Annotated in this window: 121 protein-coding genes (1 of these 121 cut by a window edge); 36 read left to right on the forward strand and 85 right to left on the reverse strand. The window is 35.0% G+C overall.

What is annotated here, in order from left to right:
- Positions 1 to 444 precede the first annotated feature (444 nt).
- Positions 445 to 744 (reverse strand): hypothetical protein, encoded by a 300-nt coding sequence (locus tag D2K60_RS10155; RefSeq protein ID WP_117169885.1) that lies wholly within the window; start codon positions 742 to 744, stop codon positions 445 to 447.
- A gap of 249 nt (positions 745 to 993) precedes the next feature.
- Between D2K60_RS10155 and D2K60_RS10160 the strand changes: the two genes are divergently transcribed.
- From D2K60_RS10160 to D2K60_RS10175, 4 genes are all read left to right on the forward strand, one after another.
- Positions 994 to 2,112, forward strand: a complete 1,119-nt coding sequence (locus tag D2K60_RS10160; RefSeq protein ID WP_240335292.1) for an amino acid ABC transporter substrate-binding protein — start codon at positions 994 to 996, stop codon at positions 2,110 to 2,112.
- 82 nt (positions 2,113 to 2,194) lie between these two features.
- On the forward strand, positions 2,195 to 3,367 hold the full coding sequence (locus tag D2K60_RS10165) for an amino acid ABC transporter permease (RefSeq protein ID WP_117169887.1): 1,173 nt from the start codon (positions 2,195 to 2,197) through the stop codon (positions 3,365 to 3,367).
- Positions 3,368 to 3,372: 5 nt separating this feature from the next.
- Positions 3,373 to 4,575: an amino acid ABC transporter permease gene (locus D2K60_RS10170; protein WP_117169888.1), complete on the forward strand. Its 1,203-nt coding sequence runs from the start codon at positions 3,373 to 3,375 to the stop codon at positions 4,573 to 4,575.
- A gap of 22 nt (positions 4,576 to 4,597) precedes the next feature.
- Positions 4,598 to 5,359 carry an amino acid ABC transporter ATP-binding protein gene (locus D2K60_RS10175; protein WP_117169889.1) on the forward strand — a complete coding sequence of 254 codons (762 nt, stop codon included), beginning with the start codon at positions 4,598 to 4,600 and terminating at the stop codon, positions 5,357 to 5,359.
- Between the two features lie 157 nt (positions 5,360 to 5,516).
- Here D2K60_RS10175 and D2K60_RS10180 read toward each other — a convergent pair whose 3' ends face one another.
- From D2K60_RS10180 to D2K60_RS10225, 11 genes are all read right to left on the reverse strand, one after another.
- Positions 5,517 to 6,305, reverse strand: coding sequence for an ABC transporter permease subunit (locus D2K60_RS10180; RefSeq protein ID WP_117169890.1), 789 nt, complete (start codon positions 6,303 to 6,305; stop codon positions 5,517 to 5,519).
- Positions 6,302 to 7,228, reverse strand: coding sequence for an ABC transporter ATP-binding protein (locus D2K60_RS10185; RefSeq protein ID WP_117169891.1), 927 nt, complete (start codon positions 7,226 to 7,228; stop codon positions 6,302 to 6,304). The genes D2K60_RS10180 and D2K60_RS10185 overlap by 4 nt, the downstream gene beginning before the upstream one ends.
- Before the next feature lie 144 nt (positions 7,229 to 7,372).
- Positions 7,373 to 7,915, reverse strand: coding sequence for a helix-turn-helix domain-containing protein (locus D2K60_RS10190; RefSeq protein WP_117169892.1), 543 nt, complete (start codon positions 7,913 to 7,915; stop codon positions 7,373 to 7,375).
- A 268-nt stretch (positions 7,916 to 8,183) separates the two neighbouring features.
- Positions 8,184 to 9,233 (reverse strand): lactonase family protein, encoded by a 1,050-nt coding sequence (locus D2K60_RS10195; protein WP_117169893.1) that lies wholly within the window; start codon positions 9,231 to 9,233, stop codon positions 8,184 to 8,186.
- 135 nt (positions 9,234 to 9,368) lie between these two features.
- On the reverse strand, positions 9,369 to 9,515 hold the full coding sequence (locus tag D2K60_RS20645; RefSeq protein WP_162880719.1) for a hypothetical protein: 147 nt from the start codon (positions 9,513 to 9,515) through the stop codon (positions 9,369 to 9,371).
- A 182-nt stretch (positions 9,516 to 9,697) separates the two neighbouring features.
- Positions 9,698 to 10,117: a hypothetical protein gene (locus D2K60_RS10200; RefSeq protein ID WP_117169894.1), complete on the reverse strand. Its 420-nt coding sequence runs from the start codon at positions 10,115 to 10,117 to the stop codon at positions 9,698 to 9,700.
- Between the two features lie 77 nt (positions 10,118 to 10,194).
- Positions 10,195 to 10,794: an alpha/beta hydrolase gene (locus tag D2K60_RS10205; protein WP_117169895.1), complete on the reverse strand. Its 600-nt coding sequence runs from the start codon at positions 10,792 to 10,794 to the stop codon at positions 10,195 to 10,197.
- Between the two features lie 108 nt (positions 10,795 to 10,902).
- Complete coding sequence (locus D2K60_RS10210) at positions 10,903 to 12,225, reverse strand: DUF4129 domain-containing protein (protein WP_117169896.1); 1,323 nt, start codon at positions 12,223 to 12,225, stop codon at positions 10,903 to 10,905.
- Positions 12,222 to 13,334 carry a DUF58 domain-containing protein gene (locus D2K60_RS10215; protein WP_117169897.1) on the reverse strand — a complete coding sequence of 371 codons (1,113 nt, stop codon included), beginning with the start codon at positions 13,332 to 13,334 and terminating at the stop codon, positions 12,222 to 12,224. Before D2K60_RS10215 ends, D2K60_RS10210 begins: the two co-directional genes overlap by 4 nt.
- A gap of 3 nt (positions 13,335 to 13,337) precedes the next feature.
- A complete protein-coding gene (locus tag D2K60_RS10220; RefSeq protein WP_117169898.1) occupies positions 13,338 to 14,303 on the reverse strand; it encodes an AAA family ATPase in 966 nt (321 codons plus the stop codon).
- 146 nt (positions 14,304 to 14,449) lie between these two features.
- Positions 14,450 to 14,662, reverse strand: a complete 213-nt coding sequence (locus D2K60_RS10225) for a hypothetical protein (RefSeq protein ID WP_117169899.1) — start codon at positions 14,660 to 14,662, stop codon at positions 14,450 to 14,452.
- A 185-nt stretch (positions 14,663 to 14,847) separates the two neighbouring features.
- Between D2K60_RS10225 and sda the strand changes: the two genes are divergently transcribed.
- Positions 14,848 to 14,979 (forward strand): sporulation histidine kinase inhibitor Sda, encoded by a 132-nt coding sequence (gene sda / locus D2K60_RS10230; RefSeq protein WP_117169900.1) that lies wholly within the window; start codon positions 14,848 to 14,850, stop codon positions 14,977 to 14,979.
- Between the two features lie 188 nt (positions 14,980 to 15,167).
- Here sda and D2K60_RS10235 read toward each other — a convergent pair whose 3' ends face one another.
- From D2K60_RS10235 to D2K60_RS10280, 10 genes are all read right to left on the reverse strand, one after another.
- Complete coding sequence (locus tag D2K60_RS10235) at positions 15,168 to 15,608, reverse strand: DUF5392 family protein (RefSeq protein WP_117169901.1); 441 nt, start codon at positions 15,606 to 15,608, stop codon at positions 15,168 to 15,170.
- A 176-nt stretch (positions 15,609 to 15,784) separates the two neighbouring features.
- Entirely contained in the window at positions 15,785 to 16,507 is a 723-nt protein-coding gene (locus D2K60_RS10240) for an amino acid ABC transporter ATP-binding protein (protein ID WP_117169902.1), read from the reverse strand.
- On the reverse strand, positions 16,500 to 17,159 hold the full coding sequence (locus D2K60_RS10245) for an amino acid ABC transporter permease (protein WP_117169903.1): 660 nt from the start codon (positions 17,157 to 17,159) through the stop codon (positions 16,500 to 16,502). Before D2K60_RS10245 ends, D2K60_RS10240 begins: the two co-directional genes overlap by 8 nt.
- A gap of 48 nt (positions 17,160 to 17,207) precedes the next feature.
- Complete coding sequence (locus tag D2K60_RS10250) at positions 17,208 to 18,014, reverse strand: ABC transporter substrate-binding protein (protein ID WP_117169904.1); 807 nt, start codon at positions 18,012 to 18,014, stop codon at positions 17,208 to 17,210.
- 116 nt (positions 18,015 to 18,130) lie between these two features.
- On the reverse strand, positions 18,131 to 19,288 hold the full coding sequence (locus D2K60_RS10255; protein WP_117169905.1) for a M20 family metallopeptidase: 1,158 nt from the start codon (positions 19,286 to 19,288) through the stop codon (positions 18,131 to 18,133).
- Positions 19,289 to 19,381: 93 nt separating this feature from the next.
- Positions 19,382 to 19,642, reverse strand: a complete 261-nt coding sequence (locus tag D2K60_RS10260) for a DUF6171 family protein (protein ID WP_117169906.1) — start codon at positions 19,640 to 19,642, stop codon at positions 19,382 to 19,384.
- Between the two features lie 29 nt (positions 19,643 to 19,671).
- The gene (locus D2K60_RS10265) at positions 19,672 to 20,268 is read right to left on the reverse strand and encodes a 3'-5' exonuclease (RefSeq protein WP_117169907.1); all 597 of its coding nucleotides are present in this window, start codon (positions 20,266 to 20,268) and stop codon (positions 19,672 to 19,674) included.
- A gap of 148 nt (positions 20,269 to 20,416) precedes the next feature.
- Positions 20,417 to 21,358 carry an aldo/keto reductase gene (locus tag D2K60_RS10270; RefSeq protein ID WP_117169908.1) on the reverse strand — a complete coding sequence of 314 codons (942 nt, stop codon included), beginning with the start codon at positions 21,356 to 21,358 and terminating at the stop codon, positions 20,417 to 20,419.
- Between the two features lie 108 nt (positions 21,359 to 21,466).
- On the reverse strand, positions 21,467 to 22,186 hold the full coding sequence (locus D2K60_RS10275) for a YebC/PmpR family DNA-binding transcriptional regulator (protein WP_117169909.1): 720 nt from the start codon (positions 22,184 to 22,186) through the stop codon (positions 21,467 to 21,469).
- Between the two features lie 329 nt (positions 22,187 to 22,515).
- Positions 22,516 to 23,724: an NAD(P)/FAD-dependent oxidoreductase gene (locus D2K60_RS10280; RefSeq protein WP_117169910.1), complete on the reverse strand. Its 1,209-nt coding sequence runs from the start codon at positions 23,722 to 23,724 to the stop codon at positions 22,516 to 22,518.
- Positions 23,725 to 24,195: 471 nt separating this feature from the next.
- Here D2K60_RS10280 and D2K60_RS20650 point away from each other — a divergent pair, with 471 nt between their 5' ends.
- The gene (locus tag D2K60_RS20650; RefSeq protein WP_162880747.1) at positions 24,196 to 24,366 is read left to right on the forward strand and encodes a hypothetical protein; all 171 of its coding nucleotides are present in this window, start codon (positions 24,196 to 24,198) and stop codon (positions 24,364 to 24,366) included.
- Positions 24,367 to 24,548: 182 nt separating this feature from the next.
- Here the strand turns inward: D2K60_RS20650 and D2K60_RS10285 are convergent, their stop codons facing one another.
- From D2K60_RS10285 to D2K60_RS10295, 3 genes are all read right to left on the reverse strand, one after another.
- Positions 24,549 to 26,324: a BCCT family transporter gene (locus D2K60_RS10285; protein ID WP_117169911.1), complete on the reverse strand. Its 1,776-nt coding sequence runs from the start codon at positions 26,322 to 26,324 to the stop codon at positions 24,549 to 24,551.
- A gap of 164 nt (positions 26,325 to 26,488) precedes the next feature.
- The gene (locus D2K60_RS10290) at positions 26,489 to 27,274 is read right to left on the reverse strand and encodes a Cof-type HAD-IIB family hydrolase (RefSeq protein WP_117169912.1); all 786 of its coding nucleotides are present in this window, start codon (positions 27,272 to 27,274) and stop codon (positions 26,489 to 26,491) included.
- A gap of 55 nt (positions 27,275 to 27,329) precedes the next feature.
- The gene (locus tag D2K60_RS10295; RefSeq protein WP_117169913.1) at positions 27,330 to 28,292 is read right to left on the reverse strand and encodes a LacI family DNA-binding transcriptional regulator; all 963 of its coding nucleotides are present in this window, start codon (positions 28,290 to 28,292) and stop codon (positions 27,330 to 27,332) included.
- 142 nt (positions 28,293 to 28,434) lie between these two features.
- On the opposite strand from D2K60_RS10295, the gene D2K60_RS10300 reads away from it, so the two are divergent.
- The 5 genes from D2K60_RS10300 (at position 28,435) to metA (ending at position 30,511) form a co-directional block, all read left to right on the forward strand.
- On the forward strand, positions 28,435 to 28,614 hold the full coding sequence (locus tag D2K60_RS10300; protein ID WP_117169914.1) for a YjzC family protein: 180 nt from the start codon (positions 28,435 to 28,437) through the stop codon (positions 28,612 to 28,614).
- Between the two features lie 182 nt (positions 28,615 to 28,796).
- Complete coding sequence (locus D2K60_RS10305) at positions 28,797 to 29,018, forward strand: DUF1659 domain-containing protein (protein WP_117169915.1); 222 nt, start codon at positions 28,797 to 28,799, stop codon at positions 29,016 to 29,018.
- Between the two features lie 32 nt (positions 29,019 to 29,050).
- Positions 29,051 to 29,263 carry a DUF2922 domain-containing protein gene (locus D2K60_RS10310; protein WP_117169916.1) on the forward strand — a complete coding sequence of 71 codons (213 nt, stop codon included), beginning with the start codon at positions 29,051 to 29,053 and terminating at the stop codon, positions 29,261 to 29,263.
- A 65-nt stretch (positions 29,264 to 29,328) separates the two neighbouring features.
- Positions 29,329 to 29,466 carry a YvrJ family protein gene (locus tag D2K60_RS10315; RefSeq protein ID WP_117169917.1) on the forward strand — a complete coding sequence of 46 codons (138 nt, stop codon included), beginning with the start codon at positions 29,329 to 29,331 and terminating at the stop codon, positions 29,464 to 29,466.
- A 136-nt stretch (positions 29,467 to 29,602) separates the two neighbouring features.
- Positions 29,603 to 30,511, forward strand: a complete 909-nt coding sequence (gene metA, locus D2K60_RS10320; protein WP_117169918.1) for a homoserine O-acetyltransferase MetA — start codon at positions 29,603 to 29,605, stop codon at positions 30,509 to 30,511.
- A gap of 50 nt (positions 30,512 to 30,561) precedes the next feature.
- Here the strand turns inward: metA and D2K60_RS10325 are convergent, their stop codons facing one another.
- A complete protein-coding gene (locus tag D2K60_RS10325; RefSeq protein ID WP_162880748.1) occupies positions 30,562 to 31,491 on the reverse strand; it encodes a prenyltransferase in 930 nt (309 codons plus the stop codon).
- Positions 31,492 to 31,728: 237 nt separating this feature from the next.
- Here D2K60_RS10325 and D2K60_RS10330 point away from each other — a divergent pair, with 237 nt between their 5' ends.
- Genes D2K60_RS10330 through D2K60_RS10340 form a run of 3 tightly spaced genes read left to right on the forward strand, consistent with a single transcriptional unit; the run spans position 31,729 to position 34,172 of the window.
- Positions 31,729 to 32,667: an ABC transporter substrate-binding protein gene (locus D2K60_RS10330; RefSeq protein WP_162880749.1), complete on the forward strand. Its 939-nt coding sequence runs from the start codon at positions 31,729 to 31,731 to the stop codon at positions 32,665 to 32,667.
- Entirely contained in the window at positions 32,664 to 33,395 is a 732-nt protein-coding gene (locus D2K60_RS10335; protein ID WP_117169921.1) for an ABC transporter ATP-binding protein, read from the forward strand. Before D2K60_RS10330 ends, D2K60_RS10335 begins: the two co-directional genes overlap by 4 nt.
- A 3-nt stretch (positions 33,396 to 33,398) precedes the next feature.
- Positions 33,399 to 34,172 carry an ABC transporter permease gene (locus D2K60_RS10340; RefSeq protein WP_117169922.1) on the forward strand — a complete coding sequence of 258 codons (774 nt, stop codon included), beginning with the start codon at positions 33,399 to 33,401 and terminating at the stop codon, positions 34,170 to 34,172.
- 56 nt (positions 34,173 to 34,228) lie between these two features.
- On the opposite strand, the gene D2K60_RS10345 is transcribed toward D2K60_RS10340, so the two are convergent.
- From D2K60_RS10345 to dhaK, 12 genes are all read right to left on the reverse strand, one after another.
- Positions 34,229 to 34,687, reverse strand: coding sequence for a hypothetical protein (locus D2K60_RS10345; protein WP_117169923.1), 459 nt, complete (start codon positions 34,685 to 34,687; stop codon positions 34,229 to 34,231).
- A gap of 1 nt (position 34,688) precedes the next feature.
- Positions 34,689 to 35,477 carry a hypothetical protein gene (locus D2K60_RS10350; RefSeq protein WP_117169924.1) on the reverse strand — a complete coding sequence of 263 codons (789 nt, stop codon included), beginning with the start codon at positions 35,475 to 35,477 and terminating at the stop codon, positions 34,689 to 34,691.
- Positions 35,478 to 35,648: 171 nt separating this feature from the next.
- Entirely contained in the window at positions 35,649 to 38,768 is a 3,120-nt protein-coding gene (gene lacZ, locus D2K60_RS10355) for a beta-galactosidase, LacZ type (RefSeq protein WP_117169925.1), read from the reverse strand.
- Positions 38,769 to 38,800: 32 nt separating this feature from the next.
- Positions 38,801 to 41,011: an alpha-galactosidase gene (locus tag D2K60_RS10360; RefSeq protein WP_117169926.1), complete on the reverse strand. Its 2,211-nt coding sequence runs from the start codon at positions 41,009 to 41,011 to the stop codon at positions 38,801 to 38,803.
- A 65-nt stretch (positions 41,012 to 41,076) separates the two neighbouring features.
- The gene (locus tag D2K60_RS10365; protein WP_117169927.1) at positions 41,077 to 41,904 is read right to left on the reverse strand and encodes a carbohydrate ABC transporter permease; all 828 of its coding nucleotides are present in this window, start codon (positions 41,902 to 41,904) and stop codon (positions 41,077 to 41,079) included.
- The gene (locus D2K60_RS10370) at positions 41,901 to 42,773 is read right to left on the reverse strand and encodes a carbohydrate ABC transporter permease (RefSeq protein WP_117169928.1); all 873 of its coding nucleotides are present in this window, start codon (positions 42,771 to 42,773) and stop codon (positions 41,901 to 41,903) included. Before D2K60_RS10370 ends, D2K60_RS10365 begins: the two co-directional genes overlap by 4 nt.
- Before the next feature lie 87 nt (positions 42,774 to 42,860).
- On the reverse strand, positions 42,861 to 44,177 hold the full coding sequence (locus tag D2K60_RS10375) for an ABC transporter substrate-binding protein (RefSeq protein ID WP_117169929.1): 1,317 nt from the start codon (positions 44,175 to 44,177) through the stop codon (positions 42,861 to 42,863).
- 176 nt (positions 44,178 to 44,353) lie between these two features.
- Positions 44,354 to 46,135: a sensor histidine kinase gene (locus tag D2K60_RS10380; RefSeq protein WP_117169930.1), complete on the reverse strand. Its 1,782-nt coding sequence runs from the start codon at positions 46,133 to 46,135 to the stop codon at positions 44,354 to 44,356.
- Positions 46,132 to 47,673, reverse strand: a complete 1,542-nt coding sequence (locus D2K60_RS10385) for a response regulator transcription factor (RefSeq protein WP_117169931.1) — start codon at positions 47,671 to 47,673, stop codon at positions 46,132 to 46,134. The genes D2K60_RS10380 and D2K60_RS10385 overlap by 4 nt, the downstream gene beginning before the upstream one ends.
- A gap of 783 nt (positions 47,674 to 48,456) precedes the next feature.
- The gene (gene dhaM / locus D2K60_RS10390; protein WP_117169932.1) at positions 48,457 to 48,831 is read right to left on the reverse strand and encodes a dihydroxyacetone kinase phosphoryl donor subunit DhaM; all 375 of its coding nucleotides are present in this window, start codon (positions 48,829 to 48,831) and stop codon (positions 48,457 to 48,459) included.
- Positions 48,821 to 49,414: a dihydroxyacetone kinase subunit DhaL gene (dhaL, locus tag D2K60_RS10395; RefSeq protein WP_117169933.1), complete on the reverse strand. Its 594-nt coding sequence runs from the start codon at positions 49,412 to 49,414 to the stop codon at positions 48,821 to 48,823. The genes dhaM and dhaL overlap by 11 nt, the downstream gene beginning before the upstream one ends.
- Positions 49,415 to 49,432: 18 nt before the next feature.
- On the reverse strand, positions 49,433 to 50,422 hold the full coding sequence (gene dhaK, locus D2K60_RS10400) for a dihydroxyacetone kinase subunit DhaK (RefSeq protein ID WP_117169934.1): 990 nt from the start codon (positions 50,420 to 50,422) through the stop codon (positions 49,433 to 49,435).
- 195 nt (positions 50,423 to 50,617) lie between these two features.
- On the opposite strand from dhaK, the gene dhaS reads away from it, so the two are divergent.
- Positions 50,618 to 51,205, forward strand: coding sequence for a dihydroxyacetone kinase transcriptional activator DhaS (gene dhaS / locus D2K60_RS10405; RefSeq protein WP_117169935.1), 588 nt, complete (start codon positions 50,618 to 50,620; stop codon positions 51,203 to 51,205).
- Positions 51,202 to 52,197, forward strand: a complete 996-nt coding sequence (gene dhaQ, locus D2K60_RS10410) for a DhaKLM operon coactivator DhaQ (RefSeq protein WP_117169936.1) — start codon at positions 51,202 to 51,204, stop codon at positions 52,195 to 52,197. The genes dhaS and dhaQ overlap by 4 nt, the downstream gene beginning before the upstream one ends.
- Positions 52,198 to 52,255: 58 nt before the next feature.
- Here dhaQ and D2K60_RS10415 read toward each other — a convergent pair whose 3' ends face one another.
- The 4 genes from D2K60_RS10415 to D2K60_RS10430 all read right to left on the reverse strand — a co-directional run bounded on the left by D2K60_RS10415 (position 52,256) and on the right by D2K60_RS10430 (position 56,191).
- Positions 52,256 to 53,224: a sugar phosphate isomerase/epimerase family protein gene (locus D2K60_RS10415; protein WP_117169937.1), complete on the reverse strand. Its 969-nt coding sequence runs from the start codon at positions 53,222 to 53,224 to the stop codon at positions 52,256 to 52,258.
- 137 nt (positions 53,225 to 53,361) lie between these two features.
- A complete protein-coding gene (locus tag D2K60_RS10420) occupies positions 53,362 to 54,387 on the reverse strand; it encodes a Gfo/Idh/MocA family protein (protein ID WP_117169938.1) in 1,026 nt (341 codons plus the stop codon).
- Between the two features lie 22 nt (positions 54,388 to 54,409).
- Positions 54,410 to 55,132 carry a ThuA domain-containing protein gene (locus D2K60_RS10425; protein WP_117169939.1) on the reverse strand — a complete coding sequence of 241 codons (723 nt, stop codon included), beginning with the start codon at positions 55,130 to 55,132 and terminating at the stop codon, positions 54,410 to 54,412.
- Positions 55,133 to 55,162: 30 nt separating this feature from the next.
- A complete protein-coding gene (locus tag D2K60_RS10430) occupies positions 55,163 to 56,191 on the reverse strand; it encodes a Gfo/Idh/MocA family protein (RefSeq protein ID WP_117169940.1) in 1,029 nt (342 codons plus the stop codon).
- 193 nt (positions 56,192 to 56,384) lie between these two features.
- Between D2K60_RS10430 and D2K60_RS10435 the strand changes: the two genes are divergently transcribed.
- On the forward strand, positions 56,385 to 57,149 hold the full coding sequence (locus tag D2K60_RS10435) for an AraC family transcriptional regulator (protein ID WP_117169941.1): 765 nt from the start codon (positions 56,385 to 56,387) through the stop codon (positions 57,147 to 57,149).
- Here the strand turns inward: D2K60_RS10435 and D2K60_RS10440 are convergent.
- A complete protein-coding gene (locus D2K60_RS10440) occupies positions 57,100 to 58,029 on the reverse strand; it encodes an AraC family transcriptional regulator (protein ID WP_162880750.1) in 930 nt (309 codons plus the stop codon). The two genes, D2K60_RS10435 and D2K60_RS10440, sit on opposite strands and share 50 nt — an antisense overlap.
- A 158-nt stretch (positions 58,030 to 58,187) precedes the next feature.
- On the opposite strand from D2K60_RS10440, the gene yicI reads away from it, so the two are divergent.
- The 4 genes from yicI to D2K60_RS10460 all read left to right on the forward strand — a co-directional run bounded on the left by yicI (position 58,188) and on the right by D2K60_RS10460 (position 63,711).
- Positions 58,188 to 60,500 (forward strand): alpha-xylosidase, encoded by a 2,313-nt coding sequence (gene yicI, locus D2K60_RS10445; protein WP_117169943.1) that lies wholly within the window; start codon positions 58,188 to 58,190, stop codon positions 60,498 to 60,500.
- 181 nt (positions 60,501 to 60,681) lie between these two features.
- A complete protein-coding gene (locus D2K60_RS10450; protein WP_117169944.1) occupies positions 60,682 to 61,959 on the forward strand; it encodes an ABC transporter substrate-binding protein in 1,278 nt (425 codons plus the stop codon).
- A 64-nt stretch (positions 61,960 to 62,023) separates the two neighbouring features.
- Positions 62,024 to 62,890, forward strand: a complete 867-nt coding sequence (locus D2K60_RS10455; protein ID WP_240335293.1) for a carbohydrate ABC transporter permease — start codon at positions 62,024 to 62,026, stop codon at positions 62,888 to 62,890.
- Positions 62,890 to 63,711, forward strand: a complete 822-nt coding sequence (locus D2K60_RS10460; protein WP_117169945.1) for a carbohydrate ABC transporter permease — start codon at positions 62,890 to 62,892, stop codon at positions 63,709 to 63,711. Before D2K60_RS10455 ends, D2K60_RS10460 begins: the two co-directional genes overlap by 1 nt.
- A 63-nt stretch (positions 63,712 to 63,774) precedes the next feature.
- On the opposite strand, the gene D2K60_RS10465 is transcribed toward D2K60_RS10460, so the two are convergent.
- The 6 genes from D2K60_RS10465 to D2K60_RS10490 all read right to left on the reverse strand — a co-directional run bounded on the left by D2K60_RS10465 (position 63,775) and on the right by D2K60_RS10490 (position 70,416).
- Positions 63,775 to 65,439 (reverse strand): glycoside hydrolase family 13 protein, encoded by a 1,665-nt coding sequence (locus D2K60_RS10465; protein ID WP_117169946.1) that lies wholly within the window; start codon positions 65,437 to 65,439, stop codon positions 63,775 to 63,777.
- Between the two features lie 98 nt (positions 65,440 to 65,537).
- Positions 65,538 to 66,206, reverse strand: coding sequence for a YesL family protein (locus D2K60_RS10470; protein WP_117169947.1), 669 nt, complete (start codon positions 66,204 to 66,206; stop codon positions 65,538 to 65,540).
- 108 nt (positions 66,207 to 66,314) lie between these two features.
- The gene (locus D2K60_RS10475; RefSeq protein WP_117169948.1) at positions 66,315 to 67,331 is read right to left on the reverse strand and encodes a LacI family DNA-binding transcriptional regulator; all 1,017 of its coding nucleotides are present in this window, start codon (positions 67,329 to 67,331) and stop codon (positions 66,315 to 66,317) included.
- 44 nt (positions 67,332 to 67,375) lie between these two features.
- Positions 67,376 to 68,191 carry a carbohydrate ABC transporter permease gene (locus D2K60_RS10480; protein ID WP_117169949.1) on the reverse strand — a complete coding sequence of 272 codons (816 nt, stop codon included), beginning with the start codon at positions 68,189 to 68,191 and terminating at the stop codon, positions 67,376 to 67,378.
- The gene (locus tag D2K60_RS10485; RefSeq protein WP_117169950.1) at positions 68,191 to 69,051 is read right to left on the reverse strand and encodes a carbohydrate ABC transporter permease; all 861 of its coding nucleotides are present in this window, start codon (positions 69,049 to 69,051) and stop codon (positions 68,191 to 68,193) included. The genes D2K60_RS10480 and D2K60_RS10485 overlap by 1 nt, the downstream gene beginning before the upstream one ends.
- Positions 69,052 to 69,120: 69 nt before the next feature.
- The gene (locus D2K60_RS10490; protein WP_117169951.1) at positions 69,121 to 70,416 is read right to left on the reverse strand and encodes an ABC transporter substrate-binding protein; all 1,296 of its coding nucleotides are present in this window, start codon (positions 70,414 to 70,416) and stop codon (positions 69,121 to 69,123) included.
- A 416-nt stretch (positions 70,417 to 70,832) separates the two neighbouring features.
- Between D2K60_RS10490 and D2K60_RS10495 the strand changes: the two genes are divergently transcribed.
- Positions 70,833 to 72,134: a lysine N(6)-hydroxylase/L-ornithine N(5)-oxygenase family protein gene (locus D2K60_RS10495; protein WP_117169952.1), complete on the forward strand. Its 1,302-nt coding sequence runs from the start codon at positions 70,833 to 70,835 to the stop codon at positions 72,132 to 72,134.
- Positions 72,135 to 72,235: 101 nt separating this feature from the next.
- On the opposite strand, the gene D2K60_RS10500 is transcribed toward D2K60_RS10495, so the two are convergent.
- A complete protein-coding gene (locus D2K60_RS10500; RefSeq protein WP_117169953.1) occupies positions 72,236 to 72,652 on the reverse strand; it encodes a DUF4395 domain-containing protein in 417 nt (138 codons plus the stop codon).
- Positions 72,653 to 72,753: 101 nt separating this feature from the next.
- Positions 72,754 to 73,815, reverse strand: a complete 1,062-nt coding sequence (rlmN, locus tag D2K60_RS10505; protein WP_117169954.1) for a dual-specificity RNA methyltransferase RlmN — start codon at positions 73,813 to 73,815, stop codon at positions 72,754 to 72,756.
- 298 nt (positions 73,816 to 74,113) lie between these two features.
- On the opposite strand from rlmN, the gene D2K60_RS10510 reads away from it, so the two are divergent.
- Positions 74,114 to 74,314, forward strand: coding sequence for a cold-shock protein (locus D2K60_RS10510; protein WP_112180617.1), 201 nt, complete (start codon positions 74,114 to 74,116; stop codon positions 74,312 to 74,314).
- A gap of 60 nt (positions 74,315 to 74,374) precedes the next feature.
- Here the strand turns inward: D2K60_RS10510 and D2K60_RS10515 are convergent, their stop codons facing one another.
- The 10 genes from D2K60_RS10515 to D2K60_RS10560 all read right to left on the reverse strand — a co-directional run bounded on the left by D2K60_RS10515 (position 74,375) and on the right by D2K60_RS10560 (position 84,533).
- Positions 74,375 to 75,001, reverse strand: a complete 627-nt coding sequence (locus D2K60_RS10515; protein WP_117169955.1) for a PepSY domain-containing protein — start codon at positions 74,999 to 75,001, stop codon at positions 74,375 to 74,377.
- A 91-nt stretch (positions 75,002 to 75,092) separates the two neighbouring features.
- Positions 75,093 to 76,442 carry a sensor histidine kinase gene (locus tag D2K60_RS10520; protein ID WP_117169956.1) on the reverse strand — a complete coding sequence of 450 codons (1,350 nt, stop codon included), beginning with the start codon at positions 76,440 to 76,442 and terminating at the stop codon, positions 75,093 to 75,095.
- On the reverse strand, positions 76,439 to 77,128 hold the full coding sequence (locus D2K60_RS10525; RefSeq protein ID WP_117169957.1) for a response regulator transcription factor: 690 nt from the start codon (positions 77,126 to 77,128) through the stop codon (positions 76,439 to 76,441). Before D2K60_RS10525 ends, D2K60_RS10520 begins: the two co-directional genes overlap by 4 nt.
- A gap of 44 nt (positions 77,129 to 77,172) precedes the next feature.
- Complete coding sequence (locus tag D2K60_RS10530) at positions 77,173 to 78,240, reverse strand: C45 family autoproteolytic acyltransferase/hydrolase (protein WP_117170384.1); 1,068 nt, start codon at positions 78,238 to 78,240, stop codon at positions 77,173 to 77,175.
- A gap of 145 nt (positions 78,241 to 78,385) precedes the next feature.
- Complete coding sequence (locus tag D2K60_RS10535; RefSeq protein ID WP_117170385.1) at positions 78,386 to 79,174, reverse strand: alpha/beta hydrolase; 789 nt, start codon at positions 79,172 to 79,174, stop codon at positions 78,386 to 78,388.
- 80 nt (positions 79,175 to 79,254) lie between these two features.
- Positions 79,255 to 80,754, reverse strand: a complete 1,500-nt coding sequence (locus tag D2K60_RS10540) for a potassium/proton antiporter (RefSeq protein WP_117169958.1) — start codon at positions 80,752 to 80,754, stop codon at positions 79,255 to 79,257.
- Between the two features lie 16 nt (positions 80,755 to 80,770).
- Entirely contained in the window at positions 80,771 to 81,328 is a 558-nt protein-coding gene (locus D2K60_RS10545) for a tyrosine-type recombinase/integrase (RefSeq protein WP_117169959.1), read from the reverse strand.
- 126 nt (positions 81,329 to 81,454) lie between these two features.
- A complete protein-coding gene (locus D2K60_RS10550) occupies positions 81,455 to 82,060 on the reverse strand; it encodes a hypothetical protein (RefSeq protein WP_117169960.1) in 606 nt (201 codons plus the stop codon).
- Between the two features lie 139 nt (positions 82,061 to 82,199).
- The gene (locus D2K60_RS10555) at positions 82,200 to 82,871 is read right to left on the reverse strand and encodes an HAD family hydrolase (RefSeq protein WP_117169961.1); all 672 of its coding nucleotides are present in this window, start codon (positions 82,869 to 82,871) and stop codon (positions 82,200 to 82,202) included.
- A 222-nt stretch (positions 82,872 to 83,093) separates the two neighbouring features.
- Positions 83,094 to 84,533 carry an arabinan endo-1,5-alpha-L-arabinosidase AbnB gene (locus D2K60_RS10560; RefSeq protein WP_420818816.1) on the reverse strand — a complete coding sequence of 480 codons (1,440 nt, stop codon included), beginning with the start codon at positions 84,531 to 84,533 and terminating at the stop codon, positions 83,094 to 83,096.
- A 529-nt stretch (positions 84,534 to 85,062) separates the two neighbouring features.
- Here D2K60_RS10560 and D2K60_RS10565 point away from each other — a divergent pair.
- The 3 genes from D2K60_RS10565 to D2K60_RS10570 all read left to right on the forward strand — a co-directional run bounded on the left by D2K60_RS10565 (position 85,063) and on the right by D2K60_RS10570 (position 86,655).
- Entirely contained in the window at positions 85,063 to 85,566 is a 504-nt protein-coding gene (locus D2K60_RS10565) for a hypothetical protein (protein ID WP_117169962.1), read from the forward strand.
- Positions 85,556 to 85,681, forward strand: a complete 126-nt coding sequence (locus tag D2K60_RS21135; RefSeq protein ID WP_275896249.1) for a hypothetical protein — start codon at positions 85,556 to 85,558, stop codon at positions 85,679 to 85,681. Before D2K60_RS10565 ends, D2K60_RS21135 begins: the two co-directional genes overlap by 11 nt.
- Positions 85,682 to 85,797: 116 nt before the next feature.
- Positions 85,798 to 86,655 (forward strand): Cof-type HAD-IIB family hydrolase, encoded by an 858-nt coding sequence (locus D2K60_RS10570; protein ID WP_117169963.1) that lies wholly within the window; start codon positions 85,798 to 85,800, stop codon positions 86,653 to 86,655.
- Between the two features lie 60 nt (positions 86,656 to 86,715).
- Here D2K60_RS10570 and D2K60_RS10575 read toward each other — a convergent pair whose 3' ends face one another.
- The 3 genes from D2K60_RS10575 to licT all read right to left on the reverse strand — a co-directional run bounded on the left by D2K60_RS10575 (position 86,716) and on the right by licT (position 90,481).
- Positions 86,716 to 87,621: an AEC family transporter gene (locus D2K60_RS10575; RefSeq protein ID WP_117169964.1), complete on the reverse strand. Its 906-nt coding sequence runs from the start codon at positions 87,619 to 87,621 to the stop codon at positions 86,716 to 86,718.
- A gap of 39 nt (positions 87,622 to 87,660) precedes the next feature.
- Entirely contained in the window at positions 87,661 to 89,493 is a 1,833-nt protein-coding gene (locus D2K60_RS10580) for a beta-glucoside-specific PTS transporter subunit IIABC (RefSeq protein WP_117169965.1), read from the reverse strand.
- 121 nt (positions 89,494 to 89,614) lie between these two features.
- Complete coding sequence (gene licT, locus D2K60_RS10585) at positions 89,615 to 90,481, reverse strand: BglG family transcription antiterminator LicT (RefSeq protein WP_117169966.1); 867 nt, start codon at positions 90,479 to 90,481, stop codon at positions 89,615 to 89,617.
- A gap of 198 nt (positions 90,482 to 90,679) precedes the next feature.
- Between licT and D2K60_RS10590 the strand changes: the two genes are divergently transcribed.
- The 3 genes from D2K60_RS10590 (at position 90,680) to D2K60_RS10605 (ending at position 93,069) form a co-directional block, all read left to right on the forward strand.
- Positions 90,680 to 91,468 carry an HAD family hydrolase gene (locus D2K60_RS10590; protein WP_117169967.1) on the forward strand — a complete coding sequence of 263 codons (789 nt, stop codon included), beginning with the start codon at positions 90,680 to 90,682 and terminating at the stop codon, positions 91,466 to 91,468.
- Between the two features lie 846 nt (positions 91,469 to 92,314).
- A complete protein-coding gene (gene paiA, locus D2K60_RS10600; RefSeq protein ID WP_117170386.1) occupies positions 92,315 to 92,833 on the forward strand; it encodes a spermidine/spermine N(1)-acetyltransferase in 519 nt (172 codons plus the stop codon).
- 113 nt (positions 92,834 to 92,946) lie between these two features.
- Entirely contained in the window at positions 92,947 to 93,069 is a 123-nt protein-coding gene (locus D2K60_RS10605) for a YjcZ family sporulation protein (protein ID WP_117169969.1), read from the forward strand.
- Positions 93,070 to 93,467: 398 nt separating this feature from the next.
- On the opposite strand, the gene D2K60_RS10610 is transcribed toward D2K60_RS10605, so the two are convergent.
- The 19 genes from D2K60_RS10610 to D2K60_RS10695 form a co-directional block, all read right to left on the reverse strand.
- Positions 93,468 to 93,923: a Dps family protein gene (locus D2K60_RS10610; RefSeq protein ID WP_117169970.1), complete on the reverse strand. Its 456-nt coding sequence runs from the start codon at positions 93,921 to 93,923 to the stop codon at positions 93,468 to 93,470.
- A 232-nt stretch (positions 93,924 to 94,155) separates the two neighbouring features.
- Positions 94,156 to 94,710 (reverse strand): peroxiredoxin family protein, encoded by a 555-nt coding sequence (locus D2K60_RS10615; protein ID WP_240335333.1) that lies wholly within the window; start codon positions 94,708 to 94,710, stop codon positions 94,156 to 94,158.
- A 204-nt stretch (positions 94,711 to 94,914) separates the two neighbouring features.
- Positions 94,915 to 95,085 carry a hypothetical protein gene (locus tag D2K60_RS20655; RefSeq protein WP_162880751.1) on the reverse strand — a complete coding sequence of 57 codons (171 nt, stop codon included), beginning with the start codon at positions 95,083 to 95,085 and terminating at the stop codon, positions 94,915 to 94,917.
- Between the two features lie 329 nt (positions 95,086 to 95,414).
- Entirely contained in the window at positions 95,415 to 96,032 is a 618-nt protein-coding gene (locus D2K60_RS10620; protein WP_117169972.1) for a class I SAM-dependent methyltransferase, read from the reverse strand.
- Positions 96,033 to 96,295: 263 nt separating this feature from the next.
- Positions 96,296 to 96,679, reverse strand: a complete 384-nt coding sequence (locus tag D2K60_RS10625) for a DUF302 domain-containing protein (RefSeq protein ID WP_117169973.1) — start codon at positions 96,677 to 96,679, stop codon at positions 96,296 to 96,298.
- A 30-nt stretch (positions 96,680 to 96,709) separates the two neighbouring features.
- Entirely contained in the window at positions 96,710 to 96,940 is a 231-nt protein-coding gene (locus tag D2K60_RS10630) for a sulfurtransferase TusA family protein (protein WP_117169974.1), read from the reverse strand.
- A gap of 37 nt (positions 96,941 to 96,977) precedes the next feature.
- The gene (locus tag D2K60_RS10635; protein ID WP_117169975.1) at positions 96,978 to 97,274 is read right to left on the reverse strand and encodes a rhodanese-like domain-containing protein; all 297 of its coding nucleotides are present in this window, start codon (positions 97,272 to 97,274) and stop codon (positions 96,978 to 96,980) included.
- A gap of 24 nt (positions 97,275 to 97,298) precedes the next feature.
- Entirely contained in the window at positions 97,299 to 97,778 is a 480-nt protein-coding gene (locus tag D2K60_RS10640; protein WP_117169976.1) for a DsrE/DsrF/DrsH-like family protein, read from the reverse strand.
- A 77-nt stretch (positions 97,779 to 97,855) separates the two neighbouring features.
- The gene (locus tag D2K60_RS10645; protein ID WP_117169977.1) at positions 97,856 to 98,653 is read right to left on the reverse strand and encodes a sulfite exporter TauE/SafE family protein; all 798 of its coding nucleotides are present in this window, start codon (positions 98,651 to 98,653) and stop codon (positions 97,856 to 97,858) included.
- 22 nt (positions 98,654 to 98,675) lie between these two features.
- Positions 98,676 to 99,803, reverse strand: a complete 1,128-nt coding sequence (locus D2K60_RS10650) for an MBL fold metallo-hydrolase (RefSeq protein WP_117169978.1) — start codon at positions 99,801 to 99,803, stop codon at positions 98,676 to 98,678.
- A 12-nt stretch (positions 99,804 to 99,815) separates the two neighbouring features.
- On the reverse strand, positions 99,816 to 100,121 hold the full coding sequence (locus tag D2K60_RS10655) for a rhodanese-like domain-containing protein (RefSeq protein WP_420818824.1): 306 nt from the start codon (positions 100,119 to 100,121) through the stop codon (positions 99,816 to 99,818).
- Positions 100,122 to 100,498: 377 nt separating this feature from the next.
- A complete protein-coding gene (gene mnhG / locus D2K60_RS10660; protein ID WP_338048365.1) occupies positions 100,499 to 100,843 on the reverse strand; it encodes a monovalent cation/H(+) antiporter subunit G in 345 nt (114 codons plus the stop codon).
- Positions 100,824 to 101,105: a Na(+)/H(+) antiporter subunit F1 gene (locus D2K60_RS10665; RefSeq protein WP_117169981.1), complete on the reverse strand. Its 282-nt coding sequence runs from the start codon at positions 101,103 to 101,105 to the stop codon at positions 100,824 to 100,826. Before D2K60_RS10665 ends, mnhG begins: the two co-directional genes overlap by 20 nt.
- Positions 101,105 to 101,581 (reverse strand): Na+/H+ antiporter subunit E, encoded by a 477-nt coding sequence (locus D2K60_RS10670; protein ID WP_117169982.1) that lies wholly within the window; start codon positions 101,579 to 101,581, stop codon positions 101,105 to 101,107. The genes D2K60_RS10665 and D2K60_RS10670 overlap by 1 nt, the downstream gene beginning before the upstream one ends.
- Positions 101,582 to 101,605: 24 nt before the next feature.
- On the reverse strand, positions 101,606 to 103,099 hold the full coding sequence (locus D2K60_RS10675) for a Na+/H+ antiporter subunit D (RefSeq protein WP_117169983.1): 1,494 nt from the start codon (positions 103,097 to 103,099) through the stop codon (positions 101,606 to 101,608).
- On the reverse strand, positions 103,092 to 103,430 hold the full coding sequence (locus D2K60_RS10680; protein WP_117169984.1) for a Na(+)/H(+) antiporter subunit C: 339 nt from the start codon (positions 103,428 to 103,430) through the stop codon (positions 103,092 to 103,094). Before D2K60_RS10680 ends, D2K60_RS10675 begins: the two co-directional genes overlap by 8 nt.
- Positions 103,430 to 103,852, reverse strand: coding sequence for a Na(+)/H(+) antiporter subunit B (locus D2K60_RS10685; RefSeq protein ID WP_117169985.1), 423 nt, complete (start codon positions 103,850 to 103,852; stop codon positions 103,430 to 103,432). The genes D2K60_RS10680 and D2K60_RS10685 overlap by 1 nt, the downstream gene beginning before the upstream one ends.
- 1 nt (position 103,853) lies before the next feature.
- Positions 103,854 to 106,271 carry a Na+/H+ antiporter subunit A gene (locus D2K60_RS10690; RefSeq protein ID WP_117169986.1) on the reverse strand — a complete coding sequence of 806 codons (2,418 nt, stop codon included), beginning with the start codon at positions 106,269 to 106,271 and terminating at the stop codon, positions 103,854 to 103,856.
- Between the two features lie 278 nt (positions 106,272 to 106,549).
- Positions 106,550 to 108,247, reverse strand: a complete 1,698-nt coding sequence (locus tag D2K60_RS10695) for a methyl-accepting chemotaxis protein (RefSeq protein ID WP_117169987.1) — start codon at positions 108,245 to 108,247, stop codon at positions 106,550 to 106,552.
- Positions 108,248 to 108,450: 203 nt separating this feature from the next.
- Between D2K60_RS10695 and D2K60_RS10700 the strand changes: the two genes are divergently transcribed.
- Together D2K60_RS10700 and D2K60_RS10705 are read left to right on the forward strand one after the other, a co-directional pair.
- Positions 108,451 to 108,792 (forward strand): thioredoxin family protein, encoded by a 342-nt coding sequence (locus tag D2K60_RS10700; protein WP_117169988.1) that lies wholly within the window; start codon positions 108,451 to 108,453, stop codon positions 108,790 to 108,792.
- A 111-nt stretch (positions 108,793 to 108,903) separates the two neighbouring features.
- Positions 108,904 to 109,446, forward strand: a complete 543-nt coding sequence (locus D2K60_RS10705; protein WP_240335295.1) for a CotY/CotZ family spore coat protein — start codon at positions 108,904 to 108,906, stop codon at positions 109,444 to 109,446.
- Between the two features lie 57 nt (positions 109,447 to 109,503).
- On the opposite strand, the gene D2K60_RS10710 is transcribed toward D2K60_RS10705, so the two are convergent.
- Positions 109,504 to 110,202 (reverse strand): CBS domain-containing protein, encoded by a 699-nt coding sequence (locus tag D2K60_RS10710; protein WP_162880752.1) that lies wholly within the window; start codon positions 110,200 to 110,202, stop codon positions 109,504 to 109,506.
- A 193-nt stretch (positions 110,203 to 110,395) separates the two neighbouring features.
- On the opposite strand from D2K60_RS10710, the gene D2K60_RS10715 reads away from it, so the two are divergent.
- From D2K60_RS10715 to D2K60_RS10735, 5 genes are all read left to right on the forward strand, one after another.
- Positions 110,396 to 111,178, forward strand: coding sequence for a formate/nitrite transporter family protein (locus D2K60_RS10715; protein WP_117169990.1), 783 nt, complete (start codon positions 110,396 to 110,398; stop codon positions 111,176 to 111,178).
- Between the two features lie 867 nt (positions 111,179 to 112,045).
- Entirely contained in the window at positions 112,046 to 112,372 is a 327-nt protein-coding gene (locus D2K60_RS10720; RefSeq protein ID WP_117169991.1) for a PadR family transcriptional regulator, read from the forward strand.
- Complete coding sequence (locus D2K60_RS10725; protein WP_240335296.1) at positions 112,372 to 113,046, forward strand: DUF1129 family protein; 675 nt, start codon at positions 112,372 to 112,374, stop codon at positions 113,044 to 113,046. The genes D2K60_RS10720 and D2K60_RS10725 overlap by 1 nt, the downstream gene beginning before the upstream one ends.
- Positions 113,047 to 113,124: 78 nt before the next feature.
- Positions 113,125 to 113,604 carry a PH domain-containing protein gene (locus D2K60_RS10730; protein ID WP_117169993.1) on the forward strand — a complete coding sequence of 160 codons (480 nt, stop codon included), beginning with the start codon at positions 113,125 to 113,127 and terminating at the stop codon, positions 113,602 to 113,604.
- Positions 113,597 to 115,054: a PH domain-containing protein gene (locus D2K60_RS10735; RefSeq protein WP_240335297.1), complete on the forward strand. Its 1,458-nt coding sequence runs from the start codon at positions 113,597 to 113,599 to the stop codon at positions 115,052 to 115,054. The genes D2K60_RS10730 and D2K60_RS10735 overlap by 8 nt, the downstream gene beginning before the upstream one ends.
- 101 nt (positions 115,055 to 115,155) lie before the next feature.
- Here D2K60_RS10735 and D2K60_RS10740 read toward each other — a convergent pair whose 3' ends face one another.
- Positions 115,156 to 115,343: the 3' portion of a methyl-accepting chemotaxis protein gene (locus D2K60_RS10740; protein ID WP_117169995.1), read on the reverse strand. 910 nt of this gene lie beyond the right edge of the window; only the last 188 of its 1,098 coding nucleotides appear in the window; its start codon lies off the right edge, out of view; its stop codon occupies positions 115,156 to 115,158.

Here is a 115,343-nt window from a genome sequence, read left to right on the forward strand (position 1 = left end):
AAACTGCGACGTAACTTCCTTACCCGCTACGTCAGCAAATGGGCTCCCTTTCTGTGGGCACAGCCTCAGCTAACTTGGTAAAGAAAAACACTTTACCAAGTGGATCTTCGGCTTGTGCTGTTCCCACTAGAGTGTCACCCATTTGCTTCCTTCGCTGGATAGCGTATCATTGTGACAAATATCATTATTATTATATAACGAAGCAATTTATCTCTATTATTATCACGGTATAAGAAACTAGCGTATCAAGTGAAATTGACGACACTCCTGCAGGAACAGCACGGGCTGAAGATCCACTTTGGAAAGCGCTTTTTGCTTTCCAAAGTTAGCTGAAGCCGTGCCTGCGGAAAGGGAGTCAATTTCACTTGTGAAGCGGGTCAAGAAATCCTGTTACGTCGCAGTTGATAAATATAATGAATCAATATTATAAATATCCCGCTTAATTTAATGATCATGGCTGTGTATGACTTCCTCTGAGGTTACGTTTGTTTCCATATGATCGTGTACTTTGCAGTATCTTACTTCTGTTCTAACTTTATTTATCACGTTGCACGTTTTTTCCTTTTGAATAAAATGGTGCCACACATTAAAATCATGAGAATAAATTGGAACATGATGATAGGAAACCCTTTGGATCTCCCATATATGATTCTCAGATTGTCGCTCATCTTCATGTGCAGCTTGCACAATAGTTGGCTGCATAAAACACATTACGATAAAACCACATGCTAACCCTATTTTCATTGCAGTAACTCCCTTTCACCAAACACTTTCTTTTTTTGTTAGTTTACCTCACATTTAATAAACTATACCTAACAAAAAGTTGAAATAATTATCAGAATTTTCAAAATATATCGTCAGGCAATCTTACAAACTAGTGTTTTTTTGTGTGAACTCTCTATACACTTAGTCTGTAGGATGTTCCAACAACACTTTTCACCAAAGTTCTATACCTTTTACATAGAACTTTTAAAAAAACAAGGGGGATTTAATTTGAGAAATCGAAAAAATTATTTATCTGCATTATTGGCTAGCTTTTTCTTGATTCTCGCACTATTTTTAACTGGATGTTCATCCGATGAGGATGCTAGCACAGATGAAAGTGATACACCTACAGAAGAAGAAACGGATACGGAAGAAACTTCTTCTGACAGCGACGCTGGCTCTACTCTCGCTGCTGTTGAAGAAAGAGGAGAAGTTGTTGTTGGTGGTAATAGTCAATTACCTGGTTTTGGTTATGTAAATGAAGACGGTGATTATGAAGGTTTTGATATTGATTTTGGTAAAGCACTTGCTGCCGCTATCTTTGATGATCCAGAAGCGATTGAAGTAAGACCCCTTTCTGCTCAAGAACGTTTTACCGCTTTACAAACCGGTGAAATTGACGTTCTGATTCGAAATACAACATGGACAACTACTCGCGATACTGAACTAGGAACAAATTTTGGCCCAACTACTTTTTATGATGGTCAAGGAATGATGGTAACAAAAGAGAGTGGTATAACTACTCTAGCTGATTTAGCTGGAGCACGTATCGGTGTTGAAACAGGTACGACAACAGAAATGAACTTAGCTGACCAATTCCGGAAATTAGGTATTGAATATGAACAAGTAGTATTTGATGATAGCGATTCATTAGTTGAGGCATATGAAGCAGGTACAGTTGATGCGTGGACTACTGATAAATCAGGTCTAGTTTCACGTCAAGCAACATTAGCTGAACCTGATGCACATCTAATCCTTACTGAGGCTTTATCGAAAGAACCACTTGGACCAACAGTAAGACAAGGTGATGATCAATGGTTCAACATTGTTAAATGGGTAACATTTGCAATTATTGAGGCTGAAGAACTAGAAATCACCTCTGAAAATATTGATGATTTTATGGACAGTGAAGATCCTGTAGTTCGTAGATTCTTAGGAATCGAAGGTGAACTTGGTAGTTTAATGGGTTTACCAAATGACTTCGCTTATCGTGTAATCAAACATGTTGGTAACTATGAAGAGATATACAATCGTAATTTAGGCACAGATTCAGTCTTTAATTTAGAACGTGGTTATAATACAAACTGGAAAGATGGTGGATTACTCTACTCTCCACCATTCAATTAAGATTATCTAATAAATGATCAAGATCTGCTCTCTTCAGTTAAGGGAGCAGGTCAATTTATTTCTATACGGAAGGGTGAATAACATGAATAAAGAACAAACTGTCCGTACACCGTTCTGGCGTGATAATCGAATTCTACCTATCCTATTTCAAGTAACATTCGTCATTTTCATTTTTCTTGTTGGTGCTTATTTAATTAATAATGCACGTGCTGGATTGGATCGGATTGGAATGGATTTAGGCGTTGGATTTTTAAACAATACTGCCTCATTTAACATTTCTGAATCAATGATTGATTATCAACCCACTGATACATATCTACGAGCAATTTTAGTTGGAATTCTAAACACAATCAAGGTAGCAATAATTGGAATTTTTTTCGCCACTTTAATTGGGGTTTTTGTTGGTATCTCACGCCTTTCTACGAATTGGCTCGTTCAAAAATTAGCAGGATTGTATATTGATGTATTTCGTAATACACCTTTACTTGTTCAAATATTCATCTGGTATTTTGCAGTTTTATTACCCTTGCCAGCTGTTGAAGAAAGTGTAAAGATCGGACCTGCATTCTTGAGTAATCGTGGCATTGCGATACCATGGTTAAATATGAACGCCCACACGTTTACATGGCTACTTCTATTTTTTATTGGTCTAGTAGGTGCACTCATTCTATGGAAAATAAAACGAACAAAACAAATTGAAACAGGTAATAAAAAGTATCCTGTTGTTTGGGGTATAGGAACCTTAATACTCTCTCTTCTCCTTGCATTTGTGATTACCGTGTCTGGGCCAGTAAATATAGATACGCCAGTTCTAGGTACTTTTAATTTCGAAGGTGGGTATATTATATCACCAGAATTCTTAGCTGTTTTACTAGGTTTAACCATTTATACAGCAACTTATATTGCTGAAATTGTTCGTGGCGGTATCCTTTCCGTTGCTAAAGGGCAAAAAGAAGCAGCCAAAGCATTGGGGTTAAAAAGTTCTACCACAATGCGTCTCGTTGTTTTTCCACAAGCTGTAAGGATTATCATACCACCATTAACAAGTCAGTATCTTAATCTCACTAAAAACTCAAGTTTAGCGATTGCAGCAGGATACGCAGACTTAGTATTTGTTGCAAATACAACAATGAATCAAGCAGGACATTTTATAGAAATGATTGTCATTATGATTTTGGTTTACTTAACTTTAAGTTTAATAACGTCTGTCTTTATGAATTTCTATAATGCCAAATCTCGTTTAGTGGAGAGGTGAGTAGAATGAATTTGAATACAAATACAAACCAAGTAACAAGCTCCATTAAGCCACCGAAAAATTCACCAGGTATATTAACGTGGCTAAAAAGGAATATGTTTAATAGTTGGTGGAATGTTTTATTATCCTTTATTTCAATTTTTTTGCTCTATCAAATAGTCTCTGGTACAGCAAATTGGGTATTCATCACTGCCGAATGGGATGTAATTAGTAATAACTACCGCTTGTTTATGGTTGGTCAGTATGAACGATCGGAGCTGTGGCGCGTTTGGGCTGGATTAGGATTTATCTCTCTTTTATTCGGGATGTCAGCTGGTATTTGGAAAGGCACACCCCGTATCCTTTCTGGTGTATTAATCTTTCTATATCTCGTTCATATTGTCGTACCGTTTACATCAGGAACTAGCAAACTATGGTTACTATCCACTATCGCGTTAATTATTGCAGGATATATTATTACGCCATATTTACCAAAGAAAAAAATGATTGTGATAATCGGCTTTTGTTTAGCCTTTCCACTAATTATCTTTTTGCTAAATGGATTTGGTATCTTACCTGCAGTGAAATCAAATGTATGGGGTGGTTTACTCTTTACTGTATTATTATCAGCTGTAGCGATTATCTTTTCTTTCCCAATCGGAATTTTACTTGCATTAGGACGTACAAGTAAGCTGCCAGTAATAAAATACTTTTGTATCGGTTATATAGAAGTTATTCGCGGCATTCCTCTAATTACTGTATTGTTCATGGCTCAAATATTAATACCTATATTCTTACCGGAAGGTTTTGAAATCACCAATATTATTCGCGTTATGATAGGTTGTACGTTATTTACAGCCGCCTATATGGCTGAGAACGTGCGTGGGGGGCTTCAGTCTATCCCGAATGGTCAATACGAAGCTTCAAAAGCAATTGGCTTAAATTCCATACATTCGATGACATTCATCATTATGCCACAAGCATTACGCGCTGTAATTCCCGCCATTGTGGGACAGAGTATTTCCATGTTTAAAGATACTTCTCTCGTTGCAATTGTTGGATTATTCGATATTTTAGGTATTGCGCAAACAGTCAAGTCTAACCCTGATTACCTAGGACGACATATGGAAGTGTATCTATTCATTGCGCTCGTTTATTGGGTAATTGCTTATGCAATGGCCTACTCTAGTCGCCGTTTAGAACGATCTTTAGGTGTCGGTGAACGCTAATAACTAATAAGGAGGAATTGATATGATCGAAAGTACCGCGAAACAAACAGAACAAGGTCCGATAATAGAATGTAAGAAAGTAAACAAATGGTTTGGTGATCTGCATGTGTTAAAAGATGTTACATTAACAGCAAATAAAGGCGAAGTTATCGTTATACTCGGTCCCTCGGGATCTGGAAAATCAACCTTTATCCGAACTATTAACGGACTAGAGGAAATACAAAAAGGAAAAATTCATATTGATGGTATTAATCTTTCACATGATATTAAAGATATTGAGGCAATTCGAAAAGAAACAGGGATGGTTTTTCAACAATTCAATCTTTTCCCTCATATGACTATTTTAAAGAATATCACATTAGCACCAATATGGGTTCGAAAAAAACCAAAAGCAGCAGCAGAAAAACTTGCACAAGAATTATTAGAACGCGTAGGAATTCCTGAACAAGCCGATAAATATCCAGGTCAACTTTCAGGTGGTCAACAACAACGCGTTGCGATCGCAAGGGCATTAGCAATGCAACCAGAAATTATGTTGTTTGACGAACCAACTTCTGCACTAGATCCAGAAATGATTAAAGAGGTTTTAGATGTTATGAAAGAATTAGCACGTTCAGGTATGACCATGTTAGTTGTCACACATGAAATGGGTTTTGCCAGAGAAGTTGCTGACCGCATCGTTCTTTTTGACCAGGGCGAGATTATTGAATCTGGTTCTCCTGAAGAATTATTTGATAATCCTAAAGAAGATCGTACAAAGCTATTTTTATCCCAAATACTATAACAATAATACAAAGGATCTGTCATTTTTGAACAGATCCTTTGCATGTATCACAATCTTTTTTCTAAAAAGTGAAGCGAACAACCTTCTGGCATACGGAACTTGACACTCCATCACCTTTCGAGGTACCTGATAACTAAAGCAGTTTCGAACAATCCCGTCAACGCAATATTGATTCATAGCTTATTTTTTTAAATGAACCATTCATCAAAAGCCATGCGATCATTGCCAACAAGACACCTAGCCCTAGCAAAACCCAAATATTAATAAAAATAAGACCGGTAAATTGTCCGACTACAAGAAATATTATCGGCAAAACTAAAAGAGAGCTGCGTTGCTGAGATTCCTCCATGGTCTGCGCTTTGGCTGACCCCCGCACAATCAACGTAATTGCAATTAAAGAGACTGCTGGTGAGAGTAACAAAAGTACCACTAGCCAGCTAATGTCCGGTAACAGCAGGCCACCTGTTGTCAGCAGTATTTCAAGTTGAGTTACAACTGTCATAAGGATAAAAGACAGGATGGCTACCAGTTCGCTCATGATAAACGAAGATAGTATCTTGGCCCGGAATATTTGTTTTAGAGAAAGAGGACAATATAAGAGCGTTTCCAGTGTTCGCTTTTCCTTCTCCCCAACAAAAGAACTCGCCGCCATAATTGATGCGGTCATAATAGGAATTATGATAAAGAAAACAGGCATAATGTTGTTTATTATCAAAGATATAACAGCGTTCTTCATGTTATCTAGTTGTAATCCCATAGGTAACTTACGGAGCATAGCTTCAAAGTCGTTCAAATCATTCGGCATAAAATGAACTAACATAATAAAAATTGAGGGCACAACGACTGTCAGCGCTATTGGAACGCATATCATGCCTATAAGCAACCGCTTGTTAGCGGTGATACCTCGCAAATCCTTTCTTATTAAAGATGATTGCATTGTATTCATAACTTTTTAGCCTCCTTCTGCTCTTTTCGCTTCTCAATCAGAGAGAAGTAAATTTCCTCCAACGACAATTTCTTTGCCGATATGGAATAAACGTTGCCACCAGCATCCACAATGCGTTTCACAATCGGTGGAATATCATCCTCCGTCTGCACATTAATTTCAACCCACTGTCCTTCAGTTCTATTGAAAGACACGTCTACAGGAAAACGATCTGCCTTTATGCGCACATTTAACCCGGAGAAAAGGTTACTTCGCAAAACATCAATACTACCTACTGCCAACAATGTCCCATCATCAATCAACCCATAGGAGGAACAGACCTCTTGAGCGTATCGTAACTGATGCGTACATAGGAAAACCGTAGTTCCTTTATCGTGTGCCAATTCTTTAATCATATTATTTACACTTTGTGCGCTCATAGGATCCAAGCCGGAGGTAGGTTCATCCAGGAATAGTATTTTTGGTGCATGGATCATGGCCCTAGCCAATGAAAGACGTTGGCGCATACCGGTAGAGTAAGTGGCCAGCTTTTTGTCTTTGGTAGCAGTAAGATCCAATCTCTCTAGCAACGCAAGTGCTCGTTTACGGCTTTCTTCTTTTGGTATTCCAAATAACGTACCATAAAAAATAATGTTTTCCAGTCCGGTTAGGTTGTCGTACATTTGTGCATGTTCCGTAACCACACCAGATATAGCGTGAACCTCCTCTGTTCTAACCGAGGAATTCATACCAAAAACATGGCAAGAACCTTCTGATGGAGAGATCATGCCATTTAAAAGTTTTACCGCAGTAGTCTTTCCAGCCCCATTAGGGCCCAAAAAACCAAATACTTCCCCTTCGTTGAGTTCAAAACTGACGTTATCCAATGCTTTTTTTCCTCCAGCGTATATTTTTGTCAGCTTTTCAGCGATAATTGCTTTCATGTGTTTTCCTCCCTGTTCAATAATTGTATTTATAACCTCTCAAAATAATATAATCATTATCTTTTTGATTATATTATCATTATGATAATATAATGTCAATAGATAAGCCCCCTTGTCTATGGGCGACAAGAAAGCTTTGAAAGACTATTTATTGTGATTTTCCGGCGGTGAAATAATCAAGCCAACATTTCGTAATTTTCTATCCGACTTAGGCCTATTCTTATATAGCGGTTGAATAATTTTCGCGTATTCCTCTATCGCCAAGGCCAATTCTTCCTCGGTTGCATATATTGGCGCAAGAGAAAAGCCCGACTGATCTTTTTGAATATCTATATCCGGATTTTTATAATACTCTTGAAATCGTTTGATAAAACTAAAAACATATTGCGTAAACATTTGTATATAAGCATCACCCGCATTTGGACCGGTTAACTCTTCTCCACTGATATCTAATTTAATGGCAACCGCATAAGTTTTTTCTATAGTCCCTCTCACTTGATTTTCTTCAACCACTTTCAAAATACCGTCATTTGTCATACGTTTCAGATAACGGTAAAGGGTTGCTTGTGGAATATCGTTATATATTTCCGCAAGTTGCTTAGCGGTTGCTTTTTCAGCAGTATGTAGCTCTAATAACAGTTTGCATTTTACTGGGTGTGTAAAGCAATCCATAACTTTTTGGTCCATAACATCCCCTCCCTTTTTGTGATAATATTATCACTTTGATAATACATAGTCAAATCATCTTGTAAACTGAAAATTACCTCAAATGTTAATTAAAAGTCCACTACCTAATTTTCACATATATGGTAAAAAGTTTATACAATAAAGAAAACCAAATTGAGAAACCTCTTATAGATGAGCAAAGGGTAAAGTCAACGCTAATAAATAAATATTTATTTGATTGGGTTAGCGCTAAAAAGATGGACCTTCTATAGTCGAAGGTCCATCTTTTTTAGGCTTCTAAAAATTTAACACAAACTGCTTCTGGTGCTGTAACATCTTTTTGTAACAATGTTAGTTTTCCTGTTTCTTCATTCCTACTAAAGAGTGCTAATGTGTTTGAATTTTGGTTAGCTGCAACTAAGAATTTTTCAGTAGGATCTAAAGCGAAATCTCTTGGCCAATCACCTGCAGTTGCTGTCCATTCAACAAAAGTGAGTTTATTTGTTGCTTGATCTATTGCAAACACTGCAATACTGTTGTGACCACGATTTGCTACGTAAATAAATTTACCGTCTTTTGTTATATGAATAGCACTACCATCATTTACATCAGTGTGATCCGATGGAATAGCTTTAATAGCTTGTATTTCCGTAAAGTGACCATCTTTTGCATCATATTCTAATGCAATAACTTCAGATGTTAATTCAGTCATAATATATGCATGTTTACCATCTGGATGGAAAACAATGTGACGCGGACCACTTCCAGGTTTTGGTTCAAAAGTTTGAACTTTCGTTAATTTACCCTTGTCTACAGCATAAGTAATTACATGATCACTACCCAAATCAATTGCGATTAAATGTTTCTCATCTGGTGTGAAGCCCGCGTAGTGGATATGTGGTTTTTCTTGACGGTCATGTGGTCCAGATCCTTCATGTTCTGCAACATCTACAAGTGATTGCAGCGAACCATTTGCAGAAGTTAGATAAGATTCTACCTTCTTTGTGTGGTAATTTGCTGTAACCACATTCGCATTATCTTTTGAAACACTAACATGGCAAGGTGGTGAACCAGCAGAAGCCAAACTATTTAATTGTGTTAAGTCTCCTGTCTGTTCATTTATAGAAAATGCCGTTACACCACCTTCTTCGCCTTCTTTTGATACCGCATACAGAAACTTGTTGTCTTTCGTTGTCGTAAGGTATGTTGGGTTATCTAGCTTTGCTACAGGAGTTACATTGGTAATCATTTCTTTTTCCAAATCTAATGTAAATTTATATACCCCTTCACTTGCTTTCTTTGTATACGAACCAATATAGCCTATTAAATTTTTCCCCATCACGTAAAACTCCTTTATGTATTGTATAGTTTCATTAATTATAACAAAAGAAGATCGTTATCGCCATGTATACACTTAATGAATTTTAAATTGAACGAGCAGACGAATTGATTTATTCGCCTACTCGTTAGTTTGTTACATATTTTTATTTTGTGTCATAGCAGAAGTCATTTTATTCATCGCATTTTTTCCGCCACCATTACGTCTCATGCTGTAATAAGTTGCAGCACCTACACCAATAGATGCAAGCATCGGAAGCATCATACCTCTATTTTTTTGCATTAGTTGTTCACCCCCTGCTTATACTTTTTACTAATTCCCCTAGAATACAACCTGTAATTTTTGACAAGCAGTGTCTGCAGTTTTATCTATTTTGACTTTAAATAACAACTCTTATTAAGAAAAGGTACTTCAGAACTAATAAAAAAGCTGCAGGATTATAGTATCCTACAGCTTTTTTCTAACTATATTATTTTCGAATTAATTGTCTGTTTTACTTGTTCGGCAATTTCAGTTGGGACCTTTGCTATTTGTATGACTATCCCAATACTTGTATTTACTATCAATTTACTAATTGGCACGTCTTGTGAACGAGAACCGATTGCAAAACGCTTTTCAGTACCTTGATCCTCTATTTGACAATTTAAAACATCTTTAAAATTAACACGCTTATCAACTGATAAATCCTCTGTATTCATCTTAAAATAAAAAACACGTTTATCTGTAACAAATAATAAATCGGTCGGCTTATCAAAAGTAGTTGCCATTTCTATTAATACTTCGTCCGTGTCTAACTTGTTTTTCTTAAAAACATCGGTATATTTCTTAATGATTTTTTTGCGTCCAAATCCAGCTTCATTAATTGTCTCTTCAATGGTATTCATCGCAGTACACTACCTCCTGAGTCAAACTTAACTATAAGCTAATTCTAGCATAACCAAACATTTTATGTTAAAAATATTTAATATTTTTTTTCATACCATACTTTAGCAGCATCTACTTCCGAACGAGTCAATTGATGGCCTTGGTTTTCCCAATGTAGGGTAACATCTGCACCGTTATCTTCTAAAACTTTATATAATTCCTTGGACTCAGCTTCCTTGCATAATGGATCATTGTGTCCTGCTCCAATAAAGACATCAACACTCTTAAGGTCAGGTAATGTGATATTCCTTCTAGGGACCATTGGGTGGTGTAAGATAGCGCCTTTTAATGCTTGCTCATGGTGAAATAATAAACTCCCCGCGATATTAGCACCATTTGAGTAGCCAATAGCAACAATATTAGCACGATCAAATTTATACTTATCTGCTGCTTCTGATAGGAATTCATTTAACTCTGTTGTTTGCTTTATTAAATCTTCTTCATCAAAAACGCCTTCCTCTAATCTCCTGAAGAAACGTGCCATACCATTTTCAGAAACATTTCCTTTGACACTTAGAACATTAGCAGTTGGATCAATTATTTCAGCTAGCGGTAGAAGATCTTGCTCTGTTCCACCTGTCCCATGTAATAATAATAATGTCCGATCTGAAGTACCTTCGTTAAATATATGTTTCATTTTATATTTCCCTTCCTTTCATTCGTTCGTATCTTGAATTCAAGATAATTATATGAATAATTAGAATGAGAGTCAAATAATACAATTATCTTTCATGCATCTTCTCTATTATTTATTGAATAATTGTTGGAAATCATCTTTATTAACCTTTTTAAGCTGTTCTTGTTCTTGACTATACCGTGCTTGGTTATATAGTTGGTCTAATTTTAATCGTGTTTCTTTTTCCAATAATTGATCTTGATCAATTCGAGTTAAAAGTTCATGTGCCGTTTCATTCTTCATTACTTCGTATCCTTCAGCTTGCGCTTTTTTAACAAATTGGCGATATAGAAAACGAATTTTTTCGGTTTCTGATAGTACTTCCCATTTTTTTTGTTTTAACAAGCGCAATTTCACAAACTTACTTGTCTGTCCTTTTATTTTATTTTGAAATTTATTCCAATCAAATAATGTTTCTTTTTCATCAGGGTGTGTTTGTGTGTTTTTATCAAGTAAAGATTTCCCACCTATTATTTCTATCATACGGTGAATGATGGAAATTACCCATACAATAAATTTTTTGAAGTTGTTTGATATTTTATACACGATAAATATTACAGCTACTATAAACACGACAATAGCAGTAATAGTGGCGACCATTTCCAGAATTCGAGCAAATTGAGATGGTTCATTTATTTCTTCCACTTGAAAAGGCATTTCACTTGGTGCTTCTTGTACTGGTTCTTCTATAGGGGCATCACTTTCAAAGAGACCAAAAAAACTAGAAATTGTTAAAAACATCATCCGTAACGTAGTTATTATAATTGTTTTGACTAAACCGAACTGTGTAAATATTGTTATAACAGCTAGCATGATCGTAATATAGACATAGTTTTGTTTTCGAATACCCGCGTTAACCGACTTTTTATCATTATTATCTAAAGTTGCCTCTTCCAAATGACTTGTATTTGATCTAAAAAGTAAAAGTACTAAAAACACTATGCCGCTTGCAGTTATGACTGGTAAATACGTTTCGAATGCTGTTGTATAACGATAAATGAAATAACTGATAAAGTATAACGGTACTCCAAATGACCACATAATATGAACAGGGAGTAGTACGTTCCAATTCGTTCTACTGTATTGAATTCCACGAAAGAGAATGCCACTGCTTAATAGTAAGACTCCAATCTTTTGAATGAGTGTACCATCATATAAAAGCATGTGGATAAGCGCAATAGAAAATATACTTAAAGTAATTAATACTTTTTTTTGAAAGAACTTGCCAATGCAAATGCCTAGCATGTATAAGAGTAGTATCCCTATTAAAAAGTACACATATAAAGAGACAGGGACGAACCAAATTGTTACACCAAGTAATATAGGAAAGAACCCTATATATTCAATAAAAGTCTGTGGAAAGGTTTGAAATACGTCATTACGCTGTATCACAATTCTCCTCCTTTGGGTTGATCAACATCTTCTGAAGTCATCCAAATTATTTCAACGGCATGGCCTTTATTTCGAAGTTGGTCAATTTGGTGTTGTGTCTCATTTGAAATGCGAGGGGTGATCAATACATAATCAATATTTCTGCTGTCATTACTAACTGCATCTTTAAGCAAATAATGAAAATTCCTACTACGATCGTATGTAAGTTGTGCCATAGAATCCAATAAATAAAATAAATGTCCATCACCGCTTGCAGGAAATATATTAACAAACGGTTTTATCTGCTCAAATTTATCTTTTTCCAATACGGCATTTGTTGCAAAACCTGTTTCAATCCCTTTGCTAATTGTATAATGTGCAATTGATGCCGCGTACCGAATAGAACTTTCAACTAATTGTTTATCTTCAATTGGTAGTTTAATATCGTCAGATTGATCGACATTCAAATAAATCATGACGTAATGATCTGCAGTATTGTCATACATGTTTACTTGTAATTGACTTGTCCGTGCAAATGCTTTCCAATTTATCGTATTAATTGGATCAGATTCTTGATAAGTTCGTGTACCAATCTTCATAAAAGGGTCATTCATAATCCAACTTTTTACTGTTTGTTCACCTATAAAGCTATGCACCGGTAAGGATAACTCCTCTAACTCTAATAATTTCGGATAGACAGTCAACACTGCATTCGTATCAAATTGCTGAAACCTTTCTTTAAAACCAAATAGGTCACCTGTTGCAAGTGACACCGTCTGCAGTTTATATACACCCCGCTTTAAACATGTTACTTCGTGCCTTCTCGTTATTTTTTGATATGGTAGAAAACTAAATAATGTACGATGAAATTGTTTATCTTCTGACAAGTGATCGGCTGTCTGTTTTATTTCTAAATTTAGATTGATTTTAGATTCTAAGCGTACCCACGGTAATGGCAATATCTTCTCATTAGCTATTTGATCAATAAGCTCTACATGTTGTCCTTCAAAAACAGCTTCTTTGTTAAATTTCCGATTATACGTTATTTTAGCTAAGCCCCATCTTTGAAAAAGAATACCTTGCATATAAATGAGTAAAATAGTTACGAACATGATCCAAGCGATATTCATAATTTATGAACCTTCTGTTGAAAATGATTCGGTTGGAACTGCGATACGCTCAAATATATTTTCAATAACAAGATCGGCTCCATTTAAGCTTCTACTAGCCATTGTTTTTAGGACTAATCGATGACTTAGAACAGATTTTGCCATCATTTTAATATCATCAGGGATGACGTGTTCTCTCCCTTTAATTGTTGCGTATGCTTGTACCGCTCGCAATAACGCTTGTGAACCACGAGGACTGATTCCAATTAATACCTCTTGATGGTGCCTTGTTTCCTCCACAATCGCCATTATATATTCTAATACTTCATCACTTACATATGTACCTGTAAATAGACTTTGTGCTTCTACAAGTGTTTCTTTATTCACAACTGCTTGAAGTGACTTTAATGGATCATTATCTTTAAAGCGCTTTAGTATTTCCATTCCTTCTTCTTTATCTGGATAGCCCATTTTTATTTTTAAGAAAAAACGATCTAACTGTGCTTCTGGTAATGGAAATGTTCCTTGATTCTCGATCGGATTTTGTGTAGCTATTACCATAAACGGCCGGTCCAGTATATAAGTTTTTCCATCTATCGTTACTTGTCGTTCTTCCATACTCTCTAATAAACTGGATTGTGTTCGAGGTGTTGCGCGATTAATTTCATCCGCTAATAGCAGATTCGTAAATAATGGGCCCGGTTGAAATTCAAATTCACCCTTATTCGTTCGATAGATCGTCAGTCCCGTTACATCCGTGGGCAAGAGATCTGGTGTAAATTGTATCCTGTTAAACCTACAGTCTAGTGAAGTCGCCAAAGATTTTGCTAACAATGTTTTCCCTGTGCCAGGAACATCTTCTAACAACACATGACGTGATGCAAGTAACGCTACTAAGAGTTGTTCAACAACATCGGATTTTCCAACAATGACTTTTTGTATATTCTCTTTTATTTTATTCGTCATCGCTTGAATATCTTTTGATTTCATAATTAACACGTCTCCCTTTCGTGGTTGCGCTTTCAATTATATTACTATAAGTAACATAAAAAAAGTATAAAGTATGTTTATATTTCAAAATATCGGGAAAAATAGAAAGGAGAATAGACTTATTAAGTAAACATGGTGCGGAATTGTCATACTACAATAAGATACCACCAAAAAAATAGTGAACTAAATACAGCTATACCTACAATAAAGCTTTTTAACGTCCTACTCAAGGAATTAGGTATAAAATGTAATAGCAGGCTCATTATTAAGCCAGTAATAAGAATAAATAGGGCAGCATATAAAAATAAACCTAATAAATTATCGACAGGAGTTTCCATTGATTCAATTAATGTAGTCATCTCTCCACCTCTTAATACACTCTTGTTCATTTCATTTATTTAACAATATAAATCTAGTACAAATAATATTATAACATTTTCTCCGATATAACAACTAAAATTTAGTTTATTGTACAATATAACCCATTTAAGGAATCCGTATTCCTAGAGCATTACATTACACCACAAAGAAAGTGGGAGATGAGATGAATCAATTAACAGATAAACAGCTCATTGAAGCCTATAAAACTGCAATGCGATTAAAATTAGATAACCAATTTATATTTTTATTAAAAGAAGAGATACTCGTGCGAAATATAAGTAGCAAAGAAAATTAAGCGTTACATCCCACATAAAAAGTTATCCATATATATATCATGTAAAGCAACATTGAGGCAAAAATCCTTGTGATTATAAGTGCACCTAATTATACCAATACCTTCAAGAAAAACATATGAACATTTTTCAACAAATTAAAAAAACTAGTAACCACTTAACGTGGTTACTAGTTTTTTTTCGTGCTACGTTAAAACGTATTTTGCTTTTCTTTGTTCTCTTCATTTAAAAATTTAAAAAAGATTTGCAGACTCATTTTAGAGTGTTCTTTTACCATATTTATATATGCTTTTTTCTTATCATCCGTAACAATATGGCTAGTCTGGATACGCTCAATTATATGTTTTTTACCAATTTGATGTATCTTTTTATTAACATGTTTTGATTCTTTATACAATGCCATGCCTATTGAGGTAATAAAAGCATAAATACCTGCAATCGGTAACGCTTCAGAGTTCCAACTACTTTGAAAAGCAATGATTATCAAATTTATTCCGCCTACTAACATGAGCGGAAAAGCAAATAATACATACCGCGAATTCCTTTTCATTAATGGGTGAACCTGTTCTGCTATCTTTTCCATTTCTCTTTTTATAAAAAATGGCATATTCTCAAATAATAAAGGATTCATAAAAAACACCCTTTCATTTTATTTACATGTTATACCTTAATAGTACTACTATACATTCAAGGCTTCATAACCTTTTATAACTATTATATAGTGACTGTGATTTACGGTCAATTTAAATGATTTATTACAAAAAAAAAGAGCTAACTAATCAAAGTTAACTCTTAAGTGAAGATTTCTTATAATATTTTCTCTAAAAATGCTGCAGCACGCTCTGTTTTAGGTTTATCAAAGAACTGATTTGGTTCGCCTTCTTCAACTAATTTACCGTGATCTAAAAAGATCACCCGATCAGCAACTTCTCGAGCAAAGCCCATCTCATGTGTTACGACAGCCATTGTCATACCAGAGTGCGCTAAATCTTTCATTACATCCAGTACTTCTTTAACCATTTCAGGATCTAAAGCTGATGTCGGTTCATCAAATAACATTAAATCAGGTTCCATCGCTAATGCACGAGCAATTGCGACACGTTGTTTTTGACCACCTGAAAGACTGCTTGGATAAGCTTCCTCTTTATCTGTTAAACCGACTTTAGCTAAAAGCTCTTTCGCTTTTTCTTGTGCCTCAGCTTTTGATTCACGTTTTACTTTTATCGGTGCATACGTTAAATTATCCAACACAGATAAGTGAGGGAATAAGTGAAAGTGTTGAAATACCATGCCAATCTTTTCTCTTACTTTCATAATATTTGTCGCAGGATCTGTTAAGCTCTGACCGTTAATATATATTTTACCCTCTGTCGGTTTTTCTAATAAATTGATACATCGTAAAAAAGTTGATTTACCTGAACCAGAAGGCCCAATAATCGAGACAACTTCCCCTTTTTTAATTTCCGCAGAGATGTCTGTTAATACTTCATTGTTTCCAAACTTTTTAGATAAATGTTCTACTTTAATCACTAATCCTCAACCTCCGTTCCACTAGCTTACCTGCTATCGTAAGTGCCATAACTAATAGATAGTATATCACACCAACAAATAACAACGGTTCAAAATTGCGATACAAATCAGCACCAACGACCTGTGCACGACGCATTAGATCTAGATAACCAATTGTTGAGACTAATGCTGATTCTTTTGTTAAAGTAATAAATTCATTCATTAACGCCGGCAAAATATTTTTCATTGCTTGTGGTAGTATAATATCAGTCATCATCTGACGATACGGTATCCCTAATGCTTGTGCAACTTCAGTTTGACCCTTATCAACTGCTTGAATACCAGCACGAATGATCTCTGATACATACGCAGATGAATTTAACCCAAATGCTAAGACCGCTGATAAGAAGGGTTGAATATCATATCCTGTAAGTTGTGGAACTGCAAAATAAATGATCATCAATTGTAAAATTAACGGTGTTCCACGAAAAATCGAAGTATATGCATCAGCAAACCATCTCAGTGGACGAATGCTGCCAATTTTAAATAATGCTAAGATGGTTCCTAAAATAAAACCAAATATAATAGCGACAAATACAAACTTTAATGTTACCCATATTCCTTCTATCATAAAAGGAATATAAGGCACGATTTGGCTAAAATCCAAATTCATGCCTTACACCTCATTTCTTCCTATAATATTTTATTTCAACACTTTACTTTACTCTTCCGTTAACCATTTATCTTTTAATTCTTGTAAAAAGCCACTTTCTTCTGCTTGAGCTAACACTTCATTCACTTCATCAACCATTTCGCTTCCTTTTGGAAATGCAATTGCCATTCCTGGTGAACTTGTTGTTGGATCATCAAATCCAGCTAGATCTTGCTCTTCTATATAACCAGTAGCTACAGCTTTATCCATGTATGCTACATCAATTCGATTAGACATTAATTCTTGAATCAGTATCGATCCAGTATCAACAGGTTTTATTTCAAAGTCTGTATCTTCTTGAATCTTCTCTGCACCATCTTGTTGAATCGTACCTAATTGAACACCAACAGTTTTTCCTTCTATATCTTCTAATGAAGTGATTTCTGAATCCTTAAGTGTGACAAACATTTCACCAGAATGATTATATGCTGTAGAAAAATCTACGTTTTCAGCACGTTCGTCTGTCGCTGACATACCTGATAGTACTACATCTACACGATTATTTTGTAGCGCTCCAATCAAACCATCAAAGTTCATATCTGTAATTTCTAGTTCATATCCAAGTTCATCCGCAACATAATTCGCTAAATCAATATCAAAACCAACAAAATCACCATCCGTGTTACGTGATTCAAATGGTGGGAAATCAGCAGATGTCGCCATTTCTAATACTTCTTTTTCTTCCGACTCTGATGAATCTGTCGTTCCTTCAGTTGCATCCTCTGTTGTTTCTCCTTCATCAGATGTACCACACGCTACTAACAATAGTGAAAATACCCCAATAAGTGCTACCAATAAGAAAAATTGTTTCTTCATCTTAATCTTCCCTTCTTTTGTCTCTTTTTGTTTGCGTATATTTATACACGATACTGCATTTTAACAAATTTTTATGCATTTGGGAAGAGTAAATCAAAAATTACCTTGCTTTTTAGTTATTGCGCGTTAAATTCCTTGTTTATTTTTTCAAGTAACATTTCATCTGCTACTATATCATATCCTGTCATCGCCAACGCTAATGCACCACGAACAATTACGGTATGTCCTTTTTCGGTAATTGTTTTATCTGCGAATTCGGTTGTGTGTGCGATTAAACCAGGATGATCGAAGCCAATATACGGGTGAATTGCTGGCACAACTTGACTCACATTTCCCATATCAATCGAACCGTATGATGCATTGGCTGGATTAACTTTTGTTTCACCAGCTGCATATAAATTCTCCGTAAATAAAGCAGACAACGTTTCATTCGTATGCATATCATCATAACTTAATTCATAGTTACTTATTTCAACTGTTGCACCAGTCATAGAAGCAGCACCTTCTGCAATATTCTTTACCTTTTCCACTACCTCATTCAAATAAGCACGATCTTTTGCACGTACATAGAATTGTGCTGTTGCCTTGTCAGGAACAACATTTGCTGCAACCCCACCTTCTGTTATTACACCGTGAATACGGACATCAGATCGAACGTGTTGTCTTAATGCATTTATACCATTAAACAATTGGATCACACTGTCTAATGCATTAATACCTTTTTCAGGAGCAGCTGCTGCATGACTTGTTTTACCATAATAGGAAAATTGAATTGCATCCATTGCTAATGAATGACCACTCTTTGATGAGACATCTCCTGGATGTACCATCATTGCGATATCAACGTCATCAAAAATCCCTTCGTTAGTCATCGGCACTTTGGCACCGTTCGTTTCCTCTGCTGGAGTTCCTAAAACAACAACTTTACCACCTGTTTCGTTTATGACCTTACTCAAGGTCACACCAGCGCCAACCCCCATTGTGGCGATCATATTATGACCACAACCGTGTCCTACACCAGGTAGAGCATCATATTCGGACATAAATGCTATTGTTGGTCCGGGTTTATTACTATCATAAACAGCTTTAAATGACGTTTCACGATCAACTAAACCTGTTTCCACTTCGAAATTATGTGATTGCAAAAATTCAACCAGCAGTTTCATCGATTGGTATTCTTGACTACCTAATTCAGGATGGTGATATAAGTAGTCACTCATCTCTATTAACTTGTCTTTAAATGCGTCTAAATTTGTTTCTAGTTTATTCTTCATATTATATTATTATTCCCTCCATATCTTGTTGTATGTATTTATATAGTAGTGATTAAAGATAAGGCTTAATGAAACTTTATGCAAGCCATTAAGTCATGTAATTGCGAGCCATTTTGAACCAGTTGGATCAGGGCACTTTTTATAAGCCAATTTTGCTCTAAATGCAACAAAACACCCACAATATCCACAAGTCGTTTCGTATTGTAGATTCGGACATTGTTCACAAATTTGCATTCTAGATTGATAGATAGCTTCTGTTACTAGATCAGGTTCTAACGCTAATTGTTCACTAACAAGTGCTTCTACTTCTTCTTTTGTATGCCTTACGGATGCTGAACAACCTTTGCAAGCCATTTATATCCTCCTAAAATTTCAATTCGTCTTTACTTTAGACTTCGCTTACGACGTTTAGGTGTTTGATAGCTTCTCTCAAAAACCTTTCCACACGTCACGGCATGTTGCTTTAGTAAATGATCAATATTTGATACCTGATTATCTTGCATCGCTTGAACCAAGAGTTCAATAACCGCACGAGAATCTGCAAGTGCATGGTGATGATCTAACATAATACCCTTTAAATCAGCCAGTGTATTCAATTTATAGTTAGGCATTCCTGGCCATACTAATTTTGACAACATAACAGAACAGAGGTAATCAAATGTTGGGTATGGTAATCGCGATTTATCTAATGATGCACGTAAAACACTCATATCAAAACTAGCGTTGTGTGCTATTACAATCTGATTATCAAGGTAATCTTTCATTGTATCCCAAACTTCATCAAAAGTAGGGGCACTCTTTACATCTCTTTCTGTAATTCCGTGAACATATATATTATGGCTTTCAAAACTTGTTTGTGGATTTATTAAACTATAAAACTCATCAATAATGCCATTTTCATTTCCAACAACAATCCCCACTGCACAAGCGCTATCACGAAAACGATTTGCCGTCTCAAAATCAATTGCAACAAAATCCATACAAACTTCCTCCTAGCTTTTCTATACTCTCATTCTATCAAATGATTCGTATGTTTCACAGTAAAGATTACTGTTCGCCCGATTCAGCATATAAAATCAAAAAAACTTGACCTCCACGTTTGAGGTCAAGCTCTTCAACACATTCATTTTATGCTTGTTTCTTAAAAATCCCATCTATTCGTTCAATATCATGCTCTGTTAATGTTACATCTAATGTTTTTAAATTATTAATAACTTGATCTGGATTTTTCGCTCCTGGAATAAGCGCGTTAATTGCTGGTTGAGTTAGATACCATGCTAACACGATGTGTGGAACATCTACACCTTTATCATCGGCAATTTCTCTAATTTGTTCAACCTTATCCAAGTTATGCTCAAATTGTCTGCCTTGAAAATGTGGCATATCTTTACGTAAATCATCGAATGTCATGTCTTTTGTATATTTACCTGCTAATAAGCCTGAAGCTAATGGGAAATATGGAATGAATGAAATATTATTCTCTTTGCAGTATGGTAATATTTCATTCTCTGCCTCGCGGTTAAGTAAATTATATTCACCTTGATATACATCTATCAGGCCATTTTTGTTTGCCTCTTTTAATTGATCAATAGAGAAATTTGAGACACCTATTGCTCTAATTTTCCCTACATCTTTTAATTCTTGTAAAGCACCAACAGCTTCATCCTTTGGCGTATCTTCGTCAGGAAAATGAATGTAATATAAATCAATATAATCTGTCTGCAACCTTGTAAGGCTGGCTTCTACAGCTTTTGTTAAAAAGGCTGGTGAGTTGTCGATAACAACATCATCACCATTAAATTTATGTGCACCCTTTGTAGCGATAACGACATCTTCACGATTTCCTAATTCTTTAACTACTTGGCCGACCAATTCCTCTGAACGTTCAGGACCATATATAAATGCCGTATCTAAAAAGTTAATATCATTTTTAATTGCTGTCCGAACTAAATCTTTTCCTACTTCCTCATCTAAATTAGGATAAAGATTATGTCCTCCAACTGCATTTGTTCCTAAACCAATTGGATTAATATATAAATCTGAATTTCCAAGTTGTGTTCTTACTGTCATAAATGAAACATCTCCCTTTGATTTGTCTAGCTAATCACTCTCCTAAATTTTACCCTTTAGATCATTTGATTAAACATATTCAAAAAAAATAACTGAGCCGAAGATCAGTTATTCTGGTAAATCAACATTATGATAAACTTGACGCACATCTTCTAACTCATCTAGTGCTTCGATTAACTTCTCTACATGCATATTGTCTTCTTCTGAAAGAGCTACATCATTCTGGGCTAGCATCGTTAATTCTGCAACCTTAAATTCCGTAATCCCCTCTTCTTTTAATCGATCTTGCACTGCACGAAACTGATCTGGTTCTGCATAAATAATAACTGCATTATCTTCTTCTAAAACATCACGAATATCAATATCGGCATCCATTAATAATTCTAGTACATCATCAGCGCTTTTACCTTCAAAACCTATAACGGCAGTCGCATCAAACATATATGCCACAGAACCATTGACGCCCATGTTACCGCTATTTTTATTAAAAGCTGCACGAACGTCTGCTGCAGTTCTATTTACGTTATTTGTTAATGTATCAACAATAAGCATGGAACCACTAGGTCCAAACCCTTCATAACGTAGCTCTGTATAACTTTCTTCTTCTCCCCCTTTAGCCTTTTCAATTGCTCGGTCAATAATTTGTTTTGGTACACTATATGTCTTCGCACGTTCTAAGACAATTTTCAACGCTTGATTTGTCTCTGGATCTGGGTCACCAAGACGTGCGGCAACATAAATCTCACGACCAAACTTTGCATAAACTCTACTTGTATTAGCATCTTTTGAAGCTTTCTTTTCTTTAATATTATTCCATTTTCTTCCCATACAGTTCCTCTCACTTTCCGGTTACACTTCTATGTTTCTTACATCACAATAATTATACCTTATTTTTGCCATATGTTAAGTCTTTACAGCTAATAATATGTAAACTTTCTAAAATCATACATAAAAAAACCAGCCTAGATTAGACTGGTTTTTACTTAACTTAATGAAATTCTCTTTCACTTTCTTTCTGTCGTGAAAATACGACATACACCACAGTTGTTAGTAATGTAAATAATGTGACAAGCAACGTGTTCTTCATGAACGGATTCCCTCCTTCAATTGATGAAAAAAATCGACATACTTAACTTAACGTTGATCTGTTTTATGTTTTAAAATGGTTTAAATTTACCTTTTTTCAATACAAGTCCTGCTCCACCAAGCATAAACAAGTAGCGGTCATCAATGACATGTTTCATCATTTTAGCTGATAAACCATACAATTTTTTACCTTCAAAAATTGTTCCCATTGCATGACGTCCACCTAATGATGCAACTGTTCCTTTATTGTCAAATGTAAACTCTTTTAATGTATTTCCTTTTATTAGTGCACTAATATTTGCTGCACAAACATCTGCCTCTTGAATAGCAATTTGTGCTGTTGGCGGGTATGGACGACCTGATTCTTTGTTCATAACCCATGCACAATCACCTAGGATGAAGACATCTTCATAACCTGGTGCACGTAAATCAGAATCAACATTTACTTTACCTTTTGTTAATTCAAAACCTGATTCACCTAAGATAGCGTTAGCTTGAACGCCACCTGTCCAAACAATCGTGCTTGCTTTAATTTCTTCTTTTTCGTCACCAACAATAACACCGTCAGCTTTACACTCTTTAATCATTGTTCCTAATTTAAACTCCACACCGCGATCTTCTAAAGAACGACGTGCATATTTCACTAGGTCTTCATCAAAACCTGGTAAAATTGTTGGCGCAGCCTCAATATTAACGATGCGAACTTTATTACGATCGACATCATATTTCTTACATAATTCAGGTATTTTCTCTGCTAATTCACCAACAAATTCAATACCAGTAAAGCCACTTCCACCTACGATAAATGTTAATAATTCATCTTTAGGATTCTCGGCATTATGGTAACTTGAGAATTGATATTCAATATGGTCACGAATGTAGCGACTCTTATCAATACTTTGGATCGATAAAGCATGCTCTGCCATACCTGGAATACCAAATGTTGCTTTTTCAAAACCTAAGCCAACTACAAGATAATCATAGTCTAACTCACTGTTTTTTAATGCGACTTTCTTTTGATCCGGCAAAATTTTCTCTACCGTATCCTCTACGATTGTAACGCGATTCGGATTAATCACGTCAGAAATCATAACACGCGCACGATTTGGATCAATTGTTCCAGCTGCAACTTCGTGTAACCAAGTTGTTTGATAGTGATAGTTATGTTTATTGACTAATACGATCTCTGCATCATCTATTGATAAATTTTGCATGAGACGTTTTGTTGTCATCATACCGGCATAACCTGCGCCAAGTAGGACGATTTTTGGTTTACTCATTTCCATTCAACCCCTTATTTGTAATGAAATGATGCACAGTAATATTTAATTATTTGTCTATAAGTCGCTATGTATACATTATTAGCAGCTTAAACATTCTGTCCACCAAATGCTTCCATCCCCTGTCGTTCGAAAAAGCACCTTCTATGTTATTCTAACAAATAGCTGCATAAACGTCTAACCAAATGTGTCATAAGTAACAAACTTATTACTTGTTTATGTTTTCAGAATATACTGTTTAATCATTAGTTTCAATTTTACACTTACTATTACAGCTGTTTTTTAATTATAACCTGCACACTTTCCTTTCTTACTTCTTGTAACTAAGCGTACGATTGTCCATATTGCGTAACCAAAAGTTACAGTTCCAATAAACAAATCATTGCCAATTGCGTTCAACCATGCATGCACGGAGCGCCAAAAGGTAGTATTCTTAAAAGAGATATAACAATGGAAAAGGAGTGTATTTATATGAAAAAGAACTATTCGGTAGCTTTTATTATGCTTTTTGTTTCATCAATTGCAGGCGGATTAGCACTAAATAATGTTTTTGACTATTCAATGATAGTTGGCGTTGGTTTAGGATTAGTATTCCTTTTAAGCGCCGCATTTTTTGCAGGAAAGAGCCAAAAGAATTCATAGGCATCATAAATTTAAATCTAAGTAGTTTACAGCTAGAACATGACGTTAAAATAGATACTATTTCACATATGCTTGCCTGGCATATTAGTAAATAAAGCAATAAAAATAACCGAACCGTAATAGATGTTAATTCTATTACGGTTCGGTTATTTAATATAAGGTGATTTCGTTATGTTACAGCCTCAATCTTTTGTTTCATCTTTTTCTACTTGTACTTGCTCTTCTTCTATCTGTTGGATAATGTCTTCTTTTAGATCATCATAAACTTTATCTTTCATCTCGTCATATATTTCCTCTTTAAAACCATCGTACATTTTATCTTTTACTTCATCATATAATTCTTCCTTCATTTCAACATATAGTTCACTTTTTACGTCTTCAAGAAATTCTTCACGAAATTCATCTTTCACACTTTCGGTAAGTTTTTCCCTACGACGATCTTTCTGTATTTTTAAATCCTTGGTAAACATAATTAATATTGAAATAATCATAAAAACCATTATAATTGCAAATGGTAATGCTGTTATAATCGAAGCAGTTTGAAGTGCAGCTAATCCTCCATCACCACTAAGTAATAAAACACTCGCAGTTCCTGCAATTAATAAACCCCACACTAATTTGATTGACATCTTAGGATTTAAACTACCTCGAGAAGTCATTGCACCCAAAACAAATGATGCTGAATCTGCTGATGTAATGAAAAATATCAAGATAAGTAGCAAAGCTAATACACTCGTGATTGCACTTAATGGTAGTTCTGCAAGTGTTGCAAATAAAGCAAGTTCTACTTCACCTGTGACAAGTGCTGCAATACCACCATTTCCATTCATTTCAATATTTAACGCAGTCCCTCCAAATGTACTAAACCAGACAATAGCTAAAAAGGCAGGTATAATTAAGACTCCAGTCATAAATTCTCTTATTGTTCGTCCGCGTGAAATCCTAGCAATAAACAAGCCCATAAAAGGTGCCCATGAAATATGCCATGCCCAAAAGAAAATCGTATTCGTTCCAAGCCATTCACTTTCTGAAAATGGTGTCAAAGTTAAACTCATAGGGATGATATTTGTAATGTAGCCACCCAAAGTCGTTACAAAACTTTCAGCAATAAAAACAGTAGGGCCAACAATGATAACAAATAATAATAATAATCCAGCAACAACTATATTGATATTACTTAAGATTTTTATTCCCTTATTTACTCCCTTTGCTGCAGAAATTAAAAATAATACGGTAACAATCGCAATAATGGTTAATTGAACATACGCATTATTCGGTAAATCTGTTAAATGAGATAAACCGCCACTTATCTGCAGTGCACTCAAACCAAATGTTGTTGCAACACCTGTTGAAGTTGCAATAACCGCTAAGATATCGATTGTTTTCCCTGACCAACCATGAATCTTATCCCCAAGTAATGGATAAAAAGCTGAACTGATTAATGCTGGCTGATCTTTCCGATACTGTACATAAGCTAGTGTTAATCCGACAATCGAGAAGATTGCCCATGGATGCAAGGCCCAGTGATAGCTACCATAACGTAGTCCTGCTAAAGCTGATTCACGTGATGCTGATTCATAACCTAGTGGGGGATCTAAATAATATAATACCGGTTCTGCTACACCCCAAAATACAAATCCAACACCAATACCTGCAGCAAATAACATGCCAATCCATGAAAACCAAGTAAACTCTGGTCGATCATCCGGCTTTCCTAAACGCAATTTACCATAAGGACTTATTGCAAGTACAATTACAAATAAAACAAAAAATGCCGTGACTAACATGTAAAACCAACCAAATGTATTAATCATCCATCCTAGTGCATGACCTGCCGCATTGTTTAATGAACTTGGAGATATTGCTCCCCATAAAACAAAGGCAAGGACTAACACTGCAGATATTATAAATACTTCTGATATTTTCTCTGTCTGTGAATTCTCATATTTCTTATTCATATTTTTTCACTGTGTAACTTTCCACAGTTCCCCCTCTTTTTCTGTATTTTTTTACATTTAAGTAGTTTTCCCTAATTTCAAAGTATGCAAACATGTGATACATTAACAAAAAAAAGACTTTCTAATAGAATAACCAATTCTAAAAGAAGCCTCTATCTTTTAAATTATTTTTCTAACAATCCTACTAACTGTAAGCCATAAACAATTCCATCTTGATCGACATCTTTCGTTACATACTTAGAAACAGCTTTCACTTCCTCTTTCGCATTTCCCATTGCAACGCTATTTGTTATTGTCGAGAGCATCTCTAAATCATTGAGTCCGTCTCCAAACGCATATTGATTCTCTTTTGCAATACCTATCGCTTTCATTGCCTGTTTTATACCGTTTGCTTTTGAACCACCTTTTGGCAAAACATCAACTGAAACTGGATGCCACCTTACAAAATCAAATGCCGGAAATTTTTCTCGATATTGTTCCTCTTCTCCCTCTGCACAAAAAAACAAGGATTGATAGATGTTACGATCTTTATAATAATTTGGATCATGTGTCGGAAAATGATCAATTTTCAAGGTATCTATACTTTCTATTATATGTTTATGTGTTGGCACATTGGCTTTCATATCCAGCTCATCCATAAATACGATTGGATGCGCATTGGTTAAACCCACTGCTGTTAGTTCAACCAATGAAGGTATGTCTAATGGATTACCGTAAACAACCTCACCATTGACAACAACATATTGTCCATTAAAACTAACGTATGTATCAATTTCTAATTCCGCGCGTAAATCAGCATACATAAATGGTGCACGTCCTGTTGCAATAGCTACAATATGCCCCTGTTTTTTCAATTCAAATACAGCTTTCTTTGCTGAGTCTGGTAACTTTTTATCATGATCTAACAAAGTCCCATCTATATCAAAAAATATTACACTTTTCTCGGTCATATTAGTTCTCCTTTTATCTATTTAAAATTTTGTCTGATTTATCTACTTTTACTTATTACACTGTACTTCTTTCGATTAAATAGACTGCAACTTTTTGCTGTGATATTGCATTCATATCAATTGCTTGCAAAAATAGATTCCTCCCCATATCAAGTAATGGAATTTCCATTGTTGTTATTCCAAGGTATTTTGCTATTGGTTGATTATCAAACCCAATAATAGCTAGATCCTCTGGTACCATTATCCCCTCGTTTTGACAGCATATCACAATTCCAGCCGCAACTTGATCATTTGTTACAACCAAGGCAGAAGGTGGGTTTTTCATTGTTTTGATTTGTTGGACAACTTTCTCACCGTCTTCAAAGTTCAAACAACCCTCAAAAATATATGCGCTGTTATACAGTAGCGCATTTCGGTCTAAAAATGTTTGATAGGCTCTCTCACGCTGTTCACTGCTAACTCCTGTTTTTCGATTAATGCAATAACCTATTTGACGATGTCCATTGACAAAGAGATAGTCAATCGCTTGATAAAAAGACTGATAATGATCAATATATGTAGCAGAAATTTGTTTTTCACTAGGCTTTTCCGCTAAAACGATTGGTCCGTGAACAAGATACGCTTTAATTGTGTCCCATTCACTAATTCTTGAACAAATAATTAATCCATCAATTTGCTTTTGTTCTAACATGATAAGTGCTTCTTTTTCCATACTTTTTTGATAACTTGTTTGAATTAGTACTAATTTATAATTATTCTCTAAAGCTTGATTTGCAATCCCTTTTAATAACATACCAAAATAAGGGTGGTCTGAATAAGGCAATACAACACCAATCAAAAAGGTCTTGCCCATACTTAAATGGACCGCATTAATATTTTTATGATAATTACTGATTTTTACAGCGTTCAATACAGCTTCACGTTTTTCCTTGCTTACATAAGGATGCTGATTTAAAACCCGCGAAACAGTTGTAACAGAAACCTTCGCCATTTTAGCAATATCTCTAATATTCGTCATTTAAATCACCTTTTTCACACTACTCTAATACGAATATTTTAACACAGTTTAGCATACTTTATGAAACGCGTTTCAGGTCAATAAGATTTCGCATTAATTATTTCTGTTTAAGGGTAGCCTATTAAAAAGGAGGTGTTTTCACATGGGACAAAACCACCAATTTAATCCTGGTCAAAAAGCACCAAACAATGGCATTTATGTTGAAATCGGTGAAACTGGCAGTATGGTAGCAGACCCTAAATCAGTTAGATTAGAAGCTGGACAATCTTTCCCCGAAACTTCTAACAAAGATAGGAAATGGATGCCAAAACGCAAACCATAATCAGAAATGAAGCAAGCCTATAGTGGCTTGCTTTTGTTTTTATAAACAGCTACTCTCTTAAACTTTCCTTTATGATTTCCCCTAATAAAAACAGCCTTCAAAAATGCTTTATGAAATAAATCCAAGCTTACACACTTTTGTCATCATTATCTCGATTATATGGATGACAGGAGGTGATACAGATGGCTGCATCAGAAAAAATTGATTCTAGGTTACAGTTATTGTTTGAAGATGGTTTTGATGAAGATGGTAATATCGCGATTAAAACAAAAACATTTAATAACATCAAAACAGTCGCAACAGCAGATCAATTACTCAGCATTGCGCAAGCGCTCGTAGCATTACAAACATTAACGTTACACATGGTGAAACGTAATGACACAGAACTTATTACCGCTGAGTAACAGTGAATGACTAAAGGAAAGGAGGTCAACTCATGAAGACACTTGAATTAAAATTTGGAAATGAAGAAGATAAAACAGTAACAGTTACACTAGATAATCCAATTGAACCTGCAGATCCTGTTGCAATCAACACTGCAATGGATAGTATAATCGCCCAACAAGCTTTTTACTCAGCTGGTGGAGAACTTACTAGTAAAAAAAGTGCACGTATTGTTGAACGTAATGTAGAAGAAATCACATTATAAAGTAGACTAATGCATTTGGGGGAGCAGATTATTGCTCCCTTTTTTGATGAAAGGAGTTAACTTATATGCAGGAAACATGGGTATCCATTCTAACAGAAGTTGGTTTTCCTATTGCGGTTACGTTTTACTTATTACATCGCATTGAAGGGAAATTAAACACACTAATCGAATCCATCCTATCCTTACCAGCAAATTTAAAATAACGATAATGAATCAGCTATCTGTCATAAGAAAGGCAGATAGCTTTCTAAATTTTTAGTTTTTTTATCGATACCAGTTGCTCATCTATGTTAACCTCGCTATAATAATGGAAGTACCATGCAGGGGGGTAAAAGAGATATGCCAATTAATGTACCTAAACAGTTACCAGCAAGACAGATATTAGAAAAAGAGAATATCTTTTTGATGGATTCTGAGCGAGCAACGACACAAGATATAAGACCGATGAACATACTCATATTAAATCTAATGCCCGAAAAAGAAAAAACAGAGACGCAATTATTACGTTTATTGAGTAATTCACCACTACAAGTACGTGTTGATTTTATTCATACAGCTAGCTATGAGTCAAAAAATGTGCACAAATCACATTTAAAACAGTTTTACAAAACATTTAATGATGTAAAAAATAACCGATATGACGGTCTGATCATTACTGGTGCTCCAATAGAGCACTTAGAATTTGAACAGGTTCGCTATTGGGGTGAATTAACCGACATTATGGAATGGTCTAAAAAGAACGTTACTTCTGTTTTGCATATCTGTTGGGGTGCACAAGCAGCACTTTATCATCATTATGGAATTAAGAAAGAAAAACGTCCAAATAAACTAAGTGGGATCTTCTCACATGAATTGGTTGTTCCTACTTCTAAATTAGTTCGAGGTATTAATGACGAATTTTTAGCTCCACACTCGCGAAACACAGATATTGATTTAGCTAAAATTGATAGTCATCCGGAGTTAGTCGCATTGGATACATCAAATGATGCAGGACCTTTCTTAATTGTTTCAAAAGATGAGAAACATATTATGATCACTGGACATATTGAATATGATGCTATTACGCTTGCTGACGAATATCTTCGTGATACGAACAAGGGATTAGACGTTCATATGCCTACTGGATATTACCCAGAAAACAATCCAGATAAAGCTCCTTTAAACCGTTGGCGTTCAGAAGCTTATCTAATTTTTTCGAACTGGCTTAATTACTACGTTTATCAAGAAACACCTTATACATGGAAATGAAATGACTACCGTGACTAATCAGCACGGTAGTTTTGTTTTCTAGATTATCCCTATAGTAAGATTGTCAAGATGAGGATCAAACCAAATGTCAGATGTAGTTTATTTGTTTCGGGTACTAACGACTTCTGATTAAGAGCAATTAGTTGGTAACTATTTAAAGCTAGTGGTACCGTAGCAAATACAAACAATGAATAAATCGGCAAATAGCTTAATACTACAAATATGATAACTAAGATATAACATGACAATAATAAGCCTACATAAAGATTTCTTCCAAATAAGAAACCTAAACGTACTGTCATTGTCTTTATACCCAGTTGTTTGTCGCGGTCAAAATCGCGTAATTCATTACTTAACATCAATGCCGGAATCAATAAACTGACCGGTAAACTTAAAATAATTGGAGACCAAGAAAAAGATTCCGAAAAAACTACATACGCGCCATAAACCATTAATGGCCCCATTAAAACAAATGATAACAGCGTTCCTAATCCTCTTTTTTTGTAAACGATTGGCTCTCCTGTATAGGCATAACTACCAATTATTCCAAGTATACCTACAACAAATAACTCTTTTGATGTTAGTACTAGTAATATTAAGCCAATTAATCCTGTTGCACCAAAACATGCCATACCAATTAAGAAAATAATAATATCAAAGACCGTTCTTTTTTTTCCTAAAAAACGATACTTTTTCATGCTTTGTGGACGATATTTATATTCACACTCAAAATAATCATTAATTAAATTCGCTCCTGTTTGAACAAATAAACCCGCTACCGTAACTAGTAATATCTTCAGTAAATCCAACCACAGGTATGAGGCCCCAAACAAATAGCCATCATGATATGCGATAACCATTCCAATAGTCGTAGAATAAAGGGCTAAGGTTAAAGATAAAGGTCTAGTCGCTTTAAAGAGATCATAAACTGTTTGTTTTGATAGTTTAGGAAGATCCTGTAACACCATTTTGTACTGCAAATTGTTCATCTCCATTTTCAGCTAACTTTAACTTTGTTAATCTTTTCACTTAGTTTACTAGTTGTCAAGATCATATAGATAATTTTATGCACTATATTAAACACTTTTGTACATAAAATGTTCACACTATCTTCTTTTAATGTTCAAATTTTCACATTGTTTTACTGTTTTTTTCCTATTACAATTAAACTACTAACTGTTTTTACATATAGACAACTTAAATTAGGGGGACTAATAATGCAATTCTTTAAACGTTTTAGCTTGTTTTTATTCTACTTACTTATTTTAACTTCTTGTTCTACTGCTGGAAGTACAACATCGGATGCAACTTCAAATGGAGAACCAGAGATGGTAGAATTATCGATTGGTTTAATGCCCGCAGTTGATTCTGCACCAATTTTATTGGCAGAACAAGAAGGTTATTTTAAAGACCTTGGATTAAACTTAGAATCCACCATTTATACAAACGCAAACAATCGACAGAGTGCTTTGCAAAGTAATGCATTAGATGGCACTATGACAGATTTAATTGCTTTCGTGAATAACCAGCACAATGGATTCGAGACTAAAATTGTTACAAGCACCGATGGGAGCTTTTCATTTTTAACTGGAGATAATTTTGAGTCTGCAGAAACAAAAAAGCTTGGGCTTATGGAGGTAAGTGTATCTAATTATCTAGCCGATCATTATGTAACAACTGAATATAATGTAGAAAAAGTTTATATTGCTGAGATTCCTGCTCGATTAGAAATGCTCAAATCAGGCCAATTAGATATCGGCTTTTTTCCTGAACCAATTGCCTCGATGGGTGAATTAAACGGTTTAACAAAACATATTTCTATTACCGACGATGATGGATTCACACCTGAAGCGATGGTATTTACAACAAAAGCATTAGAAGAAAAAAGTGTAGCAATCGAACGATTTATCAAGGGCTATAATAAAGCTGTTGAAGCAATTGAAAAAGATGAATCATTAGCACGAGATGTTTTAATCAAAGTAATTGAATTGGACCCAGCAAGTAAGGATTTGATTACAATACCAACTTACCATAAAGCACGAGTACCAAGTGAAGATTATCTGAATAAAATTATTAATTGGGTTGAACAAGTGCAGGAAATTGAAGTTGAATTAGACTACACAAATATGGTTACAAAAGCGTATCTCGAATCATGATTAAAATTAAGAATCTTGTTATGAAATATGGTGATAACACGATTTTAAACAAAATCAATTTGCAGATTGATGCACATCAAACTTGTGCTATCATTGGGCCGTCTGGTTGTGGAAAAAGCACCTTATTGTATGGAATAGCAGCTATTTTAAAGCCTGCAAGTGGTTCTATCTTAATCAATAACAATCTCGTGGAAAATCATAGAAATCAAACAGGTGTTATTTTACAAACATATGGTTTAATGCCTTGGAAGACTGTTTGGCAAAATACGGCCCTAGGATTAAAAATTCGCGGAGAAAATAAGATAATAATTGAAAAGAAAACAAATGCTATTTTAAAAGATCTTCATATTTATGATCAACGTGATAAGTACCCCGTTCAATTAAGCGGTGGTCAGCGTCAACGGGTTGCGATTGCTCGTGCGTTAGCAATTAATCCTGATTTATTATTAATGGATGAACCCTTCTCTTCTCTCGATGCAATTGCACGCGAGGAATTACAAGATGTTGTAGTGGATCTTAATAGTCAAAAGAAAATGACTATAATTATCGTGACGCATAGTATTGAAGAAGCAGTCTTTTTAGGTAATAAAATCGTCATAATGGACGCAAAAACTGGTAACATAAAGAAAATCATTGATAATAATTATGTTGGAGATCACGCATTTCGAAATACGAGTGATTTTCATCAAACTTGTGTAGAAGTAAGAAATCAAATGGATGTGTTTTAAAAAATGATAAGATCAATTGCACTAAGATATAAAACAATTTACGCAAGTGTTTTCATAATAATTTGTTGGTATTTTTTTCACTTATTAATTGAATCAACTATCATTCCAAATCCATTTGAAACTATTTTTACATTCTTTCAACTATTGCGTGAGGATCTATTATTACATGTGGGGATGAGCTTATTACGTATCTCTGTTTCCATTATTATTGCTGTTTTAGTTGGTGGATCACTCGGACTTTATTTAGGATTACATGAAAAGTTCGACCTTTTTTTTGCTCCGATTATATATTTACTATATCCGTTACCAAAGATAGCATTTTTACCAGTTTTCATGATTTTATTTGGTCTTGGTAATACGTCAAAGATTGTTTTGATTTCGATTATTATTCTATTTCAAATACTTTTGACAACTCGTGATAGTATTAAAGGATTAAGTAAAGAGTTATTTTATTCCATCATATCTTTAGGTGCAAATAAACAGCAAGTATATCTGCATCTCGTTTTACCAGCAGTTTTACCCAAGTTATTTACAGCACTACGCATAAGTGTTGGAACAAGTATTTCAGTCTTATTCTTTGCTGAGAATTATGCAACCACATATGGCATTGGTTATTTTATAATGGATAGCTGGATACGGGTGGATTATGTTGAAATGTTTGCTGGCATAATAGCAATCAGTTTTCTTGGATTATTAGTTTTTAGAGGAATTGATTTAATTGAAGCAAAGCTATGCAAGTGGGTTTTACTAGAAAAATTCGAGAATAAACCATATTAAATTAGATTTATTATCAAGTTCTATAAAATAAAAATGGTGCTTGGTAATAAATAATATCATTTCACTTTCGCTATCCCTAACGCATAATGATTCCAAAGTATCGATTCTACTAAGTCTTCATCCTTTTCTTCGCAATCAACTATAATAATAACTTCTCCATGTTTTCCTTTTAACAGTCTTCTCTTCTTTTTTAGAAATACTTCTGTAAAGACACGTATCAAAAGCCCTAAGATAAAGCCCGAAAATGCACCTATTAATCCCCAAAATATAGGACCCCAAGCCAATTTGAATCCAATGCTAGCGCCAATTACTGCAAATGCTGTTGCAAGTGCAAACCCTATATCTATCATTGAGGTCCCATCTGAGCGATGAATCGTATCAAATACCTTCCGTTTCTCTTTGCGATTATCTAATGGAACTGCAAATATTCTCTCTTGGATAATTCCCTCCTTCTCAAGGATAGAGAGTGCCATTTCTAAATAGACAGTATTTTCAAAAGTTGAAAAAAATTGCATGCTATTCACTCACTTTTCCTTTTAGTATATGGAACGTAGTCGATTGATACCGTTCACTTAAAAAATTACGCTGTTCCTTATCAAAAAGCTTATTATTTTCTACTGTGTTGATATAGGAATCGAAAACGGAAAATCCATAGGCTGAGGGTAAAAATAATAACCATTCAGGTTTTAATACAGCTGTTGATCCTTCTATTTCTCCTAAAAACAAGAGAGATATCGCCTCAAGTGCATGTGAATAATAGGTGAAAATAACAACCCAAACAATAACAAAAAATGCACCAACGATTCTATGTATATAAAGTTGCCCTAATCCTGGGACAAATAGTGACCACATCACAGCCATCAATGGATTTCTTTTATCAAGATAATTAATTTCAAGCGCACCCATACTAAATGAATTAAAGCGATGTTGTTCTCGCTCTGCTAAAAGATAGATTTTATTCAAATCGATCGTAGTTCGATAGCTATCCCAAATCGCAAAAAGATAAACAGGGATATAAATTAATAACCATCTTGTATCTAAAACTTCTTTAGCCAAAGCTATCTCACCTTGAAACGAATAGACCATCGCTACATTTAAATTAGCATTTATGTTCACCACAACTTCCCAAGTAAATAAAACAAAACCACGTAGGTATTTGGATAGAAGTAAATGTCCAAAACCAGGAAAAGCTGCACTCCACCATCCAATAATATAGGGATTCCTTAAATGAACCTGTGTTGTACCTAGAATACTAACATGTGCTGTATAACGTCTAGCTGAGTTATCGTTCGAATAGTTATTCATAATAGAGACCCCTTATATATATTTCCAGATATTTTACTATTAGCTTCCCTAATTAGATTCTTTTCATTCTAATTATTAGAATTACTTATTTTTTGCGCTAAAACGCTTAAAAACCCGTCAAATAAAATCTATTTGACGAGTTTTCTATTTAGAGTCCTTAATGTGTTTTTCTTAGTTACCTTTTAAGGTAAAAGAATATCTATAAAATTGATTAGCGAACAAGGTTACATCTTTGTGTGTTTTTTGACCCCAACTATCATCACCACCAACTCCCATTTGGCGGAGGTTAATACGTACAACAGTCTGGTCCGACTTTGGTAATTCAAATCCATAGTTACTTTCTTCTAATTGTTTTGCTGTATACGGTAGTACGCTTAACTCAACTGTTGGTTGTCCACTAACTTCTAGACCAATGCCATCAGCCCGATAAACCTTTCCAGATCTCACGCCTACCTTATTCCCACACTCTTGTGGTTTCAAATATGGCACATACTGATCGGCTACTTTCCCTTGGTAACGACCAATTTTAGCACCCTTTTGTTTATCCCAATAAGATTCTTGCGGGCCTTTACCATACCAACTTAATTGATCAAATTCGACTGGCATCGTTAACTTCATACCTATTTCCGGGATTTCCGGTAACCCTTCACCTGGTTCAAAAATATAATCAATTTTGACCTCACCTAAACCGCTTACTGTATAGACAAGTTCTAATTTTGAATTATTAGCTGTAGGCAACTGATACACTGTCTTAACAATAATACGATCTTTATTTGCCTGATAAGTAAAAGCTGTTAATTCTCGTGTCTCACCAACACTACGCCAGATTGCACTACGCTGATCCAACTGATTTCCACGATCATTATCAGTCATCGCACGCCAGAAGTTTGGTACTAATCCTTCTTTAAGTAGCTCTTTGTCATTAACCTGATAGGAAGTAAGTATACCTGTTACCTGATCAAATCCTACCGAGAAATCATCCCCTGAAACAACAAGCAAATCACTTTTAACCTGGATTTCAACTGCTCCTATCACCGCTTTTACTTCTTGTAATTCAGCTTGTTTTATCGGTAAAATAAATTGACCAAAGGCGATTTCATGTCCAGGTTCACACCATAAACGTTCAACACGCTCTTTCAGACTAAGTGTTACTATATATTCAACTTGGTCATCAAACACATGGGGTAATGCATAATCAAGGGTAAAATCTGTTGACTCCCCTGGCTCACAATCAATTGTTATTTCACCCGTTTGCTCTACTTCACCATTCTTCGTAACTAACCATTCTACTAAATAATCACTAACATTAGTAAATAGAAATTTATTACTTAGGTTAAACTGTCTTTTTTCAAGGTTAATCGAACTGAAGTCTACTTGTTGATAACAACGCTTTACTTCATGGATTTTCGGGCTGATTGTACCATCGCCAAAAATCAAACCATTTCCTGCGAAGTTACCATCGTGTGGCGATTCACCAAAAGCTCCTCCATACGCAAGATAAGGAGTCCCGTCTGCTGTTTCTGTTAATAAGGATTGATCCTTCCAATCCCAAATAAATCCACCTTGTAAAATTGGGTACGTATCAAATAGTTCTGTATACTTATGAAAATCACCTAAGGAGTTACCCATCGCATGACTGTACTCACATAAAATATATGGCTTTGTGCCATCTTCCGCTACTTTAGCATATTGCTCAATACCTTCTGGTGAAACATACATGGTACTTTCTATGTCTGAAGCCGCTTCTGATTCACGATAATGGAATACACCTTCATAATGGACAAGACGCGATGGGTCATTCTTCTTAAAATAATCATGCATTTTCAAGAAGTTATCACCGCCAAACGATTCATTACCTAATGACCAGATAACAATTGATGGATGGTTTTTATCACGTTCGAACATTGACTTACAGCGATCTAACACATTTTCGGTCCATTCAGGACGACTACCAGGTACGGTTTCAGCTAATCCTTCTTGACCGTAAACCCATGTGCCATGCGTCTCTAAATTCGTTTCATCAATAACATAAAGTCCATATTGATCACATAACTCATACCATAATGGATTATTCGGATAGTGTGATGTACGTACCGCGTTAATATTAAATTTTTTCATCAACTTAATATCAGCAACCATATCATCATACGTAACAGCGCGACCCTTATCAGATGCAAATTCATGGCGATTTGTTCCTTTAAAAACAATCCGCTTGCCATTTATTTTCATCAAATTATCCTTCAATTCAAATTTCCTAAAACCGACTTTACTGCTTTTCGCTTCAAGTAATTGCCCACTTTGATCATATAAGCTCAGTACTAATGTGTACAAATAAGGACTTTCTGCACTCCATTTGTTCGGATTTTTAATCATCGTTTTAAGTGTAGGTCGAACTACATCATCGTTCTGAAAATGCACATCTGTCAACAAGGGGTCATCTAATACGGGCTTACCCATCTGATCATAAAGCATCGCCTCAAAATCAACCGACTGCATTGATTTAAAATAGTCGATTACTTTCGCATCTATAACCAAATCAGCATCTTGATATTTATCATCCAAATGCGTATTCACAAAGAAATCATCGATATGCATAGTCGGCATTTTATAGATGTAAACATCACGAAAAATCCCGCTTAACCGCCAAAAATCTTGATCCTCCAACCAACTTGCATCACTCCACCGATACACTTCAACCGCTAACTTGTTTTCACCATCAATCAGATAGGGTGTTAAATCAAATTCAGCTGGTGTAAACGTATCCTCACTATATCCAACAAAGTCACCATTTACCCAAAGATAAAACGCAGACTCAACGCCTTGGAAATTCAAATAAATCGGCTGGTCTTTCCAATCCACTGGTACAGTAAAAGTCCGTACATATTGACCTACTGGATTATAATTTGTCGGTGCAAATGGCGCTTTAATATCTTCCTTTTCTACCCAAGGATACGTTGTATTTGTATATTGTGGATAATCGTACCCTTGCAGTTGCCAATGACTCGGCACTTTTATTTGATCCCATTTACTATGGTCAAAATCCTGGCGGTAAAAGTCTGTTATACGACTGGTTGGTTCATCGCAATATGCAAATTGCCACATGCCATTTAATGATTGATAATTTTTTGAAGTAGTACAATCACCTACTAAAGCTTCCTCTTTTGTAGGATAGGACATCAATGTTGCATGCGCTTCTCGACGATTAAGCTGAAAAATATCAGGATTATTATTCCATTCAGGATAACCATTTTCTGGTGGACTATATATGAATTTCTCTAATCTTTTTGTCATCATTAATCATCCTAACTTTAAAAATTTTATTACTATACGCGTGTTAATTTAAATAGTTCAGAAGTAAAATCACCATGTTCACCAGTCGTACGATAGCGGTCAATTTCAATTCCTGCTTGTAACAATTGATCACCATAGAAATAGCCGTCGATTCCATCAATCTGATACCGTTGTTCTGGGTCTAGTCCTGTCAATCGAATGCGTCTTCCTACTGGATTTGGACGTGATAAAATTTGATAATAGCCGACAAGTGCTTCTTGTTTATCTTCTGAGACAACCATCCAACTCGCATTATTCTGATCGCCTTCAAATGGACTTAGTAACCTATAAAAACGGCCTGTCTGGATTAACTTACGGTTTTCCTGATAAAAGCGGACCTGTTCTGAAACCTTTTCCTTATCGGCGTCAGACATGGTTGTTACATCTAACTCATAACCAAACATGCCAAAATAAGCAACAGCAGCACGCATATCCATACTAGTTATTCGATTCACTTGATGATTCGGTACCGCAGATACATGAGCACCCATCGATGAAATCGGATAAACCATTGAGGTACCATACTGAATCATCAAGCGCTCGACGGCATCTGTATTATCACTCGTCCAAGCTTGTGGCGCATAATAAAGCATGCCAGGATCAAATCGACATCCACCACTTGAACACGATTCAAATAATATAGTAGGAAATGCTGTGATTAAACGTTCGTATAATTGATATACCCCTAGAATATAGCGATGTGGTAACTCTTGTTGACGTTCAGGTGGTAAAGTTACCGAACCTATTTCTGTCATGTATCGGTTCATATCCCATTTCACATATGAAATCGGTGCATCTTTTAAGACCGCAGCCATCACTTCGAAAATATGATCTACAACCTCTTCTCTTGAGAAATCTAGCACATATTGATTACGCCCTTGCGAACGATCGCGGTCAGCTACATGGATGATCCAATCTGGATGTTCTATATAGAGTTGACTAATTGGTGAAACCATCTCGGGTTCGAACCACAAACCGAAGTCAAGACCCAAATCACGAATTTCGTTTGCTAAATGCGCGATACCATTTGGTAATTTATCACGATCAACAAACCAATCACCTAATGATGTCGTATCATCATTGCGTTTTCCAAACCAACCATCATCAAGCACAAATAACTCAACACCTAGTTGCTTTGCTTCTTTTGCCATTTCTAAAATTTTGGTTTCGTTAAAATCGAAATACGTTCCTTCCCAGTTATTTATCAAAACTGGACGCTCTTGATCTCGCCACTTCCCTCGTGCAAGGCGATTTTGATAGAGTTGATGATAAATTTGACTCATACCATTCAACCCTTTATCAGAATAAACCATCACGACTTCTGGTGTTTGAAATGAACCGCCAGCTTCTAATAACCAATTAAAATCAAATGGATTAATCCCCATCATGACACGTGTGACATCATAATGATCAACTTCAACCTGGGCCAGAAAATTACCACTATAAACTAAACTCATGCCATAGACTTCACCTACATTCTCTGTCGTTTCTGGACGTTTTAATGCAATAAACGGATTTTGTTGGGCACTACTTGTTCCCCTCGTACTTGCAATACTTTGTAATCCAGCTTGAAGGGGACGTTTTTTCACGTGACGTTCACGTGCCCATGAACCAGATAAATGGACCATTTCATATTCACTATCATTTAAATCAAAACTTGCACTAAGCGCACGTAAAAGATTCGCATCGGCTGAACCGCGATTAACAAAACGTGCTGATCTCGTAAGCGCATGATACGTTTCAAAAATGGTATACGATAAAATCAGCTCTGTTTCAATCACACGATCATATAACGTAATTTCTAACGTCGTTGCTTCATCTTCTGATTCCACATATGTAGCAGGTAACCCCTCCAATCCGCGTTTCCCTTTATAAATCTTATTATTGACGTATTCAAAGTTGGTAATCCGACTACCATCTTCCTGTAAAATTTGATGTGCAGGTTCACGAAAATCTGTCGTTCCATAAGCCGGATATTCTTGCTTGATCAAATCAAGTGACAAAGGCTCACTTGTATCATTGATGTAAGACGTATTATTTCTTTGAATGGCATGAAATAAATGCGTAAAGTCGTCCTGATGGTTAAGGTGTTTACCGAAATACACATGGCTTAATTGATTATTTTCAAGCACTTTTAGAATATAACTAACTTTACTTGACTGAAGATGGAATTCTTTTGTTTTTTCATTAAATAAAATAGGCATAATAAACCTCCAACTCTATTAATTTTACGCAAAAAGCAAGCCTGAATTTGCTTTTTGCGTGCTAACTATCCTTTAACAGATCCCATCATACCGGCTACAAAGTGCTTTTGCATAAAGAAGAACACAATAGCTGTAGGTAGCGTTGCAATCGTAATTGCCGACATGATCATACCGTAATCAGGTGAATAACTTGAACCAAGATTAGAAATTAACAATGGGATCGTTTGATTCCCTGGTGATTGTAAGACTACTAATGGCCATAGGAAGTTATTCCAACTATTCATAAAGGCAATAATAGCAGCCGCTGCATAAGTCGTTTTCATAGTTGGTACGTATATTCGGAAAAAGATTCCAAGTTCACTTAATCCATCAATTCTTCCTGCCTCAATTAAATCTTTTGGAAACATTTTTGTATTTTGTCTAAAGAAGAAGATGAAGAACGCGGTCGTAATTGTTGGTAAAAAGGCTGCCGCTAGTGTATCAATTCCAATTATTGGTGCTGTTTGTGAAATCCGTCCAAATAGACGATACAATGGCACCATTATTGCTGCAAACGGGATCATCATCGAGATCAATAATATATTGAAGACAATATCTTTTCCTTTACTCTTATACATTTCAAAGCCATAGCCTGCTAATGATGCAAGAAGCAATGTCAAAAATGTCGAAGCAACTGCAATAATTGCTGAATTAGTTAGGGCTGTGACAATATCTACTTGTTCAAATAGATTTTTTAAATTTTCAATCAAATGTGTACCTGGAAGCTGTCTACCTTGTGTGACATCAACCGATTTATTTGTCATACTAACAATCATCCAAAAGAATGGATAAATGGAAATGATCGTAGCAATCGACAAAAATGTATAGACCGAAATTCTTTTTATTTTTTTCATTTTTTGTCACCTGCCAATCTAAATTGAAGCGTAGATAAAATTACTACTAGAATAACAATGACATACGCTACAGTCGCAGCATATCCAAAATCAGGTGTGTATTTAAACGATAAATCAAAAATGTATTGCGAAATAGATATAGTAGAATTACCCGGTCCACCACCGGTAATATTAACAACTTCATCAAAGATCTGAAGCGTTCCAATTGTTGATGTAATTGTTGTAAATAAAATGATCGGTTTTAACATCGGTATCGTTATCTTTAAAAATTGTTGTAAAGACGACGCACCATCAATTTTTGCTGCTTCATAAATTGATCTATCAATATTTTGTAAAGCAGATAGGTAGAATATCATATTGTAACCCGTCCAACGCCATGTGATCGCTAATATAATAGTGATCTTTGCCCAAAAGGGGTCAGATAGGAAATTTATCGGATCTGAAACAATCGATAGATTCATTAAAAATTGATTCGCAATTCCATCACCGCTGAACATATATTTAAAAATAACAGAATAGGCAACTAGTGATGTTACTGCTGGTAAAAATATTGCTGTTCTAAAAAAACCTCTAAATTTTAATGTCTGATCATTTAACAAAGAGGAAAACAACAGTGCTAATAGAATCATGACTGGTACTTGAACAATTAAATAGGTAACCGTATTTATTAATGCCGCAATAAAAGTCGGGTCATTAAATAGTCGTTTCCAGTTATCTAATCCTGTAAAGGTTAAGGTTGCCCCCATACCTGATTGAAACGATAAAAATAATGCGTCGATCATTGGGTAAAAATAAAACAGTGCAATGGCAATAACAGATATTATGATAAAGATCCAACCAATATTATTCTTTTTAAAGAGTTGTTTCATACCACTATACTCCCTTCGATTAAAATAAGAACATGAGATACGATCGTCTTGATTACCGAGCGCATCTCACGATCAATTTCTCTATTTTTATCTTAATTGCGTTTCAGCTTGTGATTGTGCATTGTTCAACACTTCTGATAACTCTGCACCATTTAAATAGTTTTGCATTTCGTTGATTAAAATATCATCAATTGCATAGGTGTGCATACCGTAATTGACAGCTGGAATTTCTTCTGTCCACTCCGTAAAATCAGATATAATTGGTTGACCATTAAAGAACTCATCTTCAGATTTAAATGCTTCTCCTTGAAGACCAGGAATATACGTACCAATAGCACCAATTTCTGTTACTAATTCTTCATAAAATGCTTCGTTTGAACCAAATGTATTTGCCATAAATTCAGCCGCTGCTTCTTTACCATCCGTATTCAATACATACCATGAACTACCACCTAAGTTTGAAGCGTTCACACTTCCTTCTACTTCTAAACGTGGTACTGGAACAACTGCCCAATTACCGGCTTGTGATTCTTCTGCTTTTACGCTTGGTGTGATCCAATTTCCTGTAGGTACACTTGCAACATCTCCACTATTAAATGCTCCAACAAACTGACTCCAGTCTGAGTTCATTTTCACAATATTTGCTTCCATCATTTCTTTGTAAATTTCAAATGATTCTGCTAATGCCGCATTATCTGCTAAATTAGGTGTCGAACCATCCTCTTCAAAATACCACGTACCTGCTGTTTGAATCATTGTCCGTATTAAACCAAAATCGTTTGGATCTAATGTAATCATGTCTTTCCCTGTTGCTTCTTTCACTTCTTTACCAATTTCTACATATTCGGACCATGTAATATTTGTTACATCTTCAACAGTGTATCCTGCTTCTTCAAGGTAATCTGTACGTACATAAAAACCAGCTACACCTGAATCAAACGGCAAACCATATTGTTCACCATCAAAGCTTGTTGTTTCTGTTTTATAAGCCGCAAAATCATCTGTATTAATGTAATCCGTTAATGGATAAAAAGCTTCTGGATATGATTGTAAAAAACTTTGTGCGCGATAATCTTCAATTAAAACAATGTTAGGCATTCCTTGCGTCGTTCCTGAGCTTAGCCCTGTGTTTAAACGTTGAATTAAATCATCTTGCGCGTTTTCAATGATCTCTAACTCTATTTCTGTCTCCCCATCATATGCCGCATCTGCAAGTTCTAATGCAGCAATATTGAAGTTAGGATCCCAAGCCCAAACTGATATTTCTTGTGTTCCACCATCCGTCTCTTCAGTTGCTGTATCATCTGTTCCTTCTGTTGACTCATCTGAAGTATCATCTCCACCACAAGCCGCTAAAATCAATACACTAACCAGTGCAAATAAATATAAAAATACCTTTTTCATAAGTAACCCTCCCCTTATTTGTAAGCGTTATCTTACGCTACATTCTTAGTATAACTCGAAAAAAAAAAGATCGTTAGAACGATCTTTAGACATCTGCTTGTAATAATTTACGTAATTAGATTACGCAGCATATTACCAGTTGTACTTTCTTTAGAAATTGGTATTTTTTTTAGTTATTATTCATCAGTGGACTTTGTAATTAAAGGTAATCGTACAACTACTTTGGTTCCGTGTCCGATCGTACTAGAGACTTGTACACCATAACGATCTCCATAAAGCAACAAGATGCGTTCATGTACATTACTCATACCAATACCACTAAACATTTGGCGTTTACCTTTATACACATAAGGGAATTGATCTTTTTTCATGTGCATACCATCCCCATCGTCAACAACTTCACATACTAATGTATCTGCTTCTTTATGAATCATAATTTGGATATAGCCTTCTTTCTTTTTATTAAAGCCATGGAAGAAGGCGTTCTCGATAAACGGTTGTAATACAAGTTTAGGTATGTGATATTGCAACACATCTGGCACGATAAAATAATTCACCTTAATACGCTCACCATAGCGCGCTTGATTAATAAATACATAATACTTCATATTTTCAATCTCTTGCTCAACCGAAACAGTCTGACTCACTTCACCTAATGCACTTTGCAATAAGGAGATGAGCGCATGAATTGTTTCCATCGCTTGTTCAGTTTTTTCTTGCATGACCATGAATTTCACTGTTGTTAATGTATTATAGAGAAAATGCGGATTAATCTGATGTTGCAATGCCCTTAGTTCTGCGTCACGTTGATTTTTCTGTGACTCAACTACAATCTTCACATACTCTTGTAATTCGTCTAAGGTGTAATTAAATGCTCGTGCAATTTTTTTAGCTTCATAGCCACCAGTTTCTTCAATTCGCTTGCTAAAATCATGTTTGGTTTGCTTTGCAATTTGCGTGACTAATCGACTCAGCGACTTAGTAATCCGACGCGATACGATAAATACACCAATTACAGCAAAGAAAACAGTACTAATACTAATCATAATTATTTCACGCGTATTAATTAAACTATTCGTTACCTTTTGTTTATCAATCAGATTGACTAAATACATATCAAAACCTGGTATGTATTCGGATAATACGAGATAATCTCTGCTCTCAAGTGTGATATCCTGACTCTCAATATCTTTATCATCACCCTTTTTTGCATACTCTAATAATTCAAAGTTATCTCGACCAATAATTTCTTCATTATTACTTGAAATCACCTTTCCACTTCGATCAAGTAGTAAAACATCATTACCTTCACTCGTATATCCCTCATAAAAACTTCTAAGTTGTTTTTCACGAATGGAAATGTAGAGTATTCCGTATATACGATCAGATGATAATTCAGATAAAGCTTTGGTTGAAACTAACATCGCCTCTCCATTAAGCAATTCAGGTTCGATAAAATGATAATTAATTCTATCTGGTGTTGCTAATGTATATTTCGTAATCGGATGGTCTTGTAAGAGCGACAATGAAGTTGGCCAATAAGAGTAATTCATATTATACAATTGTTTCTCTGTACCTGTCACAATCATATTAGCGCCCAATGGCTGTAAATTTGAGTAGACCGTATCAAGCTGATTGATAATATCATAATAAGAACCCGCTAACTTGAGTGAATCAAACTCTTCTTCACTTAAAACACGCTTGATCGTCCCATTGTTTTCAATTTGATTGGACGTTGTCACCACTGCATTACTATATGACTCAAACTGTGAACGTATTTGTGTGTTGATTTTTGAATTCGTAATACTAAACGTGTCTAAAAAAAGCTCTGTTGATACACGTATAGAACTAACGGTGATCAACAAGGATACTAATGTAATACTAATGACGGTAACAAAGAATATTTTAATAAATAAGTTATTCTTTTCAATTAACTTGATCCATTTAAGCTTTTTCATTTCAACATATCTTTTCTATAACTACCTGGAGATTTATTGGTCTTTTTCTTAAATACTTTGCAAAAATAACTATGATCGGTGTAACCTATCATTCCACTTATATCAGAAATGGAAATTTGGCTATTTTCCAAAAGTTCTTTTGCCTTTTGAATACGAACTTGTGTCAAATACTCACTAAACCCTAAATTGTGATGTGTACTAAAATAAGCAGACAAATATGACGGATTAAAGTGAAAATGTTTAGCCAATTCTGTTAAACTAATCGATTCAGAATAATGCTCATCAATATATGCGAGTAGAAGACTCATGTTTGTTGTTTGCAATTTACTATCTGCTTTTTTTATAATTGCTTTAATTTCTAACATAAACTGATCAAGTGCAGTTCGGGCCTCTGAAGCGGAATACGCGTTATTTATTTGGTTAAAATAATCGTACTTATCTTTTTCAAAGTCGTTTGTATCATATTTCAAAAGATCCATCACGACCATTACATTAAAAATAATATTTCCTAAAAATGATTTAAATGCCACACTATCTCCTCTGTAGTCGTGCCCTAAATAGTCAATATGTTTATTCAAATAATAAATCGATTCATCAACCTTTTTGTATTTAAATAATTCAATAAAGTAATTCAGATCGAATGGTACTTCAGACTTTACTTCGTCAGGGAGCTCACCATATCGAAGGACACGGTGATCCGTTAAATAAAATAAATACTTGCGCATCATGACCAACTGTTCTTGATAAATAGTTGGTAATTGGTCAACGTGATTAAACTGTTCTGTTATTAGCCAGGTAAACTTACTTGTTAAATGATTACGATCAGTAATCGTTTTGATGAGCAAGTCATACGCATCAATGGATAAATTTATAATAAAAGTACTCGCTCGCTCCGTGCGCTCAAGCAAATGGCAAACTGACTCTTCTAATGATTGCACAATGAATTCAATTTGTTCTAACGGTTTGATTGCTGTTTGCTCGTCTAGATTCGTCACATTTAGTTCAACTAAACAACACATTTCATTTGGTAAAGTTTTTTTCAACAACTCTAACTCACTTGTTGAGGCATATCCTGCTAAAATCTTTTTAAATAAGTCACTTATTGATTTTTGCTGATCGACTGTTTCATCGACATTTACTAGTTGTTTTTCATGTGAACGGTTCGTAACAACGCGCTTTAGTGTCTCAAGCAATATAATTCCGTCAAGCTTCGGTTTTAAAATATAATCAGCTACCCCACTTTGAAACGTACTACGCACATAATCAAAATTATTAAAACTACTTAAAACAATCACATCAATTTGTGGATGTTCCTTTTTTAATTGTTTTATGAACTCTGTTCCGTCCATAACCGGCATGACGATATCGGTAATAATGATATCCGGTTTTGTCTTTTCAATGAGTGCTAATGCTTCAACACCATTGGATGCTTCTCCAACAATGTCAAATCCTTCTTTTTCCCAATTAACATAGTGTAAAATACCCTGTCTAATTAGCATCTCATCATCTACAATAAGTACCTTTATTAATGATCCCATTTTTTTCTCACCATCCCTAATTAGAGTAATGGGTAAACAATTACTTGTTTTTATCTGTTTTTTAAAGAAAGACTCTTTTGGTAACCTTTTATTACTTTTAAAAGCTCGCAATTGATAGAAACTGCGACGTAGATTCCATACCTGCTCCACAATTGAAATGGGCTCGCTAGTTTTGTCTATAAATATGTGAAACGTGTCCTATTGCATACTGAATTGAAACGTCATCAACTATATTAGTAATAGACAGACACATCAGTTTTTAGCGACTAATACCAATTTATGTAATTAATGTTACAACATTTTTGAAATTAGTTTCTCTAATCAGCGAAGGAAGCAAATGGGTGACACTCTAGTGGGAACAGCACAAGCCGAAGATCCACTTGGAAGTGTTCTTTGCTTCCAAGTTAGCTGAGGCTGTGCCCACAGAAAGGGAGCCCATTTGCTTCCTTAGCGGGTAATTTACGTCGTAGTTGATGAAAATTCCGACGTAGCTTCCTTTCTTTCCCTGTCAGCAAATGGTTTCAAAGGGAAGCATAAGCGTTGTCCGACGTGGGTTCTTAATAGCTATGTCACAGAATTTAGTCCATTTAACAATTTTTAAAGAAATATTTGTTATTCATGATATGTTAACTTCAATTCTTTTATCATATTTTCTTATATTGTATACGTTGTCATTATTATTGGCAATAAACAAACTTTTTTTCTTTACACTTATTCTGAACTTATAACAAAAATTAAAGAAGTAGCCGCGGTACGGTTACTTCTTTAATCAAAAACGTGACATCACTTAATCTTTAATGGCAGAAGCTGCGCTTTAATGTTAGCGATACTTGTATCACCTTGAGCAAGTGCCGCCGCTACGTAAGAACCCTCAACCAAAGCAACATCCATTAAATGGACCGTTTTATCCGTCATCTCTATTGCCATTTCAAGCGTCATTTTCGCACTACCTAAGTCATAAAAGGCAAATATCTCATCGGCTTTATTGTTGTTTAATGCTTCAGTGATTTTCTCAAAACTCGAACCAATCTCATTATCATCTGTCCCACCAGCAAACGTAATAGAAATGTTAGGTGCGCTTTCTTGAAGCAAGGTTGCAACACCTGATGCAAGTGACGGTACATGAGAGGCAATCACAATACCATAGTTACAACCCATTTATGATATCCCCTTTCAACAAGCATAAAAAGAAATAACCACTTGATACAGCACCAGGATCAAGATTACCAATTGAACGATCACCAAGATAAGATGCTCTTCCTTTTGTTGCCTTTATTGCTTTCGTCTTATCAACAATTTCTTCAACCGATTCACGCGTTAAAGATTTGGTAGCTAACTGCTCGGCAACAGGGCTCCAAACATCAACCATTGTTTTCTCGCCGACTTCGGCCTTACCACGCTTTTGAATTCCGGTAAGGCCCGCTGATACAACTAATCCAATATCTGTTGTATCTTGACCGGAGGCTTTCGCCATATCAAGTAAAGCTGAACCATATAACGGACCCGACGCACCACCAATTTTACCTAATAACGCCATAGCAGCAACCTTAAAGACCTCTTCAACTGATGAAAAATTTCCTTGATCTAATTTTTCAACCATAGCTGTTACCCCACGCGCCATGTTCGAACCATGATCACCGTCTCCGATCACACTATCCAACTCACTTAAATACCCTTTTTCAGTTTCAATCTTTTCTGCAAAATCTCGTAGCCAGACGATTGTATTTTCGACTGTTAACATATGCGATCCCTCCTCTTCTTACCAATCTGTTGTTTGAACAGGACTATGCCAATAATCAATCCATTTGTCATCAACTATTTTGACTAATGTTAGCGATACACCAGCCATATCAATAGAAGTCATTAGTGAACCAACCTTCTTAAAGGCTACGTCAATCCCTTCTAATTCAAGCAATGTTTTGACATCATTGATAAACACATATTGCTCCATTAACGGCGTCGCGCCTAATCCATTAACTAAGACACCAAATCGTGTACCCTTTTCCCATACAAAAGCTTTTTTTAATTGCGCAATTAATTCTTCTGCAATTGCCTTACTCGCCTTCAACTTTTCTCGTCGATAACCCGGTTCACTGTGAATTCCAACACCGTATTCCATTTCATCAGGTGCCAATGTAAATCCTGGTTTACCTACTTCAGGAACAGTTGCAGCAGAGATGGCAACACCAATCGTTTTTATTTGTTCCACAAGTTGTTCGCCTAGTGCTTTTACTTCATGCAGGGCTAAACCTTTTTCCGCAGCAGCTCCAAGTATCTTATGGACAATTACAGTCCCTGCTACACCGCGTTTTCCTGCAGTATAGGTACTATCCTCTACTGCAATATCATCATCGACAATAAGTTTTTCAACTGTAATACCTTCGATTTCAGCCAATTCGGCTGCCATTTCAAAGTTCATTACATCTCCCGTGTAATTTTTAATAATTAACAAAACACCAGCACCCTGATCAGCAACCTTTATTCCTTCGAACACTTGATCTGGCGTAGGTGAGGTGAAAATTTCACCACAAACTGCTGCCGCTAGCATACCTTTTCCGACAAAGCCCGCATGACTCGGTTCATGACCACTGCCACCACCACTTACGAGGGCTACTTTGCCCCTTTCTTTCACCTTTTTGTATAGTACACTTGTACCGGACAAACGATTGACAACGTCACTATTTGCATACGCAAAACCTTCTAACATCTCCTCTAAGACATTTGATGGTTCATTGATAATTTTTTTCATGCCTATTCCTCCTCTTCTTTTGCAATTGATTCGTTAAATAAAAGATCAATTGCTGTTATTCCTAGTATGAATTGTAAACGCTTTAATTAAAACGGACAATCGAGATAATCTGTCAAAAACCAGAAAAATATTTGGAATCACTACTCGCAAATTTTAGTTATTCAAGCTAAAATAGCAATAGAGGATGATGACATGATGAACAGTTCAATCATTACAAAAAAAATAATTGCAAACGCATTCAAAAGTTTTATGAAAAGTCAGCCTTTTGTGAAAATCTCTGTCAGTGATATTATGAAAGCATGTCAAATGCGCAGACAAACCTTTTACTATCATTTTCAAGATAAATTCGAATTACTTGAATGGATTTATCAACATGAAACAAAAGAAAACATTTCCGACTTTATTAATTATGAAAGATGGGAAAATATTTTTAATCAGTTATTTGATTATTTTTACCAAAATCAGCTTTTTTACAAAAATGCATTAGATGTCACTGAACAAAATTCATTTATTGACTATTTATCTCAACATACACGTACACTTTATTTAAAAACAATTAATGACATTTTGGTACATTCAAACAACACACTAGACACAGATAAAAAAGAAATAATCGCTTCCTTTTACAGTCACGGGTTTGTCGGGCTTATTAAAGAATGGATTGAAAATTCATGTTCTCCAGAACCAGAATATATGGCTAATACCGTCAAAACATCCATTCATGATCAATTAACAAAAGCGATTCAACAATCACAAGTACCTATAGGTGGAGATCAGTCATGAAAAACATAAAAAATCAAACAGAAGATCTTATTAATGAAATGTTGCAAGGCTATTATTATGAACACAATCAAGATATTAGTTATGATAGTAAAAATAAAATTATTTACCAAAAATCAATAGCAAGTCAAGACCAAGTAGCTATCATAAGCGGTGGTGGCAGTGGTCATGAACCGGCACACTTTGGCTATGTTGGTGACGGAATGCTTACCGCAGCGGTTAGTGGCGAACTATTCATTCCACCGACAGTTGATCAAATTGTAGCTGCTATTCGACTGGCCAATAAGCAAATGGGCACATTGCTTATTATCAAGAATTTTAAAGAAGATGTTGATAATTTCTTACAAGCAAAAGAGATCGCACAGGCTGAAGGACACACGCTAGAGCATATTATTGTTGATGATGACGTTTCAATTGAAGATAATCAATCCTATGATAAACGTAAAAGAGGAGTTGCAGGCACTATTTTTGTCCACAAAATAGTTGGTCAAGGAGCTAAAGCGGGATTCACTTTAACTGAATTAAAAGCATTGGGTGAAACGGTCATTCATTCATTACACACATTGGGTGTCGCGCTTACACCAGCTACGTCACCTAATCAATCAACGCCATCGTTTACACTGGCAGATGATGAAGTATACTTCGGAATTGGCATTCATGGTGAACATGGCTATCGTAAAGAACCTTTTACCTCTTCAGAACGTCTAGCAATTGAATTAGTTAATAAACTAAAAAGCATCTATAAATGGCAGCCTGGAGAAACGTTCGCCATACTTGTTAATGGGCTAGGATCGACTCCTCTTTTAGAACAATATGTCTTTACAAACGATATTCGTCGACTGATGCAATTAGAAGAACTTACTATTACATTTGTTAAAGTCGGCTCACACTTAACTTCTTACGACATGAAAGGCATCTCCCTTTCACTATTACGTATTCAAGATCCCAACTGGATTGAGTTGTTAAAAGCGAACACAACCGCACCAAAGTGGTAACTTAATAAAATGTCTGCACAAAAAAAGTCAAAACATAAGCTGTTTTGACTTTTTTGTGTTAGACCCACCACATGTCTGCTGGTGCTTCTTCGATATTGACGCTATTTAAGTTTTTAATCGCTTTTTTGAATCCTTCTTCAATCGACATAATTGGGTCTTCATGTTCAATACTTATCACATGATCATAACCATAAGTTCTTAATGCACTAACGATGTTTGACCACTCGTTCATGCTATGTCCATATCCAACCGAACGAAAGCTCCATGCTCTGGTTTGCACGTCGCTATACCGCTGCATGTCGGTTAAACCATACATATTAACGTTATCTTGATCAATGTACGTATCTTTCGCATGAAAATGGTGAATTGCATTATCTTTACCGAGAATTTTGATTGCTGCGACTGGGTCAATACCTTGCCACCAAAGATGACTTGGATCTAAATTAGCACCAATAGCATCATTTGTCGCTGCTCGTAATTTCAACATCGTATGTGGCGTGTGAACTAAGAACCCTGCATGAAGCTCTAAACCAATTTTCACACCATGTTTTTCAGCAAACGCTCCTTGCTCTTTCCAATATGGTATTAATTTTTCTTCCCATTGCCATGTTAGAACCTCGCTATACTCGTTTGGCCATGGTGTTACAGGCCAGTTTGGATGTTTAGCTCCTTCATGATCTCCTGGTGTACCAGAGAATGTATTAACTACTGGAACACCCATTAAACTTGCTAACTGTACCGTTTTTATAAAAGTTTGATGGGAATCATTTGCAAAACTTGCGTCTGGAGAAAGTGGATTTCCATGACAACTAAAAGCACTTATTGTTAAGCCGTATGCCTCAACTTTATCCAGGTAGGCTTGACGTTTCGCTTCGCTTTCTAGCAACCCATCCAAATCACAATGTGCGTTACCTGGATAACCACCTGTCCCAATCTCTACTGCCTTTACTCCCGCTTCTTTTACGTAACATAACATCTCTTCAAACGATTTATCGGCCAATAATACAGTAAACACACCTAATTTCAAAAGAAATTCCTCCTATCTGAGTCAATTTCATAATTACATTAACAAGTCATATTACATCAACATATAGTCGGAAAGGTTTAATCCGACTATATGTTATATCTTAATGACGATAAATCGGTATTATGAAATTGATTAATCTATATCTTAATTACACGCTTCGTTTCACTAGATTCAAGTGCTGCTAGAATGACATTTAGTGATTTCAAACCTTCTTCTCCATTTATAAGTGGCTCTTTGTTCTCTACAATAGATGTTATAAAATGATCGATTACATGAGTTGTTTTCTGTCCACCGGCATCGTTTGATTGAATTTTACCAAGTTGATAGTTAACCGTATTGCCGTTTGTATATTGCACAATAAGTCCGTAATCCGGGTCATCTTCTAAACGCAGCACAGCCTTTTCCCCATAAATAATCGTCGAATTATCTTCTTTAGCATTATAAGCCCAACTCGCTGTTAACGTACCGATCAGACCACTTTCTGCTCGCAAAATACAAACGGCATTATCATCAACCGTTATCTTTTCTTTTGCATTTGTCTCAACAATAGCAGACACTTCGGTAAACTCTTCGCCTAACAGATAGCGCATTAAATCAGCCTTATGCACACCTAAATCTCCCATTGCCCCAATAAATGCTTCTTCTTTTTTAAAAAACCAACTGTCCGCTCCATCTGCACTCCACTTTTCTGGTCCGCCATGTCCAAAGGTTGTGCGAAAACTATAAATTTTCCCTAGTTCATTCTTTTCAATCAATTCTTTAGCTTTTACGTGTGACGCAACAAAACGTTGATTATGTCCTATCATTAATTTTTTATTAGTATCTTGAGCAGCACCAATCATATCTTCTGCTTCTTTTTGTGACGTTGCCATTGGTTTCTCACATAAGACATGACACCCTGCTTTTAATGCGTCAATCGAAACGGGTGCATGTAAATAGTTTGGTAGACAAACACTTACGGCATCTATTTTTTCCTCTTTTAATAGTGTTTTATAATCTGTATAATACACAGCACCATATTTTTCTCCTGTTTCCTTTGCTCTCGCTTCAACAATGTCGCATACTGCAACAATAGCAACACCTGTATGACTATGATATTCTCCGAGATGGCGGTTTTGGGCGATACTTCCACAACCAATGACTGCAATACGTAACTTTTCCAAGATATCTACTCCTTTACAATCTTTATTTTTCCGAAATATCTTCAATAGGTTTAGCGTTTCCATAAATCGGTGTAGGAGTTTCAGTTGGACTAACCCATTTCACACCATTTTTAATGACCGTTTGAATTTCTTTGTTATGATACGTTGGATACGTTTCATGACCAGGACGGAAATAAAAGATTTTTCCCTTTCCACGCTGATACGTCGCACCACTACGAAACACTTCGCCACCTTCAAACCAACTAATAAAAACAAGTTGATCCGGTGTCGGGATATCAAAATGTTCGCCGTACATTTCTTCTTTCTCTAGTTCAATATATTCACCAATACCCGTGGTAATCGGATGACTCGGGTCAACTACCCATAATCGTTCTTTTTCATCGGCTTCACGCCATTTAAGATCACAGGTCGTTCCCATAAGTTTCTTGAAAATTTTTGAAAAGTGTCCAGAATGTAAGACGACTAATCCCATACCTTCTAAAACACGTTTGTGTACTTTTTCAACAATAGCATCTTGTACTTCATCATGTGCTTTGTGTCCCCACCAAACGAGTACATCTGTATCCTTTAATACTTCATCTGTCAGGCCATGCTCAGCTTCATCTAATGTCGCAGTTTTCACCTCAACTGTATCTTCCTTTTCCAAAAAGTCCGCTATTGCCCCATGGATTCCTTTTGGATAAATATCTGAAACGACTGGATTTGTTTTTTCATGACGATTTTCATTCCATACAACTACTTGCATGTTACTCCCTCCTTCTATAAAGTTATCTTATTAAAAATTTATTCGCTCTTTTTTCTTCCCGGATTCATATACTGCTGCGATCATCTGTTGTGTTTTTAGAGCCTCAGCTCCAGAAATTGTAGGTGTTTTATTATCACGTAGCGAATCATAGAAATTATTTATCTGTTTCACATGACTTACGCCCCAGTATCCTTTCGCACCAGAATCATAATCGAATGTTTCTAATGGATTATTATCGGCAATGAATTCCCTACCGTCATTTAGCGTGACAACTGCTCTATCTGCAACCATCTTTGCAATGCCTTTTTCACAATGAAGTTCAATCTCCACTGGTGCATCGTACGTATAATAATTAATCGCATGAAAAGCAGTAATAACACCATTTTTATATGCGATAACACCCTCAGCAGCATCTTCAACCTCGATAATCTCGTGCGCTCGATTACTTATCGATGCATCAACATACTTCAACTCACTATCTACAAACCAACGCATCAAATCCATGGTGTGGATTGCTTGATCAATGATCACACCCCCACCTTCCATATCCCAGGTTCCCTTCCAATCACTATTTTGATAGTAAGCATCCGAACGGTCCCAAGTAACAGATAATTTACCTGCTTTTATTTCGCCAAGTTCGCCATTAACTAACATGCTTTTGATCAATTTAGAACCTGGGTTGTAACGATTTTGAAAAATAACACCCAGTGTCACATTTTCTGCTCTTGCTGTTTCTACCATTTCTACAGCATCTTCGTATTTAATTGCCATTGGTTTTTCTGTTAAAATAGCAATCTTCTGTTTTGCAGCTTCAATTGCTACTGGTGCATGTAAATGGTGTGGCAAACAAATATGAATTACATCCAACTTTTCCACTTTAAACATTTGATTAAAGTCAGTGTAAAATGCACAATTATGTTGGTCTGCTTTTTCCTTTGCCCTATCTTCTTTACTGTCACAAACAGCTACTATCTCCGCATCCTCTCTATCCTTAATTGATTGGGCATGCATTGGGAAGATGTTACCGCAGCCTATTATTCCTACACGTAATTGCTTCATTTTAACTCCTCCTTTTACCTTAATTAAATACAGCGCTTTCAAACTAACTAATATACCTTTTCTTATTACAAAATAAAATAGCATTCATACTTACTTAACTATATCTATCATATCTTATCTGTTTTAGCATGCATATAAATGATATAATCAAAACATGCATTATCTTGCTATCAAATGAAAAGAGGAATCTGAAATGGAAATTAGTTATTGTGGGTATGCCTATCATACAAATGGTTATTTTGCGACACATAAAAATGGATTGGATTCTTATTTGTTTCGTTTACAAACAGAGGGAGTGAGCAAAGCCATTGTTAAGAAGGATGAACTGGCTGTTGAAAAAGGGGATCTCTTACTTGTTGCACCTGGTGAATTCTATCAATTATCAATTCCAGAAGGCCAAGCAAGCGGTGACTTCCATCTCATTTTTGATGGCGATTGGATGAATGAATGGTGGGATCGTTCCATAAAACCATCGATGGTGCGAATTGAGCTAGATGATAAAATCATGTCACTCTGGCGTTATTTAGCTGCAGAAAAGCGCAGACCAATCTCAGATAAAAATGAAGAATTAATGAGCAATTTAACAAGAAGCCTCTGCCTCTTAATTGAAAGAGCAATTGAAGATCGCTCTTCTTATGCAAGACCTTTTGTTGTCACTAAAATGATGCGCTATATTGAAGAAAATGCCACAAACGGTTTTTCTATTCAAGCTATTTCCGATCATATTGAATTAAGTGTTTCACGTTCTGCTCATTTATTTAAACAATATGTTAACAAAACGATAATGGGATATGCACAGGAAATCCGTTTATCGGCTGCGATTGATCAAATGAAATACACATCGATGACGTTAGAGCATATTGCACAGAACTGTGGCTTTGGCACTTACCCCTACTTTCATCGTGTTTTCAAGAAGGCATATGGGGTTTCTCCCGGTGTTTATCGTCGAGGAGATTAACGCTTGACATATGCTTTCTTTTATAAGCTATCGGTGTACAACCCTTATGCTTTTTAAATAGACGAATAAAATAACTTTGATTAGTAAAACCAACGTCCATTGCGATATCTATCATTTTTCTATCTGTCTTTTGTAACAATTTACAAGCATTACTTATTCTTATTTTATTTATATATTCCATCGGTGTCATTCGAACTAAAGACTTAAAAAACCTACTAAAGTGACCTTCACTCATTTGAACTTCTGTAGCTAAATCCATTACAGTCAGTTTATGACTATGATTTTTATTTATATATATTAGAACAGACTTTAGTAAAGCAATTTTATTCGAATCTTTTAAACTTATTTGATCATTATGCTTCCAGACTTGTTTTTCAAACATTTCAGCAAATAATAAAAATAAATAGCCCTTTATTACAAGTTCCAAACTAGGATTTTCATTTATGTAGGCGTCTATTAACTTGTTTAATATGCACAACATCTCCCCACCATTTTCATCTGGTTCCAGCCTAACAGAAGTTGAAATAGTTGGATTTTCTAATTGCTCTAAATAATTAGATTCCATCCGATCGTAACTAAAACTTCTTAATAAATCAAAATGAAAAACGATTGCACGGAGTTTAAATGGCATGTTGTCTATCGGGAAGGCGCCATGTAACTGACCAGTTGGTATATAGCACGCATGTCCTTTTCTTAAGGTATGATTTTCCGTTCCAATCTGTAAATTAATTATGCCTTCTTCAACATAAATGAACTCCAATTCATGATGCCAATGCACATTAAAAATGGCATCTCCATCTAGATAATCAACTGTGTATACCCGAAATGGAAACATCTTGTCTCCATGTACCCTATCCTCTAACAACATAAATTTATCCATATACATCTCTCCTTTTGATCATTATATCAGAATTGTGTTATTAAATATTAGAATAGTGCAATAAATAGCAATGAAATATCAATATAATTATAATTAGAAAGTAAACAAAATGGTTTAGCAAAGAATCAGACAATTAATGAATGAATGGAGTGTCAAGAATGAAATTCACTGATGGATACTGGCTTACAAAAGAAGGCTTTACAATTAATCATCCGCATACTATTCGTGATACATCTTCAACGAAGGACACATTAACGTTGTATGCACCTTGTAAACCTATCAATGATAGAGGTGATACATTAAACACCGCTTCCCTTACGATTGAATTATCTTCACCGTTAGAAGATGTCATAAAAGTTAAAGCGTGGCACCATAAAGGAACAAGAAACAAAACGCCTAACTTTGCACTACGTAATGATTCGATTCCATTGCAATTTACTGATAACGGAGAAGAAACCGTTTTTGCGAGTGGTAATATGAAAGTTACTGTTATTCGAGACCCTTTTACAATTCAATTTTACAATAATGAAAAAAAACTCACACAGTTAGATGCAAAAGGAATTGCATGGATTCAAGGACCAGAGAAGGAAAGTTATATCCGTAGTCAATTGAACATCAATGTCGGTGAATATATTTATGGATTAGGTGAACGCTTTACCCCTTTTGTGAAAAACGGGCAAGTAGTTGATATATGGAATGAAGATGGTGGAACAAGTTCAGAGCAAGCCTATAAAAATATCCCTTTCTACCTAAGCAATCGGGGTTATGGTGTATTGGTTAATCACCCGGAAAATGTTAGCTTTGAAGTTGGTGCTGAGGCAGTTTCCAAAACACAGTTTAGCGTGGAAGGTGAAATGTTAGAGTATTATATTGTAAGCGGTACCAATCCTAAAGATGTATTAACCAATTATACACAACTAGCTGGTAAACCAGCACTACCACCTGCATGGTCTTTTGGTTTATGGCTCTCTACTTCATTTACAACAGATTATAATGAAGAAACAGTCAACCACTTTATTGATGGAATGGCAGAACGTGATATTCCATTAAGCGTTTTTCACTTTGATTGTTTTTGGATGAAAGAATTTGAATGGAGTAATTTTAAATGGGATGAGGATGCTTTTCCAGATCCTGAATCAATGTTACAGCGTTTAAAAGCAAAAGGGTTAAAGATTTGCGTATGGATTAATCCGTACATTGCAGAAAAATCGATACTGTTTGATGAAGCAGCAGACCAAGGTTACCTAATCAAAAGGGAAAATGACGATGTATGGCAATGGGATTTATGGCAGGCTGGAATGGGAATTGTTGATTTCACAAACCCTGCTGCTTGTAGATGGTATCAGTCAAAACTAAAAGAGCTGTTAGATATGGGAGTAGATTGCTTCAAAACTGATTTTGGTGAAAGAATACCGACGGACGTTGCTTATTTTGATGGTTCTGATCCAGATCGGATGCACAATTATTATTCCTATAAATATAACGAAGTAGTATTTGATTTATTAAAGAAAGAAAAAGGCGAACAAGAAGCAGTTGTTTTTGCAAGATCTGCTACTGTCGGAAGCCAAAAATTCCCTGTACACTGGGGTGGTGATTGTGATGCAACATATGAATCAATGGCAGAAAGTCTACGTGGAGGTTTATCCCTAGCACTATCTGGTTTCGGTTATTGGAGTCACGACATTGGTGGATTTGAAAATACCGCAAGTCCAGATTTATTTAAACGGTGGACAGCATTTGGCCTTTTATCCAGTCACAGTCGTTTACATGGTAGCTCCTCTTATCGTGTCCCGTGGCTTTATGATGAAGAAGCTGTTGCGGTAACCAAACACTTTGCTAAATTAAAAAATAGACTTATGCCTTACATTTATCGTACATCCGTTGACAATCACCTAACAGGTGTACCAGTAATGCGGCCTATGTTGTTAGATTTTCCAGAAGATCCAAATACACATGTACTTGATCGACAATATATGTTTGGTAATGCACTATTAGTCGCACCTATCTTTAATGAAGAAGGTGTCGGTACGTATTATTTACCTAATGGAAACTGGACACATTTATTAACTGGGAACGTAGTAAAAGGTGGATCATGGAAAAGCGAAAAGTGTACCTACCTTGATATGCCTATATTCGTTAAAGAAAATACGATCTTAGCATTAGGAGAGAATCATGATCGACCAGATTATGAATTTGCTGAAAATGTTACTTTTGCAATTTATCAACTACAAGATAACGTACTAGCAGAAACTTCTGTAACTACGCTCGATGGTAAGAATGTTGGGCATATCACAGCTATTAAAAATGGTAACCATATCGGTATTGAGACGTATATGACAGCATCTCCTTATTCCATTCTGCTTAAAGGGTATAACACCGTTAGCACCATTTCAAGTGGACAGTTAGAAACAGACTCAGGTGAAGTGAAGATTAACCTTCAAGGTTCACATAAATTAGACATTGTATTGTAAATCTTTTTTAGCTTACGTATGAAAGGTTATTTCTTTTAATATATTGAGGTGGTGATGAATTTCCTTACATGTGCAGAATTGATTTAAATTGTAGGTCAAGTTTTCATTCTTATTCATGTAGAAACAGTTTTATACAGCCATTTAACATTTAAAAAGCAATTACTTTTAGGAGGGTTTTACTATGAGAAGAAGATTAATAGGATTATTTTTCATATTAACAGTTTTTTTACTAATAGGTGCTGCTTGTTCATCAGGCGGTGAGGGCACTAATGGTGATCAGGTAGAATTATCTATTTTTAATATTAAAGTAGAAACAAAAGATCAACTAGAGGGTATGATTGCAAAATATGAAGAAGAGAATCCTGATGTAAAAATTAACTTAACGACCGTTGGCGGTGGACAAGATGCAACATCAGCATTACAAGCAAAATTCTCTTCAAATGATGAACCTAATATCTTTTTACTAGGTGGATTGTCTGATGCCGCAAAGTATCAAGATTACTTAATCGATGTATCTGAAATGGAATCCGCTAAGACTGCAATCGACGGTACATTAGAGGGTGCAACGCTAGATGGTACGCCTTATGGAATACCGTTAAATATAGAAGGTTATAGTTGGATGATTAATAAAGACATATTTAATCAAGCTGGTATAGATCCAGAGAGCATAGGTTCATATCAAGACTTTGTCGAGGCTGTGGAGACAATCGATAGTCAAAAAGAAGAACTTGGTTTAGAGTCCGTATTCGCTTTTAGTGGAAAAGAAGATTGGGTTGTAAGTCAATTTTCAAGTCATTTTACCTCACCTGAATTCAATAATAGTGTAATAGACGCTTATGCATCTGAAGAATTAGAATTAGAGTATGGCAGTAGAATGCAGGAATATACTGACTTATTCAATCAATACAACGCACAGCCAATATTATCGCTCGATTATAGTACGTCCGTGGAAGAAATGTTTGCTGGTGGCCAAGTTGCAATTATACACCAAGGTAACTGGATCATCCCTTCCCTAGACAGTCTAGATGAGAGCTTCGCAAGTGAAAAGCTTGGTATCTTACCAATGTATGTAGAGGATGATTCTGAAGGTAAAATTATTGCTGGTCCTTCTTGGTTCTGGGGAATAAACGGCGACAAAGAAGAAGCATCTGTTGAAGAATCCAAAAAATTTATGGATTGGATGTACACATCTGATTATGGTAAAGAAAAAATTATAAGTGATTTTAAATATATACCTGCACATGAAGGCTATGATACTGACGCAATAGCAGACGATGTCTCTAAAACGATTTATGAAATGTTAATGAACGGGGAAACTGGAATTTGGGCAAATAACCAATATCCAGATGGATTCTTCTCGACAGCTCTATTCCCAGATTTCCAAAGATATCTAAATGGTGATATCACATGGGAGGACTTTGAAGAAGTAACAAAAGAAAACTATTCTAAGATGAGATAAACAAAACTGTAGAGTCGAACGAATATTTTCGACTCTACAGTTTAAATAGAAAGGTAGGATATACGTGACTTTCAAAAAAAGTTCTTATTGGATGTTTTTAATTCCTTGTTTAGTAGCAATTACAATTGTAATTATCATCCCGTTTATTCAAGGTATCTACTACTCTTTTACAGAATATAACGGTTTTCAAGTTGCTGCCTTCATTGGATTAGACAACTATACAAGATTAATAAATGATAACCAATTTTGGGATAGTATGCTCTTTACAGCAGGTTTTTCTATAGCATCAGTAATCGGAATTAATGCACTTGGACTTGGTTTTGCATTATTAGTCACGCAAAAGTTTGGAAAACTAACCAGTACCTTATTTCGGACCATTTACTTTATGCCAAATTTAATTGGTGGTATCATTTTAGGTTTTATCTGGCAGTTTATCTTTTTAAAGGCTTTTGAAAGTATAGCAGATATTACAGGGATTGATGTATTTAATGGCTGGTTATCTGATACAAATACTGGTTTTTGGGGTTTAGTTATCTTATTTACATGGCAAATGAGTGGCTATATAATGGTCATTTATATCTCATTTTTGAATAACGTACCAGAAGAATTATTAGAAGCTTCGACGATCGATGGTGCAAATGCTTGGCAAAAATTTTGGAAGATTAAATTTCCTTTAGTTGCGCCGGCTTTCACGATTAGTATGTTCTTGACACTTTCAAATGCCTTTAAAGTGTACGATCAAAATATGGCATTAACTGCTGGTGGTCCCTTTAGCTCGACTGAAATGGCGACAATGAACATTTATAATACAGCTTTTAAAATTCAGGAAATGGGTTATGCCCAAGCTAAAGCTGTTATCTTTTTGATCATTATTACAATAATATCTGTTTTACAAATTTATATTACACGTAAAAGAGAGGTCGATTTGTAATGAAACAGCAGAAGCTATCAGTATATATCTACTTATTTCTAGGCTTTATAACTTCCGTAATTTGGATTTACCCATTTTATTTAGTAATCGTAAACTCTTTTAAATCAAAAGGAGAAATCTTCACGAATACGTTAGGATTACCTAAAGACGGAACAGTAGCAAATTATCCAGAAGCTTTTATGCAACTTGATTTTGTAAGAAGCTTTTTAAACTCTGTGTTTATCACTGGTTTTAGTATATTGTTAATCGTTGTTTTTGCTTCAATGGCAGCATATGCACTATCAAGAAGGAAAACGAAAACGAGTACCGTTATATACTTTTTCTTTGCTATACTGATGTTAGTGCCTTTCCAAGCAATTATGATCCCTTTAGTATCCATTTTCGGTTCATTTGATATGTTAAATCGTTTTGGAATCTCTATTATGTATTTGGGATTGGGGTCAAGTTTAGCCGTTTTCCTCTTCTTCGGGGCACTGAGAGGTATACCTACATCGCTTGATGAAGCAGCTATTATTGATGGATGTAATCGATTTCAAGTATATCGCTATATAATACTACCAATGTTACGTCCTACAACTGTTACGGTCATCGTATTAAATGCAATCTGGTTTTGGAATGATTATCTCTTGCCTTCATTAGTAATAAACAAAGAAGGTATGTACACGATTCCTTTAAAAACTTTTTATTTCTTTGGTGAATATTCGACACAATGGCATTTAGCATTAGCTGCATTAGTGTTAGCGATTATTCCGATAATTATCTTATATATGTTTTTACAAAAATATATTATTAAAGGGATTGCAGATGGTGCTGTTAAATAAAGCAATTAGATTAGCTAAATCAGTAAAAGGATCTATCCTACTCTGGATAGATCCTTTTACTGTTTAATTTAAGTGATATACTCTTGCTTCATAAGGTCGTAACGATAAAATATTAGCATTACTTTCCTTTACCTTATAGTTGTGAAGCAGTAATGATCGTTGTTTATTTTTAAATTCATCTGGTAATGTGATTGTTGTTTCTATTTCAAATAAATTTACAACAATCAGTACCGTATCATTATCTTGTTTTCTAGTATATGCATAAACGTGATCGTGCTCTTTTGCTACTAAATCATAGCTACCATACACTAACGTCTCACTAGATCGGCGTAGTGAAATCAATTTCTTATAATAATGATAGATTGAGTTTGGATCTGCTAGATTTTGTTCGACATTTATGTCTGGATAATTCGGATTAACATTAAGCCATGGCTTCCTTGTTGTGAAACCAGCATTATCCTCACTAGACCATTGCATCGGTGTACGTGAATTATCACGACCACTCTTCCAAATGACTTCCATTACTTCTTGATGCGATTTTCCTTCTTTTCGTTCCTTTTTATAGAGATTCTTTATTGCTACATCGTTATAATCATCAATCGAATCAAACTGAACATTTGTCATGCCTATTTCTTGTCCTTGATAGATAAACGGCGTGCCTTGCATGAGGAAATATAGAGTTGCCAAAGCCTTTGCTGAAGTTTGACGCAAATTCGTATCATTTCCCCATGTGGAGACTGATCTTGGCTGATCATGGTTTTCTAAAAATAGCGCATTCCAGCCAACGCCATCAAGACCTTTTTGCCATTTGGTTAGCGTTTCTTTTAAAGCATGAATATCCAAGCCATTTGATGCACCTTTACCCCATAAATCTAAATGTTCAAATTGAAAAATCATGTTGAAGTAGCCTTTATCTTCACCAACCCATTGATCAGCATCTTCTACTTTCACGCCATTGGCTTCCCCGACTGTCATGACGTCATAACGATGCAGGGTTTTTTCTGCGAATTCACTAAGAAATGTATCAATACCTGGACGGTTCATATGACCTTTAAATGACGGAACATATTTCGTTTTATCTGGGTTAGGCATATCTGGATACCCTTCAACTTTTTTGATATGAGAAATAGCATCGACTCTGAAACCATCTATCCCTTTATCAAGCCACCAGTTAACCATCTTGTATAATTCCTGTCTTACCGTTGGATTTTCCCAATTTAAATCTGGCTGTTTTCGAGAGAATACATGCAGGAAGTATTCGTTTGTTTTTTCATCGTATTCCCAGGCAGATCCATTAAAAATCGATTCCCAATTATTTGGTTCATTTCCCTTCTCACCTTTTTTCCAGATATAATAATCACGATAAGCATTATTTTTAGAAGAACGTGATTCAATAAACCACGGATGTTCATCAGACGTATGATTTATGACTAAGTCCATAATTATTTTCATCCCACGTTTATGTGCCTCTTCTAATAATTGATCAAAGTCCTCCATTGTTCCGAACTCATCCATAATATCCTGATAATCACTTATATCGTAACCGTTATCATCATTTGGCGATTGATAAATTGGACTCATCCAAATTACATCAATCCCTAGATTTTTTAAATAATCAAGCTTTTGAATGGCACCTTGAATATCTCCAATACCATCACCATTTGAATCCTTGAAGCTCCTCGGATAAACCTGATAGGCTACTGCTTCTTTCCACCACTTTTTAATCATGATCGGTCCCCCTCATATCTTTTATCTCTCGTTATATACTTTCTTTAACTGTAAAGCTATTGATTGAATCATTTCTGTTTTTTGGTGATAGAGTTACGTTAGTTAGTTAATTTGATATATAGACGGTAAAATGCTGCGAATGAAATAAAAGCAATTAAACTACCAGTAAAGAATACTAGTAAAAACAGCATGCCATTTATACTCACATATAAAATAATTAAACTAGTAACTAGTACCGCTATAAAAAGAATTGGACTGCCTAATGTTAGTGAAAGTGAATTTTTAAACACCGCTCTTAATTTAATGTCATAGTGTACAAGTACAGAGAAAAATACAAGTGTGTAAACATATAACACAATTCCAAATAGGATAAATGTGAAAAATAAAATAACATTTTCTTGCTGGAAGAAGTAAAAATCAACTACTAATACTGTCCAAACCAACGTTAATACTAAACCACTAATTAAGCTATTTTTATAGTTCGCTCGGTAATATTTCCAATAACTAAAAATTAGAAACTTCTGCTCCTTTTCCATAATCCAATCCCTTACCATTGCAAACATCGCTGTTGTTGCGGGAAAGAACAGAAATGGTGCAAGAATTATGATTGGAATAAAAGCAAAAACTGGCGAAACTCCTTCTGCATAGATTGCACTTACTAGTAACAAAACAATTGGTAAATTAAAGGCTAGCCACAATAGATTTACAACGGAAAATCGCATTATCCATTCTGTCATTCTGAAAAGTCCGCTCATCATTGTATTCATTACATCTCTACTCCTTTAATTATCTAAAATTGTTCTTCGTTACATAGCAATTTTTATGCAAATAATAGGCAAACGTTTGCTTAATCCATTAAAAAAAATCGCTTCATTTTATATAGTAGTCGTGGAATCTCTTATCTCTATCTTAGTTGGTATAATGATACTTTTAGCATATGTTGATGGTTCCTTTATCTCCTCTATCAGACAACGTGCAGCTTCATAACCAAGCTGAAAAACATTCGTATCAACCGAAGTTAAGCTAGGATTTGCTAAATGTGCAATCATGGTATTATTAAAACTGATCAAACTAATGTCTTCTGGAACTCGGACATTCATTTTTCGTAATACAGACATAATGTGCAAGGAAGCTAAATCATCTGTTCCTATAATAGCAGTTGGTCTATCCGGTAACGCTAATAATTCAGACATAATTATTTCTATCGAATCCAAACTTGGTGCCTCTTTAATATAAGCTTCATTCAACAAATCTATATGTGATTTCATTGCTTCTCGATAACCACTTAATCTTGAAATTGCCACTTCAAATTCATTATCTCCACCAATAAATGCAATCTTCTCATGTCCTAATTTGATTAGGTATTCTGTTGCATCTTTTGCTGCTTGCACATTATCATTATTGACGTACATGATTTCGTTTGTGTGTACAACCGGCTTACCTACTACTACAAAGGGAATACCACGTTTTAATAAATAGGGAACAACCTTGTCATTCGCTTTAGAATATGTGACTACCATACCATCAACACGTTTACCCTGTACCATCTTCTCTACATCGTGAAAAATCGCTTCTTCAGTATCGCCAGTAGTAATACTAATATTAAAGTCTTGCTTGTTTGCATAAGAACTAATTCCTTGTAATACTACTGGAAAAAACGGATCATGTAGGGACTCAATCGTTGAGTTTTTCATTACAATTCCAATAGTTTGTGTCGACTGTTGTACTAAGACTCGAGCATTCAAGTTAATATAATAACCCATTTCTTCCATTACTTTACGTACTTTTCGTTTTGTTTTATCACTAATATTGGGACTATCTGAAATAACACGTGAAACCGTTGATGTTGCTACATTTGCCTCTTTAGCTACATCTTTTATTGTAACTGCCATCTCTCCACCTACTTTATGCTACTAAATTCAATTAGTTAATACTATTATTTTACAGCACCTTCAGCTACTCCTGCAATAATTTGTTTCTGAGCAAAGAAATAACCAATGACTACTGGGATAATTGCTATCGTTAAACCAGCTAATGCTAAATGCCATTGTTTCGTATACTGCCCAAAGAAATAAAACATTTTTAGTGGTATCGTCGCATTACTATCACTTAATACAAGAGATGGTAATAGATAGTCATTCCAGATCCATATTACATTTAAAATCCCAACTGTCATCGAGATTGGTTTTAATAATGGAAAGATAATGTAACGGAATGTTTGAAATTTATTTGCACCATCGATAATCGCTGCCTCATCAAGTGAGCGTGAAATTCCAGTCATCGCTCCATGGTATAAGAAAATGGATAAACTTGATCCAAAACCTAAATACATGAAAATAAGACCATAACGATTTAGTAATTCAACTTTACCGAATAATGCCACTAATGGTATCATAACAGACTGGAATGGGATTAACATTGCACCAACGAACAGCATTAAAATAAGTGCACTTAACTTACTTTTATTTCGCGCTAGCGCGTAGCCCGCCATAGAAGAGAAAAATACAATAATGGTAATACTTACACCTGTAACAATTAGTGAATTCAGCAAAGAGTTGATAAAGTCTAAATCAATAAATGCCTCAACAAAGTTCGTTGTTTCTAGACCTTCTGGTAAACCTAAAACATCAGTAAAAATTTCTCTTTTTGATTTAAATGCATTAACTAGCATTAAATAGAACGGGGAAATCCAGATTAAACCAAGTAATACGGCTAATATTTCTCCAAGATATTTTTTTCTCTTATCCTTCATTACATGTCAACCTCCCGTTTCTTGTTGTAGTATACTTGCGTTAATGATATTACTGCTACGATAATGAAAAATATCACTGCTTTAGCCTGTCCATAAGCCATTTCATTAGCACCAAATGCCGTTCTAACAATATTCATTGCCACCATTTGCGTTGATTCAAAAGGGCCACCACCCGTTAATGATAAGTTTTGATCATACATTTTAAACGATGTTGATAACGTTAAAAACATACTAACTGTAAAAGCTGGCGCGACTAACGGAAATATAATACTTCGAAAACGTTGGAAACTATTAGCACCATCAATTTTGGATGATTCTATTAATTCGTTTGGAATGTTTTGTAAATACGCAATATAAATGATCATGATATAACCGGACATTTGCCATACTGTTAAGATAACTAAGCCCCAAAAACCAGTACCAGTTGTTGATAACCAACCTTGTAAACTTTCAATTCCTAGTAATTGACCTGCATCATCAAATACACTAACGAAAATAAACTGCCAGATAAACCCTAAAATTAAACCACCAATTAAGTTAGGCATGAAAAAGATGGTCCGTAAAAAGTTAGCTGATTTTAATTTTCTTGTCACAAGTAACGCTAAGCCCATACCAAAGAAATTAAGCAAAAATATCGTTACTACCGAAAATTTTATCGTGAACCAAATCGAGTTTAAAAAACCCTTATCTTGAAACAAATTAATATAATGTTCAAATCCGATAAACTTATTTGCTGTTAAGCCATTCCAATCTGTAAAGGAATATATCGTACCGTATAGTAATGGGACAATTACAACTAATCCTAAACCTAATAAAACAGGCGTTAAAAATAACCAAAAAGCTAGATCACGATTCCGCACCTTGATCCCCTCCATTTATGAAAATATCAAGCGATGCGTAAACATCGCTTGATTCTATATGTTAGTTACTTATCTCTTTTCTTCCCATTTCGCAATTGAATCTTCAATTACTTCTTCCCATGTCATGTCATCAGCTAAATAGCGTTGCATGTTTGACCCCATTACGTCTGTTCCCCATGGGTTACTTGGGTATCCACCGAAGATCCATCCAATTGTATTACCTGCTTCAGAATACGTATAGACATCTTTTGATAGTGGATCAGTGATTAGGTCAGTATCATAACCTTCATAAGCAGGAATGAACTTAAAGTCTTCTATTACGGATCTCTTACCTTCTTCAGATGTATACATCCAATCTAAGAAATCTTTTGATGCTTGAATTTCTGCATCTGTTCCTTCATTATTTACTGCCCAGTTATTTGGTACACCAACTGGAAGACGTCCTTCTAATCCCTCAACTGGAATTGGTAACATACCAATATTCTGAGCTAACTCTTCATCCATTTGTTGAACAGAAGGATAAACCCAGTTACCTTGTTGAATGATTGCTACACGCTCAAGTGAAAAGTTCTCTTCGACTTGTTGTGAATAATCAAGACTAAGCACAGGTCCAACTGAATATTCTGCTTGCAAATCAAGAAAACGTTTCATCTCGTCTCCTCTTTCAAATGTTACTGTTTCTGCATTAAACGCTTCCATAATATCGTGATTGAATTCAGGTGCTAAGAATGCATTTGCTAAATGGTCACCCATAACCCATGCTTCTTTACCAGGTAATGCAAATACACCTTCTAAATCTAATTCTTCTTTCATACTATCTATTGTTTTCACTGCTTCTTCTAAATCTTCAAAAGTTAATATTTCTTCTGCATTAATACCAGCTTCTTCAAAAATACGTTTATTATAAACTAAACCATAACCTTCCTGATTAAATGGCAGACCAAGAATTTGATCACCATCTGTAACTGCTGTCAATGTACCTTCTAGAGCTGCTTGAGCTGCTGCTGTGTCAGAAAGATCTGTTAAGTATTCCTTGTAATCGATTACATCTTGTGGCCCAGTTACATTAAAAATATCTGGCGCATCACCAGAAGAAAATGCTGATTTTAGTACTGGAGCATAATCAGTTCCTCCACCTACAGTTTCAACTGTAATTGAAACATTTGGGTTTTCTTCTTCATACGTAGCAACTAATTCTTCAAATTGATCTTTAAACTCTACTTTCCCTTGGAATATCTCAATACTTACTTTATCTCCTTCTGCTGTGTCACTATCTTCTGAACTACTGTCGTCAGATCCGCAAGCTGCTAGCAATAAGCTTAAAACTAAAGCAAAAGATAAAAATAGAAATTTTTTGTTCTTCATTGTAAATCTCCCCTTTTCTATATAATAAAGAAAATGTTTTACAAATTAATGTAGTGGTTTGCTAATTACTTCATTTTCGAATTTAAGCAATCGTTTGCATTAACTTGTATAAACAAACAATACCATATGCTTTTTTATAAAGCAACCACTTTTTTAAAACAAATTAACCGCTTACATTATTTTAATGCAGGTTTTTATTACCATATGCTTTCATCTATTGATATGATTGAATCTACTCATTTATCACAATATCCCATCATTTAATGCTTTATATATATTAAAATAAAGCAAACGTGTGCACGAAACATTCAAACTTAAAGTAATGAGCAAGTTGCGTTATTATAATTCATTTAGATTGAGAGTATTACCTTTTGGGTATACAACACTATACTTATGAATGAAAGAAGGTTTTCCAGATGAAAACAACTACCTATGATTTTATTGGCATTGGTATCGGTCCCTATAATTTAGGCTTAGCAGCATTAATAGATGAACAAACAGAATTAAATGCGGTGTTTTTTGATCAAACCCAAGTATTTCATTGGCACCCTGGTATGCTCATCGATGGCACAGACTTACAAGTTTCGTTTCTTGCTGATCTGGTAACATTCGCTAATCCTAGAAGCCAGTATACATATATAAATTACTTGCACACACAAAATCGACTCTATCCCTTTTACTTTTTTCGAAAACTCGATATACCTAGGAAAGAGTATGATGCATATGGGCGATGGGTAGCTGAGCAATTACCGAATTGTTTTTTTCATTCTGAAGTGGTTGATGTAATCGATCATCACACACATTATGTTGTTAAAGTGAAGCATTGGGATGAGGAGCAAGTGAAGTGCTATCAAGCGAAACATGTTGTGTTAGGTACTGGAAGTAAACCACTTGAACTTGACGGCATGGAAAACTTGCCTTCAGAAGATGTATTTCATACGAATCATTATTTAAACCATAAAACAGAAACCCAAAAAGCAAAATCAATTACGATTATCGGTTCAGGTCAAAGCGCTGCAGAAGTTTTTTATGATTTGCTTCATGAACAAAAATTTCATCACTATCATCTCTCGTGGCTCACTCGCTCTACTGGTTTGTTTCAATTAGACGAATCTAAAATAGGACAGGAAGTATTCACCCCTGACTATGTTGATTATTTTCACGCCCTATCTTATAAAGAAAGATTGAAAGTATTAGAAGAACTTAGTCAGCTCCGTAAGGGTATTGACCAAACTACCTTACATAAAATTTATGAGCTACTCTATCACCAATCGGTCGGAGGAGAAAATCCAAACGTTACAATTCAGCCGTCTACGGAAGTAAAAGGTATCAAACCAAAAGAGAAAAACTATCAATTGCAGTGTCACCAATGGCAAGAGGATAAACAATTTCCACATACAAGTGATAAAATTATACTTGCTACAGGTTACAAACCCGATATACCAGACTGGTTCTTCAAACAATACAAAGATAAAATCATTTGGGAAGATGACTTAAATTACCAAGTAACAAGGGATTATCAACTCGTATTTAATGAAGATGAGCACCCTGCTCGCTTCTTTGTCTTAACAAATTTAGAGCATTCACATGGTACCGGCGCGACTAATTTAGGTTTAGCTGTCGATCGAAATATTAGCATTATTAATACGATAGCAGGCTGGGAAGTTTATCCGCTTATACGTAGAAATACATTTATCCAATTTAAAACCGACCAATAAAAATTGTACTGCTTTGGGAAAAACATGTGAAAGAAGAGATCAAATCACTTTTGATTTGGTCTCTTCTGATTAAACTTGGATATTGTTCAATGTTGTGTCAATTATGCAGACTGTTTTTTTGTACGGTTATATTTCCACATCATATAGCGGTAGCGAATCGTACAACCAATGCAGTAACCCATTAAAGCAATCCCTGCGGCTAATACAACCATAACACTAAAGATATAGCCTAAAACATTTAAATTAAGAGCAAAAAATAATAGCGATAACCCTAAACAAATTGTTGCGATCCATTGATTAAACAGTTGTTGATCCTTATCTTCTTTTTGATAACTGTTTATTGGTTTTTTTAAAAACCTTTTACCTAATAGAATGATTGGATTTTTCTTAGTTGATAACGTATATACACCTATTATAAATGGTATAAATAGAATTGGCTTTGCAAAGAGTAATGCGATTACTACGGTAATAACAATGAAAGATTGGTTTAATTGGACTAATGGTTTTGGAATAGTCATCTCTTCATCCCCTTTAAACTTATTATACACACTTGTTTAATCGGAATAAAGCATTATGATTTAAAAACCACACGTCTTATAATAAGACGTGTGGTTTTGAGTTAATTAGCCTTTTTCATTTGCTTACTACGTAATTGTCCACATGCTGCATCAATATCGGAACCTTGTTCAACACGTACACCACAATTGATTCCAGCATTTAATAGTGTTTCATAAAAGGAGACAATCGCATCCTTTTCACTACGGTCATATTGGTTATCCTCAACAGGGTTATACGGAATCAAATTCACATAGGATAGATGACGTTTATTTTTCAAGAGTTTTGCTAATTGGACAGCTTCTTCTTGATGATCATTTACATCTTTCAGTAAAATATATTCAAACGTAATCCGTCGATTCGTTTTCTCCAAATAATAATCAACTGCATCCATTAACTTAGCAAGTGGGAATGCTTTGTTAATTTTCATAATACGTGTACGCAATTCATCATTAGGAGCGTGTAAGGAAACAGCTAAGTTGACTTGGAAATTCTCATTCGCAAAGTCACGAATCTTATGTGCTAAACCACTTGTAGATAAAGTAATGTGTCTCGCACCAATTGATAGACCCTGTTGGTCATTCACAACACGTAAGAAATCCATTGTGTTAGCGTAATTATCAAACGGTTCGCCAATTCCCATAATAACAATATGGCTAACACGATCACCATTATTTAATTCATCTAAATGATGTTGCACTTTCATAATTTGTTCAACTATCTCCCCACCTGAGAGATCACGGTTTTTCGTTAGTAAACCACTTGCGCAAAATGTACAGCCAATATTACAGCCTACTTGTGTTGTTACACAAACAGATAAACCATAGGAAAAGCGCATTAATACCGTTTCAATTAAATTACCATCTCCCAGTTTAAATAAAAATTTGATTGTTCCATCTTTTGATTCAAGTTTTAAATCTTCTGTCAAAGATTCTATATAAAAATTAGCTTTTAATAAAGCAATACATTCTTCATTTAGATTTGTCATAGCTTCAAACGTTGTTACACGCTTTTTATACAACCAATCCCAAACTTGTGTTGCACGAAACTTTTTTTGACCATGGTCCATTAACCAGTCTGTAAGCTTATCTTGTGTCAATCCATAAATGGAATATTTGTCGCTCATAGTTACCCCTCTTTTAATCCTTATTAATAAAAAACTCCTTTATCTATACTACATACAATCATCCCATCTATCAAGTATTATAGCCAATTTAAGATTAATTTCTTTGTATTTTGAAAATTCCCTTTTAATTTTTTTTGGCAAAACGTTGCTTTTTGGAAAATCACTTGTTATAATGAACTTAGCTATTTTGTTCGACAAAACACTTCAAGTAACTAGCAACGTGAAAGTTTTCGTTTTGATGCATGAGCAAGAATAGTAATACATTGTGTGGACGATCCACACTAGGAGGAAAAGTAATATGGCACAAGGAACAGTAAAATGGTTTAACGCAGACAAAGGTTTTGGATTTATTGAAGTAGAAGGACAAGACGATGTATTCGTTCACTTCTCTGCAATTCAAGGCGAAGGCTTTAAGACACTTGAAGAGGGTCAAACTGTAACATTCGACATCGAAGAAGGCAACCGTGGACCACAAGCTGCTAACGTTGAAAAAAACTAATAACAGCTATTAAATAAAAAACGAACCAGATTAATCTGGTTCGTTTTTTTGTGTCTTACTTTAGTCATCGAGAGCCTCCATCGAAATTACAAGTACTTCACCTGTATATGCATCAATTTCGATATCAATCTCTTGGGTGGCGCTGTGCATTTCGATCTCATATACTGTGTAACCATCATCTTCATCTAGTTCTAAATCGACAATTGTACCTTCCGCTTCACTAGTTGCAATTTCTCGAGCTTCTGTTGTAGAAATAATCACATTCGATGTTTGGTTATTTTCTGTTTCTTCATCATCAGCTTCAGCATCATTACTTCTAGTTTCTGTTTGATCTTCGGATGATGATTGGTTGACTTTATCTCCTTCGTTACCAGTTGTTGCATTTGAAACAGTTTTTTCCTTTAACTCTAATACTTCTCCAGTATCAGCATCCAACTCTAAATCATAATATTTTCCTGTTCCTTTAATTTCAATTTCATACTTCTTACTGATTCCATCATCATCTAACTCAATGGAGACTACTTCTCCAGGATACTGTGTAGTTGCTTTATTTTCAGCTTGTTCCATTGATAGCTTCGCATCCGCACTTGTGACATTAACTTGGTAAACAACTAACCCGATTATCACAATTAAGCCAATACTTAAAATGGATAACCACTGTTTTTTTGTTCCCTTAACTTTTTTCATAATTACTTCCTCCTCTTAACTGAATATCTTAAGTATACAAAATTAAGATTAGAGAATCTTTAAAGAAAGATTAGAATTTGATGAGAAAGTTCTATTTAAATGGCAACGTAAAAATAATAGTTGTCCCTTTATCTTGCTCACTTTCTGCATAAATTTCACCATCATGTGCTTGAATAATCATTTTTGCTATAGATAACCCTAGTCCTGTTCCGCCAGTTTCACTGTTTCGCGCTTTATCCAAGCGGTAAAAGCGATCAAATATTTTAATTAGTGATTCTTGTGGAATTGCTTGGCCTTTATTTTTCACAGAAATAACAATTTTATTTTTCTCCTTTTTAAGGATGACAGCTATCGGTCCATTACTATACTTTTGAGCATTATCAAGCAGTATATATAGTACTTGATTGATTTTTTCTTTATCACAGTATACAAGTACGTTCTGTTCATCCATCGTTAGCTTTATCTCCCGATTAAATGAAACACGAAACGTCTTTATTGTTTCTTTACAAAGAGAAATGATATTAGTTGGTTGTAGCGTAAGCTTAATAGCTTGATCTATTGAGGCTAATGACAGCATTTGATTCGTTAATGCTGTCATTCTTTTTATCTCAAATTGTATTGCTTCTATTGCTTCTTCAACTAATTCAGGTCTCTTTTTCCTTTGTCTTTCTAATAGCTGTGTATAGCTCGAAATTACTGCTAGTGGTGTTTTTAATTCATGTGAAGCATTTGATATAAATTGTTCTTGTTGTTCAAAATTTGCTTGTAGTCGATTAATCATTGCATTATATGCTTCCTCTAATTGATACAATTCATCTTTTGATTTCTTTTGATGCGTTATTTTTTCCCACGTACCATCCTGTTGATTCTTTTTCATTGATTCAATCAAAACGCGAATTGGTTTAACGACCAATTTACTAACCCATAAACCACCTAGCCATGCTGGTAAGATCATCAGTAGTGAAGCCACAAGTAAAACAATCCGTAATGTTTGCATTGTTTGCTCAACATATTCAATCGTTTCAATTACTTCTATCGTTACGACTTCACCCGTTTGCCAAATAAATGGTATAGATATAACTGCGTATGTATAATCATTATCGATTTCAATTATTTTTTTCTCTTCATTAGACTTAAAAGATGTTGCTATGTCTGTTAAATTTGTATCTTTCGTTACTGTTTGGATGACATCACCTTCCTGACTTATCACACGGATCATTCCACTTGCTGGAACGTATGCCTTTAATAATTCGGAAGCCTCTACTTGTTCATTCCCCTCTGCTAGAGCTTCTAAGATAACTGCAGCTTCACTATCAATTCGGTCTAGTTCTGCACTTACAACTGTATGTTGGAATAATAAATAAACTGCTGCATGAATGAATAACATGAAAATTAACAGGAGTACCGTCGCAACGAAGGTTATTTTTTTCTGCAAGGTCATGACTGTGGTTCCTTCAACATATATCCGATTCCACGAACAGTATGAATAAAGGATTGATTAAATGCTTTATCAATTTTTATACGTAAATATCTTATGTAAACATCGACAACATTTGTTTCTCCAATATACGCATAACCCCACACATGGTTTAGCAATTGTTCTCTACTTAGTGCTTGGTTATGATTTGTTGCTAAATAATCAAGCAAGTCAAATTCTCTTTTTGTCAATTCTATAGCGTTTGAGTCATAAAATACCTCTCGAGTAGTACGATCTATTACAAGCTTGTCAATTATAAGTTTATTGTCACGGTTTACTTCTATTTTTTTTCGCAACTGCACCCGCATTCTAGCTAACAATTCTTCAATCTGAAATGGTTTTGTAATGTAATCATTTGCCCCTAGATCAAGACCACTAACTTTATCATGGACCGCATCTCTTGCTGTTAACAATATAACTGGTGTGGTTGGATCCTTTTTTCGTAAGTGTCTTACAACCTCTAGACCGCTTAATTCTGGAAGCATAATATCTAATAAGATCAAATCAAACGTTTCGTTCTGTAATTTATCCAATGCAGCTCTTCCATCATATACAATCGTTGGTTGATAGTTTTCATATTCTAATTCTAATTGCAAAACACGTGCTAGCTTTTTTTCATCTTCTACAACCAAAATCTTAGTCAACGTCATCACCAGCTTTTCTGCTTTTTATTTATTTTAGCATACTTATTCTTTCATTTTTTATGTTGCCAATGCGCTCCCTCATCCATATGAGCAAATGGGATATCCGTATCGACCACTCCCTTGATACGATTAGTAGCTAATGCCTCTCCTTTTATCCACTGACCAAAATCAATTTCTGTTGGAGCTTGATCAGCACCAAGTGCGATCCAACCTATTAAATTGTCTGGAAAATATGCAGTTGTATGTATCGTTCCTGCCCAATTACGATACTCATCTGAGAAAATGCCACGCGCACGACCATTTAATAACTGAAATGCTTGCTTTCCACTTAATCCCGAACCAGCTTCTTTTGCCAATATCGTTTCTCTACGTTTTGAGTCAACCAAGTAATGACGATTTTCCTCTTCCATTGTCTTAAAATGATTGGTACATATTGTTGATTCTCTAACAACTACATTACGAGGTGTTGCTTCTACAACATATGTTTTTCGGGTTTTGTCATAGAGAATATAGCTGAATGAATGACGATGTGGCATTTCTTTTAATAATGCGACTGCTTCTAAGGCGGTCGCACACGTTTCTAAAATAAAGCGTCCAATCATACCACAAATAAATCCTTCACCAGGCTTTTTCCGATGCATGAAATTATAACCCATTACTAAACCTTTTTCATTAATACCATCAGAACGACCAGTGATTCGTTGGCTTGCCCCCATCGTCGCATAACCCTCATCTGACGGCTGAAACAAAACAAAACGCCCATCATAAGTTTTCGGGTGATAGTCATAATTACGTACAAGGTAATGGTCGCCTGTCATAATAGAACAACCAGAACGGTCATAATCAAGACGATAACCGCCAAATTCATGCAAAACTTTTTGCATTGGCCAATCTAAGCCATCAGCTATCCCATCTAGTTCTTGCCAAATAGCAGGTGCAAACGATTTAATCGCATCTTCTGCTTCTTTTTCATCAATCGTAAAACGCGGTTTCCTAGTTTTCCACTGTTTTAAACGATTTTTAATATATAAAGAATCTTTTAATTCTTTCGCTTGTTCTAGACCAAATTCATAATGAGAACCTCGAAATTCAATTAAATCGCTATAAATTTGTTTCAAATAGTATCCCATCTTTCTCCAGTTTAATTATCTAAGGAAGCAATTACTTCGTTTATTATATCCAAAAAAGCATCTAACCAAAAAGTTAGACACTCCCATATAAACACTATTTGGACATGCTGATAAAACGTTTATATGTATTGAGTTATGTTAGTGGGAGCCATTTAAGAACGCGTTGAATATGATAATCCCAATAATTCCACTCATGCGAACCACTATCAAAAGTTGAAACGACGTCTAAATCCGTTTGATCGCAAACTTCTTTAAATAGTACATTTTCTTTATATAGAAAATCCTCCGTGCCACAAGCATGATAAATTTTAGGTTTCTCACCACCTGAGGCATCAACCTTTTTGATTAAATCTAAAACATCATGCATCGTTCCCTTTAAATCTTGGTCTCCATAAGCGTTATAAAATGTTGCATCCAGCTGATTAGGCTCTTGTTGATTGACTACTGTATGACTAGCAATATCTAACACACCAGATAGTGTTGCGACAGCAGCAAATTGATCTGGTTTATTTAAAGCCCATTTCATTGCTCCATAACCACCCATGGACAAACCAGCAATAAAATTATCTTCCCGTTTATCAGATAGCGAGAAAAAGGAGCGTGCTATCCGAGGCAATTCTTCAGATATAAATGTCCAATATTTTTTTCCATACTTCATGTCCGTATAAAAACTATGATCAACATTTGGCATCACTACCGCTATTCCTAATTCCACTACATATCGTTCAATAGAAGTACGACGTGTCCAAATTGTATGATCATCACTGAAACCATGTAATAAATAGAGTGTTGAATGCTTTTGTTCCTGTCTTTTATTGTTCTGCATGCCTATTTGATTAGCCGTTTGCTCTGGTAGAATTACTGTCATTGATGTATTTAACATAAGTGTTTCCGAGAAAAAATCGCATGTGATACGCGCCATTGACATCAGTCCTTTGCCTCAAATTTTAAGCTAATTCTAGTATAGAACATTTTGGTAGAGTTGGCACATAATCACCATGTTTATTTCCCAACAACTTCACTAGTCATTTTATTCTTACTATTTAATAATAACCGCAAGGCTTTTTTGCTTTTACGAGAGGTTAACATATATAGAAAATCACCTGCAGCAATCGTTGTGTCACCTGTTGGTGTAACCAATTGCTCCTCTCTAATAATTGCATTAACCAGTGTATCTGTTGGAAACGGAATATCATTTAATGTTTTACCAACAATAGCAGCGTCTTCTTCTATTTCATATTCAATCATTTCAGCATTGGCTTTTCCTAACGATATTAACTCTAGTGTATGAATCGGCGTTGTTTTCTTTGGTCCAAATAGTCCTAACTTTTGAGCCAACGGAGCGATTGTCGTACCTTGAATGAGACAACTCGTTAATACGATAAAAAATACAACATTGAAAATTTGCTGGCTACCTTCAACACCTGCAAGTAACGGAAAAGTTGCTAAAACAATTGGTACTGCACCTTTTAAACCTGCCCAGGATAAGAAGATCAGTTCTTTTCTTGTGAAATGCATATAAATGGTTGAGATTGCTACTGCGATAGGACGTGCAACAAGCATTAAGATAATCGATATCGTTATACCTTGGAGTATAATCTCCCATTCGAATAATTCAGACGGAAAGACAAGTAAGCCTAAAATTACAAACATTACAATCTGCATCATCCATGCGAATCCTTCAGAAAAACGGAATACGGAAAAGCGATACGCAATTTCAGCGTTGCCCATAACAATCGCTAACACATATACAGCGAGTAAGCCGCTTCCATTTACAGCAGATGTTATACCATATGCTAATAGCGCAAAAGAAATTGCAAAGATCGGATATAAGCCACTTGAATCAAGGTTAATTTTATTTATCGCAATAACTGCTACTTTTCCAAATAAAATGCCAAGTAATAGACCAAGTCCAATTTGCAAAAAGAATGTCATAATCAACCAGAATATATTTGTATTCGGATTCGTAATTAGTTCAATTATCGCAACAGTTAAGAAAACAGCCATTGGATCATTGGAACCCGATTCTGCTTCAAGCGTTGTGCCGATTCTTTTCTTTATCGGCTGTTCTTTTAAAACCGCAAAAACCGCTGCTGCATCAGTTGATCCGACGATTGCACCAAATAACATAGCAAGAAGCCAATCAATATCTAATATGTACTTTGCTGCCACAGCGATAATTGCTGAAGTAAGCAATACACCAAAAGTTGCTAGTGATAATGCTGGTTTCATTACTGGCTTTAAGTCACTCCAATTTGTTTGTAAACCACCCTCAAATAAGATAATAATTAAGGCGAATATACCAATTACTTGCGCAGTTTGCGCGTCATCAAAGTAGATGATTCCTAATATATCACTACCTATTATCATCCCAATCATAATAAATAAAACTAAAGCTGGCACCCCAAATCGGGAAGATAATTTAGTTGTAAATACACCTAGGATAAATAAGGTTGCAAATAACAAAATAAGCGAGTCTGTTTGAAAAATCCCATTAACCATGCGTGTTTTCTCCTCTCTATAAATTAATATTCAGTTTTATTATAGCGCTATTTACTGTTGAAATTCCGATATAATGCCTTGTTTCAGTTGTTGTTTGATGTTGTAGACGTTTTTGAATTAGGGAGATTGCAATGCCATTAATATAAGCATGATAACCAAACGTTTTTCGAAGTGTGTGCATACCAATTGGTTCATCTATTCCAGCTTCTTTTGCGGCAAAATGGATGATACGGTATGCTTGTTGACGTGTTATTGGAGCTGACGACTTACGTGATTTGAACAGAAAATCATCTCGATTAAGGTCTGATTCTTCTATTACTTGATTGATTATCGTTCGGAGTGATTCGGTGCAATAAATAGGTGGATCAAAATAACTTGATGTTTGTAAGTAAGAATAAAATTCGCCATATTGATTTCGCAACTGATCGACACGAATATGAATCAAATCATGGATTCGCATACCTGTATTAATACCTAGTAAAAACAGGCAATAGTCACGAGTTGAACGTTTATGTAGTATTCGTTTCATTTCTTCTAACTGATCTATTTGTTTTATAGGTTCTACAGTCCTCATGTTATCACACCCCCTTATGTTACATAATATGATTATAACTTATATTTATGTAACATTAAAATCATACGCATTGATCAAATAAAAAAGTATGGAGAAATGCACTCCATACTTTAAATATAGGTATTTTTATCCTTTTGGTTCTTCTTCAAGTTCATTCTCCAACTCATCTTGTCCTTTATCAGGTTCAGGTTCTGGTTCTGGTTCTGGTTCCTGTTCCTGTTCTTGATCATTATCTTGTTCTTTTTTGTCTACAGTTTCTTTTTCCACTTTTTCCACAACTTCTTTTTCTTCTTCGTTTTTAGCGACTTTTTTCTTTTCATTTTCATCTTCATCATCTATCGTGCTAGTAGTTTCTTTAGGTATCACTGAACTTTTCGATTTTTTTACAGAACTACTGCTATTACCACTACTATAATTACTCTGATCTTGTGATGAAACTGTTGATTCCGCTGCAATTTCTGTAGAATCATCATCGATCGTATCATCTAATTCTAATTCTTCAGATTCCTCTTCCTCTATCTCTTCAATCTCGATTGTATCTTTAAGAACAATTCCTCTATTTATATCTTGTACCAATTTTATTGTCTTTTCACTTTCACTTAATTGCTTGTCTTCTTCAGCGTCATTTTTAGCTTCTTGCTGCCCTGGCTGACCACTTAATACTAATGGCACCATTAAACCAATCATTAAAATTAATAATAGTCCAATAAAAATAATCCGAAACTTATTCATAACCAACCCCCTAAACTGTCTCCGCTCATCACAACTATAATTACTTTAGCATATTTTGTCGCTTGAAAGGGAGCTAACGGTGAAATTTGTCAAAAAATTTATTTTTAGTTACAGCTTTATGTTCATTCTATAAAACAAGTCAATTGTTTAACACTGCCAACTCACTAAGACTATGAATAACAATGACATCCGGATGTGATGTTTTATCTTTTCGATTTATCCATATTCCTTTCATCCCTGCATGCTTGCTACCAATAGCATCCGTTTTCAATCTGTCGCCTATGTAATAACTTTCATGAATCGGTACATCTGCTTTATCACACGCTTTTAAAAAAATAGTAGCATTAGGTTTAGCTACTCCAATTTCACTTGAGGTAACAACACAGTCAAAGTATTTGCTTATATTTATACTTTCTAATTTTTCAATTTGCTGTTTATAATCACCATTGCTTATTACTCCAAGTCGGTTTCCCTGCTTCTTTAAAATTTCTAAACAAGGTATGACATCATCAAACGCTCTCCAATTCGATTTATAAAACTTTAAATACGTATTGAATTTATTATCCGCTTGATCGTTGTTTAAGTGACTGCCAAACAACGCTTTCATTCTCATTCTACGTTGTTCCTGAAAGGACAGTTCTTTTGATAAAAATTTTGTGTAGTATTTATCAGATAGCTCGTACCATCTTTTCACAAATTCAGTTGTGCTAAGTTTTAATTCTTCCTTATTCTCTTTTAAGAACTCAATTGAACCTTTTTCCTCTGCTCTTTCATGGTCCAGTAAGGTGGCATCAATATCAAAAAATAACATCTTTCCATCTCCCAAATTTAAGCAATCAAAAAGTATGCTATAGAAATCGATCACATTTTTAATTCATTTTAACATAAAATAACAACTACTTTTTTTATCCAAATTAGAACAGAAAATAATATTATACGTATTATTCCAAAAATCCAAATCATATAGACTTCCCTACTTTTTAGAAAGACTAAAAAGTGATCTAGCTTTTCTACTAGATCACTTTTCTTTTGCCTATTCTATTGATTGACTACCCCAAATTGTTACACCTTCATCCGACATTGCGGAAAATGCCATCTCTTGCTCAGATGAATTTGAATCCCATTGCGATAGGAACACGCCTTTGTAACTCGTGCCATCGATATCAATTGTTATCTGATTTCCTTCTAATTCCCATTCACCTGTAATAGCTCCACTAATCTTACCATTTGATTCTAACTCTATGGGTTCTGCTAATTTAGCAAACTCCGATATATCTTTTCCATGATTAATAAATTCATAACTGCCCGTTACTTGATCGTCGCTATATGACTCTATTTCTTCGCCACCGTAGCGGTGAGGGGCAATAACCGGCCAACCGTCTTCATTAAAGAACATTTGGTGTACGCGTAGTTCATGTTCTTCGCCGCGATTTGGAAAACGCGTATGGAAGTAAAGAAAGTACGCATCTGTTTCTTCTTCATAATAAGTAGAGTTATGGCCAGGTGATACATAACCATCTCCATCAGAAAATGTAAAATTCCCCATTATCTTAGCGCCATATGGTGCAACTGCTTCATCATCAAAAAAACTACCATCTGCTCCTTTTGCTTCAATCATATCTTTTCCTTCTGCATCCAAAAATGGACCATCTGGATTTTCAGATCGAGCTACACGCATATTATATCCACCAATCGCATCTAAACCACCATACGATAAAAATAAGTAGTAATAACCGGTATAAGCATTATATTGCATAAATGGTGCTTCGATTCTACTATGATTTCCACCTAATAATTTTTTACCGTAACCTTGATCAGGTAAAGGTTCTCCAGTAGTTGTATCCAATTCCATAATAAAGATCCCGCCTGAATACGAACCATAAACCATCCATAGCTTTCCATCCTTATCATAAAAAACATCTGGATCAACAACATTTGGATCTTGTGTTCCGTCATAATTATCGCCGTCTTCACTTGGCTCATCAGTCATACCAGATTTTAGAATAACGCCTTGATCCTCATATGGCCCCTCTATATCATCAGATGTGGCAATACCCATTGCCGATAAGGGTGAATCACCTCTACAAGCATTGTAGTACATATAATATTTACCATCTTCTAATTGAATGACATCTGCGGCCCAAAATGTGTCCGTTTCTGCCCAAGTCAATGCTTCTTCCATTTCCTCAGCAGCGTTAGGAATTAGTACATTATCTTCATGAACACCATTAGAAACTTGCTCCCAGTCTATTAAATCATCTGATTTAGCAGACATTAAGTGTGATCCAAATACATAGAAAGTTTCATCATCTTTAACAACTGATGGGTCATGTACCGTCACATTTTGAAAATCTGGTTCCTCCAGATCTTTTACTTCATTCGTATTGGAATCGCTTTCATTACAACCCGTTAATAAAAGACTACCTGCTATAGCTATTCCTATTATTTCTACTTTCCATTTCTTTCGTTTCACAAATTTTCCTCCCCATAGTTGCACATCTAAATTCTTTTTTAATCATACCTTATTTAGTAATAGATTTCTAGAAATAGATACGTACTATTTGTTAAAAAGGAGGTGATATTAGGACACATATCCTTATAAGATAAAAAGCGCTAGTAGTTAAACTAGCGCTTTTTATACTAAATACCTAAAGCGGCCAATACCGCAACCAATAAAATAATTGGTGTGAAAATAAAGAACCAAAAGAACAATAATACCAAAGCAGCTATAATAGCCATTCTATTCCCTCCTATCTATCATTTATATAACTTGTGGAGGCCTCACAATGTTAATCTATGTTCGATAGAGAAAAATGAATGGACAATTATACATCAATTACTACTTTTTTTTAAAATGGTTGTTTTACTAGGGTTATTTTCCTATATTTTAAAAGTGATTATAGGTATTCACTCTATTTAACCTTTTTACGTGACAATAACACGGTCGAATTATTTCTGTTTGCGTATCTATACACTATAAAAAATAAAGGTAGGTGTAAAATTTGAGAGATAACATACTATATTTCGAACGCACTGCTTCAGGGCGTTTTCGAGAAATAAAAGCCAACAGAACAAAAGAAACAATGACAAATCAACCATCAGAAGGTTTAACTTTTTTAGATCAAATTCGGATAGATTGGAAGCAAAAAAACCTTCAAACAGAAACGATTGATAAATTAGAAAGTCTTCTAACTATCTGTAGACAACCAGAAAATAGAGCACGGTTCAATCAACTTTTCCAGAAAATAAAGGCATTTTTCATGCATGATACAACGAAAGGAGTGGTGAAAAAAATGACTGATACTAACCTAAGTAATTTAATGAAAAAACTATTGGAAAGTGGTGATACACCTGAATTAATGAACAATGTGTTAAAAGATCCTGCTTTATCTAAACAAGCGATGTCTATGATGAAAGATATGCTTCAGGATGAAGATAAATTAAAATCAATGACTGATATGATGTCTTCCTTTTTAGATAAGGAGGTGAAGTCGGATGAAGAATAAAAGAGAAATGGTCGTACAAATACAAAATAAAGTTAAAGCACGTCAAACGTATCTAAGTGAATTTAGAGAAAAAAAAGATCGTTGGGTTAAAAATATACTTGATGTAAAAGAATAGTAAAGAATTGTAGAAGTAGGGCTGCATTCGTTGCATGTGACCTACTTCTTGTGTATTCTTATAATAGAGAGATCGTGGTGTTTACTGACATCCTACATAAAAAAGGGAGTAATTACATGAAACTTATTGCTACAGATTTAGATGGAACTTTATTAAATGAAAACGGAGAAATAAGTAACGAAAACGTAGCAGCATTAAAGAAAGCGATCCAAGCAGGAATAAAAGTTGTTGTTGCAACTGGACGTTCTTATTCAGCTGCAAACAAGCCATTACAAGCAGCGGGGATAACTTGTCCTATTATTTGTTTGAATGGCGCAAATGTTTTTTCAGAAAAAGGAGAAAGATTACGTAATATCCCACTTTCTAAATTGATCAGTAAAAAAATTGTACAACACTGTCAGGAAAAAGAAGCCTATTTTGAATTATATACAAATCAAGGTATTTATTCTCCTGACCGCGCAAAATTTATGGAAGTTCTTCTTAACATCATGCTTTCATCTCATCCTGAAGTTTCACGTGAAGAAGTTGAAGAGCGCGCAGCATTACGCTTCCAAGAGGAAGAATTTAAAACAACGGATGACTTCAACGGGCTTATTGCAGATAAAAACATTGAAGTTTATAAAGCACTTGCCTTTTCTCTAGAAGTAGATACACTTAAAAAAGTAAAAAAACAATTCTCAGACAAAGATAACGTCATTATTACATCATCTGGTTTTGACAATGCAGAATTTAATCATCCAGAAGCACAAAAGGGAATTGCATTGTCGTTATTTGCAGCTGAAAATGGTATAGCTTTAAAAGATACCATGGCAATTGGCGATAATTATAACGATTTGTCTATGTTAAAGATTGTTGGACATAGTGTCGCAATGGGAAATGCTGAAAAAGCTGTTAAAGAAGCATGTGGTTTCACAACATTAAGTAACAATGAACACGGTGTAGCAAAAGCAATTGAAGCACTTTTAAATAAATAAAACAAAATCCACTGTTCCTGATTAGGAATAGTGGATTTTGTTGTTTTCCTTCTGTATTACCTATAAATTTATGATTATCCAGATCAAAAAGAAGCTAAGTAACATCGTAATATTTGATACCGTTCCAACAAACTTTTTATCGTAACCAAATTCAACAGCATAAGGTAATAAAGACATGGAAGTTGGTAATATTAAAGCAATCAAGAGTGTATAACGAAACATCAAATCAACTGGCAACCAGAGAAAGAGCGGAATTCCAATAAGTAATCCAACCCCAAATCGAGCGAAAATAAACTTCCCAACTAAGCGCAAATATTCTTTATGAAAAGTAAAATTTAAATAAATACCTAATAATAAAAGGGATAACGGCATATTCGCACCAGAAATAATAGAAGCTGTATCAATTAATACATTCGGTAATGGCACGTGTACAATATTTAACAGAAACACAATCATATATGTCATTAACGGAATCGATTTTACTAATTTAAGCGTAATTTCTTTTGATGTAATCTTGGTTTCCTCACTAGCATAGAAGCTACCCATCAAATAACTTAACCCAAACACGATAAATGCATTACCTACATCAAACATACCAAAATATTTGATCCCTTCTGCGCCCCAAATACCTTCTACCAGTGGATAAGCAAATAAGCCTACATTATAACCAGGTATCATCATCAGCAACATACCTCTTGTGCTTTTTTGCTCGTTTCTAAAAACAAATAAACCGATGTATACAAACAAGAAACCTGCAAGAATAGCTGCTATCACTAATAAAAATAAAGAAGGTTCAATCACAATATCGTGAAATGTTACAATAATTAAACTTGGTAACGTAAGATTAAATATCACACGTCCCAATCCTTCTCCATCACTTTCCTTTATTATTTTTGTTTCTTTTAATAAATAACCTAAACCAATAATTAGAATGGAATAGATAAATTGCTGATTAAATCCATCCATATCAAAAGCTCCCTCAACTAAAAGTACTCTATCTATTTTTTATAAAATAACTGTAATCAGTCTTTCACCTACCATTATGTTATCTTCTTCAATAGGTAAAACATCTGTATATTCTCCTGTATTTGTTACAAGAATTGGTGTAATGATATCATAACCACATGCCGTAATATTCTCAATTTCTATTGTTGCAATATGTTGCCCTTGCTCAACTAAGTCTCCTTGTTTCACGAACACTTCCATATATTCACCGCCCAATTGAACCGTATGAATCCCTACATGAATTAAAACTTCTACACCCTCTTCCGATGTAAAACCTATCGCATGACTTGTTGGAAAGACACTTGAAACCACACCAGTTACTGGTGCATATAATTTCTTATCAATCGGTACAACCGCTATACCTTTGCCAACCACACCTGAGGCAAAGACTTCATCTGGCACCTCTTCTAACGGCAGAAGTGCACCATTAAATGGACTAGCAATCGTTATGTTTTTTATAGCTCTTTCTGTTTGGTGATTCGTTGCAACTTGCTCGTTCGTTTCATCTTGATACCCGAAAAAATAAGTCAATACAGTAGCACTAATGAAGCTTATCGCTACCGCTAATAAAAACAATGTGAAACCCTGTCCAAAGAATACAGGCAAGGAGGCAAGACCTGGTACAGCAAGTGATGACGAACTTGCACCAGATATACCTGCAATTGCGCCACCAAGTGCTCCAGCAAAACAGCCAATGATAAACGGTTTTTTATATCGTAACGTAATGCCATATATAGCTGGCTCCGTAACCCCAAAGAGGCCCGCTATAGCAGCAGGACCCGCTATTGATTTGACCTGTTTTTTCCTCGATTTAAGAAATACACCAAGTGCCGCCCCTGCTTGGGCGAAAATAGCAGGGGTTAACATCGCAGTAAGTGTGTCCGAACCAAATTGACTTAAATTATTTACTGCAATAGGAACTATACCCCAATGAAGACCGAACATGACAAGTATTTGCCATGAAGAGCCCATTACTATACCCGCTACTACTGTACTATTGCTATAAATCCAGCTATACCCTTCAGCAAGCCAACCACTAACAAAGTTACCAAACGGACCAAACGCTAATAAAGTTAAAGGAACCATTGTCGCAATTAGCACGAGTGGTGTAAAAAATGTCTTTATCGCACTAGGAAAAATTTTGTTCAGTATAGGTTCTATTTTAGACATCACAAAAACAGTCAGAATTATCGGGATGACAGAAGTTGCATAGTTTGTTAAATAAATTGGTAAGCTCAAGAAAGTTAACGCCACACCCGATTCATATGTAGTAATTAAATCTGGATATACTAATGCTCCCGCAACAACAAAAGCGACGTAAGGATCCGCACCAAATTTCCTTGCTGCTGTTATACCCAAAATAAGCGGTAAAAAATAAAATAAACTATCACTAGCCGCATATAACACTTGATAGGTACCGCTATCTTCTTTTAACCCGTTAAATGCGAGTAATAAAATTAAGATACCCTTTAAAATACCGACACCAGCCATTGCACCCAATAACGGAGTGAAAATACCTGAAATAATATCAATCAGATAATTTAGAATAGATGTTTTTTCATACGTTTCAGTTCGAATTCTATCCCCTAACGTACTATTTTTTTCTATTTTTCGATAGACTTCATTGACATCATTCCCAATTACGATTTGTAGTTGTCCTGCACTTTCCATTACCTGAATAACACCTAATAATTTTTGGAGTGCCTGCTGATCAGCTTTTGATTTATCGATTAATTTAAATCGTAACCTAGTGGTACAGTGATGTAGAAGCGAAACATTTTCTTCACCACCGACATAAAGCATAATTTTCTCAGCTAACTGACTATAATTCATAAGAAAAACACCACTTTCTTTCCCTTGATTAAAAAAACCTAAGCTATCAGTTCAATACAAACCAACTACGGATGAGCAGTTTCTGTACGAAATGTAGTCTTAGGTTTCATTAACGAACAAACTATATATCTGATTGACGCTTTTGCGCTTCCCTACTGGTTACACGATGAATGTGAATACTTAGGTAGACTTTTTCATCATCGGTTATATCCCAATTGTATGATTTAGCAACAAATGCTGCAATTTTTTCACTGCAATCATATGCTTTTTTATATTTCGTTTTTATTTGTTCAAATAAAAAGGCATCTATACTTTCATGTTCCTTACCTTCATTTCGTATAAATCGCAAGGCAAAGAATTTTAAATGTGTTAAAAATCGTTCATAGTTAAGCGACGTCTCATCTATTTCAATATTATAATGATATTTCACAATTGTTAAGATACTGTTTACCATTTTAGTTACTTTTACAGTTGCTTCCACATTCTCACCAGAGAGTTGACTATTCACTAAGTGTAGGGCAATAGATCCTGCTTCGTCGTCTGGCAGTTTGATGCCTAATTCTTCGTTAATAATAGTTAGCGCTTCTTTTGCAACTTCATATTCATTTTTATAGAATTTCTTTATTTCCCATAATAAGGCATTCGATAAATTAATCCCTTGTTTATATCGGCTAATTGCAAAACTCAAATGATCTGTTAGGGCAACATAAATATAATCATCTAATTTATAAGATAACCGACTTGTTGCAAAATTTATTATTTTAGCAGCGATTTCAAAATACTGTTCCGGGATTTCACTTAAAAGCTCTGCTAATTTATCGGTAAAGCCTTCACCTTCTAAAACAAATGTTTTCTCAACCTTTTCTAATTCAATTTCTTCACCGATTTTTTTTTGAAAAGCTAGGCCTCTTCCCATCATAACTAATTCTTTTTGCTGTTCATTTTCCGTTACAACAACATTGTTATTTAAGACTTTTTTTATTTGCATCTACATTCGCCCTTTAAATAAGTTTTAAACTACTGTATCCGAACTATGAAAATAAGTTTATTCCATACGTATCAAACTTAAACCTTCCATTACTATAGCATTTTCTTCTTATATGGTAAACTACAGTATTTACATTCTCTATTGTAGAAATTTATGATAAACTTTTCATTAGATCGTTTTTTTAAAAAGGAGCCTACCATGACAAATTATAAAATATTATTTTTAGACATTGACGGAACAATTTTAAAAGCAGATCATACGATTGATCATTCGACAAAAAATGCAATAAAGCAAGTAAAAGAACAAGGAATAGAAATATTCTTAGCGACAGGACGGCCACTACACGAAGTTACTGACATAGCTGATGAACTAGATGTCCATTCTTTCATTGGCTACAACGGGGCCTATGCTATATATCAAGACAAAGAAATATTGAATAAACCAATGAAACGGGATACAGTCAAACATTTCCTTCATGTTTGCCAAGCAAATCCTCATGAAATGGTTTTATATACACATAACAAAAGCCTGATGACATCATTAGATTCGGGAGTCATCAAAGACTTCACTAGCTACTTTGATTTAAAAGACACTTCTCTATTTACATCGGCAGAAATGGACAACGTTTTAGGGATTACACTGATGAATCTAGAAGAAGATGATCCTAAATTATATGAAACAGATGAGCCGATCTTTTTCTCTCAGGTTAATGTGGAAGGTCTCATGCATAGTTACGATATCATTCGAGAAAGTGTAAATAAAGGTCGTGCCATCAAACATGTTATCGAACTTCTTGGTTTTGAAAAAGATAGCACAATTGCATTTGGTGACGGGATGAATGATAAACAAATGCTTGAATTCGTAGGAGAAGGTTTTGCAATGGGAAATGCGCATCCTGATTTGTTCGCTTTTGCAAAACATCGTACAACTAGTGTCGATGACAATGGTATTTTCAACGGACTAAAACAATTAGGGTTGGTTAAGTAAAAGGCTTTGTTAAAGCTTAATGCTGCTATTTGATATATTAAAATGGAACTTCTATAGATGAGGGAGTTCCATAATATCGGTTTATTATACTAACGCGGCATTTGCTTTAAACAGAATGTCTCACAAGTTATCATAATTACTTTTCATATTTTTTCCACTTAAAATAGTTATAAAAAAACTGCATTAAAAAAATTACTAATAAAAAAATGGAGACAATTATAATTTCATTAAAATTCTCATCTATATATAAGCATATTGTAGTTAGTGACATAACTATCATCGGAAGCATCCATAGGGTTCGAATCATTTTTCTTCTATAACTCAATTTATAATATGAAATGACAAAACCAGTATCTTTCTTTTCTTTCTTCTTAAAAATTAGCGGTAAAATTAGAGACATAATGAGAACTATCAAATAATCCCTTGATAAGTTCATATGGCATTGATCAAACCCCCAACAACAAATTTAACAGCGCCAAATAAAAAAGAACATAAAAAAACCAAAACACAGGGGGTATTTTGGCTTTTTTATTGCTAGTTTTACATAGCAGACACTTTAAAATAAACGGAGAGCAATGAATTTGAATATTGCAAGTATTGTTGGGATACTTACAATTTCTATGTATTAAATGTAACACAGGATTCTAGATGTTTCGCTTCTTTTGTAAGGTTTTCTTACGCAGTATTTTCACAAAAATGTTTTTGTTAAAGTTAGATGTTATTAGTTGATCAAATAGACTAGACAGTCACATCAAAAGTTAGAAGGATTTATCGAAAAAGATTGGGAATTTGTTAAAATGGGTAACAAGAAAAAATATTAATCAAATGAAGGAGCAACCTATTCAAATGACTATAAAAATAACGAAGTGTAACCTCGAACATTCAAGCGAACTTCAAGAAATCAGTGTTGAAACATTTAACGAGACATTTAAGGATAACAATTCCCACGAACAGATAAATGCCTATTTAGAAAAGGCATTTAATTTGAAGCAATTGGAAGAGGAATTAACCAATCGCTCTTCACAATTCTTTTTTGTTTATTTTAATCATGAAGTTGCTGGATACCTTAAGATCAATACCGCCGATGCCCAGTCTGAAGCAATGGGAGATGACTCACTTGAAATAGAGAGGATTTATATAAAAAAGAAATTTCAAAAACATGGGCTTGGGAAGCTCCTGCTGAATAAGGCGATAGATATTACAATGAAACAAAAGAAAAAGAAAATCTGGCTAGGCGTCTGGGAAGAAAATGAAAATGCCATTGCATTTTATCATAGAAAAGGGTTTATCCAAACTAACGCCCACTCCTTTTATATGGGCGATGAAGAACAAGTCGACTTAATCATGACAAAAACACTCCACTAACTTGATTTAATGATTAAAAAGCCCAATTCATATTAATTTGGTCATTTGCCCTCAACACTTTTTGATTATGACATAGTCTATAAGTAGTCAAGACAGTAAGGTGGTGATAGAACATGGGTTATCATGGAGGATATGGTGCTGGTTGTGCTACTCCTGCAACAGGTGCTGGTAGCGGATTTGCGCTTATAGTTGTATTGTTTATTCTTTTAATTATTGTAGGTGCGTCTTTTTATTAAACAAATGTAAAAATATCTAACCGGCAAAGTAAGCAAAGTACTTGCTTTGCCTACTTACATATATACTAATTACTAATTACTACTTCCTAAGACCTAAAGGCATCCGCTTTTAGACTGATTTTTAAAAGCCTACTTCCCTTACTTATCAGAGTCTGTTACAATTTTAATGTAGGTGAGAGTTGTTACAATTGATGACTTCCCCAAGTTTCTATATTGCACAATTTTCTCACCTACTCTTTGGAACTCCTACGTTATCTATTAACGTATTTTATATATTATCTTTCTACTTAAAACACTACATATAACGACCGCTGTACTGGCTGCCTTTTGCTTCATGCCAAATAAAAAAGCAGTACTTCCATATTTTCAGGAAGTACTGCTTTTTAGTATACCTAAACTTATTTACTCACGTACGCAGATAACATCCACAATGTTTGATCTACACTTGTTTTGTAACCAATTAGCATATCTTCTGTGATATCGTCCCCTGCTTCTCCAGCAAGTTCAATACCCTTTGCTAAATCGTTTTGGATAATCTTATAATCACTGATTACTGAATTAACCATAGCTTCAGCAGGAACATGTTCACTATACGGCTTTTCCTCAATAGTTGCATTCGCTAAAAATTCACTTAACGTAGAATATGGTTTCCCCCCAATTGTTAGGAGACGCTCCGCAAATTCATCAAACTTCATATTCACTTCATTATATAGTTCCTCGAATTTTTCATGTAGGACAAAAAAGTTATGGCCCTTAACGTACCAATGATGTTGATGAAGTTTCGTGAAAAATACACCATGTGTTGCTACTAATTGGTTCAATTGATCTTGTAATGTTTGATTTTTTGTAGTCATTTAAATTCCTCCGTTTATTGTAATTGTTATCACTTTATAATAATTATAATCTAATGAGTGATTTATGTCTAGTCTTATAACAAATTCTTCGATAATAGATACTATAAACTATTTGGCATTGAAATATGCGATCTCTTTTCTTGGTTTGCATTAAGCCTGTTAATTATATCAAATAGTGTAGAACAAGAAAAATATTTGGTTCTTTTTTTACTTTTTATGTAGTATCACTACATTATTCTATCGCGTCTAGGGTTTGCACCATTTGTTGATAACTTAAGGCCCCGAGTGATTTATGTTGAATAATTCCATTAGAATCAATCATATACGTTATTGGAATCGGTCTAACTTCATATTTTGTCGCCACTTCAAGCTGTTCATCCAAAAGAATAGGAAAAGTTAATTTATTCGCTGTAACGAAATCCGTCACATCCTCTATTTTCGCCTCTGATTGTGTCAAGTTAACCGCTAGAACCTGAACATTCTTCTCCGAATATAATTTTTCCATATCAGGCATTTCAACTCGGCAAGGAGGACACCATGTTGCCCAAAAATTCAAGACTACTCGTTGTCCGCGATATGCTGTTAGTTCTATATTCCCCCCAGTTGAGGTTTTTAAACGAAAGTTTGGTGCCGCATCTCCAATTTCTAGTCCTTCACTTGTTTGTTGAACCTGGTCTTCCTGTTTTTCTGTTAGTTGTATGATTTCAACCTCTGCTTCATTATTGTCTATAAAATCATAAACTGCCCAACCAAACATACCCACTAAGATAAGGCTCATCATTCTCATTTTCAATATAAACACCTCCCAGTCTAAATTAGACAACCATCCGTTCTTATATTTGGTATCTTATTATCTGGTCAATTAGTTACACTTTAGTTTTTTCTGATTGTCTATTTTAAATTATGTTTGTCCACAATTTTTCATTCCTATTAAGCATGCACAAAACATTTCGCATACAAAAAAGCCAGACAATTTGAATGTCTGACTTTTTCACAAAAGTTTTATTTGTTTAAAATACATAGTTGATAGAAACTGCGACGTAACTTCCTTACCCGCTATGTCAGCAAATGGGCTCCCTTTCTGTGCAGCTAACTTGGTAAAGAAAAACACTTTACCAAGTGGATCTTCGGCTTGTGCTGTTCCCACTAGAGTGTCACCCATTTGCTTCCTTCGCTGGATAGCGTATCTTTGTGACAAATATCATTATTATTATATAACGAAGTAATTTATCTCTATTATTATCACGGTATAAGAAACTAGCGTGTCAAGTGAAATTGACGACACTCCTGCAGGAACAGCACCGGCTGAAGATCCACTCGGAAAGCGTCCTTTGCTTATCCGAGTTAGCTGAAGCCGTGCCTGCGGAAAGGGAGTCAATTTCACTTGATAAGCGGGGCGGAAAATTCAGTTACATCGTAGTTGATGAAAATTCCGATGTAAGGGATTTTATGATGCAGTTTATAATTCAATAATCTTTTAAAAGACAGTCTTTATTTTTCACAGACAACAATTCCTAGTGGATGTTTATCTAACGTTGCATGATCTCTTGGTTCAATTAATGCACCTTTTTGAACATAATGGGTTACCGTTGAATAATTTGCAAATAATTGTTCAAACTCTTCAGGTGTCAATTGATGAACATGAAACGGTGAACCACAGGGTTTATCTCTTCCCTCACCAAATGGGGTCGATAGGATTAATTTACCACCAGGCTTAAGTAACTTATACACATTAGATAAAAAATTTTCTTCTGCTTCTATATGTTCAAGTGTTTCAAAACTAACAATCGTATCAAATTCACCATAACGCTCAATTAAACTTGAATCGGTCACATCTGCCTGAAAAAAAGATGATTTCGGGTGATAATAATGATGTTTTGCATACTCCAAAGCATCTGTACTAATATCAAGACCAATTACTTCGGTTATTTCATTTTTAAGTTTTTTCGCAATAATATGGGTTCCAAAACCCGTTCCACAAGCAAAGTCTAAAACGCGTCCTTTAATAAAAAAGAGTGCAAAGTGATACCGTGCGACGTGTTCAATTAATAAATCATTTGTTATTTTCATCTTTTCAAGAATAACACGCTCTCCTGTATCTTCTAGCATTCTAGTCACCGCTTTAATAAAATTTGTTTAGCAACATCAAAATGCATGTCTATTATAGTATAATAGACCAATTAGAGAAAGCAACCAAGTTAATGGAATTTAATTAAAGAAAAAGATGCTGCATATATTCTATGCAACATCTTTTTTAAGACTCTTTCGTTTACTTATGCTGTTTTTTTAATATTAAAATCCTTATAACAGTATTGAACTATATGAAATATCTCAGAAAAAGTCTAGTATCGTTTGTCCAAAAATAAAATTAATTATATACTCTTGTCAATCGCACGAATTAACTTATCTTCAATTTCTTTTGCTAATGAAACTAATGCTTCCTCTTCGACTAAATCAATTAATGCCGTTGGTTTTGGCATACCAATTTTTGTCTTACCAGCGTCTTCATATAATACGATTTTACATGGTAAGAAGTAACCAACCAGTTGATTTTTCGTTAAAAGAGTAGCGGCTTCTTTTGGATTACATACCTCTAAAACAAGATAGGGTTGTTCAAAATCAATTCCTTTATTGTTTAACGTTTCTTTAATATCAAATTGCCAAAGGATACCGAACTTCTCTTCTTTTAAATTTACCTCTAAGGCTTGTACCGTTTCTTGAATTGATTTATTTGATTCTACCGTATAATGAAACAATCTAATCTAGCCCCTTTCTCTTGCGTAACGTTACTCGCCTTTTTTAATCCAAAATTTAAGAACGTCGCCTTCATCTGTATCTTTTACTAACTCATGTCCACCTGATTTAGCCCATGCAGTTAAATCACTTTTTGAACCTTGATCTGTTGCATGTACTTCTAAAATCTCTCCAGTTTGCAAATCTGCCATTGCCTTCTTCGTTTTTACTATTGGCATTGGACAAGCCAATCCTTTTGCGTCTAATACTTTTGTACTTTCCATTTCTAATTCCTCCTAATTTTTTACACTATTTTAGTTTTTACTTTACTTCTCCAGGCCATGCAAGCATGCCGCCAGTCATATTCGTTACATCGTATCCCTTTTCAGCTAAAAATTGTGCTGCATTACCACTTCTCGCACCTGAACGACATATCATGTAGTAATGCTTATTTTTATCTAATTCCTCGATACGCTCTTCTACTTCACCTAGCGCGATATGTTTTGCTTGTGGGATTTTTCCTTCTTCCACTTCAAAATCCTCACGAACGTCAATCAAGTTTAGTTCCTCATTGTCTGCTATTTTATTTGCTAGTTCTTCTGCAGTAATTTCTTTCATTATTAACATCCTCCATTATTTAAATTATATGAATAAGTTGACATTACCATCTTCAGCATCACCAATATATGCACTAACCCCACCATATTCTAAGTCCACTAATAACTCTTCTTTCTGTAAGCCTAATAAATCCATCGTCATCGTGCAAGCAATTAGCTTGACGTCTTGCTCTTTCGCCATATCAATTAGGTCTGGTAATGGCATCGAATTATGCTTTTTCATTACTTTCTTGATCATTTTCGGTCCCATTCCCATGTAGTTCATTTTTGATATACCCATTTTATCGGCACCTTTAGGCATCATTTTACCAAACATTTTTTCTAGTATACCTTTTTTAACAGGAACGTGATTCTCTTTCCTTAGTGCATTTAGACCCCAAAACGTGTGGAAAATTGTTACTTCATGATCGTAAGCCGCTGCACCATTTGCAATAATGTAAGCTGCCATTGTTTTATCATAATCTCCACTAAATAAGACAATCGTTGTTTTTTTTGTTGCTCCCATATAGTTATCCTCCTATTTTTATTTATTATCAATACATATACATGTACAGGTATTTAATTTATTTTTTAAAAAATAGCTTAATTAGCTAAAATATCGAGCCAAATTTTTATTGCGGTTCCTGCAATTAATACTGCTAAAATAATTTGTAACAGTTTTGCATTTATTTTTTTACCAGCGTGAGCACCAAGTGGTGATGCTATTAAACTGGCGACAATCATAATAGCCGCTGGCATATATTCCACTTGCCCTGTTGTGACTTTCCCTATTGTCGAACCAATGGATGAGATAAATGTAATTGCTAATGATGAAGCAATTGTCATCCGTGTTGGTATTTTTAGAACACCAAGCATAATTGGTACAAGTAAAAATGCGCCTGCTGCACCAACAATACCAGCTCCAATCCCGACAATCAGTGCCAGAATTGCTGCTAACGGTTTGTTAAATGTAACTTGATCAAAAGGAATGTCATCTGTTCCCTTTTTCGGTATCAACATCATGACTGCAGCAATTAAAGCTAGAATACCGTAAACAAAATTTATTGCTTCGCCCGGCATTAGTTTGGAGCCATATCCACCAAGCAAGCTACCTATTAAGATACTTACGCCCATATAGATAATTAAATCCTTATTAAGAAAGCCACCTTTGCGATATGCCCATACGCCACCAATCGTTGCAAAAAGAACTTGTACTGCACTTATACCAGATACTTCATGAGCAGAAAAAGCTGCTACTCCAAACAGTGAAGGTATATACAGTAACATTGGATATTTTATAATTGATCCACCAATTCCTAGCATGCCAGAAAGATAAGATCCAATAAACCCAATAAGAAAAATGACAAGCACAAATTCTATATTAATATCACTAAAATCCATTTTCACATCCCCCTAGTCCCGTTTATCGAATAGCACAGCGATTAGGACCAATTTCCATTTCACGTTGTTTTTCACTATCTGGTGTGACTTTCCCCATATTAGTTTCTCGAATTTCATGATATGCATTTGGCTGTGGTGGTAGATTTTCAGTTACCATTTTTCTAAACGTATCTTCATTGTCAATGTTTAGTCCGTGATTTGAAGCAAAAAGATTACCCAGTCTAGCAGCTATTGTACCATCATCGTTTAATTCATCAATAATCATAAAGTGTGCCGGCAATACAATTAAGTCATCAGACAAAGATGTATAGCGCTCATAGAGACTTACACGCAAGTCCTGAACCCAATCTTCAGCTTTACCCGCTAAGTCAGGACGGCCTATTGAATCGATAAAGAGGATATCCCCTGTTAACAAATAATGCGAATCAATAATAAACGAAGTAGAACCAATCGTATGGCCTGGCGTATAGAGTGCCTGAATATCAATTTTTGTTGCACCAATAGTAATAGCTGCACCATCTACTAAACCTTGATAATCAAACATTACGTCTGTTGCATCTTTTGGAGGTAACCAATACGTTGCACCTGTTTGTTCAGCGATCGTGCGTCCTCCTGAAATATGATCTGCGTGTAAGTGTGTATCTAGTACATGCTTAATTTCAACATCTTTTTCGATTGCAAAGTTTGTGAATACATCTGTCATCCGCACGGGATCAATTACTGCTGCTTCTCCACTTGATAGGACCATATAGGATAAACAACCTTTTCCAATCCGAACGAATTGATACAATTCTCCACCGTCTTTTAAATCTGAAACTTTAATGGGTTCAAGATGTTCGCTCCAGGCTTTCATACCGCCTTTAAGGTACGAAACATGTATTCCAGCCTCCGCAAGCATCTCTGCAACCATTACAGACGAACCTTCTTTTGCACAAACAACTAGAATATCTTTATCTTTTGGAAGCTGGTCTATCATACCCTCTACCCCATCAATTAAATCAAAATATGGGATATTTAAATACGTGAAATTTTCTCCTTCGATCTTCCAATCCTCAAATGCATCCTCTGTTCGTACATCTAAGATGAATAATTCTTCTTTGTTTATCACTTTATGGGTTATTTCTTTTGCTGTTGTTTCAGTTAATTTCATTTATAAAACCTCCTATTGCCAAGCATTCATGCCACCTTTGACATTTGTCACTTGGTTATATCCTAATTTTTTTAATTGTTTACATGCTTGCTGACTTCTCATGCCACTTTGACATATAACAACTAATTCTTTATCTTTACTAAGTTCAGTCACAGCTTTTTGTTTCAATTCATGTAGCGGGATGTTTTTAAATCCCTTAATCTTATTACCATTAAATTCGTTAACCGTACGAACATCTATGAATTGTTTCTTTTTGTCCTTTAATTCACTTTTCAAATCTTTAGTCGTAATCATTCGAATCCCTTTCGTAGGAAACATTCGTTTTATTACTAGATAAGCAAGTAAGATAACGACACTAACAAAGACAATTTCCACATTTTTCACTCCTTTCAAAATTAGCTTCTTATACCTACAAGGGTATAAAATCAGTGAAATAAAAAAGTTCGTCAACATGACAACGACTTACTTTTCATATCATATACCCTGCAAGGTATAATTTCAAGTGTTAAATTCATTTTTTTCTTTCCAACATGAGAAAGATGCTGGAAACATGCCTTTTATAGCTTTTTTTATTTTATCTGTGATCAATTCTATTGCTTTTATCTTTATTTTCCCTTTATTCCGAACATTAACACATTTAAACAATAAACAAAGACCTGCTATAGAATTGATCTTCCTTTTAGCAGGTCTTTCATTTATTTATTTTTTTGTTTCAGGGCATCCTTTAAATCGTCTCTCGTATTATGTTTCCAAATCGGTACATCCATATGATAAGCGGAACGGGCCATCATAAAACCAGAAATTGGTGCTGTTAGAAACACAAAGATAATTGTTAATAAGATCTTTCCACTTACAATATTATCTTCAAATACAAAGAATAAGAATAAACCTATCATAATACCAACAACACCTAGTGTTGAGGCTTTAGTTGCTGCATTAATACGCGTGTATACATCAGGTAACCGAACAATCGCAATCGCACCTAACAACATAAACAACGCACCAAGTAGCACAAAAAAACTAATGATTATCTCTGTCAATGACAACGCCCCCTTCCATATACTTCGATAAGGCAATTGTTCCTACAAAAGATAAGATACCCAAAACTAATATAACATCCACGTATACCAACGTGTGCTGAATAATCATTAACATACCAACAAATCCTATCATTGTTATACCTAATAAATCTAAAGCAACAATACGATCAAAAATGGACGGTCCAATAATCATTCGAATAAAACACAATACGATGGCAACAGATAACATCATTAATACGATCCAAGCAACCGTTTCTAGCATTAATCTGTCACCTCCAATATCCCTTTTTCAAATGTATCTTTTATACCAGCAATTACAGCTTCTTTACTGTCAATATTTAATGTATGGATATAAAGCGTCTTCTGATCATCCGAGAAAGCCATCACAAGTGTCCCAGGTGTCAACGTGATCAGACTTGCTAATAGCGTTACTTCTAATCCTGATTTTAGTTCTGTTGGATAAGCAATGATCCCAGGATTTGTTTTTAATTTTGGCGTTATAATAATTCTTGCAACATCTATATTTGCTATTACCATTTCTTTTAGAAAAAGAAGTGCTAATTTAGCAAAAGCAATAATTTTAGAGAAATATATATCAAATTGAAGAAAGCGTCGGAATAAGTATAATAATAATACCCCTATCACATACCCAATAAGAAAGGATGAAAAAGTAAATTGACTTGTTAATAACATCCATATTAACGCTATGCTAAGGTTTAATAAGATTTGTAAAGCCATTGCACTACCCCTTTAATTAGTGATCTATTTTGAACCTAGGACCGCTTGTATATAATTGGCTGGATCTAGGATTTGATCAGCAACTCCTAGTGAATATTGAAATACTGGTTCCGCGAAAAATCCTAAGCAAATCGTCAAAGCTACTAATGGAATAATAGGACGTAATAACGAGAACATTTCTTTCCTATTTATTTTATCAGCTGGAATTGTTGCTTCTCCCCAAAATGCATACATGAAGATTTTCATCATGGAGAACAAGGTTAAAATTCCAACAACTAATGCTACTGTCACAATAATATAGCTTTGTTCTTGTATTGCTGACAATATCAATGCAAATTTACTAAAGAATCCACTAAGTGGCGGAATACCAGCAAGTGACATTGCAGAGATAAAGAAAAGCCAGCCTACCCATGGATGTGTTTTTAATAAACCACCCATTTTCTTTAGATCGGTCGTTCCAGTAATTTTTTCGGTCGCACCGGCAAATAAAAACAGTGCAGATTTCACAATAATATGGTGTGCAATATAATAAATAGCGCCTGCTAATGCTAACTGCGTATAGATACCTAATCCCATTACCATGTAACCTACTTGACTAATAATATGGTAAGACAAGATTCGTTTGAAATCGAATTGTGATACGGCACCAAGCACACCGAAAAACATTGTAGCGCCAGCAAGTGCCAAAATAATAGTATGTGTAAACCCTGTATTATGGATAAATATTAATGTGAATATTCGAATGATCGCGTAAATACCGACCTTCGTTAGTAAACCACCAAATAACGCTGAGATTGCTGCTGGAGGTCCGTAATAAGATTTAGGTAACCAAAAGTAAAGTGGAAACAAGGCACCTTTTGCCCCAAAAACAAACAAAAAGATTATCGCAATAACATTTAGAATGCCTTCTTGACCCATTACTTGAACGCGTTCAGCTAAGTCAGCCATATTTAATGTTCCAGTTGTTGCATATAACAATGCAAGTCCCACAAGGAAGAACGCAGAAGCAACCATATTCATTACAACATATTTAAAAGATTCACGTAATTGATAACCAGTTCCACCGTGAACAATTAATACATACGAAGCAATTAGCATTACTTCAAAGAAAACAAATAAGTTGAATAAATCACCTGTTAGAAAAGCACCATTTACACCTGTAAGTAAGAAAAAGTAAAATGGATAGAAATAAAATTTCTCGCGATCGCTATGGATTGTTTTAAATGCAAAGAATAAACAAACGGCACCAACAATACTTGATAAGAGTACCATCATCGTTGCTAACATATCTGCTACTAGCACAATACCAAATGGTGCATCCCAATCCCCAACATTTAACGTGATGATTTGGGTCGCATCGACATATACCATATAACCTAAGTATACCGCTACACCTAATTGTGCTATAACTGCAATTCCAGCGATCACACGTTGTAATTTATGTTTTTTTGCAAAAAAGATTAATAGCGTACCAATAAACATTGGCAGCAATATTGGCAGCATTAAAAAATTACTCATCTGATCTTCCCCTTAATTTATCTAAATCATCGGTTTGATGTACTTTATAGGTACGATACGTCATTACTAGTAATAATGCTGTCATACCAAAGCTAATAACAATTGCTGTTAGAATTAATGCTTGTGGTAATGGATCCGTGTAACTTGAAGCATCTTCACCTAATAGTGGAGCTGATTCGCCACCTAGGCCACCCATCGTTAAAATTAGAAGATGTGCACCATGTGAAATCAATACCGTTCCTAGAACAACACGGAATAAACTTTTTGTTAAAATTAAATAAGTTGCTACTGAAAAAAGTACGCCAATTAAAACTACAATTAAAATTTCCATTAGGCCTCATCCTCCGCAATCGTTGTAATTATTAATAGTGCTACACCAATCACGACGAGATATACACCAATATCAAACACTAATGCGGTCGTTAACTCTGTTTCACCAAGAATAGGTAGTTTTACGTAATCAAAGAATTGTGTTAGGAAGGGATAACCAAACAACGTACTACTTACCCCAGTCCCCATTGCAATAAGTAATCCTGTACCGATAAAGTACGGATAATAAAATGGTAAAACTTTTTTGATTGTTTTTAAATCAAAACTAATGTACAACAGAACAATTGCGGATGCAGCCATCAATGCACCAATAAAACCACCGCCAGGATTACTGTGTCCTGCAAATAATAAGTAAAATGAAAAGGAGAGTACAATGAAAACTGCAATTTGCGTAATCGTATGCAAGGATAAATTATTTTTCATCTTAAACATCTTCCTTTCCACTCATACGTAATTTAATTAACGTAACAACACCTAATGCCGCAATACCCAATACTAGAATTTCAAGCATCGTATCAAGCCCACGAAAATCAACTAAAATTACGTTAACAATATTATCTCCGCCACCAAGATCATGTGCATTATCTATATAATATTGGGAGATAGATTCAAATGGTTTTTTGTTCCCAAATGATAAGGCACTTAAAGCCATTACTGTAACCAATGCACCAACACCAACTGAGATAATAACATTCACCCATTTAAACGATGGCTTAAAGTTCTCTTTTCTTAACTCAGGTAAATGATAGAAACAAAGCAAGAACAATGCAGTCGTTACTGTCTCGACCAACAATTGTGTTAACGCTAAGTCAGGAGCACGGAATAAAACATAAAATAGAGATACTAAAAACCCAACAAAACCAACAGATATAATTGCGACCACCCGGTTATTTATGAATGGCACAGCAATGACAGCCGCTGCGACAACAGCAACAACGAACCATACATAAAGCGGGATCGGCGCAACATTTGTCGTATCAATTGCAAAAGCATCAAAGCGATACATCGTATAAAAGGTTAAACCAAGTAAGAATACATACATGTATACAAAATAATCACGTAGCAAACCTGTTATTTGGATATTCGTTATTTTTGCTGCAACAACTACTAATTTCTCTAATAAAAAGTCATAAACATAGTTGACTGGATCTTTTTGATGCAATCGTAAATACTGATACACCTTTTGCCATTTTGACAGTGTCAGATACATAAGCGTACCAATAATAATAATACCAATTGTCATATGCAATGGTGAATAATCAATACCATGCCAAGCTGAGATATGGATATCAAAATTTTCCACTCCAGTTAACGAAGCTGGATAAATTGCTTGAACTGCTGGTTCAATAATACTGTCTGACAAAATGTTTGGAAAGAAACCAAACAAGACAACAAGACTAGCCAAGATAATTGGTGGGATTAACATACCAATTGGTGCTTCGTGTGGCTTTTTATCTAATTTTTCAGGCTGATATTTGCCTGTGAATGGTTTAAATACAAGAATCATACAGTAGATAAAAGTGAATACACTTGCTACCCATGCAACTACTGGGAACAATATGCCAAATGTTTGCATATTAAAATCAGCAATTTCGGTAGCGTTTAACATAGTATCTAAAAACATCTCTTTACTTAAGAAACCGTTAAACGGATAAATACCAGCCATCGAAAAGGCACCAATGATCGAAATGGTAAAGGTAATCGGCATGAAGGTCATCAAACCACCCAATTTTCGAATATCCCTTGTGCCTGTTTCGTGATCAATAATACCCGCAACCATAAACAAACTACCTTTAAAGGTTGAATGGTTAATTAAGTGGAAAATCGCAGCAACAGTTGCAGCGGTATAGCCAGCTTCATAACCATAGTAAGCTGCAGCAGATCCTACGCCTAACATACTCATAAGCATACCTAACTGACTGATTGTTGAGTAAGCAAGAATCGACTTTAAATCTGTTTGTCGAACTGCGTTAAATGAACCCCACAGTAAGGTGAATAAACCGACACCTGAAACGATCCAGAACCATTCTGGAGCACCAGAGAAGACGGGACTTAATCGAGCTACTAAATAAATCCCCATTTTAACCATTGTTGCAGAGTGCAAATAAGCACTAACTGGTGTTGGTGCTTCCATCGCGTCAGGTAACCAAATATGAAATGGAAACTGTGCCGACTTGGTAAATGCACCCATAAGGATAAGTAACATAGCAGGGATAAACAAATTACTAGCTGCTACAACATCTGCTTGTGTAATAATTTCGGTTATTGTAAATGTACCTGTCATAACGTACAGCAAGGCGAAACCAGCGAGCATTGCAAAACCACCGGTTACGGTTATTAGCATCGACTTCTGTGCACCATAACGTGATTTCTCGCGGTGGTGCCAATAGCCAATTAATAAGGATGATGACAAGCTTGTTAATTCCCAAAATACATACATAACCATTAGATTTCCTGATAATACAACTCCGAGCATTGCACCCATAAACATTAGTAAATAGAAATAAAAGTTATGAAGTGCCTCCCCTTTTTTGGTTAAATAGAATATCGAGTATAAAACAACAAGTGCCCCTATTCCCGTAATCAGTAAACCAAATAATAAGGAAAGACCATCTAAATGGATATCAAAATTAATACCAAGTGAAGGGACCCAAGCTAATTTCCTAACAACAACTTCACCTGCTGAAAGTGTTGGAATAAAGCTTATCAAATAAGCAAACAAAATAGTTGGTAATATTAATACAAACCAACCCGTGTGAACTTTTGGTATTTTGTTGTATAACAACGGAACAATTAATGCCAATAAAAATGGTACTATAATTGCAATATGTAATGCAGACAAGAGCCTAGACCTCCTCAAATTAAAAAACTAATATTTTTCATAAAGTAGTAATCGATTATTTTATGACTCCTCTTTATATCAGACAATATAAAAAAGTATACATGATTTATTTTTTACTCGCAATTAACGAAACTGCTTAAGCATTGTATTTTTGACGTTATTATTAAATATGAAGAAACACAGCATAAAAAAATATTATTTTTTTTATTTTTCCACAATGTAAGCGCCATACATTACATAAATAAATCCGATCAGCAAGCTGATCGGATTTTAAAAACCTACAATTTAAAACGAGCAGTAACTTTATTTAAACTATCCGCTAGTTTTGCTAATTTACCTGAACTAGTTGCAACTTCTTCCATCGATGTACTTGTTTGTTCGATCGATGCTGCTGTTTCTTGAATTCCTGCAGCAGATTCTTCCGAAACGGAAGCAATCTCTTCAATTGCATTGTTCATTGTATCACTATTTTGGTTGATTAATTCTAAATTATTCGAGATATCACGAATACTTGTAGCCATATCATCTAATTCTACTTTCATTTTTTCAAATGTTTCTCCAGTTGACATAACTTGATTCATACCTTTCTCAACTTCTTTATGCCCACCTTCAAGCGAAGTAGTTACCAGTTTGGTTTCTTTTTGAATATTACCGACAATGCCTGTAATGTCCGTTACTGAAACACCCACTTGCTCTGCTAGCTTACGAACTTCATCCGCTACAACTGCAAACCCTTTACCATGTTCACCTGCACGCGCTGCTTCAATCGCTGCATTCAACGCCAATAAATTTGTTTGCTCTGCAATATCTTTTATAACACTTACTAGTTTTGAAATTTCTTTTGATTGTGCATCTAAACCTTTAACTTGGCTAACTGCATCTGTTACGACTTGGAATATTTGTCCCATTTGCATAATAGAGCTGTCCATCGATTGACTACCCTCTTTAGTTAAATCAATCACTTCCTGAGAAGATTGGTAAACTCGCTCTCCTTTTGAATTAGCCTCTGTTATTTTTTGTGAAAAATCTGCCATTGAACTCGCAAGATCAGTTGTTGTATCAGCTTGTGACTCAGCACCAGATGACAATTCTTCCATTGTCGTCGCAACTTGATCACTTGCTTCTCTCACCTCATTAGAAGATTGTGTCAACTCTTCACTTTGACTTGCAACAGATCCAGATACTTCTTGAATTTCCGCAACAATTTCTGTTAAATTCACCTGCATGCTGTTCATAGACTCAATTAACTGTCCAACTTCATCTCGTGATTTAACTTCTAGTGGTTCTATCGATAGATTACCATTAGAGATTTCATTCATTTGCTCACTTACAAGCTTAATCGGTTTCGTAATAATACTCGCTATAAGTAACGCAATCACCACTGCGATTACTAAAATCACTAAACCAACAACAAATCCTACTGTACTGTTTACTTCATTTTGAGCCAAAAGTTCATTACCAGCTTCTGTAATAATATTTTCTCTTGTTTCTACTAAGGAAGTGAAACCCTTTCTTATTTCTTGTGCGAATGGTTCTGCTGTATTTTGTAAGTACGTCTCTGCTTCAGCAACGTTTCCTTGATCATATGCATCAAAAATATTCTTTTCAACTGATTTCTGCCATTCCTGACTGTCCGTAATGAGTTGTTTTAGTTCCTCTGAATCGGAATAACTTAATACCTCTTCTTCTAATGCTATGCTAGTTTCTGTATATCCATTAAATAATTCTTTATATCTCTCATCACCAAACAATATATATGCACGCGCCAATCCTATACGCTCTACAATACTATATTTTAATTCTTCATCTGCAATTAATAGAGGCAATTGATAATCAGTAATATCCTCTGTATCTGTCTGAATAATAGTCGAAGAAACAATATTATACGTACTATAACCAAGAATCAATATTATAATTACTGAAAAACCAAGTAAAATTTTTGTCCGAATGGACTTGAACTGCGTTAATCTCTTCATGTTGACAATCCCCCATATTTTTATAATTATATCTTTTTTATTATCGGTTTTAATTCGGAAAGATGTATAGCTTTCCGAATATTTTCCGTTTTATTTCGACAAATTATTGACAAATAACTATTTACTTGCATTATTATAGAAAACGATGATAAACTACACCAATCTATTTTGGAGCGAAATATTTTATAAGGAAGGAATGGATCATGTCTATATTTCAGATGATTAAAACTACCGATAAACTAGACCAATTTATAACTCAAAATGAAATTGCCTTTCTCTATATTTCAAGACCAAATTGCAGTGTTTGTCATAGTTTATTACCTCAAGTAGAAAGAATTATGAGAGGATATCCAGAAATCACACTTGGACATATAGAAGTCGATCAATTACCTGAAGTAGCTGGTAGATTTTCAATTTTCACTGTACCTGTTCTACTATTATTTGTAGAAGGAAAGGAATATTTACGAGAAGCAAGAATCGTCCATCTTGAAGTGTTTGAAGAACGTTTAAATAAAATCTATCAAGGGGTAATCAACAAGAGTTAATATATTAAACGCATATATTTCCCTATTTTTATATTAACTAGATATCTATACCTATCCTTTCCATTTCTATTACGTATAGTAAAGTATATTCAATAGAAGGGAGGAATTATCTTGAATAGTATTATGAATACGGAACTTGATCAATGTGTATGTGACATTGTACAACAAATTGTTGATGCGCAAGATGAAGTAGCAAATAATAATAACCACTGTGTCACGAGTTGTGAAAAATCGATCCAACAATTACTTTCACCACAAACGGTAAATGGTACTAATACAACGATACCTTTCATTCTTTATTGTCAGGATTGTAAACCTTTTATTGGTAATGGCGTCTTTCAAGATGAGTTAGGGATGTCTGGAAACACCTACTTTGGTTGTGTAGAAACTCCTATTTTCCGCGCGAAGAAATTCATTGAAGGTAGTGATTGCTGTGTCAAACTAGAACTATTACTTCCAGTAACAGCTGGAGGATCTACTCCAGGTCCAGGCGGTCGCGATGTATGTGATTATTTCCCTGGCAATAGTATTAGGAATTTCCAATCAACTGGAATCTGTATAACTGTAGATTTAGATTGTTTCTGTAGTATCACTTGTCTTGCTCCAATTACACCTCTCCCCGTTTCTTCATTTACAATGAACGAAGAAGACTAAGTTTATCTTTAATAGGGTGCTCTACTTGAGCACCCTATTTTTTGTTTTGTATATTTTTTAAGGTATTTCAATTAAATCTTTCGTTGTAATCATGCCTAACAACTTTTCTTCGGGCTTACCATTTTTTGTGATTAACAATGCGTCAAGTCGCTTCGTTTGTTTAATTTGCTTTAGGAAAAAATGTTCAGCTTGATACATACTCATTGATTGATTAATAAATTTATAATTGTGTGCTCTATCATCATCTCTGATAATATCACTTACAGCTGTATGAAATAATTGATCAGCATTTTTTGTTACATGTTTAGACAACCAATGTGTAATCCCCTTATCCGTTAAGAGCCCTATTAATTCTTTGTTCAGATAAACTGGAAACTGTGAATAGTCGGTTTCATGAATAACGCGAAGAACATCACTTAAAGTATCGTTTGCTTGAATTTGACGCATTCTCTTAGAAAATCGTGGTATTACTAATTCTGGTGCAGTCAATTTCTTTTCAATGTTCTCCATTCTTACCACCACATCGTCATGCGGCTCAGCAATCGCATATTTCGTATTCGTCCGTTCATGAATAATAGCATTACGTAATTCTGCATATTCTATTAAATCATCTTGATAACGATCCACAATCGCATTCGATCGTTTTAACAATTGGACTGAGCGATAAAATGAAAGATGTCTTTTTTCATTAATTTCTTTATCAAAAAATGCTTCGATTTTATTAAAAGCAATGATAAACCGTTCTGAATTTTTCATTAGCATGTACTCCTCCCGCTTGAACTCTATTTGCTTATACTTTACACGTCATATTCATAGAAAACAAATAATGAATAGGTAAAATTATACTTTTAAGTTGTACATCGTTATGAATAATTGTATGATAATATTTATTGGCCTTATCAAGAGACTAAAACAGAAATAAAAATTCTATAGATTTTCAGGTGATAAAATGGAAATGGACGCATTAAAACAAGTTGAACAATTAGCATTAAAAAAACAAGAAACGTTTAAGAACAGTCGTCTTATCTATCTCACTCGCGCTATTCTCGCGAGCATGTTTATCGGATTTGGTGTTATTGTTGCCTTTAAAACAGGAAATTATTTTTATTTAGAAGGCTCACCTTTTGCATATCCAATGGCCGCAATTACCTTTGGTGCTGCGATTATCTTGATCGTCTATGGTGGTGGAGATCTTTTCACAGGTAACACCTTTTATTTTACAATAGCAGCATTGAATAAAAAAATGCGTTGGATAAATGTTTTTCGTATGTGGGGAATGACCTATTTAGGTAATATTATTGGTGCAATTGGCTTTGCCATCTTTATCTATTTAACTGGCCTTTTTGCAGATGGCAATGTAAGTACATTTTTAATGAGTGCAGCAGCCAAGAAAATGGACATTTCTTTTTGGGAACTGTTTTTCCGGGCAATATTGTGTAATTGGCTTATTTGTCTTGCCTTTTTCATTCCAATGAAGATGAAAGGTGATGGCGCAAAATTATTTGTGATGATGCTATTCGTATTTGGATTTTTCATTTCTGGGTATGAACATAGCATAGCAAATATGGTAACATTTTCTATCGCTTTAATATTAGAGCATCCAGATACCATTTCAATTAGCGGCGCAATTTATAACTTAATACCTGTCACAATTGGGAATATTATTGGCGGACACTTGTTAATGGGTTGGGTATATAATTATATTAACAAGCCCTATATGGACGTGAAATAGCAGTAAAAAATCTCGTTAAGTTCATTATCAAAATTGTATGCAACTGATAAATAGTAAAGAGATCACACAAATTGTGTGACCTCTTTTTTTAGCTCCTTTTTATCATATTGCTTAGATTTAATTTAATTAACTCAACTTTCTCACTTAAAAAAAAGCGCTAATCGTTTGATGTTATGAGTTTGGATTGTGTTCATTATAAAGCATGACACTATTTAAAAAAGTTGTTGATTACTGAATAACCATAGACTCTGTCGTAACTGTCTTGTTGATTTCCACTTCAGGCAGTCGCTTTCCGCGGGCAAGTCTTCAGCTAACTCCGAAAAGCAAAATGCACTTTCCGAAGTGGATCTTCAGATCTTGCTTTTCCCGCAGGAGTCGACTGTCTTACGCTACAATCAAATAGCATAATGCGGGAATCTGTTGTCAAAAGCACAATAAAACTTTATCAATAGCAGATAATATTTTAAATTTAATCTCTATCCAGCGTAGGAAGTAAATGGGTGAGACTCCTGTGGGAACAGCACAAGTCGAAGATCCACTTGGTGAAGCGTTTTTCTTTACCAAGTTAGCTGAGACTGTGCCCACGGAAAGCGAATCCATTTACTGACGTAGCGGGTAAGAGTCCACTCTTACGACTGAGTTTCTCTCAAGTGCGTCAGATAAAATGCAGATTTTGAAAGACCGTAAAGTTATGCCAAAGAAAAGTATAGTATATTTCCGGAACTGTATGTTAAATCATATTTTACTTTTTTAACGATACTTTCCAAAATTAAAAACATAAACAATCACTACTATGCATTGCATGTTAGTAAGAAGCATGCTAGGCTATTATGTATAACAAGATACTAATAAAGGTAGATGATTTGTTTGGCAATTCGAAGTCAGTTATATAAAGGGATTTTAGAAGGATGTATTTTAGCAATTATTTCACGACAAACAGTCTATGGTTACGAACTATCGATTAAATTGGCAGAACAAGGATTAGAGGTGAGTGAAGGATCAATCTATCCAATTTTATTACGTTTACAAAAAGAGAAATTAATTACCGGTGAAATGCGCAAATCAGTTAGTGGTCCGAATCGGAAATATTATACCTTAACAGAATCCGGTAAAGATGCACTTCAACTATTTAAACAAAATTGGGAGATGATTAAATCACCAGTTGATCAACTATTAAAGAAAGACGGTGAATAATGATGAAAGCAACAGAATTAATTGAAGAAAACAATCAAAAACGCAAACAATTAAATGAAGAGAATTTGTTTTATTATGAGGAAATGCTCGTATATCTTCGTCTCTCCTATCAAAAATCGGAACAAGCAACTGAAGAAATATTAACCGAGCTATTAGATCACTTACTAACAGCACAGGATCAGGGGCGGACAGCTGAGGATGTCTTCGGTGGTAATCCGAAACAATATGCAGATGAGATCGTTGGCGAATTACCAAAAATGCTTACGAAAGAACGGTTTACTTTTATTAACATTGGAATTTTATCGTTCTTATCTGCTGGTATTTTTGCCACTAGTACTATTAATCTTGTTTTATTTTATTTTTTTGAAATTGGTGAGTTATACAGAGTTACCCATCTTCCATCCATTCTTATAGAAGGTATTCTTTCCATCTTGTTTGCTTTTCTTTTTGTCTGGGTAATTGTTCATTATCTTCGTTGGACTACTTTTAAAAAGATTCATAAGGTAAAAGAATTTTTTATTCTTTGGCTACTTAGCATAATTACATTAGGTATGGTAGTTGTTATTTATTTATTTTTTCCTGATTTCGGTATTGCAATCGACATACCTTATTGGGTTCTTCTTTTCGCAAGTCTAGGTTTATTTCTAATTAATTGGCGTTTACTAAAAAAATAAAAGTTACCAATTAATGAAACGATTTACCTTTTTCTATCGTATGTATAGTAGACTACTTTTCTAGAGAGGAAGATATTTTTGAGACAATCACCAAAGGAACGGATTGCAGCAGATGCAATCAAGGCTTGGCAATTAAATGCCACACTAATGGCACTCATTCCACTTATCGTTACGATTGCCCTATTTATTTTGGCAAACATTTTTACGTTTTCTTATTGGTATGCGATTGGCTTATTAGCACTAACATTAGTAGAGAGTATTGTTACTATTTTAATTATTCCAAAGATTCGTTGGAACCGATGGCGTTATCAAATCTATGATCAAGAGATTTATATTCAAAACGGCATTCTGATTGTCACGCGTACACTTGTACCGATGATTCGTGTCCAACATGTCGATACCAAGCAAGGGCCGATTCTAAAAAGATATGGCTTAGCAAGCTTAACAATTTCAACAGCAGCTACAACACATGAAATACCAGCACTACTGGAAGATGAAGCATATGCCTTACGTGATCAAATAGCTGAGTTAGCGAGGGTGGAGCAAGATGATGTCTGAAGCAAAAAGACTGCATCCAGCGGCAATAATTTTTCGTGCAATAAACGCGATAAGACAATCTATCTTTGGCTTACTTCCGATTATTTTATTAGCATCTAATGATGGACTCTTTAAATATGTCATTCTAGGTGTTGTCGTTCTAACCGTTGTTTTCATCATTTTTAGTGTTATAGGTTGGATGAAATTCACGTATCAACTTGACGAAGATCAATTACGGATTGAACAAGGTATTTTTATACGTAAAAAACGGACGATTTCTAAAAATAGAATTCAATCGATAGACTTATCTCAAAATGTTATCCATCGTATTTTCGGATTAACAAAGGTACAAATTGAAACAGCCGGTAGTGATCAAGATGTTGATGCAGCACTTACTGCGGTAACATTTACGGAGGGGCAATGGTTACATGATCAATTAAAAGCAAAGCGACCTACCGTAACTAACAGTGACGAGCACCTCGTTGCAGACGAAAGTAAGCCTGAGATCGATTATCCATCTCGCACGATTTCGTTTCAAAAATTATTTATTGCAGGATCAACATCTGGTAGTTTTGGGATCATTCTAGCTTTACTAGCCTTCCTTTCATCTCAGGTTGAAACGCTTATTCCAGATAAAATCTATCAAGATACAACCACTTGGCTCGTATCACAAGCGATTGAAACAATTGTGATACTATCGATCCTTTTCTTTATTGGTATTTGGCTTGTTGGTATTGTAGGTACGATAATTAAATACGGCAATTTCACAATTACGAGATATGAAGAGGAGTTATATATTACACGTGGTTTGTTAGAAAAGAAACAGACAACAATTCCGTTGAAACGAATCCAAGCTGTAGGTATTACACAATCCATTATTCGCCAACCGTTAGGGTTAGCAACAATTTTTGTTGAGATTGCTGGTGGGGAAACAGATAAACAAGAAGGCACAAACACGATTCTGTTTCCTTTATTACGCAAAAATAAGATACACGACTTTTTAAATGAAATAATTCCAGAGTATAGTGACCTACCGGAGAACTATACGGCCTTACCAAAACGGGCGTTACCTTATTATCTTATTCGTTCGATTTGGATTCCCTTACTTGCAACAATTGCTGTAGGTATCTTCTTTATCGATTGGATATGGATTCCTATTATCGTACTAGCATTATCTATTTTGTTAGGTGTCCTGACTCACCGGACAAATAGTTTCAATCTGACAGAATCAATGTTAACGTTGCAGATGCGTCAGCTCTCAAAAGAAATTATTATGCTGAAACAAAAGCGTATTCAAGCTTTTGAAAAGAAACAACATATCCTTCATCGTAAACAAAATCTTGCCTCGTTGAAAGGTTCTATTCTTAATAATTTTTTCGGAAGGGACTATAGACTATCTGAGCTTGAAGAAGAAGATGTCGATCGAATCGCAGATTGGTATTCTTATACAGAAAAACAGGGTTCCGACTAACTTGTCGTTGCCCTGTTTTTTATTTGGTTTGGCCATTTTGTGTTAAAAAGATTGCTACACACTGTGCGTCCCACTGGGTACCTGCCCCACTTCTAATAATGTCATATGCGCGCTCTTTTGGCATCGCATTTCGGTACGGCCTTGTTTGATGTCATCGCATCAAATGCGTCAGCAACTGCAATAATTCGACCAAATAAAGGTATATGTTCCCCTTCTAATTGATCGGGATACCCTTTACCATCAAACCGTTCATAGTGTGATCGAACACCAGGCAGCATTTTCTCCATTG

This window comes from Paraliobacillus sediminis (genome assembly GCF_003426055.1).

Coding starts and splice junctions, on each gene's coding strand:
- D2K60_RS10155 (WP_117169885.1), bottom strand. CDS start 744: ATGAAAATAGGGTTAGCATGTGGTTTTATCGTAATGTGTTTTATGCAG.
- D2K60_RS10165 (WP_117169887.1), top strand. CDS start 2,195: ATGAATAAAGAACAAACTGTCCGTACACCGTTCTGGCGTGATAATCGA.
- D2K60_RS10170 (WP_117169888.1), top strand. CDS start 3,373: ATGAATTTGAATACAAATACAAACCAAGTAACAAGCTCCATTAAGCCA.
- D2K60_RS10175 (WP_117169889.1), top strand. CDS start 4,598: ATGATCGAAAGTACCGCGAAACAAACAGAACAAGGTCCGATAATAGAA.
- D2K60_RS10180 (WP_117169890.1), bottom strand. CDS start 6,305: ATGAATACAATGCAATCATCTTTAATAAGAAAGGATTTGCGAGGTATC.
- D2K60_RS10185 (WP_117169891.1), bottom strand. CDS start 7,228: ATGAAAGCAATTATCGCTGAAAAGCTGACAAAAATATACGCTGGAGGA.
- D2K60_RS10190 (WP_117169892.1), bottom strand. CDS start 7,915: ATGGACCAAAAAGTTATGGATTGCTTTACACACCCAGTAAAATGCAAA.
- D2K60_RS10195 (WP_117169893.1), bottom strand. CDS start 9,233: ATGGGGAAAAATTTAATAGGCTATATTGGTTCGTATACAAAGAAAGCA.
- D2K60_RS20645 (WP_162880719.1), bottom strand. CDS start 9,515: ATGCAAAAAAATAGAGGTATGATGCTTCCGATGCTTGCATCTATTGGT.
- D2K60_RS10200 (WP_117169894.1), bottom strand. CDS start 10,117: ATGAATACCATTGAAGAGACAATTAATGAAGCTGGATTTGGACGCAAA.
- D2K60_RS10205 (WP_117169895.1), bottom strand. CDS start 10,794: ATGAAACATATATTTAACGAAGGTACTTCAGATCGGACATTATTATTA.
- D2K60_RS10215 (WP_117169897.1), bottom strand. CDS start 13,334: ATGAATATCGCTTGGATCATGTTCGTAACTATTTTACTCATTTATATG.
- D2K60_RS10220 (WP_117169898.1), bottom strand. CDS start 14,303: ATGAAATCAAAAGATATTCAAGCGATGACGAATAAAATAAAAGAGAAT.
- D2K60_RS10225 (WP_117169899.1), bottom strand. CDS start 14,662: ATGACTACATTAATTGAATCAATGGAAACTCCTGTCGATAATTTATTA.
- sda (WP_117169900.1), top strand. CDS start 14,848: ATGAATCAATTAACAGATAAACAGCTCATTGAAGCCTATAAAACTGCA.
- D2K60_RS10235 (WP_117169901.1), bottom strand. CDS start 15,608: ATGAATCCTTTATTATTTGAGAATATGCCATTTTTTATAAAAAGAGAA.
- D2K60_RS10245 (WP_117169903.1), bottom strand. CDS start 17,159: ATGAATTTGGATTTTAGCCAAATCGTGCCTTATATTCCTTTTATGATA.
- D2K60_RS10250 (WP_117169904.1), bottom strand. CDS start 18,014: ATGAAGAAACAATTTTTCTTATTGGTAGCACTTATTGGGGTATTTTCA.
- D2K60_RS10255 (WP_117169905.1), bottom strand. CDS start 19,288: ATGAAGAATAAACTAGAAACAAATTTAGACGCATTTAAAGACAAGTTA.
- D2K60_RS10260 (WP_117169906.1), bottom strand. CDS start 19,642: ATGGCTTGCAAAGGTTGTTCAGCATCCGTAAGGCATACAAAAGAAGAA.
- D2K60_RS10265 (WP_117169907.1), bottom strand. CDS start 20,268: ATGGATTTTGTTGCAATTGATTTTGAGACGGCAAATCGTTTTCGTGAT.
- D2K60_RS10270 (WP_117169908.1), bottom strand. CDS start 21,358: ATGACAGTAAGAACACAACTTGGAAATTCAGATTTATATATTAATCCA.
- D2K60_RS10275 (WP_117169909.1), bottom strand. CDS start 22,186: ATGGGAAGAAAATGGAATAATATTAAAGAAAAGAAAGCTTCAAAAGAT.
- D2K60_RS10280 (WP_117169910.1), bottom strand. CDS start 23,724: ATGAGTAAACCAAAAATCGTCCTACTTGGCGCAGGTTATGCCGGTATG.
- D2K60_RS20650 (WP_162880747.1), top strand. CDS start 24,196: ATGAAAAAGAACTATTCGGTAGCTTTTATTATGCTTTTTGTTTCATCA.
- D2K60_RS10285 (WP_117169911.1), bottom strand. CDS start 26,324: ATGAATAAGAAATATGAGAATTCACAGACAGAGAAAATATCAGAAGTA.
- D2K60_RS10290 (WP_117169912.1), bottom strand. CDS start 27,274: ATGACCGAGAAAAGTGTAATATTTTTTGATATAGATGGGACTTTGTTA.
- D2K60_RS10295 (WP_117169913.1), bottom strand. CDS start 28,292: ATGACGAATATTAGAGATATTGCTAAAATGGCGAAGGTTTCTGTTACA.
- D2K60_RS10300 (WP_117169914.1), top strand. CDS start 28,435: ATGGGACAAAACCACCAATTTAATCCTGGTCAAAAAGCACCAAACAAT.
- D2K60_RS10305 (WP_117169915.1), top strand. CDS start 28,797: ATGGCTGCATCAGAAAAAATTGATTCTAGGTTACAGTTATTGTTTGAA.
- D2K60_RS10310 (WP_117169916.1), top strand. CDS start 29,051: ATGAAGACACTTGAATTAAAATTTGGAAATGAAGAAGATAAAACAGTA.
- D2K60_RS10315 (WP_117169917.1), top strand. CDS start 29,329: ATGCAGGAAACATGGGTATCCATTCTAACAGAAGTTGGTTTTCCTATT.
- metA (WP_117169918.1), top strand. CDS start 29,603: ATGCCAATTAATGTACCTAAACAGTTACCAGCAAGACAGATATTAGAA.
- D2K60_RS10330 (WP_162880749.1), top strand. CDS start 31,729: ATGCAATTCTTTAAACGTTTTAGCTTGTTTTTATTCTACTTACTTATT.
- D2K60_RS10335 (WP_117169921.1), top strand. CDS start 32,664: ATGATTAAAATTAAGAATCTTGTTATGAAATATGGTGATAACACGATT.
- D2K60_RS10340 (WP_117169922.1), top strand. CDS start 33,399: ATGATAAGATCAATTGCACTAAGATATAAAACAATTTACGCAAGTGTT.
- D2K60_RS10345 (WP_117169923.1), bottom strand. CDS start 34,687: ATGCAATTTTTTTCAACTTTTGAAAATACTGTCTATTTAGAAATGGCA.
- D2K60_RS10350 (WP_117169924.1), bottom strand. CDS start 35,477: ATGAATAACTATTCGAACGATAACTCAGCTAGACGTTATACAGCACAT.
- lacZ (WP_117169925.1), bottom strand. CDS start 38,768: ATGACAAAAAGATTAGAGAAATTCATATATAGTCCACCAGAAAATGGT.
- D2K60_RS10360 (WP_117169926.1), bottom strand. CDS start 41,011: ATGCCTATTTTATTTAATGAAAAAACAAAAGAATTCCATCTTCAGTCA.
- D2K60_RS10365 (WP_117169927.1), bottom strand. CDS start 41,904: ATGAAAAAAATAAAAAGAATTTCGGTCTATACATTTTTGTCGATTGCT.
- D2K60_RS10370 (WP_117169928.1), bottom strand. CDS start 42,773: ATGAAACAACTCTTTAAAAAGAATAATATTGGTTGGATCTTTATCATA.
- D2K60_RS10375 (WP_117169929.1), bottom strand. CDS start 44,177: ATGAAAAAGGTATTTTTATATTTATTTGCACTGGTTAGTGTATTGATT.
- D2K60_RS10380 (WP_117169930.1), bottom strand. CDS start 46,135: ATGAAAAAGCTTAAATGGATCAAGTTAATTGAAAAGAATAACTTATTT.
- D2K60_RS10385 (WP_117169931.1), bottom strand. CDS start 47,673: ATGGGATCATTAATAAAGGTACTTATTGTAGATGATGAGATGCTAATT.
- dhaM (WP_117169932.1), bottom strand. CDS start 48,831: ATGGGTTGTAACTATGGTATTGTGATTGCCTCTCATGTACCGTCACTT.
- dhaL (WP_117169933.1), bottom strand. CDS start 49,414: ATGTTAACAGTCGAAAATACAATCGTCTGGCTACGAGATTTTGCAGAA.
- dhaK (WP_117169934.1), bottom strand. CDS start 50,422: ATGAAAAAAATTATCAATGAACCATCAAATGTCTTAGAGGAGATGTTA.
- dhaS (WP_117169935.1), top strand. CDS start 50,618: ATGAACAGTTCAATCATTACAAAAAAAATAATTGCAAACGCATTCAAA.
- dhaQ (WP_117169936.1), top strand. CDS start 51,202: ATGAAAAACATAAAAAATCAAACAGAAGATCTTATTAATGAAATGTTG.
- D2K60_RS10425 (WP_117169939.1), bottom strand. CDS start 55,132: ATGCAAGTAGTTGTATGGAATGAAAATCGTCATGAAAAAACAAATCCA.
- D2K60_RS10430 (WP_117169940.1), bottom strand. CDS start 56,191: ATGAAGCAATTACGTGTAGGAATAATAGGCTGCGGTAACATCTTCCCA.
- D2K60_RS10435 (WP_117169941.1), top strand. CDS start 56,385: ATGGAAATTAGTTATTGTGGGTATGCCTATCATACAAATGGTTATTTT.
- D2K60_RS10440 (WP_162880750.1), bottom strand. CDS start 58,029: ATGGATAAATTTATGTTGTTAGAGGATAGGGTACATGGAGACAAGATG.
- yicI (WP_117169943.1), top strand. CDS start 58,188: ATGAAATTCACTGATGGATACTGGCTTACAAAAGAAGGCTTTACAATT.
- D2K60_RS10450 (WP_117169944.1), top strand. CDS start 60,682: ATGAGAAGAAGATTAATAGGATTATTTTTCATATTAACAGTTTTTTTA.
- D2K60_RS10460 (WP_117169945.1), top strand. CDS start 62,890: ATGAAACAGCAGAAGCTATCAGTATATATCTACTTATTTCTAGGCTTT.
- D2K60_RS10465 (WP_117169946.1), bottom strand. CDS start 65,439: ATGATTAAAAAGTGGTGGAAAGAAGCAGTAGCCTATCAGGTTTATCCG.
- D2K60_RS10470 (WP_117169947.1), bottom strand. CDS start 66,206: ATGAATACAATGATGAGCGGACTTTTCAGAATGACAGAATGGATAATG.
- D2K60_RS10475 (WP_117169948.1), bottom strand. CDS start 67,331: ATGGCAGTTACAATAAAAGATGTAGCTAAAGAGGCAAATGTAGCAACA.
- D2K60_RS10480 (WP_117169949.1), bottom strand. CDS start 68,191: ATGAAGGATAAGAGAAAAAAATATCTTGGAGAAATATTAGCCGTATTA.
- D2K60_RS10490 (WP_117169951.1), bottom strand. CDS start 70,416: ATGAAGAACAAAAAATTTCTATTTTTATCTTTTGCTTTAGTTTTAAGC.
- D2K60_RS10495 (WP_117169952.1), top strand. CDS start 70,833: ATGAAAACAACTACCTATGATTTTATTGGCATTGGTATCGGTCCCTAT.
- D2K60_RS10500 (WP_117169953.1), bottom strand. CDS start 72,652: ATGACTATTCCAAAACCATTAGTCCAATTAAACCAATCTTTCATTGTT.
- rlmN (WP_117169954.1), bottom strand. CDS start 73,815: ATGAGCGACAAATATTCCATTTATGGATTGACACAAGATAAGCTTACA.
- D2K60_RS10510 (WP_112180617.1), top strand. CDS start 74,114: ATGGCACAAGGAACAGTAAAATGGTTTAACGCAGACAAAGGTTTTGGA.
- D2K60_RS10515 (WP_117169955.1), bottom strand. CDS start 75,001: ATGAAAAAAGTTAAGGGAACAAAAAAACAGTGGTTATCCATTTTAAGT.
- D2K60_RS10520 (WP_117169956.1), bottom strand. CDS start 76,442: ATGACCTTGCAGAAAAAAATAACCTTCGTTGCGACGGTACTCCTGTTA.
- D2K60_RS10525 (WP_117169957.1), bottom strand. CDS start 77,128: ATGACGTTGACTAAGATTTTGGTTGTAGAAGATGAAAAAAAGCTAGCA.
- D2K60_RS10535 (WP_117170385.1), bottom strand. CDS start 79,174: ATGGCGCGTATCACATGCGATTTTTTCTCGGAAACACTTATGTTAAAT.
- D2K60_RS10540 (WP_117169958.1), bottom strand. CDS start 80,754: ATGGTTAATGGGATTTTTCAAACAGACTCGCTTATTTTGTTATTTGCA.
- D2K60_RS10545 (WP_117169959.1), bottom strand. CDS start 81,328: ATGAGGACTGTAGAACCTATAAAACAAATAGATCAGTTAGAAGAAATG.
- D2K60_RS10550 (WP_117169960.1), bottom strand. CDS start 82,060: ATGAATAAGTTTCGGATTATTTTTATTGGACTATTATTAATTTTAATG.
- D2K60_RS10555 (WP_117169961.1), bottom strand. CDS start 82,871: ATGTTATTTTTTGATATTGATGCCACCTTACTGGACCATGAAAGAGCA.
- D2K60_RS21135 (WP_275896249.1), top strand. CDS start 85,556: ATGAAGAATAAAAGAGAAATGGTCGTACAAATACAAAATAAAGTTAAA.
- D2K60_RS10570 (WP_117169963.1), top strand. CDS start 85,798: ATGAAACTTATTGCTACAGATTTAGATGGAACTTTATTAAATGAAAAC.
- D2K60_RS10575 (WP_117169964.1), bottom strand. CDS start 87,621: ATGGATGGATTTAATCAGCAATTTATCTATTCCATTCTAATTATTGGT.
- D2K60_RS10580 (WP_117169965.1), bottom strand. CDS start 89,493: ATGAATTATAGTCAGTTAGCTGAGAAAATTATGCTTTATGTCGGTGGT.
- licT (WP_117169966.1), bottom strand. CDS start 90,481: ATGCAAATAAAAAAAGTCTTAAATAACAATGTTGTTGTAACGGAAAAT.
- D2K60_RS10590 (WP_117169967.1), top strand. CDS start 90,680: ATGACAAATTATAAAATATTATTTTTAGACATTGACGGAACAATTTTA.
- paiA (WP_117170386.1), top strand. CDS start 92,315: ATGACTATAAAAATAACGAAGTGTAACCTCGAACATTCAAGCGAACTT.
- D2K60_RS10605 (WP_117169969.1), top strand. CDS start 92,947: ATGGGTTATCATGGAGGATATGGTGCTGGTTGTGCTACTCCTGCAACA.
- D2K60_RS10610 (WP_117169970.1), bottom strand. CDS start 93,923: ATGACTACAAAAAATCAAACATTACAAGATCAATTGAACCAATTAGTA.
- D2K60_RS10615 (WP_240335333.1), bottom strand. CDS start 94,710: ATGAGAATGATGAGCCTTATCTTAGTGGGTATGTTTGGTTGGGCAGTT.
- D2K60_RS20655 (WP_162880751.1), bottom strand. CDS start 95,085: ATGGGTGACACTCTAGTGGGAACAGCACAAGCCGAAGATCCACTTGGT.
- D2K60_RS10620 (WP_117169972.1), bottom strand. CDS start 96,032: ATGCTAGAAGATACAGGAGAGCGTGTTATTCTTGAAAAGATGAAAATA.
- D2K60_RS10630 (WP_117169974.1), bottom strand. CDS start 96,940: ATGGAAAGTACAAAAGTATTAGACGCAAAAGGATTGGCTTGTCCAATG.
- D2K60_RS10635 (WP_117169975.1), bottom strand. CDS start 97,274: ATGAAAGAAATTACTGCAGAAGAACTAGCAAATAAAATAGCAGACAAT.
- D2K60_RS10640 (WP_117169976.1), bottom strand. CDS start 97,778: ATGGGAGCAACAAAAAAAACAACGATTGTCTTATTTAGTGGAGATTAT.
- D2K60_RS10645 (WP_117169977.1), bottom strand. CDS start 98,653: ATGGATTTTAGTGATATTAATATAGAATTTGTGCTTGTCATTTTTCTT.
- D2K60_RS10650 (WP_117169978.1), bottom strand. CDS start 99,803: ATGAAATTAACTGAAACAACAGCAAAAGAAATAACCCATAAAGTGATA.
- D2K60_RS10655 (WP_420818824.1), bottom strand. CDS start 100,121: ATGTTTCCTACGAAAGGGATTCGAATGATTACGACTAAAGATTTGAAA.
- D2K60_RS10665 (WP_117169981.1), bottom strand. CDS start 101,105: ATGCTAGAAACGGTTGCTTGGATCGTATTAATGATGTTATCTGTTGCC.
- D2K60_RS10670 (WP_117169982.1), bottom strand. CDS start 101,581: ATGGCTTTACAAATCTTATTAAACCTTAGCATAGCGTTAATATGGATG.
- D2K60_RS10675 (WP_117169983.1), bottom strand. CDS start 103,099: ATGAGTAATTTTTTAATGCTGCCAATATTGCTGCCAATGTTTATTGGT.
- D2K60_RS10680 (WP_117169984.1), bottom strand. CDS start 103,430: ATGGAAATTTTAATTGTAGTTTTAATTGGCGTACTTTTTTCAGTAGCA.
- D2K60_RS10685 (WP_117169985.1), bottom strand. CDS start 103,852: ATGAAAAATAATTTATCCTTGCATACGATTACGCAAATTGCAGTTTTC.
- D2K60_RS10695 (WP_117169987.1), bottom strand. CDS start 108,247: ATGAAGAGATTAACGCAGTTCAAGTCCATTCGGACAAAAATTTTACTT.
- D2K60_RS10700 (WP_117169988.1), top strand. CDS start 108,451: ATGTCTATATTTCAGATGATTAAAACTACCGATAAACTAGACCAATTT.
- D2K60_RS10710 (WP_162880752.1), bottom strand. CDS start 110,202: ATGAAAAATTCAGAACGGTTTATCATTGCTTTTAATAAAATCGAAGCA.
- D2K60_RS10715 (WP_117169990.1), top strand. CDS start 110,396: ATGGAAATGGACGCATTAAAACAAGTTGAACAATTAGCATTAAAAAAA.
- D2K60_RS10725 (WP_240335296.1), top strand. CDS start 112,372: ATGATGAAAGCAACAGAATTAATTGAAGAAAACAATCAAAAACGCAAA.
- D2K60_RS10735 (WP_240335297.1), top strand. CDS start 113,597: ATGTCTGAAGCAAAAAGACTGCATCCAGCGGCAATAATTTTTCGTGCA.